This is a genomic window from Mesorhizobium sp. M1295, from assembly GCF_040318135.1.
In the GTDB taxonomy this organism is placed as follows: Bacteria; Pseudomonadota; Alphaproteobacteria; order Rhizobiales; family Rhizobiaceae; genus Mesorhizobium.
The window spans coordinates 171,628-283,610 of the sequence record NZ_JAMYLU010000001.1 but is presented as its reverse complement, the minus strand read 5'-3'; the positions used below and the strand labels follow the sequence as shown (position 1 = coordinate 283,610).

Annotated in this window: 111 protein-coding genes, 1 tRNA gene, 1 other RNA gene, 2 pseudogenes and 1 riboswitch (1 of these 116 running past the window's edge); of the genes and pseudogenes, 41 read left to right on the top strand and 74 right to left on the bottom strand. The window is 63.0% G+C overall.

Features of this window, described 5'->3' with window-relative positions; genetic code table 11:
* Positions 1 to 260 precede the first annotated feature (260 nt).
* From NKH29_RS01335 to NKH29_RS01240, 20 genes are all read right to left on the bottom strand, one after another.
* Positions 261 to 545, bottom strand: coding sequence for a DUF1467 family protein (locus NKH29_RS01335; protein ID WP_352590101.1), 285 nt, complete (start codon positions 543 to 545; stop codon positions 261 to 263).
* Entirely contained in the window at positions 542 to 946 is a 405-nt protein-coding gene (gene mce, locus NKH29_RS01330) for a methylmalonyl-CoA epimerase (protein WP_352483057.1), read from the bottom strand. The genes NKH29_RS01335 and mce overlap by 4 nt, the downstream gene beginning before the upstream one ends.
* Before the next feature lie 97 nt (positions 947 to 1,043).
* Positions 1,044 to 2,714, bottom strand: coding sequence for a ribonuclease J (locus NKH29_RS01325; RefSeq protein WP_023720735.1), 1,671 nt, complete (start codon positions 2,712 to 2,714; stop codon positions 1,044 to 1,046).
* An 84-nt stretch (positions 2,715 to 2,798) separates the two neighbouring features.
* Positions 2,799 to 3,620: a biotin--[acetyl-CoA-carboxylase] ligase gene (locus NKH29_RS01320; RefSeq protein ID WP_352998846.1), complete on the bottom strand. Its 822-nt coding sequence runs from the start codon at positions 3,618 to 3,620 to the stop codon at positions 2,799 to 2,801.
* Positions 3,621 to 3,624: 4 nt separating this feature from the next.
* The gene (nuoN, locus tag NKH29_RS01315; RefSeq protein WP_352998845.1) at positions 3,625 to 5,061 is read right to left on the bottom strand and encodes an NADH-quinone oxidoreductase subunit NuoN; all 1,437 of its coding nucleotides are present in this window, start codon (positions 5,059 to 5,061) and stop codon (positions 3,625 to 3,627) included.
* A 17-nt stretch (positions 5,062 to 5,078) separates the two neighbouring features.
* Entirely contained in the window at positions 5,079 to 6,584 is a 1,506-nt protein-coding gene (locus NKH29_RS01310; protein WP_023720738.1) for an NADH-quinone oxidoreductase subunit M, read from the bottom strand.
* On the bottom strand, positions 6,584 to 8,557 hold the full coding sequence (nuoL, locus tag NKH29_RS01305) for an NADH-quinone oxidoreductase subunit L (RefSeq protein WP_023720739.1): 1,974 nt from the start codon (positions 8,555 to 8,557) through the stop codon (positions 6,584 to 6,586). The genes NKH29_RS01310 and nuoL overlap by 1 nt, the downstream gene beginning before the upstream one ends.
* Positions 8,558 to 8,567: 10 nt before the next feature.
* A complete protein-coding gene (gene nuoK, locus NKH29_RS01300; RefSeq protein ID WP_023676620.1) occupies positions 8,568 to 8,876 on the bottom strand; it encodes an NADH-quinone oxidoreductase subunit NuoK in 309 nt (102 codons plus the stop codon).
* Position 8,877: 1 nt separating this feature from the next.
* Complete coding sequence (locus NKH29_RS01295; protein ID WP_352483053.1) at positions 8,878 to 9,498, bottom strand: NADH-quinone oxidoreductase subunit J; 621 nt, start codon at positions 9,496 to 9,498, stop codon at positions 8,878 to 8,880.
* A gap of 118 nt (positions 9,499 to 9,616) precedes the next feature.
* Positions 9,617 to 10,108, bottom strand: a complete 492-nt coding sequence (gene nuoI, locus NKH29_RS01290) for an NADH-quinone oxidoreductase subunit NuoI (protein ID WP_352998843.1) — start codon at positions 10,106 to 10,108, stop codon at positions 9,617 to 9,619.
* On the bottom strand, positions 10,108 to 11,151 hold the full coding sequence (nuoH, locus tag NKH29_RS01285; RefSeq protein ID WP_352483051.1) for an NADH-quinone oxidoreductase subunit NuoH: 1,044 nt from the start codon (positions 11,149 to 11,151) through the stop codon (positions 10,108 to 10,110). The genes nuoI and nuoH overlap by 1 nt, the downstream gene beginning before the upstream one ends.
* 2 nt (positions 11,152 to 11,153) lie before the next feature.
* On the bottom strand, positions 11,154 to 13,235 hold the full coding sequence (nuoG, locus tag NKH29_RS01280) for an NADH-quinone oxidoreductase subunit NuoG (RefSeq protein WP_352998841.1): 2,082 nt from the start codon (positions 13,233 to 13,235) through the stop codon (positions 11,154 to 11,156).
* 74 nt (positions 13,236 to 13,309) lie between these two features.
* Complete coding sequence (locus NKH29_RS01275) at positions 13,310 to 14,005, bottom strand: helix-hairpin-helix domain-containing protein (RefSeq protein ID WP_352483048.1); 696 nt, start codon at positions 14,003 to 14,005, stop codon at positions 13,310 to 13,312.
* A gap of 78 nt (positions 14,006 to 14,083) precedes the next feature.
* Positions 14,084 to 15,388: an NADH-quinone oxidoreductase subunit NuoF gene (gene nuoF / locus NKH29_RS01270; protein WP_352483047.1), complete on the bottom strand. Its 1,305-nt coding sequence runs from the start codon at positions 15,386 to 15,388 to the stop codon at positions 14,084 to 14,086.
* Between the two features lie 10 nt (positions 15,389 to 15,398).
* On the bottom strand, positions 15,399 to 16,454 hold the full coding sequence (gene nuoE, locus NKH29_RS01265; protein ID WP_352998838.1) for an NADH-quinone oxidoreductase subunit NuoE: 1,056 nt from the start codon (positions 16,452 to 16,454) through the stop codon (positions 15,399 to 15,401).
* A 35-nt stretch (positions 16,455 to 16,489) separates the two neighbouring features.
* Complete coding sequence (locus NKH29_RS01260) at positions 16,490 to 16,897, bottom strand: hypothetical protein (RefSeq protein WP_023720746.1); 408 nt, start codon at positions 16,895 to 16,897, stop codon at positions 16,490 to 16,492.
* Entirely contained in the window at positions 16,894 to 18,084 is a 1,191-nt protein-coding gene (locus tag NKH29_RS01255; protein WP_023720747.1) for an NADH-quinone oxidoreductase subunit D, read from the bottom strand. The genes NKH29_RS01260 and NKH29_RS01255 overlap by 4 nt, the downstream gene beginning before the upstream one ends.
* A complete protein-coding gene (locus tag NKH29_RS01250) occupies positions 18,085 to 18,687 on the bottom strand; it encodes an NADH-quinone oxidoreductase subunit C (protein WP_023720748.1) in 603 nt (200 codons plus the stop codon).
* 5 nt (positions 18,688 to 18,692) lie between these two features.
* Entirely contained in the window at positions 18,693 to 19,274 is a 582-nt protein-coding gene (locus tag NKH29_RS01245) for a NuoB/complex I 20 kDa subunit family protein (protein WP_023720749.1), read from the bottom strand.
* Positions 19,265 to 19,630: an NADH-quinone oxidoreductase subunit A gene (locus NKH29_RS01240; protein WP_023720750.1), complete on the bottom strand. Its 366-nt coding sequence runs from the start codon at positions 19,628 to 19,630 to the stop codon at positions 19,265 to 19,267. Before NKH29_RS01240 ends, NKH29_RS01245 begins: the two co-directional genes overlap by 10 nt.
* 336 nt (positions 19,631 to 19,966) lie before the next feature.
* Between NKH29_RS01240 and NKH29_RS01235 the strand changes: the two genes are divergently transcribed.
* From NKH29_RS01235 to NKH29_RS01200, 8 genes and pseudogenes are all read left to right on the top strand, one after another.
* Positions 19,967 to 21,166, top strand: coding sequence for a winged helix-turn-helix domain-containing protein (locus NKH29_RS01235; protein ID WP_023720751.1), 1,200 nt, complete (start codon positions 19,967 to 19,969; stop codon positions 21,164 to 21,166).
* Positions 21,167 to 21,195: 29 nt separating this feature from the next.
* Positions 21,196 to 21,399, top strand: a riboswitch (cobalamin riboswitch).
* Positions 21,400 to 21,437: 38 nt separating this feature from the next.
* Complete coding sequence (locus tag NKH29_RS01230) at positions 21,438 to 21,872, top strand: DUF1636 family protein (protein WP_352998836.1); 435 nt, start codon at positions 21,438 to 21,440, stop codon at positions 21,870 to 21,872.
* Complete coding sequence (gene cobW / locus NKH29_RS01225; RefSeq protein ID WP_023720753.1) at positions 21,869 to 22,921, top strand: cobalamin biosynthesis protein CobW; 1,053 nt, start codon at positions 21,869 to 21,871, stop codon at positions 22,919 to 22,921. Before NKH29_RS01230 ends, cobW begins: the two co-directional genes overlap by 4 nt.
* An 18-nt stretch (positions 22,922 to 22,939) precedes the next feature.
* Positions 22,940 to 26,674, top strand: a complete 3,735-nt coding sequence (locus tag NKH29_RS01220) for a cobaltochelatase subunit CobN (RefSeq protein ID WP_352998834.1) — start codon at positions 22,940 to 22,942, stop codon at positions 26,672 to 26,674.
* Positions 26,671 to 28,140, top strand: a complete 1,470-nt coding sequence (gene cobG, locus NKH29_RS01215; RefSeq protein WP_023720755.1) for a precorrin-3B synthase — start codon at positions 26,671 to 26,673, stop codon at positions 28,138 to 28,140. The genes NKH29_RS01220 and cobG overlap by 4 nt, the downstream gene beginning before the upstream one ends.
* Positions 28,137 to 28,790, top strand: a complete 654-nt coding sequence (locus tag NKH29_RS01210) for a precorrin-8X methylmutase (protein WP_352998832.1) — start codon at positions 28,137 to 28,139, stop codon at positions 28,788 to 28,790. The genes cobG and NKH29_RS01210 overlap by 4 nt, the downstream gene beginning before the upstream one ends.
* Positions 28,787 to 29,544: pseudogene (locus NKH29_RS01205) on the top strand (precorrin-2 C(20)-methyltransferase). Before NKH29_RS01210 ends, NKH29_RS01205 begins: the two are co-directional and overlap by 4 nt.
* Positions 29,541 to 30,305, top strand: coding sequence for a precorrin-3B C(17)-methyltransferase (locus NKH29_RS01200; RefSeq protein ID WP_023720758.1), 765 nt, complete (start codon positions 29,541 to 29,543; stop codon positions 30,303 to 30,305). The pseudogene NKH29_RS01205 and the gene NKH29_RS01200 overlap by 4 nt, the downstream one beginning before the upstream one ends.
* Here NKH29_RS01200 and NKH29_RS01195 read toward each other — a convergent pair.
* On the bottom strand, positions 30,269 to 31,051 hold the full coding sequence (locus NKH29_RS01195) for a cobalt-precorrin-6A reductase (protein ID WP_023720759.1): 783 nt from the start codon (positions 31,049 to 31,051) through the stop codon (positions 30,269 to 30,271). The genes NKH29_RS01200 and NKH29_RS01195 overlap by 37 nt on opposite strands.
* Before the next feature lies 1 nt (position 31,052).
* Here NKH29_RS01195 and cbiE point away from each other — a divergent pair, with 1 nt between their 5' ends.
* From cbiE to NKH29_RS01155, 8 genes are read left to right on the top strand one after another with little or no spacing between them, the layout of a single operon-like run.
* The gene (cbiE, locus tag NKH29_RS01190; RefSeq protein WP_352483035.1) at positions 31,053 to 32,294 is read left to right on the top strand and encodes a precorrin-6y C5,15-methyltransferase (decarboxylating) subunit CbiE; all 1,242 of its coding nucleotides are present in this window, start codon (positions 31,053 to 31,055) and stop codon (positions 32,292 to 32,294) included.
* On the top strand, positions 32,291 to 32,671 hold the full coding sequence (locus tag NKH29_RS01185; RefSeq protein WP_023720761.1) for a cobalamin biosynthesis protein: 381 nt from the start codon (positions 32,291 to 32,293) through the stop codon (positions 32,669 to 32,671). Before cbiE ends, NKH29_RS01185 begins: the two co-directional genes overlap by 4 nt.
* Positions 32,668 to 33,432, top strand: coding sequence for a precorrin-4 C(11)-methyltransferase (gene cobM / locus NKH29_RS01180; RefSeq protein ID WP_352496381.1), 765 nt, complete (start codon positions 32,668 to 32,670; stop codon positions 33,430 to 33,432). The genes NKH29_RS01185 and cobM overlap by 4 nt, the downstream gene beginning before the upstream one ends.
* Complete coding sequence (gene cobA, locus NKH29_RS01175) at positions 33,429 to 34,235, top strand: uroporphyrinogen-III C-methyltransferase (protein ID WP_023720763.1); 807 nt, start codon at positions 33,429 to 33,431, stop codon at positions 34,233 to 34,235. The genes cobM and cobA overlap by 4 nt, the downstream gene beginning before the upstream one ends.
* On the top strand, positions 34,232 to 35,581 hold the full coding sequence (locus NKH29_RS01170; RefSeq protein WP_352788431.1) for a cobyrinic acid a,c-diamide synthase CobB: 1,350 nt from the start codon (positions 34,232 to 34,234) through the stop codon (positions 35,579 to 35,581). Before cobA ends, NKH29_RS01170 begins: the two co-directional genes overlap by 4 nt.
* A 3-nt stretch (positions 35,582 to 35,584) precedes the next feature.
* Positions 35,585 to 36,358: an adenosylcobinamide-GDP ribazoletransferase gene (cobS, locus tag NKH29_RS01165; RefSeq protein ID WP_352483032.1), complete on the top strand. Its 774-nt coding sequence runs from the start codon at positions 35,585 to 35,587 to the stop codon at positions 36,356 to 36,358.
* A 24-nt stretch (positions 36,359 to 36,382) separates the two neighbouring features.
* Positions 36,383 to 37,393 carry a nicotinate-nucleotide--dimethylbenzimidazole phosphoribosyltransferase gene (cobT, locus tag NKH29_RS01160; RefSeq protein ID WP_352998831.1) on the top strand — a complete coding sequence of 337 codons (1,011 nt, stop codon included), beginning with the start codon at positions 36,383 to 36,385 and terminating at the stop codon, positions 37,391 to 37,393.
* Positions 37,365 to 38,159 (top strand): hypothetical protein, encoded by a 795-nt coding sequence (locus NKH29_RS01155; RefSeq protein WP_352998829.1) that lies wholly within the window; start codon positions 37,365 to 37,367, stop codon positions 38,157 to 38,159. The genes cobT and NKH29_RS01155 overlap by 29 nt, the downstream gene beginning before the upstream one ends.
* A 78-nt stretch (positions 38,160 to 38,237) precedes the next feature.
* On the opposite strand, the gene NKH29_RS01150 is transcribed toward NKH29_RS01155, so the two are convergent.
* Together NKH29_RS01150 and NKH29_RS01145 are read right to left on the bottom strand one after the other, a co-directional pair.
* Positions 38,238 to 38,313 (bottom strand) — tRNA-Lys (locus NKH29_RS01150).
* A gap of 344 nt (positions 38,314 to 38,657) precedes the next feature.
* Positions 38,658 to 39,578 (bottom strand): PhzF family phenazine biosynthesis protein, encoded by a 921-nt coding sequence (locus tag NKH29_RS01145; protein ID WP_352483029.1) that lies wholly within the window; start codon positions 39,576 to 39,578, stop codon positions 38,658 to 38,660.
* 111 nt (positions 39,579 to 39,689) lie between these two features.
* Between NKH29_RS01145 and NKH29_RS01140 the strand changes: the two genes are divergently transcribed.
* From NKH29_RS01140 to NKH29_RS01125, 4 genes are all read left to right on the top strand, one after another.
* Positions 39,690 to 40,982, top strand: a complete 1,293-nt coding sequence (locus NKH29_RS01140; protein ID WP_352483027.1) for an efflux RND transporter periplasmic adaptor subunit — start codon at positions 39,690 to 39,692, stop codon at positions 40,980 to 40,982.
* Positions 40,983 to 40,984: 2 nt separating this feature from the next.
* Positions 40,985 to 41,692 carry an ABC transporter ATP-binding protein gene (locus tag NKH29_RS01135; protein ID WP_352495192.1) on the top strand — a complete coding sequence of 236 codons (708 nt, stop codon included), beginning with the start codon at positions 40,985 to 40,987 and terminating at the stop codon, positions 41,690 to 41,692.
* Between the two features lie 2 nt (positions 41,693 to 41,694).
* The gene (locus NKH29_RS01130) at positions 41,695 to 42,912 is read left to right on the top strand and encodes an ABC transporter permease (RefSeq protein WP_352998827.1); all 1,218 of its coding nucleotides are present in this window, start codon (positions 41,695 to 41,697) and stop codon (positions 42,910 to 42,912) included.
* A gap of 113 nt (positions 42,913 to 43,025) precedes the next feature.
* The gene (locus NKH29_RS01125) at positions 43,026 to 43,268 is read left to right on the top strand and encodes a hypothetical protein (protein ID WP_023720771.1); all 243 of its coding nucleotides are present in this window, start codon (positions 43,026 to 43,028) and stop codon (positions 43,266 to 43,268) included.
* On the opposite strand, the gene NKH29_RS01120 is transcribed toward NKH29_RS01125, so the two are convergent.
* Positions 43,265 to 43,993, bottom strand: coding sequence for a hypothetical protein (locus tag NKH29_RS01120; protein WP_023720772.1), 729 nt, complete (start codon positions 43,991 to 43,993; stop codon positions 43,265 to 43,267). The two genes, NKH29_RS01125 and NKH29_RS01120, sit on opposite strands and share 4 nt — an antisense overlap.
* 7 nt (positions 43,994 to 44,000) lie before the next feature.
* Positions 44,001 to 45,113: an endonuclease/exonuclease/phosphatase family protein gene (locus tag NKH29_RS01115; RefSeq protein ID WP_023720773.1), complete on the bottom strand. Its 1,113-nt coding sequence runs from the start codon at positions 45,111 to 45,113 to the stop codon at positions 44,001 to 44,003.
* Between the two features lie 187 nt (positions 45,114 to 45,300).
* Between NKH29_RS01115 and NKH29_RS01110 the strand changes: the two genes are divergently transcribed.
* Both NKH29_RS01110 and NKH29_RS01105 read left to right on the top strand, forming a co-directional pair.
* The gene (locus NKH29_RS01110; RefSeq protein ID WP_352483023.1) at positions 45,301 to 45,888 is read left to right on the top strand and encodes a BA14K family protein; all 588 of its coding nucleotides are present in this window, start codon (positions 45,301 to 45,303) and stop codon (positions 45,886 to 45,888) included.
* Between the two features lie 175 nt (positions 45,889 to 46,063).
* Positions 46,064 to 46,348 (top strand): PilZ domain-containing protein, encoded by a 285-nt coding sequence (locus tag NKH29_RS01105; protein ID WP_352483022.1) that lies wholly within the window; start codon positions 46,064 to 46,066, stop codon positions 46,346 to 46,348.
* A gap of 11 nt (positions 46,349 to 46,359) precedes the next feature.
* Here the strand turns inward: NKH29_RS01105 and NKH29_RS01100 are convergent, their stop codons facing one another.
* The 5 genes from NKH29_RS01100 to NKH29_RS01080 all read right to left on the bottom strand — a co-directional run bounded on the left by NKH29_RS01100 (position 46,360) and on the right by NKH29_RS01080 (position 50,905).
* On the bottom strand, positions 46,360 to 46,983 hold the full coding sequence (locus NKH29_RS01100; protein ID WP_352788440.1) for a hypothetical protein: 624 nt from the start codon (positions 46,981 to 46,983) through the stop codon (positions 46,360 to 46,362).
* Entirely contained in the window at positions 46,976 to 47,497 is a 522-nt protein-coding gene (locus NKH29_RS01095) for a hypothetical protein (RefSeq protein ID WP_352844452.1), read from the bottom strand. Before NKH29_RS01095 ends, NKH29_RS01100 begins: the two co-directional genes overlap by 8 nt.
* Before the next feature lie 495 nt (positions 47,498 to 47,992).
* Positions 47,993 to 48,970 carry a DUF3592 domain-containing protein gene (locus NKH29_RS01090; protein WP_352639674.1) on the bottom strand — a complete coding sequence of 326 codons (978 nt, stop codon included), beginning with the start codon at positions 48,968 to 48,970 and terminating at the stop codon, positions 47,993 to 47,995.
* Between the two features lie 238 nt (positions 48,971 to 49,208).
* Entirely contained in the window at positions 49,209 to 50,228 is a 1,020-nt protein-coding gene (gene ilvC, locus NKH29_RS01085) for a ketol-acid reductoisomerase (RefSeq protein ID WP_352639676.1), read from the bottom strand.
* 23 nt (positions 50,229 to 50,251) lie between these two features.
* The gene (locus tag NKH29_RS01080; protein WP_023720781.1) at positions 50,252 to 50,905 is read right to left on the bottom strand and encodes a TetR/AcrR family transcriptional regulator; all 654 of its coding nucleotides are present in this window, start codon (positions 50,903 to 50,905) and stop codon (positions 50,252 to 50,254) included.
* Positions 50,906 to 51,061: 156 nt separating this feature from the next.
* Between NKH29_RS01080 and NKH29_RS01075 the strand changes: the two genes are divergently transcribed.
* A complete protein-coding gene (locus tag NKH29_RS01075) occupies positions 51,062 to 51,490 on the top strand; it encodes an anthrone oxygenase family protein (protein ID WP_023720782.1) in 429 nt (142 codons plus the stop codon).
* A 37-nt stretch (positions 51,491 to 51,527) separates the two neighbouring features.
* On the opposite strand, the gene NKH29_RS01070 is transcribed toward NKH29_RS01075, so the two are convergent.
* Positions 51,528 to 51,980, bottom strand: coding sequence for a MarR family winged helix-turn-helix transcriptional regulator (locus NKH29_RS01070; protein ID WP_352998826.1), 453 nt, complete (start codon positions 51,978 to 51,980; stop codon positions 51,528 to 51,530).
* A gap of 100 nt (positions 51,981 to 52,080) precedes the next feature.
* Here NKH29_RS01070 and NKH29_RS01065 point away from each other — a divergent pair, with 100 nt between their 5' ends.
* Together NKH29_RS01065 and NKH29_RS01060 are read left to right on the top strand one after the other, a co-directional pair.
* Positions 52,081 to 52,386, top strand: coding sequence for a Rieske (2Fe-2S) protein (locus NKH29_RS01065; RefSeq protein ID WP_352998824.1), 306 nt, complete (start codon positions 52,081 to 52,083; stop codon positions 52,384 to 52,386).
* A 1-nt stretch (position 52,387) separates the two neighbouring features.
* The gene (locus NKH29_RS01060) at positions 52,388 to 53,113 is read left to right on the top strand and encodes a glutathione S-transferase family protein (RefSeq protein ID WP_352998822.1); all 726 of its coding nucleotides are present in this window, start codon (positions 52,388 to 52,390) and stop codon (positions 53,111 to 53,113) included.
* 255 nt (positions 53,114 to 53,368) lie between these two features.
* Here the strand turns inward: NKH29_RS01060 and NKH29_RS01055 are convergent, their stop codons facing one another.
* On the bottom strand, positions 53,369 to 53,779 hold the full coding sequence (locus NKH29_RS01055; RefSeq protein WP_023720786.1) for a winged helix-turn-helix transcriptional regulator: 411 nt from the start codon (positions 53,777 to 53,779) through the stop codon (positions 53,369 to 53,371).
* 136 nt (positions 53,780 to 53,915) lie between these two features.
* Here NKH29_RS01055 and NKH29_RS01050 point away from each other — a divergent pair, with 136 nt between their 5' ends.
* Positions 53,916 to 54,806, top strand: a complete 891-nt coding sequence (locus NKH29_RS01050; protein WP_352590029.1) for an SDR family oxidoreductase — start codon at positions 53,916 to 53,918, stop codon at positions 54,804 to 54,806.
* A gap of 41 nt (positions 54,807 to 54,847) precedes the next feature.
* Here NKH29_RS01050 and NKH29_RS01045 read toward each other — a convergent pair whose 3' ends face one another.
* The 3 genes from NKH29_RS01045 to NKH29_RS01035 all read right to left on the bottom strand — a co-directional run bounded on the left by NKH29_RS01045 (position 54,848) and on the right by NKH29_RS01035 (position 59,676).
* Positions 54,848 to 56,767, bottom strand: a complete 1,920-nt coding sequence (locus NKH29_RS01045) for a potassium transporter Kup (protein WP_352483013.1) — start codon at positions 56,765 to 56,767, stop codon at positions 54,848 to 54,850.
* Between the two features lie 158 nt (positions 56,768 to 56,925).
* Positions 56,926 to 58,839, bottom strand: a complete 1,914-nt coding sequence (locus NKH29_RS01040) for a potassium transporter Kup (protein WP_352483011.1) — start codon at positions 58,837 to 58,839, stop codon at positions 56,926 to 56,928.
* 96 nt (positions 58,840 to 58,935) lie between these two features.
* On the bottom strand, positions 58,936 to 59,676 hold the full coding sequence (locus tag NKH29_RS01035; RefSeq protein WP_023720789.1) for a pyridoxine 5'-phosphate synthase: 741 nt from the start codon (positions 59,674 to 59,676) through the stop codon (positions 58,936 to 58,938).
* Between the two features lie 114 nt (positions 59,677 to 59,790).
* Between NKH29_RS01035 and NKH29_RS01030 the strand changes: the two genes are divergently transcribed.
* On the top strand, positions 59,791 to 60,195 hold the full coding sequence (locus NKH29_RS01030) for a SpoIIAA family protein (protein WP_023720790.1): 405 nt from the start codon (positions 59,791 to 59,793) through the stop codon (positions 60,193 to 60,195).
* A 10-nt stretch (positions 60,196 to 60,205) separates the two neighbouring features.
* On the opposite strand, the gene NKH29_RS01025 is transcribed toward NKH29_RS01030, so the two are convergent.
* The 12 genes from NKH29_RS01025 to NKH29_RS00970 all read right to left on the bottom strand — a co-directional run bounded on the left by NKH29_RS01025 (position 60,206) and on the right by NKH29_RS00970 (position 72,518).
* Positions 60,206 to 61,333 carry an ATP-dependent DNA helicase gene (locus NKH29_RS01025; protein WP_023720791.1) on the bottom strand — a complete coding sequence of 376 codons (1,128 nt, stop codon included), beginning with the start codon at positions 61,331 to 61,333 and terminating at the stop codon, positions 60,206 to 60,208.
* A gap of 146 nt (positions 61,334 to 61,479) precedes the next feature.
* Positions 61,480 to 61,845, bottom strand: coding sequence for a nitrile hydratase accessory protein (locus NKH29_RS01020; RefSeq protein WP_352998820.1), 366 nt, complete (start codon positions 61,843 to 61,845; stop codon positions 61,480 to 61,482).
* Positions 61,832 to 62,491: a nitrile hydratase subunit beta gene (gene nthB / locus NKH29_RS01015; RefSeq protein ID WP_352483009.1), complete on the bottom strand. Its 660-nt coding sequence runs from the start codon at positions 62,489 to 62,491 to the stop codon at positions 61,832 to 61,834. The genes NKH29_RS01020 and nthB overlap by 14 nt, the downstream gene beginning before the upstream one ends.
* On the bottom strand, positions 62,488 to 63,093 hold the full coding sequence (gene nthA / locus NKH29_RS01010; protein ID WP_023720794.1) for a nitrile hydratase subunit alpha: 606 nt from the start codon (positions 63,091 to 63,093) through the stop codon (positions 62,488 to 62,490). Before nthA ends, nthB begins: the two co-directional genes overlap by 4 nt.
* 56 nt (positions 63,094 to 63,149) lie before the next feature.
* Positions 63,150 to 66,308, bottom strand: a complete 3,159-nt coding sequence (locus tag NKH29_RS01005; RefSeq protein WP_352483007.1) for an efflux RND transporter permease subunit — start codon at positions 66,306 to 66,308, stop codon at positions 63,150 to 63,152.
* Positions 66,305 to 67,558: an efflux RND transporter periplasmic adaptor subunit gene (locus NKH29_RS01000; RefSeq protein ID WP_352483005.1), complete on the bottom strand. Its 1,254-nt coding sequence runs from the start codon at positions 67,556 to 67,558 to the stop codon at positions 66,305 to 66,307. Before NKH29_RS01000 ends, NKH29_RS01005 begins: the two co-directional genes overlap by 4 nt.
* Before the next feature lie 168 nt (positions 67,559 to 67,726).
* The gene (locus tag NKH29_RS00995) at positions 67,727 to 68,323 is read right to left on the bottom strand and encodes a LysE family translocator (RefSeq protein ID WP_352788444.1); all 597 of its coding nucleotides are present in this window, start codon (positions 68,321 to 68,323) and stop codon (positions 67,727 to 67,729) included.
* Between the two features lie 60 nt (positions 68,324 to 68,383).
* Positions 68,384 to 68,956 carry an acetolactate synthase small subunit gene (gene ilvN / locus NKH29_RS00990; protein WP_023676680.1) on the bottom strand — a complete coding sequence of 191 codons (573 nt, stop codon included), beginning with the start codon at positions 68,954 to 68,956 and terminating at the stop codon, positions 68,384 to 68,386.
* Between the two features lie 66 nt (positions 68,957 to 69,022).
* Positions 69,023 to 70,819 (bottom strand): acetolactate synthase 3 large subunit, encoded by a 1,797-nt coding sequence (locus tag NKH29_RS00985; protein WP_352788446.1) that lies wholly within the window; start codon positions 70,817 to 70,819, stop codon positions 69,023 to 69,025.
* Between the two features lie 233 nt (positions 70,820 to 71,052).
* The gene (locus NKH29_RS00980; RefSeq protein ID WP_352788447.1) at positions 71,053 to 71,577 is read right to left on the bottom strand and encodes a GNAT family N-acetyltransferase; all 525 of its coding nucleotides are present in this window, start codon (positions 71,575 to 71,577) and stop codon (positions 71,053 to 71,055) included.
* A gap of 61 nt (positions 71,578 to 71,638) precedes the next feature.
* Positions 71,639 to 71,947 (bottom strand): hypothetical protein, encoded by a 309-nt coding sequence (locus tag NKH29_RS00975; protein WP_352998819.1) that lies wholly within the window; start codon positions 71,945 to 71,947, stop codon positions 71,639 to 71,641.
* Positions 71,948 to 71,951: 4 nt separating this feature from the next.
* Positions 71,952 to 72,518 carry a helix-turn-helix domain-containing protein gene (locus NKH29_RS00970; RefSeq protein WP_352788450.1) on the bottom strand — a complete coding sequence of 189 codons (567 nt, stop codon included), beginning with the start codon at positions 72,516 to 72,518 and terminating at the stop codon, positions 71,952 to 71,954.
* A 151-nt stretch (positions 72,519 to 72,669) separates the two neighbouring features.
* Between NKH29_RS00970 and NKH29_RS00965 the strand changes: the two genes are divergently transcribed.
* On the top strand, positions 72,670 to 74,499 hold the full coding sequence (locus tag NKH29_RS00965; protein ID WP_352788453.1) for an ATP-binding protein: 1,830 nt from the start codon (positions 72,670 to 72,672) through the stop codon (positions 74,497 to 74,499).
* A 44-nt stretch (positions 74,500 to 74,543) separates the two neighbouring features.
* Here the strand turns inward: NKH29_RS00965 and NKH29_RS00960 are convergent, their stop codons facing one another.
* The 3 genes from NKH29_RS00960 to miaA all read right to left on the bottom strand — a co-directional run bounded on the left by NKH29_RS00960 (position 74,544) and on the right by miaA (position 76,930).
* Positions 74,544 to 74,930, bottom strand: coding sequence for an ester cyclase (locus tag NKH29_RS00960; RefSeq protein WP_023720803.1), 387 nt, complete (start codon positions 74,928 to 74,930; stop codon positions 74,544 to 74,546).
* A 129-nt stretch (positions 74,931 to 75,059) separates the two neighbouring features.
* The gene (locus NKH29_RS00955) at positions 75,060 to 75,854 is read right to left on the bottom strand and encodes a GGDEF domain-containing protein (RefSeq protein WP_352998817.1); all 795 of its coding nucleotides are present in this window, start codon (positions 75,852 to 75,854) and stop codon (positions 75,060 to 75,062) included.
* A gap of 104 nt (positions 75,855 to 75,958) precedes the next feature.
* A complete protein-coding gene (gene miaA, locus NKH29_RS00950; protein WP_352788455.1) occupies positions 75,959 to 76,930 on the bottom strand; it encodes a tRNA (adenosine(37)-N6)-dimethylallyltransferase MiaA in 972 nt (323 codons plus the stop codon).
* Between the two features lie 49 nt (positions 76,931 to 76,979).
* Between miaA and serB the strand changes: the two genes are divergently transcribed.
* The gene (serB, locus tag NKH29_RS00945) at positions 76,980 to 77,801 is read left to right on the top strand and encodes a phosphoserine phosphatase SerB (protein WP_352495198.1); all 822 of its coding nucleotides are present in this window, start codon (positions 76,980 to 76,982) and stop codon (positions 77,799 to 77,801) included.
* Positions 77,798 to 78,370 carry a GNAT family N-acetyltransferase gene (locus NKH29_RS00940; protein ID WP_352639698.1) on the top strand — a complete coding sequence of 191 codons (573 nt, stop codon included), beginning with the start codon at positions 77,798 to 77,800 and terminating at the stop codon, positions 78,368 to 78,370. Before serB ends, NKH29_RS00940 begins: the two co-directional genes overlap by 4 nt.
* 47 nt (positions 78,371 to 78,417) lie before the next feature.
* Here the strand turns inward: NKH29_RS00940 and NKH29_RS00935 are convergent, their stop codons facing one another.
* The 5 genes from NKH29_RS00935 to NKH29_RS00915 all read right to left on the bottom strand — a co-directional run bounded on the left by NKH29_RS00935 (position 78,418) and on the right by NKH29_RS00915 (position 83,824).
* The gene (locus tag NKH29_RS00935; RefSeq protein WP_023720807.1) at positions 78,418 to 79,935 is read right to left on the bottom strand and encodes a DegQ family serine endoprotease; all 1,518 of its coding nucleotides are present in this window, start codon (positions 79,933 to 79,935) and stop codon (positions 78,418 to 78,420) included.
* Positions 79,936 to 80,078: 143 nt separating this feature from the next.
* Positions 80,079 to 81,041, bottom strand: a complete 963-nt coding sequence (hflC, locus tag NKH29_RS00930) for a protease modulator HflC (RefSeq protein WP_023720808.1) — start codon at positions 81,039 to 81,041, stop codon at positions 80,079 to 80,081.
* The gene (hflK, locus tag NKH29_RS00925) at positions 81,041 to 82,135 is read right to left on the bottom strand and encodes an FtsH protease activity modulator HflK (protein WP_023720809.1); all 1,095 of its coding nucleotides are present in this window, start codon (positions 82,133 to 82,135) and stop codon (positions 81,041 to 81,043) included. Before hflK ends, hflC begins: the two co-directional genes overlap by 1 nt.
* 160 nt (positions 82,136 to 82,295) lie before the next feature.
* Positions 82,296 to 82,814: a dihydrofolate reductase gene (locus tag NKH29_RS00920; protein WP_292664361.1), complete on the bottom strand. Its 519-nt coding sequence runs from the start codon at positions 82,812 to 82,814 to the stop codon at positions 82,296 to 82,298.
* Entirely contained in the window at positions 82,814 to 83,824 is a 1,011-nt protein-coding gene (locus NKH29_RS00915; RefSeq protein WP_352788458.1) for a DUF4424 domain-containing protein, read from the bottom strand. The genes NKH29_RS00920 and NKH29_RS00915 overlap by 1 nt, the downstream gene beginning before the upstream one ends.
* A 141-nt stretch (positions 83,825 to 83,965) precedes the next feature.
* Here NKH29_RS00915 and cobF point away from each other — a divergent pair, with 141 nt between their 5' ends.
* Entirely contained in the window at positions 83,966 to 84,739 is a 774-nt protein-coding gene (gene cobF / locus NKH29_RS00910; protein ID WP_023720812.1) for a precorrin-6A synthase (deacetylating), read from the top strand.
* Between the two features lie 33 nt (positions 84,740 to 84,772).
* Here the strand turns inward: cobF and NKH29_RS00905 are convergent, their stop codons facing one another.
* From NKH29_RS00905 to NKH29_RS00880, 6 genes are all read right to left on the bottom strand, one after another.
* Complete coding sequence (locus tag NKH29_RS00905) at positions 84,773 to 85,114, bottom strand: winged helix-turn-helix domain-containing protein (protein WP_352998816.1); 342 nt, start codon at positions 85,112 to 85,114, stop codon at positions 84,773 to 84,775.
* An 81-nt stretch (positions 85,115 to 85,195) separates the two neighbouring features.
* Positions 85,196 to 86,308 (bottom strand): molybdenum ABC transporter ATP-binding protein, encoded by a 1,113-nt coding sequence (gene modC, locus NKH29_RS00900; RefSeq protein ID WP_352998814.1) that lies wholly within the window; start codon positions 86,306 to 86,308, stop codon positions 85,196 to 85,198.
* Positions 86,305 to 87,009: a molybdate ABC transporter permease subunit gene (gene modB, locus NKH29_RS00895; protein WP_352495174.1), complete on the bottom strand. Its 705-nt coding sequence runs from the start codon at positions 87,007 to 87,009 to the stop codon at positions 86,305 to 86,307. Before modB ends, modC begins: the two co-directional genes overlap by 4 nt.
* A 15-nt stretch (positions 87,010 to 87,024) precedes the next feature.
* Positions 87,025 to 87,816 carry a molybdate ABC transporter substrate-binding protein gene (modA, locus tag NKH29_RS00890; protein ID WP_031194508.1) on the bottom strand — a complete coding sequence of 264 codons (792 nt, stop codon included), beginning with the start codon at positions 87,814 to 87,816 and terminating at the stop codon, positions 87,025 to 87,027.
* 274 nt (positions 87,817 to 88,090) lie between these two features.
* Positions 88,091 to 88,885: a thymidylate synthase gene (locus NKH29_RS00885; protein WP_352482986.1), complete on the bottom strand. Its 795-nt coding sequence runs from the start codon at positions 88,883 to 88,885 to the stop codon at positions 88,091 to 88,093.
* Positions 88,886 to 88,998: 113 nt separating this feature from the next.
* On the bottom strand, positions 88,999 to 89,310 hold the full coding sequence (locus NKH29_RS00880; protein WP_023676702.1) for a DUF2853 family protein: 312 nt from the start codon (positions 89,308 to 89,310) through the stop codon (positions 88,999 to 89,001).
* A 162-nt stretch (positions 89,311 to 89,472) separates the two neighbouring features.
* On the opposite strand from NKH29_RS00880, the gene ssrA reads away from it, so the two are divergent.
* Positions 89,473 to 89,828: a transfer-messenger RNA gene (gene ssrA, locus NKH29_RS00875) on the top strand.
* Between the two features lie 82 nt (positions 89,829 to 89,910).
* Here the strand turns inward: ssrA and NKH29_RS00870 are convergent.
* A complete protein-coding gene (locus NKH29_RS00870) occupies positions 89,911 to 91,707 on the bottom strand; it encodes an acetolactate synthase 3 large subunit (RefSeq protein ID WP_352998812.1) in 1,797 nt (598 codons plus the stop codon).
* Between the two features lie 405 nt (positions 91,708 to 92,112).
* Between NKH29_RS00870 and NKH29_RS00865 the strand changes: the two genes are divergently transcribed.
* Positions 92,113 to 92,853, top strand: a complete 741-nt coding sequence (locus NKH29_RS00865; RefSeq protein WP_352482982.1) for an SDR family oxidoreductase — start codon at positions 92,113 to 92,115, stop codon at positions 92,851 to 92,853.
* Positions 92,854 to 92,919: 66 nt separating this feature from the next.
* On the opposite strand, the pseudogene NKH29_RS00860 reads toward NKH29_RS00865, so the two are convergent.
* A pseudogene (locus tag NKH29_RS00860) lies at positions 92,920 to 93,741 on the bottom strand (LysR family transcriptional regulator); the annotation flags it as partial.
* A gap of 101 nt (positions 93,742 to 93,842) precedes the next feature.
* The gene (locus NKH29_RS00855) at positions 93,843 to 95,048 is read right to left on the bottom strand and encodes a multidrug effflux MFS transporter (protein ID WP_023676705.1); all 1,206 of its coding nucleotides are present in this window, start codon (positions 95,046 to 95,048) and stop codon (positions 93,843 to 93,845) included.
* A gap of 167 nt (positions 95,049 to 95,215) precedes the next feature.
* On the opposite strand from NKH29_RS00855, the gene NKH29_RS00850 reads away from it, so the two are divergent.
* The 4 genes from NKH29_RS00850 (at position 95,216) to NKH29_RS00835 (ending at position 97,031) form a co-directional block, all read left to right on the top strand.
* Positions 95,216 to 95,899, top strand: coding sequence for a TetR/AcrR family transcriptional regulator (locus tag NKH29_RS00850; protein WP_352495172.1), 684 nt, complete (start codon positions 95,216 to 95,218; stop codon positions 95,897 to 95,899).
* Between the two features lie 134 nt (positions 95,900 to 96,033).
* A complete protein-coding gene (locus NKH29_RS00845; RefSeq protein WP_023676707.1) occupies positions 96,034 to 96,570 on the top strand; it encodes an SspB family protein in 537 nt (178 codons plus the stop codon).
* 18 nt (positions 96,571 to 96,588) lie between these two features.
* The gene (locus NKH29_RS00840) at positions 96,589 to 96,792 is read left to right on the top strand and encodes a DUF4169 family protein (protein ID WP_023720822.1); all 204 of its coding nucleotides are present in this window, start codon (positions 96,589 to 96,591) and stop codon (positions 96,790 to 96,792) included.
* A gap of 17 nt (positions 96,793 to 96,809) precedes the next feature.
* Positions 96,810 to 97,031 carry a ribbon-helix-helix domain-containing protein gene (locus NKH29_RS00835; protein WP_352844475.1) on the top strand — a complete coding sequence of 74 codons (222 nt, stop codon included), beginning with the start codon at positions 96,810 to 96,812 and terminating at the stop codon, positions 97,029 to 97,031.
* A gap of 3 nt (positions 97,032 to 97,034) precedes the next feature.
* Here NKH29_RS00835 and NKH29_RS00830 read toward each other — a convergent pair whose 3' ends face one another.
* Positions 97,035 to 97,307, bottom strand: coding sequence for a CBS domain-containing protein (locus tag NKH29_RS00830; protein ID WP_245278655.1), 273 nt, complete (start codon positions 97,305 to 97,307; stop codon positions 97,035 to 97,037).
* On the opposite strand from NKH29_RS00830, the gene NKH29_RS00825 reads away from it, so the two are divergent.
* Positions 97,191 to 97,436 carry a winged helix DNA-binding protein gene (locus tag NKH29_RS00825; protein ID WP_352844476.1) on the top strand — a complete coding sequence of 82 codons (246 nt, stop codon included), beginning with the start codon at positions 97,191 to 97,193 and terminating at the stop codon, positions 97,434 to 97,436. The two genes, NKH29_RS00830 and NKH29_RS00825, sit on opposite strands and share 117 nt — an antisense overlap.
* Before the next feature lie 11 nt (positions 97,437 to 97,447).
* Here NKH29_RS00825 and NKH29_RS00820 read toward each other — a convergent pair whose 3' ends face one another.
* From NKH29_RS00820 to NKH29_RS00810, 3 genes are all read right to left on the bottom strand, one after another.
* Positions 97,448 to 101,602, bottom strand: a complete 4,155-nt coding sequence (locus tag NKH29_RS00820) for an AsmA family protein (protein WP_352998810.1) — start codon at positions 101,600 to 101,602, stop codon at positions 97,448 to 97,450.
* A 128-nt stretch (positions 101,603 to 101,730) separates the two neighbouring features.
* Complete coding sequence (locus tag NKH29_RS00815; RefSeq protein WP_352482975.1) at positions 101,731 to 102,252, bottom strand: hypothetical protein; 522 nt, start codon at positions 102,250 to 102,252, stop codon at positions 101,731 to 101,733.
* A gap of 104 nt (positions 102,253 to 102,356) precedes the next feature.
* Positions 102,357 to 103,769, bottom strand: coding sequence for an FAD-binding oxidoreductase (locus tag NKH29_RS00810; protein WP_023720827.1), 1,413 nt, complete (start codon positions 103,767 to 103,769; stop codon positions 102,357 to 102,359).
* A gap of 119 nt (positions 103,770 to 103,888) precedes the next feature.
* Here NKH29_RS00810 and NKH29_RS00805 point away from each other — a divergent pair, with 119 nt between their 5' ends.
* A complete protein-coding gene (locus NKH29_RS00805) occupies positions 103,889 to 104,374 on the top strand; it encodes a thioesterase family protein (protein ID WP_352495168.1) in 486 nt (161 codons plus the stop codon).
* Between the two features lie 147 nt (positions 104,375 to 104,521).
* Positions 104,522 to 104,719: a hypothetical protein gene (locus NKH29_RS00800; protein WP_352998808.1), complete on the top strand. Its 198-nt coding sequence runs from the start codon at positions 104,522 to 104,524 to the stop codon at positions 104,717 to 104,719.
* A gap of 226 nt (positions 104,720 to 104,945) precedes the next feature.
* Here NKH29_RS00800 and NKH29_RS00795 read toward each other — a convergent pair whose 3' ends face one another.
* From NKH29_RS00795 to ettA, 5 genes are all read right to left on the bottom strand, one after another.
* Positions 104,946 to 105,563 (bottom strand): MOSC domain-containing protein, encoded by a 618-nt coding sequence (locus tag NKH29_RS00795; RefSeq protein WP_352495167.1) that lies wholly within the window; start codon positions 105,561 to 105,563, stop codon positions 104,946 to 104,948.
* A 141-nt stretch (positions 105,564 to 105,704) separates the two neighbouring features.
* A complete protein-coding gene (locus NKH29_RS00790) occupies positions 105,705 to 106,826 on the bottom strand; it encodes a beta-ketoacyl-ACP synthase III (RefSeq protein ID WP_352684681.1) in 1,122 nt (373 codons plus the stop codon).
* 114 nt (positions 106,827 to 106,940) lie between these two features.
* Positions 106,941 to 107,276, bottom strand: a complete 336-nt coding sequence (locus NKH29_RS00785; RefSeq protein WP_352788474.1) for a hypothetical protein — start codon at positions 107,274 to 107,276, stop codon at positions 106,941 to 106,943.
* 108 nt (positions 107,277 to 107,384) lie between these two features.
* The gene (tam, locus tag NKH29_RS00780) at positions 107,385 to 108,155 is read right to left on the bottom strand and encodes a trans-aconitate 2-methyltransferase (protein ID WP_352788476.1); all 771 of its coding nucleotides are present in this window, start codon (positions 108,153 to 108,155) and stop codon (positions 107,385 to 107,387) included.
* A 45-nt stretch (positions 108,156 to 108,200) separates the two neighbouring features.
* Complete coding sequence (gene ettA, locus NKH29_RS00775; RefSeq protein ID WP_292659428.1) at positions 108,201 to 109,850, bottom strand: energy-dependent translational throttle protein EttA; 1,650 nt, start codon at positions 109,848 to 109,850, stop codon at positions 108,201 to 108,203.
* A 241-nt stretch (positions 109,851 to 110,091) separates the two neighbouring features.
* On the opposite strand from ettA, the gene NKH29_RS00770 reads away from it, so the two are divergent.
* On the top strand, positions 110,092 to 111,387 hold the full coding sequence (locus NKH29_RS00770; protein ID WP_352998806.1) for a GGDEF domain-containing protein: 1,296 nt from the start codon (positions 110,092 to 110,094) through the stop codon (positions 111,385 to 111,387).
* A gap of 27 nt (positions 111,388 to 111,414) precedes the next feature.
* On the opposite strand, the gene NKH29_RS00765 is transcribed toward NKH29_RS00770, so the two are convergent.
* On the bottom strand, positions 111,415 to 111,983 hold the 3' portion of the coding sequence (locus NKH29_RS00765) for a hypothetical protein (RefSeq protein WP_352998804.1). 46 nt of this gene lie beyond the right edge of the window; 569 of the gene's 615 nt are visible here — the last part of the coding sequence; its start codon lies off the right edge, out of view; its stop codon occupies positions 111,415 to 111,417.

The following is a 111,983-nucleotide window of genomic DNA, read 5'->3' as shown; positions in this document are numbered from 1 at the left end:
GTCTTGGGAGGATGCGATCTAGGCGCGGTAACTCGCTGCCGCCGGACACCGGAAACAGATCGGACGCGTTTAAATTGCAAGGCCTCGCGCCTTGCATTTTTTTTGTGCAATCATTTGGTTAGCAAGACAGATTGCCAAACTACATGACGTTGCGTCAGCCCAAATCCGGCCCACGGCCTTTACTTGGGTTGACCTTGCTGGCTGAGCTTGATTTCAGGGCGTCGGCATAGGTCTTGGATAGCCGGACGTTGGGTAGCCGGCTAATGCGCTGGGCTCTGGTTGAAATCCGGCACGATGTGCGGGATGTCGTCGATGCCGAGACCAAGCCCTCTCGTGATGCCGTAGAAGATGCCCATCAGGACCAGTGTGGCGATCGTCGTGCGCAGTGCGGCGCGCAGCATATGCGGTCCGCGCGGCGCGCTCGGAACCGTACCCAGCGTCACATCCTGGTCCTCGTCCTGCGTCCGCATGCTGAACGGCAAGACGGCGAACAACACCACCCACCATGTGGCGAAGAACAGGGCGATGAAAGAGACCCAGCTCATGCTTGCTCCAGTTCGACCAGCGTGCCGAAAAAGTCCTTGGGGTGCAGAAACAATACCGGTTTGCCATGCGCGCCGGTCTTCGGATTGCCATCGCCCAGCACGCGCGCGCCGCTGGCCTTGAGACGGTCGCGCGCCGCAACAATGTCGTCAACCTCGTAGCAGACATGGTGCATTCCGCCGGACGGATTCTTCTCGAGGAATGCCGCGATCGGCGAGCCTTCGCCGAGCGGCTCCAGCAACTCGATCCTGGTATTGCCGACGTCGACGAACACCACCGTCACGCCATGCTCCGGCAGCGCCTGCGGCGCGGTCACGCGGGCGCCAAGCGTATCCCGATAGGCCGCCGCCGCCGCAGCCAGATCCGGCACGGCAAGCGCGACATGGTTGAGGCGTCCGAGCATTGACTGCGTCCTTAGGGCAGTAAGGCAATAGGGCAGTATGGGAGTAGGGAAAACTACTTTCTCCCCTACTGCCGTACTGCCCTACTCCCCTATTCCCTTACCGCGTGACGAACACCGTCACCAGCGGCTTCTTGCCCCAGGCTTCGTTGGCCGCGCCGCGCACCGCGCGCCGCACCGCCTCCTGGACCAGGTCGAGGTCTTTTCGGCGCTGGCGGGGGATGGAGTCCACGGCGCCGATTGCCGCATCGATCATCAGGTCTTCCAGGCTCTCGCCGCTGCCATCGGCCTCGGCGACGCCGATGGCGACGAGATCGGGATCGCCGGCGAGTTCGTATTTGTCGTCGAGCACGACATTGACGGCGACGTGGCCGGCGAAGGACAGCTTGCGCCGGTCGCGAATGCCCATCGCCTGGTCGGTGCCGACCAGCCTTCCGTCCTTGTAGATGCGGCCGAACGGCACCTGGTCGATGATCGCAGCCGCACCCGGATAGAGCCTGAGCATGTCGCCGTCGCGCACCTGCGCCACCTGGCCGATGCCGGACGTCGACATCAGCGAGCCCTGCGCCACCAGATGCGCCGCCTCGCCATGCACGGGAACGCCGATCTGCGGCCGCACCCATTCATACATCTTGCGCAATTCGCTGCGGCGCGGATGACCGGAGACATGCACCAGCGCATCGCCGTCCTCAATGATCTTGATGCCGAGATCGATCAGGCGGTTCTTGATCTCGAGGATCGCCTTCTCATTGCCGGGAATGGTGCGCGAGGAAAACACCACCGTGTCGCCGGCAGTCAGCGCCACCGACTTCATCTCGTCGCGCGACAGCTTGGCGAGTGCGGCAAGCGGCTCGCCCTGGCTGCCGGTACAGATGATGACGAGGTTTTCGCGCGGGATGAAGCCGTAATCTTCCTCGGCGATGAATTCCGGCAAGCCGTCCATATAGCCGAGTTCATCAGCCACATCGATGACGCGCTTCATCGAGCGGCCAAGCACCAGGCACTGGCGGCCGGCATCCCGCGCTGCCTTTGCGATGGAGACGATGCGCCCGACATTGGAGGAGAAGCTGGTGACGGCTACACGGCCCTTGGCGTTCTGGATGACGCTCTTGATGCCCTCGCCCACCGCCACTTCGGACGGCGATTCCCCTTCCCGCAACGCATTGGTGGAATCGCAGATCAGCGCCAGCACGCCCTTGTCGCCATAGGCGCGGAAGCGTGACTCGTCGGTCATCGGCCCCACCGTCGGCGCCGGATCGATCTTCCAGTCGCCGGTATGGATGACGACGCCGGCCGGAGTGGTGATCGCCAGCGACATCGGCTCGGGAATGGAGTGCGCGACGGGGATGGCCTCGATCTCGAACGGACCGACGGTGAATTTCTCGCCGGCCCGGTAGATCGTCACCGGAATTTTCGGCGCCCCTTGCTCGCCCTGCCGCTTGGCTTCCAGCAGGCCGGCGCTGAACGGCGTCATCCACACCGGCGCCTTGAGCTTCGGCCAGATGTCGTGCAGCGCACCGTAGTGGTCCTCATGCGCATGGGTGATGACGATCCCGCGCAGATTGGCGACATTCTCCTCGATGAAGCGCGTGTCGGGCAGCACCAGGTCGACGCCGGGCAGGGTTGCATCGGGAAAGGTGACGCCGACATCGACGACGATCCATTCGCGCGCATTGGCCGGGCCATAGCCGTAGAGGGCGAAGTTCATGCCGATCTCACCGACACCGCCGAGCGGCACGAAGACAAGTTCGGCGTTTTCCGCTTTCGCCATGATCTTTCCTTCCTTGCCCGTCAAACTCTTGGGCCGGTCAAATTCAAGCTGGTCAAATACAGGCCAGTCAAACGTATTGGCCAGTCAACCGCCGGCCGAGGCAACCGCGCCGAAATGCACGTCGCCGGCGGCGATCGTCAGAACCGAACCTTCATCGTCGCGGATCACGAAACGGCAGTCCTCGTCAATGGTCTCGAAGGTGCCGCGCACCACATTACCGTCAATTCTGACAGCAACCTGCCCGCCAAGCCCCGCCGCACGCGCCAGCCACCGCTGCCTGACGGCGGCAAGCCCACGCCCTTCGTTCCACAGCCGGGCATTCTCGCTCCATGCATCCGACAGCGCCAGAAACAGCGTCTCGGCATCGCAAGCAGACCCCAGCGCGTTGAGCGACGTCGCTGGATAGGGCAAATCCCTGGGATAAGCCACCACATTGACGCCGATGCCGACAGCCACTGCGGAACGGCCCCCCTCCAGCATCGCCGATTCCAGTAGGATGCCGGCGAGCTTGGCGCCCGAGGCAAGCACATCGTTCGGCCATTTCAGCTCGAAACGGTTCTTGCCTTGGCTCGCACCATCGAGGCCGATCGCGATCCTGCCCTTCGGCACGGCAGCGTCGAGCGCGTCGGCCAGCGCCAGTCCGGCAACGAAGCCGAGCGTCGCGGCAAGCCGAAGCTCGGTGTTGGTGATCACCAGCAGCGTCGCTGCCAGATTGCCTTCGGGCGTCGCCCAGGCGCGGCCACGGCGGCCACGCCCGGCTTCCTGCTTTTTTGAGACGACCCAGAGCTTGCCCGGATCGCCGGCCCGCGCGTGCTCCAGCGCCAGCGCATTGGTGGAGCCGACCGTGTCGTGCGCCTCGAGCCGGAACCCTTCCGAAGCCGCGGTTGGAGCCAGCCTGAATGTCATTCCGTCAGAAGAAGGTCTTGGCTGCGGCAGCGGCGTAGGTTCCGATCGGGCCGCCGATCAGCACGTAAAACAGCACGAAGGCGCCGCAGACGCCGAGCACGACGCGCAGTTCGGTCGCCATCGGAACGAAGCCGCCGACCGGTTCGTCGAACCACATGATCTTGATGATGCGCAGATAATAATAGGCGCCCACCACCGAGGCCAGCACGCCGATGATCGCCAGCGCGTAGAGATTGGCGTTGATGGCGGCGAGGAACACGTACCATTTCCCCCAGAAGCCGGCGAGCGGCGGGATACCGGCCAGCGAGAACATCAGGATGGTGAGGATCGTCGCCATGATCGGATTGGTCGCCGACAGGCCGGCGAGATCGCTGATCTGCTCGACATTGCCCTCCTTGCGCCGCATGGCGAGGATGAAGGCGAAGGTGCCGAGCGTCATCACCAGGTAGATCAGCATGTAGATGGCGACGCCGCGCACGCCATCCTGGCTGTTGGCGGCAAGGCCGACCAGCGCATAACCCATATGCCCGATGGAGGAATAGGCCATCAGCCGCTTGATGTTGGTCTGGCCGATCGCCGCAAAGGCGCCGAGCGCCATCGAGGCGATTGAGATGAAGACGATGATCTGCTGCCAGTCGGCGGCGATCGGCTTGAAGGCGCCCATGGTGACGCGCACCATCAGCGCCATCGCCGCCATTTTGGGTGCCGCCGCCAGAAAAGCCGTCACCGGCGTCGGCGCACCTTCATAGACGTCGGGCGTCCACATATGGAACGGCACCGCCGAGATCTTGAAGGCAAGGCCGGCCAGCACGAAAACCAGGCCGAAGACGAGGCCGAGCTGGCGCTCGCCGCCGCTCAGCGCCGCGGCGATCTCCTGGAAGCCGGTGTTGCCGGTGTAGCCGTAGACCAGCGAGATGCCGTAAAGCAGCATGCCCGACGACAGCGCGCCGAGGACGAAGTACTTCAGCCCGGCCTCGGTCGAGCGCAGATTGTCGCGGTTGATCGCCGCCAGCACGTAGATCGCCAGCGACTGCAGCTCGAGGCCGAGATAGAGCCCGATCATGCCGTTGGCCGAGATCATCAGCATCATGCCGAGCGTGCAGAGCAGGATCAGCACCGGATATTCGAACTTGTCGAAATGCTCCGCCTGGGCAAAGCGGACCGACATGACCAGCGTCACCGCCGAGCCGATTAGCGCCAACACCTTCATGAAGCGGGCGAACGGATCCTGGATGAAGGCTTCGCCATAGGCGTTGCCCTGCCCCGGGGAAAAGATCAGCCAGGCGCCAGCGATCACCAGCACGGCGACGGCAAGGCCGCTCACTGTGACGGTGGTGTTGGCGCGCGAATAGGCGCCGAGCATCAACAGCGCCAAGGCGCCGATGGCGAGGATCAGCTCTGGCGTCGAGAGCGACAGGCTGGAGAGAAGGTCCGGCGTCATGGTTCGCAAAACCCCAGTCAGTTCGCCGCCGCGGTCTGCGCGGCGCCGATGGATGCAGTGACATTGGTGACGAGCGCCTTGACCGATTCGGCCGTCGCGTCGAAGATCGGCGCCGGATAGACGCCGAAGAAGATGACCAGCGCGACCAGCGGATAGATGATCACCTTCTCGCGTGTCGACAGGTCCAGCAGGCCTTTCAGGCTTTCCTTGGTCAATGCGCCGAAGATCACCTTGCGGTAGAGCCAGAGCGCATAGGCCGCCGACAGGATGACGCCGGTGGCGGCGAAGAACGCCACCCAGGTGTTGACCCGGAACACGCCGAGCATGGTCAGGAACTCGCCGACGAAGCCGCTGGTGCCGGGCAGGCCGACATTGGCCATGGTGAAGATCATGAACACGGTTGCATATTTCGGCATGTTGTTGACCAACCCGCCATAGGCGTCGATGTCACGCGTGTGCATGCGGTCGTAGACGACGCCGACGCAGAGGAACAGCGCGCCTGAGACCAGGCCGTGCGAAAGCATCTGGAAGATCGAACCCTGGACGCCTTCCTGGTTCATCGCGAAGATGCCCATGGTAACGAAGCCCATGTGGGCGACCGACGAATAGGCGATCAGCTTCTTCATGTCCTCCTGCATCAGCGCCACCAGCGAGGTGTAGATGATGGCGACGACGGAGAGCGTGAAGATCAGCGGCGCGAACATTTCGGATGCGATTGGAAACATCGGCAGCGAAAAACGCAGGAAGCCATATCCGCCCATCTTGAGCAGGATGGCGGCCAGGATCACCGAGCCGGCCGTCGGCGCTTCGACATGGGCGTCCGGCAGCCAGGTATGCACCGGCCACATCGGCATCTTCACCGCAAAGGAAGCGAAGAAGGCAAGCCATAGCCAGGTCTGCATATTGGCCGGGAAGTTGTGGGTCAGAAGCGTCGGGATGTCGGTGGTGCCGGACTGGAAGAACATCGCCATGATAGCGAGCAGCATCAGCACCGAGCCGGCCAGCGTATAGAGGAAGAACTTGAACGAGGCATAGACGCGCCGTTTGCCGCCCCACACGCCGATGATAATGAACATCGGGATCAGGCCGGCTTCGAAGAAGACATAGAACAGGACGATGTCGAGCGCGCAGAACACGCCGATCATCAGCGTCTCGAGCAGCAGGAAGGCGATCATATAGGCCTTGACGCGCTTCTCGATCGATTCCCACGAGGCGAGGATGCAGAGCGGCATCAGGAAGGTGGTCAGGATGACGAACAGCATGGAGATGCCGTCTACGCCCATATGGTAGGAGATGCCGGAATCCAGCCAGGCAAACTTCTCGACGAACTGGAAGCCGGGCTGCGAATTGTCGAAGCCGGTCCAGATGAACAGCGAAACCACGAATGTGAAGGCGGTCGTGAACAGCGCAATGGCGCGGATGTTGCGGCGCGCATTGTCGCTGTCGTCGCGCACGAAAAGGATGAGCAGCACACCAACCAGCGGCAGGAAGGTGACCAGCGATAGGATCGGCCAGGCGGTCATCAGAGCATCATCCAGGTGACGAGTGCGGCAACGCCGATCAGCATGGCGAAGGCATAGTGGTAGAGATAGCCGGTCTGCAGCTTGACGACGCGGTTGGTGACGTCGACGACGCGCGCCGAGATGCCGTCCGGCCCGAGCCCGTCGATGATAGTGCCGTCGCCGGTCTTCCACAGGAAGCTGCCGAGGCGCTTTGCCGGCCGCACGAACAGGAAGTCGTAGAGCTCGTCGAAATACCATTTGTTGAGCAGGAAGGCGTAGAGCAGGCGATGGTTGGCGGCGACGCTCCGAGGCATTTCCGGCGCGCGAATGTAGAATTGCCAGGCTATCGCAAAGCCGATCAGCATGGCGATGAACGGCGCGAGCTCGACCCAAAGCGGCAGTTCGTGGATCTCGTGCAGGATGTGGTTGTCAGGCAGCGTGAACAGCGACACCTTCCAGAATTCGGCATAGCCCTCGCCGATGAAGGCGCCGTGGAAGATCACGCCGGCGAACAGGGCGCCTGCCGCCAGGATGAACAGCGGCACCAGCATGACCGGCGGCGATTCATGGACATGGTGCATCACCTCATGGCTGGCCCGCGGCTCGCCATGGAAGGTCATGAAGATCAGCCGCCAGGAATAGAAGGAGGTGAAGCAGGCGGCAACGACCAGCAATATGAAGGCAAACCCGGCGACCGCATTGTGGCTGGCAAAAGCGGCTTCGATGATGGCGTCCTTGGAGAAGAAACCGGCCGTGCCGATGATCGTCACCGGGATGCCGACGCCGGTCAGCGCCAACGTGCCGATCACCATCATCCAGTAGGTCGTCGGGATGAGCGTCCTCAGGCCGCCCATCTTGCGCATGTCCTGCTCGTCGGAGACGGCGTGGATGACCGAACCCGAGCCGAGGAACAGTAGCGCCTTGAAGAAGGCGTGCGTGAACAGATGGAAGATCGCCGCGCCATAGGCGCCGACGCCGAGCGCCACGAACATGTAGCCGAGCTGCGAACAGGTCGAATAGGCGATGACACGCTTGATGTCGTTCTGGACGAGGCCAACTGTCGCCGCGAAGAAGGCGGTGAAGGCGCCGATGAAGGTGACCACGGTCAGCGCCGAATGCGACAGCTCGAACAGCGGCGACAGCCGCGCCAGCATGAACACGCCTGCCGTCACCATGGTAGCGGCATGGATCAGCGCCGAGACCGGCGTCGGGCCTTCCATGGCATCCGGCAGCCAGGTGTGCAGCGGCACCTGCGCCGACTTGCCCATGGCGCCCATGAACAGGAGCAGGCAGACGACTGTCATCGCGGCTTGCTTATCAAGCGCATAGCCGAGGAAGGTCAGTACGGCCGGACCCTGCTGCGCGCCTTCGGCCGGAATGAACGTCGCCGCATTGGCGAAGATGGTGCCGAGATTGACCGAGCCGAAAAGCACGAACACGCCGAATATGCCAAGCGCGAAGCCGAAATCGCCGACGCGGTTGACGACGAAGGCCTTGATCGCAGCCGCATTGGCCGACGGCTTCTTGTACCAGAAGCCGATCAGCAGATAGGAGGCCAGACCGACACCTTCCCAGCCGAAGAACATCTGCACGAGGTTGTCGGCCGTCACCAGCATCAGCATGGCGAAGGTGAACAGCGACAGATAAGCGAAGAAGCGGGGCCGGTCCGGGTCGTGATGCATGTAGCCGATCGAGTAGATATGGACCAGCGCCGACACCGTATTGACGACGACCAGCATCACTACGGTCAGCGTGTCGATCCGCAGCGCCCACGACGCTTCGAGGCCTCCCGACTGGATCCATCGCATCACCGGCACGGTGAACACCTCGCCGCCGCCGAAGCCGACCGAGAAGAAGGCGACCCACGACAGCACAGCCGCGATCACCAGGAAGCCGGAGGTGATGTATTCGGAAGCCTTGGCGCCGAGCGAGGTGCCGAACAGGCCGACGATCAGGAAGCCGAGCAGCGGAAGGAAGACGATGGCCTGATACATGGTGGTTCCGTCAACCCTTCATCATGTTCACGTCTTCAACCGCGATCGAGCCGCGGTTGCGGAAGAAGACGACGAGAATGGCAAGGCCGATCGCCGCCTCGGCCGCCGCGACGGTCAGCACGAACAGTGCGAACACCTGGCCGACCAGATCGCCGAGCGCCGCCGAAAAGGCGACGAAATTGATGTTGACCGCAAGCAGGATCAGCTCGATCGACATCAGGATGACGATGACGTTCCTACGGTTCAGGAAGATGCCGAACACGCCGAGCGTGAACAGGATCGCCGATACGGTCAGGTAGTGCGCGATGCCGACGACCATGTCAGACTCCTTCGCCCGTCTTGACCTTGCGGATTTCCACTCCGGTTACCGGCGTGCGGCCGACCTGGGCGGCGATCGACTGCCGCTTGACGCCCGGCTTGTGGCGCAGCGTCAGCACGATGGCGCCGATCATGGCGACCAGCAGCACCAGCCCCGCCACCTGGAAGTAATAGAGGTAATCCGTATAGAGGATGTCGCCGAGCGCCGCCGTGTTGGAGCGCGCGGCCAGGTCCGGGATGGGCTTCGAAACCGTCGCCGCCAGTTTCGGCGCAAATGTGTAGCCGCCGAGCACGATGATCAGCTCCGCTGCCAGGATCAGGCCGACCAGCGCGCCGATCGGCGCGTATTGCAGGGCGCCTTCCTTCATCTCGGCGAAATCGACGTCGAGCATCATCACGACGAACAGGAACAGCACCATAACCGCGCCGACATAGACGACGAGCAGGATCATCGCCAGGAACTCGGCGCCGGTCAGCATGAACAGGCCGGCGGCGTTGAAGAAGGTCAGGATCAGGAACAGCACCGAATGCACGGGATTGCGCGCCGAAATGACCATGAACGCCGATGCCACCGCGACAAAGGCGAAGAGGTAGAAAAAGGCCGCCTCTAGTCCACTCAGCATGGGTTCCCCCGGGTTTCCTGTCCGAACAGGACGTTCGTCCTGTTTTTTGCCACCGCCTCCGGTCGGCAAGTTGCGTGTTCCTTAAACGAGGCCCCTCGCCCCGTCCATGCGTCAAATATCAGCGGTAAGGCGCATCCAGCGAGATGTTGCGCGCCAGCTCACGCTCCCAGCGGTCGCCATTGGCCAGAAGCCTGTTCTTGTCGTAATAAAGCTCCTCGCGCGTCTCCGTCGCGAATTCGAAATTCGGCCCCTCGACGATAGCGTCGACCGGGCAGGCTTCCTGGCAGAAGCCGCAATAAATGCATTTCACCATGTCGATGTCGTAGCGCACGGTGCGCCGCGTGCCGTCATTGCGGCGCGGGCCGGCTTCGATGGTAATGGCCTGCGCCGGGCAGATCGCCTCGCACAATTTGCAGGCGATGCAACGTTCCTCGCCGTTCGGATAGCGGCGCAGCGCATGTTCGCCACGGAAGCGCGGGCTGACCGGCCCCTTCTCATGCGGATAATTGATCGTCTCCTTCGGCGCGAAGAACTGGCGCATCGACAGGAAGAAAGCACTGACGAAATCCTGCAATAGCAGTGACTTGGCGGCCTGGGACAATGCTGACATCAGGCAAACCCCGTGATCTTGAGGAAGGCGGCGGTGGCGACCACCATGAACAGCGAGATCGGCAGGAAGACCTTCCAGCCGAGCCGCATCAGCTGGTCGTAGCGATAGCGCGGCACGAACGCCTTCACCATCGAGAACATGAAGAACACCAGGCAGACCTTGAGCACGAACCAGATCAGCCCCGGCACCCAGGTGAACGGCGCGAAATTGAAGGGCGGCAGCCAGCCGCCAAGGAACAGGATGGTGGCCAGTGCGCACATCAGGACGACGGCGACATATTCGCCCAGGAAGAACAGCAGGAACGGCGTCGAGGAATATTCGACCATATGGCCGGCGACGAGTTCCGATTCGGCTTCCACGAGGTCGAAGGGCGGACGGTTGGTTTCCGCCAGCGCCGAGATGAAGAAGACGATGAACATCGGAAACAGGGACAGCCAATGCCAGTCGAGGAAGGTATTGGGCAGGCCGATCCTCGTGCCCAGCCCATCCTGCTGCGACAAAACGATATCGGTCAGGTTGAGCGAGCCGACGCAAAGCAGCACGGTGACGATGACGAAACCGATGGAGACTTCGTAGGACACCATCTGCGCCGCCGAGCGCAGCGCACCGAGGAACGGGTATTTCGAATTGGACGCCCAGCCGCCCATGATCACGCCATAGACCTCGAGCGAGGAGATCGCGAAGACATAGAGGATGCCGACATTGACGTTGGCGATCGCCCAGCCCTCATTGACCGGGATGACCGCCCAGGCTGAGATCGCAAGCACCGCCGACACCAGCGGCGCCAGCAGGAAGACGCCCTTGTTGGCGCCGGACGGAATCACCGGCTCCTTGAAGACGAATTTCAAAAGGTCAGCGAAGGCCTGCAGCGTGCCCCATGGGCCGACGACGTTCGGGCCGCGACGCAGCTGCACCGCCGCCCAGATCTTGCGGTCGGCGTAAAGCACATAGGCGACGAAGATCAACAGAACGACGATCAGCACGACCGACTTCAAAAGGATCAGCAGCGCCGGCAGCACGTAGAAGGAGAAGAAGGTGTCCATGTCTACTCCGCCGCCTGCCTGAAGCCGTTCTTCGCCAAAGCCGAGCACTCGGCCATCACCGCGGAAGCCCGCGCGATCGGGTTGGTCAGGTAGAAATCCTTGACCGGCGAGGTGAAGGTGCCCTTGTTCAGCCGCCCGCCGAGCTTGGCCACCCTGGCGATGTCGGCCGGGTCGCCGGCCGCGACATGGTCGATGCGGGCAAGATGCGGGTATTCCGCATAGAGCCTAGCGCGCAATTGCGGCAGCGAATCGAACGGCAGCTTCTTGCCGAGCACATCCGACAGTGCCCGAAGGATCGCCCAGTCCTCGCGCGCCTCGCCGGGCGCGAAGCCGGCCCGGTTGGTCTGCTGCACGCGGCCTTCGGTGTTGACGAAGGTGCCCGACTTCTCGGTATAGGCGGCACCCGGCAGGATGACGTTGGCGCGATGCGCGCCCTTGTCGCCATGCGTGCCGATATAGACGACGAAAGCGCCGCCGGTCTTGGCCATGTCGATTTCGTCGGCGCCGAGCAGGAACAGCACATCGGTCTCGCCCAGCATGCCGGCGACGTTCCTGCCGCCCTCGCCCGGCACAAAGCCGACATCGAGGCCGCCGACCCGCGCCGCCGCGGTGTGCAGTACGGCAAAGCCGTTCCAGTCGGCCCTTGCGGCGTTGACGGCGACGGCGAGCTTCGCCGCCTGGCCGAGCACGGCCGCGCCGTCCGGACGCGCCAGCGCACCCTGGCCGACGATGATCAGCGGATGCGTCGCCTTCTTCAGCAGTTGAAAGAATTTGCCGTTGCCATCGGCAAGATCCTTCAGCGATTCCGGCCCGGCGCCGAGTTGCTCGTAATCATAGCGCGTATCGCCGACATCGCCGATGACGCCGACCGGCAGATTGCCGGCCCGCCAGCGCTTGCGGATGCGGGCGTTGAGCAAGGACGCCTCGAAGCGCGGATTGGCGCCGATGATCAGCACCGCATCGGCCTGTTCGATGCCTTCGATGGTCGGGTTGAAGACATAGCTCGCCCGGCCGAGCGACGGATCGAGTGCGGCACCGTCCTGGCGGCAGTCGGTGTTCTTCGAGCCAAGCGAAGCCATCAGAAGCTTCAGCGCGTAGATCTCCTCGACGGCGGCAAGATCGCCGACAATGGCACCGATCTTTTCGGGTGCGGCATTCGACACCGCTTCCTTGATCGCGGCAAAAGCCTCGGCCCAGCTTGCGGGGGCCAGTCTGCCGTCCTTGCGCACATAGGGCCGGTCGAGGCGCTGCGTGCGCAAGCCGTCCCAAATGAAGCGGGTCTTGTCGGAAATCCATTCCTCGTTCACCGCCTCGTTGGTACGCGGCAGGATGCGCATCACTTCGCGGCCTCGGCTATCGACGCGGATCGCCGAGCCGACGGCGTCCATGACGTCGATGGATTCGGTCTTGGTCAGTTCCCACGGCCGTGCCTGGAAGGCGTAGGGTTTGGAAGTCAGCGCACCGACCGGGCAAAGGTCGATGACATTGCCCTGCAGTTCCGAAGTCATCGCGCTTTCGAGATAGGTGGTGATCTCGGCATCCTCGCCGCGGCCGATCAGACCGAGTTCCGATATGCCGGCAATCTCGGTGGTGAAGCGGACGCAGCGCGTGCAATGGATGCAGCGGTTCATGATCGTCTTGACCAGCGGCCCGATATACTTGTCTTCGACCGCCCGCTTGTTCTCGTGGTAGCGCGAGGAATCGACGCCGAACGCCATCGCCTGGTCCTGCAGGTCGCACTCGCCGCCCTGATCGCAGATCGGGCAATCCAGCGGATGGTTGATCAGCAGGAATTCCATCACGCCTTCGCGCGCCTTCTTGACCATCGGCGTGTTGGTGAAGATTTCCGGCGGCTCGCCGTTCGGGCCGGGGCGCAGGTCGCGCACGCCCATGGCGCAAGACGCCTGCGGCTTGGGCGGCCCGCCCTTGACCTCGATCAGGCACATGCGGCAATTGCCGGCGATCGACAGCCGCTCGTGGAAGCAAAAGCGCGGAACTTCCGCGCCGGCGTCCTCGGCCGCCTGCAGCAGCGTGTAATGGTCGGGTACAGTGATCTCTTTCCCGTCGACCTTGAGCTTTGCCATTTCGCCTCAAACCCCTGCGGACGTTCCGCAATCTTTCCTTCCGGACGCAGCCGAGACCGCGCACGATATTGAATTCACTTTTTGACCCCGGCCAACGCGGCCGCCTGACCGATCCAGCCGTCACGGCCGATGCGGCCCTTCAACGACAGGTAATCTTCGACCCAGGCGATCTCTTGCGGCGTCCACGCGGCGATCTGGGCGTATGTCCAGATGCCAAGGCCGTTCAGCACCTTTTCCAGTTTCGGCCCGATGCCCGATATCGCCTTGAGGTCGGCCGGCTCAGCTGGCCGGTCCATCGCTTTGGGCTGCTTGAAATCTTCCGGCATCAGCCCGGCCGAGGCATCCGCTGCAACGGTGCTCGCATTCGCCAAGCTCCGCGCCGCGGTGCTCGTCGCAATGTCGGTCACGTCATTGGCGAAGGACTGCGCCTCGGCAATCAGGGTTTTGGTCGCTGCGCGCGCCTTTGTCGAGGAGCTTTTGCCGGTCGCGGAAAAGCGTTCCGTCCTGGCTTCGAAATCCTCGGCGACCGGCTGCCAAAGCCGCTGCGAAGTTTCGGCCGCGCCCGAAAGCACGCCCATCCAGATGCCAAAGGCGTGGTTGGCAAGACCGATGCCGAGTGCCGCCATCGCCGCCGCACTCGCGACAGGATGCGCCAGGAGATTGACGGCATTGGCCATCTCCTTCGGCATCATCCTGGTCAGATCCTGGTTCATCTTCAATAACGGGTCCATATCGGGCGTAAAATCGTCGGGTGTCGAAAACAGCGACATAGGTGGTCTCCTGGTCGTTTCCGTCTGCCCCGCGCTCGTTTCCTCGTCTCGGACATTCGCCCGCATTTTTGAATTCTTCTATTCTGCCGCCGCCAGCACCGGTTCGGCGCGGTGTGCGTTGCGCGAAAACTCGTCGATGCGCCGCTCCACCTCGCCGCGGAAATGTCGCATCAGGCCCTGGATCGGCCATGCCGCCGCGTCGCCAAGCGCACAGATCGTGTGGCCCTCGACCTGCTTGGTCACATCGAGCAGCATGTCGATCTCGCGCTTCTGCGCCTCGCCGCGCACCAGCCGTTCCATCACCCGCCACATCCAGCCGGTGCCCTCACGGCAGGGCGTGCACTGGCCGCAGCTTTCGTGCTTGTAGAAATAGGAAAGCCGCGCGATCGCTTTCACGATATCGGTCGATTTGTCCATGACGATGACAGCTGCCGTGCCGAGGCCCGATTTCAGGTCGCGCAGCGCGTCGAAATCCATCGGCGCGTCGATGATCTGCTCGGCCGGCACCAGCGGCACCGACGCTCCGCCCGGAATGACCGCCAGCAGATTATCCCAGCCGCCACGAATGCCGCCGCAATGCGTCTCGATCAGCTCGCGGAACGGGATCGACATCGCCTCTTCGACGGTGCACGGATTGTTGACGTGGCCGGAGATGCAGAACAGCTTGGTGCCGACATTGTTGGGCCGGCCGAAGGACGAGAACCAGGCGGCACCGCGGCGCAGGATGGTCGGCGCGACAGCGATGGACTCGACATTGTTGACCGTCGTCGGGCAGCCATAGAGGCCGACATTGGCCGGAAATGGCGGCTTAAGCCGTGGCTGGCCCTTCTTGCCCTCGAGGCTTTCGAGCAGCGCCGTTTCCTCGCCGCAGATATAGGCGCCGGCGCCATGATGCATGTAGATGTCGAAATCATAGCCGGAGGTGTTGTTCTTGCCGATCAGCTTGGCCGCATAGGCCTCGTCGATGGCGCGTTGCAGCGCCTCGCGCTCGCGGATGAACTCGCCGCGCACATAGATGTAGGCGGCGACCGCGCCCATGGCGAAGCCCGCAAGCAGGCAGCCTTCGACCAGCGTGTGCGGGTCGTGGCGCAGTATGTCGCGGTCCTTGCAGGTGCCGGGCTCGGACTCGTCGGCATTGACGACGAGATAGCTCGGCCGGCCGTCGCTTTGCTTGGGCATGAACGACCATTTCAGCCCGGTCGGGAAGCCCGCGCCGCCACGTCCGCGCAGGCCGCTGGCCTTCATCTCGTTGACGATCCACTCGCGCCCCTTGGCGATGATGCCGGGCGTGTTGTCCCAGGCACCGCGCGCCATGGCGCCGGCCAGCGACTTGTCGAAGCGGCCGTAGATATTGTTGAAGATGCGGTCTCTGTCCTGAAGCATTGCTCGTTCCTCAGACCGGCTTCTTGCCGGTCGGCCGGCTTTTGTTTCCGGGCGACGGCGTGGCCGCCTTGGCGGCAGTCTTCGCCGGTTTAACCTTGGCCTCCGGCGCTTTGAAAGCAGACGCCGGCTCGGCCTTGTTCTTGGGGCCTTTGCGCTGTTTCGAGACGTCCTCGACCTGCGGCTCGGCCTTGTTGGCATTGGCGGCCGAATGCAGCGGCGCTGCAACGCTCGCCGCCTTTTCCGCCGCGGGCGCGACTTTTGTCACCGACGGCGATTTCAGCGCCGGGCTGGTCTCGACCGCGTCGGTCTTCGGCTTGCTGGCATTCGAGGGCGCAACCGGCGCCGGTGCAGGCGCGGTCGAAGCCGCAGACGGAACTGGTGCTGCGGCGGCAGCCGCCGGCCCCGCCTTGGTCGCCGCCTTGGTTTCCCGGTCGCGGGTTACCTTGAGGATCGCCTTTTCACTCTTGAGGGTCGTCAGGCCACTGGCCGGCTCTGAGGTGACGCGGCCATTTTGCGGTCCTGGCGTCACCGAAGCACCCTTGCCGGCGTCATAGAGGTCGATGATCTCGGCAAGCCGCTCCGGCGTCAAATCCTCGTATGTGTCCTTGAAGACCATAACCATCGGTGCGTTGACGCAGGCGCCGAGGCATTCGACCTCCTCCCACGACAGCGTGCCCTTGTCGTTGGTGTGGAACTGGTCGTGATGGATCTTCGAGCGGCACACATCCATCAGCGATTCCGAGCCGCGCAGCATGCAGGGCGTGGTGCCGCAGACCTGGACATGCGCGCGGGTGCCGACCGGATTGAGCTGGTATTGCGTATAGAAGGTGGCGACTTCTAGCCCGCGAATATAGGGCATGCCGAGCATGTCGGAGATCGTCTCGATCGCCGCCTTGGTCACCCAGCCTTCCTGCTCCTGCGCCAGCATCAGCAAGGGGATGATCGCGGATTGCTCGCGCCCCTTCGGATATTTCTTGATCCACTGCTTCGCCGCTGCCGCATTCGCCCGGTTGAAGGCGAAGGAGGCTGGCTGGAGGCTGGCTTCTGCGAGACGGCGGACTGACATTTAGCGATCGACCTCACCAAAGACGTATAGGTTCGTCATCTTGCTGCGGCCTCCTTACAAAGTTTCGCCGTACCGTCGAAACATTGGAAAGTCGGCGAATTTGTCATGACAGGCGGGCAAACGCCGGATTTACCAGCCAAGCGAGCAACAAGCCGCGCGAACCCTGTTTTGCCGGAAGCGGCTGCCGATACCTCCGCCTTAGAGAAACTCGCGCCATCCGGCGCTGCGACGCTACACTCGCATGTATCTCTCTTGAAATAGAAAGCATCGACATCGGCGGATTCTGCTGTCGCACTTTCTTGCATGCCAAGCGTGACGTAGCTCAGCTTGAAGTGCTGCTTCACAAGATCGGAAGCATCGATAGACGCTCCGCACTCGATTGCATATGCAGGGTGCATTGCGACAGCAATGACGATTAACGTGAGGCTCAGAATGCGATTCACCGATCGACCTCACCAAACACGATGTCGAGGGAGCCGAGAACGGCGGTGACGTCGGCCAACATGTGGCCGCGGCACAAAAAGTCCATCGCTTGCAGATGCGCAAAGCCGGGGGCGCGCAGCTTGCAGCGGTAGGGCTTGTTGGTGCCGTCGGAGACGAGATAGACACCGAACTCGCCCTTCGGCGCCTCGACCGCGGCATAGACCTCGCCGGCCGGTACGCGGTAGCCTTCGGTGTAGAGCTTGAAGTGATGGATCAGCGCTTCCATCGAGCGCTTCATCGCCGCGCGCTTCGGCGGCACCACCTTGCCGTCGAGGTTAGACACCGGCCCGCTGCCCTCCTTACCGAGCAACAGGTCGACGCACTGGCGCATGATTTTCGCCGACTGCCGCATCTCTTCCATACGCACCAGATAACGGTCGAAGCAGTCGCCGTTCTTGCCGATCGGAATGTCGAAGTCCAGCTCGGCATAGCATTCGTAGGGCTGCGATTTGCGCAGATCCCACGGCGCACCCGAGCCGCGCACCATGACGCCGGAAAAGCCCCAGGCCCAAGCGTCGGCCAGGGAGACGGTAGCGATGTCGACATTGCGCTGCTTGAAGATGCGGTTGCCGGTCAAAAGCGCGTCGAGGTCGTCGACCGACTTCAGGAACGGGTCGATCCACTTGCCGATGTCCTCGATCAGCTTCTGCGGCAGGTCCTGGTGGACGCCGCCCGGCCGGAAATAGGCCGCGTGCATGCGCGAGCCCGAGGCGCGCTCATAGAACACCATCAGCTTTTCGCGCTCGACAAAACCCCAGAGCGGCGGCGTCAGCGCGCCGACATCCATCGCCTGCGTCGTCACATTGAGGATGTGCGACATAATGCGGCCGATCTCGGAGTAGAGAACTCGAATAAGCTGCCCGCGCTTCGGCACCTCGATACCGAGCAGCCGCTCGGCGGCGAGCGCAAAGGCATGCTCCTGGTTCATCGGCGCGCAATAGTCGAGCCGGTCGAGATAGGGCACGGCCTGCAGATAAGTCTTGTGCTCGATCAGCTTTTCCGTGCCGCGATGCAAAAGCCCGATATGCGGATCGACGCGATCGACGACTTCTCCGTCAAGCTCCAGCACAAGGCGCAAAACGCCATGCGCAGCAGGGTGTTGCGGGCCGAAATTGATATTGAAGTTGCGAACGGAGGTTTCAGCCATTTACTGCTTTGCCTTCTCATCTCCCGGAAGCACGTAATCCGTACCTTCCCACGGAGACAGAAAATCGAAATTGCGGAATTCCTGCTTGAGCTCGACCGGCTCGTAGATGACGCGCTTGGCTTCGTCGTCGTAGCGCACCTCGACGAAGCCGGTCAGCGGAAAGTCCTTGCGCAGCGGATGGCCCTCGAAGCCGTAGTCGGTCAGGATCCGGCGCAGATCGGGATGGCCCGAAAACAGCACGCCATAGAGGTCGTAGGTCTCGCGCTCGAACCAGTCCGCGCCGGGATATATGCCGGTGATCGACGGCACCAGCGTCTCTTCGTCGGCCTGGACCTTGATGCGGATGCGGATATTCTGCCTCGGCGACAGCAGGTGATAGACCACGTCGAAGCGCTTTGCCCGCGACGGATAATCTGCGCCGCAAACGTCGATGATCGAAATGAACTGGCATTTCGGGTCGTCGCGCAGGAAGGTCACCACCTCGATCAGGTCGCGCGGCTCGACCGAGATAGTGAGTTCGCCATAGGCGAGCACCGCTTCGCCGATCCGGCCGGTCAGCTTCTCGCCAAGATAGGTCGAGAGGTCATTCAACGCCTGGGTCATGCCGCTCACCGTTCGATCGTGCCGGTGCGGCGGATCTTCTTCTGCAGCAGAAGGATGCCGTAGAGCAGCGCTTCAGCGCTCGGTGGGCAGCCGGGCACGTAGATGTCGACCGGCACGATGCGGTCGCAGCCGCGCACCACCGAATAGGAATAATGATAATAGCCGCCGCCATTGGCACAGGAGCCCATCGAGATGACGTAGCGCGGCTCCGGCATCTGGTCGTAGACCTTGCGCAGCGCCGGCGCCATCTTGTTGGTCAGCGTGCCGGCGACGATCATGATGTCGGACTGGCGCGGAGACGCGCGCGGCGCGACACCGAAACGCTCGCTGTCGTAGCGTGGCATCGAGGTGTGGATCATCTCGACGGCGCAGCAGGCGAGGCCAAAGGTCATGAACATCAACGAGCCGCTGCGCGCCCAGGTGATCAGCGCCTCGGTCGAAGTGACGAGAAAACCCTTGTCGGCGAGTTCGTTGTTGATCTCCAGGAAGAACGGATCATCCTCCCCCACCGGTCTGCCGGTGTTGGGGTCGATGAGGCCCTTGGGCTTCGGCGCGACGAGCGTGCCGGAACTGTCGTTCAATCCCATTCCAGCGCTCCTTTTTTCCATTCATAGGCAAAGCCGATGGTCAGCACCGCCAAAAACACCATCATCGACCAGAAACCGAGCATGCCGATCTGACTGAACGACACTGCCCAAGGAAACAGGAAGGCCACCTCCAGATCGAAGATGATGAACAGGATCGACACCAGGTAGAAGCGGATGTCGAACTTCATGCGGGCGTCGTCGAACGAGTTGAAGCCGCACTCATAGGCGGAAAGCTTTTCCGGATCGGGGTTGCGGTAAGCCACCAGGAACGGTGCGGCGAGCAGCGCCAGGCCGACGACCAGCGCCACGCCGATGAACAGGACGATGGGCAGGTACGAACCTAAAAGTGCGTTCATGCTGCAGTTTTCCGTTGGCGGCCAATCCACTCTGATTACAGCACCGGACCCACTTGCGGAAGCGTGACAGATTAACCACTGAACCGTTTTAAGGGGGCTCTATGCTGCAACGCGGCGAGGGTTAGCGCAGCGCTTTCGGCGAAGCAAGTCAAACCTTGTTCAAATCGCGGTGCTGGACGGCATATCCGGGAAAACTGGTCCGATCCGCTCCTGTTTGATTTCCTTCACTTTTCGCTCCACTTTTCTCTCCTGACATAGATGCCGCCAAAACCTTGCTAGCATGGGGCGGAATCGCAGGTCATTTTCTCTGTCTAACATCGTCCGGATACCGCCTTCATGAAGGAAAAAATCTCGCTTGCCCTGGCCCGTCGCATTGCGCTTGCGGCACAGGGATTCAATGACCCGCGCCCCAGCGGCACGCCTGACCGCCGGCATCTGGCCCGGGTGCTTGCACGTACCGGCCTGCTGCAGATCGATTCCGTCAGCGCCGTGGTTCGCGCCCATTATATGCCGCTCTATTCGCGGCTTGGCCCCTACAAGCTGGCGCTGCTCGACGACGCCGCGGTGACACGCAAGCGCATGGTCTTCGAATATTGGGCGCATGAAGCCTCGTTCCTGCCCGTCGAGACCTATCCGCTGATGCGCTGGCGCATGCGGCGGGCCGAGCGCGGCGAGGAAATGTACAGCGGACTGGCAAAATGGGGCCGCGAGCACGCCGCCTACATTGAGGACATCTATCGCGAGGTCGCTGAACGAGGCCCGATCGCGGCGTCGGCTTTCGAAGGCCAGAAGGGCTCGGGCGGCTGGTGGGGCTGGAGCCATGCCAAGCATGCCTTCGAATGGCTGTTCTGGGCGGGCCGCATCACCACGGCGCACCGGCGTGGTTTCGAGCGGTTCTACGATCTGCCGGAGCGCGTGCTGCCGCCAACGGTACTCGCTTTGCCAGTTCCGTCCCCCGCGGACGCCCACCGCGAACTGCTGCGCATCTCCGCCCGCGCCCATGGCGTCGCCACGGCGGGCGATCTGCGCGACTATTTCCGCCTCTCGCCCGCCGACATCAAGGGCCGCATCGAGGAACTGGTCGAGGCTGGCGACCTGTTGCCGGTGAGCGTCGAAGGCTGGAGCAAAACAGCCTATCTCCACAAGGACGCCCGTTTGCCGCGCAGGATCGAGGCGCGCGCCTTGCTTGCGCCGTTCGATCCCGTCGTCTTCGAGCGGTCGCGCACCGAGCGGTTGTTCGACTTCCACTACCGCATCGAGATCTACACGCCGGCCGAAAAGCGCCAGTATGGCTATTATGTGCTGCCGTTCCTGCTCGGCGACAGCATCGTCGGGCGCGTCGACCTCAGGGCCGACCGCCCGGCCGGCGTATTGCGCGTCCATGCCGCCTATTCGGAGCCCGGCGCCCCGCCGCAAACTGCCGCCGCCCTTTTCGAGGAATTGAAGCAGATGCAGGGTTGGCTCGGGCTCGAGCGCATCGAGGTGACGGCTGCCGGCGACCTCGGCCAGCCGCTCGCAGATATCGCCGCGTCATAGACGTGCGTTGACACGACTGCCTTCACAAGCCTAAATCCGTTCCAGACGGTCCCCTGCCCGCAACGGCAAGGGCCAAGAGGGAATGCGGTGCGAAATCTCGATTTCAAATCCGCGGCTGTCCCCGCAACTGTAAGCGACGAGCCAAGGCCGAAAACCACTGGGATATTCCCGGGAAGGCGGCACCCAGGCGATGACCCGCGAGCCAGGAGACCTGCCGTCTAGGACATAAGAATCCGATCGCCTGGCGGGTTTTCCGGGCAAGGAGCCTGATTTGGAACGCGACAGCAGTTTTCCGGCTGAGACAGCGGATTTATTGTCCGGCTATGGTGATTCCCCGGCCGGCGTTACCGTCATCGTCTGCTCGTCCTGCCGTGACGAGACCGGTTCGGACGCTTATCCCCGCGCCGGCGAACTGCTCGCCGAGCACACGCGCCGCGCCGCTTCCAGCGAAAACATTAAAATCCGCACCGTCGAATGCCTCGGCAATTGCAAGCGCCGGCTCAGCGCCGCGATGCTGCGCGACGGCTGCTGGAGCTATGTCTTCGGCGACCTGACCACGACCAGCGGCACCGATCTGGTGACGGGGGCAAAGCTGTTCGCTACTTCGACGGACGGCCTCATTCCGTGGCGCGGCCGTCCCGATTGCCTGAAGCGCGGCTTGGTTGCCCGCATCCCTCCCCTCGACCTTTTGAAGGACTTGATATGACTTCCCCAGATTCGGCCGCCAACGTTTCGCGCGTCCCCTGCACCGTCGTCACCGGCTTTCTCGGCGCCGGCAAGACGACGCTGATCCGCCATTTGCTCGAAAACGCCAAAGGCAAGCGCCTGGCCATCATCGTCAACGAGTTCGGCGATATCGGCATCGACGGCGAGATCCTGAAGGGCTGCGGCATCGACACTTGCCCCGAGGAAAACATCGTCGAGCTGGCCAATGGCTGCATCTGCTGCACTGTCGCCGACGACTTTGTCCCCGCGCTCGACCAGATCCTGTCGCTGACGCCGAAGGTCGACCACATCCTGATCGAGACGTCCGGGCTGGCCCTGCCCAAGCCGCTGGTCCAGGCCTTCCAGTGGCCGTCGGTGAAAAGCCGCGTCACGGTCGATGGCGTCATCGCCGTCGTCGACGGGCCGGCGCTGGCTGATGGCCGCGTTGCCAACGACATGGACGCCCTGCAGGCGCAGCGCGCGCAGGACGAGACGCTCGACCATGACGATCCTGTCGAGGAGGTGTTCGAAGACCAGCTCGCTTGTGCCGACCTGATCATCCTGTCGAAGAGCGACCTGCTGGACGCAGCCGGCGCGGCGCGCGCCAATGCCGTCATCGGCAAGCATGTTGCGCGGGCGGTGAAGATCGTGCCGACCTCGCAAGGCAAGGTCGATCCGTCGGTGCTGCTCGGCCTTGGTCTCGCCGTCGAGGACGACATCGAGAACCGCAAGACCCATCACGACGACGAGCTCGACCACGAACATGACGACTTTGACTCGTTCGTCATCGACATTGCGTCGGTGTCCGACCCGGACGAGCTGGCACAACGCGTCGCCACGGCGGCGGAGGAAGAAAACGTATTGCGCGTCAAGGGTTTCGTCGACGTCGGCGGCAAGCCGATGCGGCTCTTGCTGCAGGCCGTCGGTCCGCGCGTCAACCACTATTACGACCGCGCCTGGACCGCTGAAGACGATCGCCGCTCGCGCCTCGTCGTCATCGGCCTGAAAGGGCTGAACCGCCCGGCGATCGAGCGTATCCTCGCCGGCTGATCCCAGGTACGAGCCGCGATGCACATCCTCACCACCACATCCGCCTCGCTCGACGATCTCGCCGAGCCTGTCGATCTCAGGCAAACGCCTGCGGATGTCGTGGCGCTGTCCTTCACCGACAGCGACCTCGCCGGGCTGGCGGCGGCGTGGAAGGCAGATGCGGACCGCCTGCCGTCAATGCGGCTCGCCGCCTTGCGCGACCTGCGCCACCCGATGTCCGTCGACCTCTGGATCGACAGCGTCGCCCGCCACGCCAAGGTCGTCCTGGTCCGCATCCTCGGCGGTTACGACTGGTGGCGCTACGGCTGCGACCAGCTTGCCGTTGTCGCGCGAAATCGCGGTATTAAGCTGGCGCTCCTACCGGGCGAGAGCCACGACGAGGATTTGCGGCTGATCGAAGGCTCGACGCTGCCGCGCCAGGAACTTGATGGTCTGCTCGACTATTTCCGCGAAGGTGGCCCGGCGAATATGACGGCGCTGGTGCAGAGGTTGGCAAGTCTCGCCGGATCGGGTGCGGCGGTCGCTGAACCTGTCAGCGTGCCAAAGGCGGGATTTTACGAGCCGGGACGCGGCGTTATAGAAAGAATGGACTTATCAAGCGTCGGCATTCCTTCGCGCCCCCCTCTGTCCTGCCGGACATCTCCCCCACAAGGGGGGAGATCGGCTGTCACTGACCGTCTCGCGACTTCTGCAACATCGAACATTGACGAAGGCGACGATGACCAGGCGATCTCCCCCCTTGTGGGGGAGATGTCCGGCAGGACAGAGGGGGGCGCGACGGAACGCAGCCTAAACCTACCGTCCGCCGAACCCGCCCCCATCATCCCCATCCTGTTCTACCGCTCGATGCTGCTCGCCGCCGATGTCGCGCCCATCGATGCGCTTGTCGAGGCGCTCGGGCAGCGTGGCATAGCGCCGGTCCCCATCTTCGTCTCCAGCCTCAAGGACGCGGCATCGCTCGCCTTTGTCGAAACCGCGTTTGCCGCGCTGAACCCTGCCGCCATCATCACCGCCACAGCTTTCGCCTCGGGCGCCGAACCCGGCGTCGAGACGCTGTTCGACCGCGCCGGAGTGCCGGTGTTCCAGGTCGTCGTCGCGACCACCCGCCGCGACATCTGGCAGAACAACCAGCGCGGCCTGGCGCCCGCCGACCTTGCCATGCATGTCGTCCTGCCCGAGCTCGACGGCCGCATCCTGGCCGGCGCCATTTCCTTCAAGAGCGAAAGCGAGATCGATCCGGCATTGGCCTTCCGCGCCTTCGCCAACCGGCCAGAGCCTGACCGCGTGGCGCAGGTCGCGAACCGTATCGAGGCCTTCGTGCGTCTGCAGCGGACGCCGCGTGCGGAGCGCAAGCTCGCCATCCTGATCCCCGACTATCCGAGCGCGCCCGGCCGCACCGGCTATGCCGTCGGTCTCGACGTGCCGTCCAGCGTGCTGGCGATGCTGCACGACCTGAGCGAACAGGGCTACGCCGTTGAAGGGATTCCGCAAACGCCGCGTCAGTTGCTGGAGGTGCTGGAGCCAGCCGACCAGGGACTGGCTTTGCAGGATTATCTGACCTTCTCGAAGGAATTGCCGCCGGCGGCCATCGCTGCGGTGGAGGCCGCATGGGGGAATACGGATGATGAGACAGGTTCGCGCGAGGCACCCCCCTGTGTGCTGCCGGACATCTCCCCTTCGAGGGGGGAGATTGCGCTGTTGTCTCTGCTTTCGCCAACTACCAAGGGCGTTAAGGGAGAGCCGGCAGCCGAACTGCCAATCTCCCCCCTTGAAGGGGAGATGTCGGGCAGGGCAGAGGGGGGTGTCCAAGCGCCCACCACCGCAAAATTCCCCTTCCGCGCCGCCACCTTCGGCAATATCACCGTAGCCCTCGCCCCTGATCGCGGGCGCTCAGCCGACCGCCGCGCCGACTATCACGACCCGACACTGCCGCCGCGCCATGCACTGATCGCCTTTGGCTTGTGGCTGCGTAAGTCGCTCGGCATCCATGCAATTATCCATGTCGGCGCCCACGGCACGCTGGAGTGGCTGCCCGGCAAGACCGTGGCGCTCAGCGAAAACTGCTTTCCCGAAATCGTCACCGGCCCCCTGCCCGTCATTTATCCTTTCATCGTCTCCAACCCCGGCGAGGCAGCACAAGCCAAGCGACGCATTGCCGCCGTCACGCTTGGCCATCTGCCGCCGCCGCTGACCGGCGCCGGGCTGGACGAAGAGCAGCATAAACTCGAGCGACTGGTTGACGAATATGCCCAGGCCGACGGGCTCGACCGCCGCCGCCGCGACCGCCTGGCGAAGCTGATCGTCGAGACTGCGGAAAAGACCGGCCTCGCCTCAGAGGCCGGCGTCGCCAGGACCGACGCAGCCGACGAAGCCTTGCGCCGCATCGACGCCTGGCTCTGCGATCTCAAGGATTTCGCCATCAAGGACGGCCTGCATATCTACGGTCGCTCGCCTGAGGGCGAAACCGATCCTTTGCGCGAGCAGAGTGCGGCAGCCGAGAAAGTAGCACTCATCGCGGCCCTCGACGGCCGCCATGTCGCCGCCGGTCCGGCCGGTGCACCGGCGCGTGGCCGGCGCGATGTGCTGCCCACCGGCCGCAATTTGTTTACCGCCGACCCACGCACCATGCCGACGCCGACCGCCTATGATCTGGGCAAGGTGGCAGCGGAAGAAGTCGTCCGCAGCTACATGCAATCGCATGGCGACTGGCCGCGCTCGCTGGTCATCGACCTCTGGGGCTCGGCCTCGCTGCGCACCGGCGGTGAGGAGATCGCGCAAGGCCTGGCGCTGATGGGCTGCCGGCCGCAATGGGATTCCGCCACCGGCCGCATCACCGGCATCGAGGTGCTGCCGCCGGCAACGCTCGGCCGCCCGCGCGTCGACGTCACCTGGCGCATATCCGGCCTGTTCCGCGACATGTTCCCAACCCAGATCGCGCTGATCGATGCCGCCGCCAACGCCGTCGCGACCCGCGACGAGGACGATTCGGAAAACCCGCTGGCGGCGAGAACCCGTGCAGACGGCAAGATCAGCCCGCGCATATTCGGCACCTCGCCCGGCACTTACGGCGCCGGCATCGAGGACTTGCTATCAAGCGGCGACTGGGCCGCGCGCGAAGAGATCGGCCGCGCCTATCTCGCCGCCACCTCGCATGCCTATGGCGGCGCCGAGGGCGAAGGCATTTCGGCGCCCGGCGCTTTTGAGGGCCGCATCGCTGAGGCCGACCTTCTGGTTCATACCGGCGACGATCCCGGCCGCGACATCCTCGAAGGCTCGGCCGACGTCGCCTTTATCGGCGGCTTTTCGGCAGCGCTTGCCGCGCTCGGCAAAAACGCTGACGTGATCGTGCTCGACACCACGGATCCGCAAAAGCCCAAGCCACGCTCGGTTGGGGACGCCGTATCCCGCGTCGTACGGGCACGCGCCGTCAATCCGCGCTTCATTGCCGGCCAGATGCGCCACGGGCCGCGCGGCGCCTCGGAATTCGCCGAGACGGTCGACCGGCTTGTCGGCTTTGCCGAGACCACTCATGCCATATCTGGCGCGCTGATCGAGGCCGTGCACGACGCCTATCTCGGCGACCCCGTTGTCCGCGCCTTCATCCTGCGCGAGAACCCGTCGGCGGCGAAGGTCATGGCCGAACGTTTCATGTCGGCACGACGGCGCGGTCTGTGGCATCCGCTGCGCAATTCGATCGATGACGATCTCGCCGCACTGATTGCCGAAGCCCAGGCGCTTGGGGTGGCGGCATGAACGCTTTCTCCCGACGCAGCGCCTGCCCTGCTTTGTCGGCACCGATGCAAACCGGCGACGGGCTGCTGGTGCGGCTCAATCCGGTCGCTGGAGGACTGTTGCCGAAGTCGTTGATCGGACTCTGCGAATCCGCCCTGCGCCACGGCAACGGCATTATGGAAGTGACCGCCCGCGGCAGCTTGCAGATACGCGGCCTGACGCCCGAAAGCGCCCGGCTGCTGGCGATGGAGGTCGATGCGCTGGGTGTTGCCGTTCGCACCGGCGTGCCGGTCGAGACTGGTCCGCTGGCCGGGCTCGACCCGCAGGAAATCGCCGATCCGCGCCCGCTAGCGGAGCGGATTCGGGCGGCAATCGAGGACGCCGGCGTCACGCAGCGTCTTGGCCCGAAGGTCTCGGTGATTGTCGACGGTGGCGGACAGCTGACCTTGGATGCAGTGACGGCCGATGCCAGGCTGGCTGCGGTGCGGACCGATGCGGGGACGCAATGGCAGGTGGCTATCGCCGGCGGCGGTCAGACTGCGACGCTACTCGTCATGGCCGAGGAAGATGCGGCCTGCGACATCGCCGTTGCGATCCTAAGGATGGTTGCCGAAAAGGGGCGCGATGCCCATGCGCGGGATTTGACAGAAAGACAGCTGAGATCTCTGGCAAATTGGCGATCCTTCGCGCCCCCCTCTGTCCTGCCGGACATCTCCCCCACTTGGGGGGAGATTGCGCCCTCATCTCAGCTTTCGCCAATCGATAAGCATGCTAAGAGTGAGCCACCGGCGAAGCTGCCGATCTCCCCCCAAGTGGGGGAGATGTCCGGCAGGACAGAGGGGGGCGCGAAGGATCGCCGGCCCATCGGAGTTTTCGACTTGGCTGCAGCCGGAACCGCCCTCGGCATCGGCCTACCCTTCGGCAGCATGCCGGCGAACCAGATCATCGCTCTCGCGCAGAGCGCGCTGGCCCTTGGCGCCACCGAAATCCGCCTGGCGCCGGGCCGCGCGCTGGTTTTCCTCGGCCTCGCGCCAGCGGCCTGCCCGCCGCTCCACCAAGCCGCCGCAACCCTCGGCTTCGTCACCGACGCCGCCGACCCGCGCACCAGGATCGCCGCTTGCCCGGGTGCTCCCGCCTGTGCCTCCGGCCGCATCGCGACGCGCGAAATCGCCGAGACCATCGCCGTGGAAAACCGCGACATCTTCGATTCTTCCTTGACGCTGCACATCTCCGGCTGCGCCAAGGGCTGCGCCCATCCCGGTCCGGCGGCGCTGACATTGGTCGGTAGCGAAAACGGAGCCGGACTTGTCGTGGACGGGACGGCTAAGATGTTTCCTGCCGGATACAGGCCGGGCGATGACGCCTCGCGCGGCATCGGCGGCATTGCAGCGGCAATCCGCAGAAAACGACTTCGAGGCCAGACTGCCGCCGCCTGCCTTGCAAGGCTTGGCACGGCCGGCGTCGTCAAAGCTTACCGACAGGAATGAGCATGCCCGCCCAGAACCCCATCACCTACGACTATATTCATGATGGCACAGCGATCTATGAGCGCTCCTTCGCCATCATCCGCGCCGAGGCCGACCTGTCGCGCTTTTCCGAAGCCGAGGCCGACGTCGCTATCCGCATGATCCATGCATGCGGCCAGGTCGAGGCTGCGCGGCATTTCGTTTTCTCACGCGATTTCGTCGCCGCTGCGCGCACAGCGTTGAGCGCCGGCGCGCCGATCTTCTGCGACGCACAGATGGTCTCGGATGGCGTCACGCGCGCGCGGCTGCCGGCCGGCAACGAAGTGATCTGCACGCTGCGCGATCCGCGGACCGCCGACATCGCGAGAAAAATCGGCAACACCCGCTCGGCCGCGGCGATCGATTTGTGGGGCGAGCGCATGGCCGGTTCGGTCGTCGCCATCGGCAATGCGCCGACCGCCCTGTTTTATCTGCTGGAAAAGCTGCGCGATGGTGCGCCGAAGCCGGCGGCGATCATCGGTATGCCGGTCGGGTTTGTCGGTGCCGCCGAATCGAAGGATGCGCTGGCCGAAAATTCCTATGGCGTGCCTTACGCCATCGTGCGCGGCCGGCTGGGCGGCAGCGCCATGACCGCCGCCGCACTCAACGCACTGGCGAGGCCGGGCCTATGAATGCGATCGCAAGAGGTCGGCTGGTCGGCGTTGGCACCGGTCCTGGCGACCCAGAACTCTTGACGCTGAAGGCAGTGCGCGCGCTGGCGGAGGCCGATGTCGTTGCGCATTTCGCCAAGCGCGGCAACAACAGCAACGCGCGTGCCATCGTCGGAACCCATTTTCGCCCTGATTTGATAGAGTTGCCGCTGCTCTATCCGGTGACCACCGGATCGACAAGGATCATGGCGACTACCGCTCGCAGATCACGGATTTCTACGAGCAGTCGGCCGAAAAGGTTGCCGAGCATCTCAGCGCCGGCAGGATGGTTGTGGTGCTCTCGGAAGGCGACCCGCTTTTCTACGGCTCCTACATGCATCTGCATGTCAGGCTGGCGCATCGCTTTCCGACCGAAGTCATTCCCGGCGTCACCGCCATGTCCGGCTGCTGGTCGGCGACCGGCCTACCGATCGTCCAGGGCGACGACGTGCTGACGGTGCTGCCGGGCACCATGAGCGAATTCGAGCTGACGCGCCGCCTCGCCGACACCGATGCCGCCGTAATCATGAAGGTCGGCCGCAACTTGCCCAAGATCAGGCGTGCGCTGGAGGCGACCGACAAGCTGCCGCGGGCCATCTATGTCGAGCGCGGCACCATGCCGGGCGGCGTCTCGATGCGGCTTGCCGACAAAAAGGACGACCAGGCGCCTTATTTCGCCATCGTGCTGGTCGCCGGCTGGTCGGGGCGGCCAAGCGCATTGGGAGCCGAAGCATGAGCGGCCGCCTGACCGTCATCGGCCTGGGGCCTGGCAACGCCGACCAGGTGACGCCGGAAGCGAACCGGGCCGTCGCCGAGGCGAAATTCTTCTACGGCTACAAGCCTTATCTTGACCGGCTTGATCTGCGTCCCGACCAGATTCGCGTCGCTTCCGACAATCGCGAGGAGCTAGCGCGCTCCAGGGACGCGCTGCTGAAGGCTGCGGAAGGCCACAATGTCGCGGTCGTATCGGGCGGCGATCCCGGCGTCTTCGCCATGGCGGCGGCCGTCTGCGAGGCGATCGAGGCGGGGCCGGTCGAGTGGCGCGCGGTCGACATCGCCATCGTGCCTGGCATCACCGCCATGCTCGCCGTCGCCGCCCGCATCGGCGCGCCGCTCGGCCATGATTTCTGCGCCATCTCGCTGTCAGACAATCTGAAGCCGTGGGATTTGATCGAGCTGCGCCTGCTGGCCGCGGCCGGCGCCGGCTTCGTCATCGCGCTCTACAATCCGATCAGCAAGGCGCGCCCCTGGCAACTCGGCCGCGCCTTCGAATGCCTTGCCGCGATCCTGCCGGGCACCACGCCGGTGATCTTCGGTCGCGCCGCCGGCCGTCCCGACGAGCGCATCGAAGTTTTCTTGCTGGCGGAAGCCGATGCGCAAAATGCCGACATGGCCACCTGCATCATCATCGGTTCACCGGAAACCCGGATCATCAAGCGCGGTGAAAAGCCAGCGCTGGTCTATACGCCACGGTCGGCAGCGGGCCCAAGAACATGACCGACCAGAAAATGATCGACCATCGCGGCAAGAGATTCGACCGTCTCAGCCGACGTGACGTCCGGCAACGCCGGCCTGCGGATCATGACCACCTCGATGCCGAGCGCCCGCGCTGCGGCGATCTTGCCGTAGGTCGCTTCGCCGCCGCTGTTTTTGGAAACGACGACATCGATGCGGTGCTCTTGAAGCAGCGAGTGTTCGTCCGGCTCCTGGAACGGCCCGCGCGCCAAGAGATAGGTCGCGTCGGGCACAGTAAGTCTTGGTTCGACCGGATCGACGCTACGGATGAGATAGTGGTGCTGGGGTGCAGCCTCGAAGGCAGTGATCTCCTGCCGTCCGAGCGCCAGGAACACGCGGCGCTGCGCCGATCCCAGCGCCGTCACCGAGCTGGTAACACCGTCGACCAGCGTCCACTGGTCACCTTCGGCAGGCTCCCAGCCTGGGCGCTTGAGCGCAACGATCGGCACGCCGGATCGGCGCGCTGCTTCCGCCGCATTGGCGGAGATCTGCGCCGCATAGGGATGCGTGGCGTCGATCAGCAGGTCGACGTCCGTCTCGTGGAGATACAACGCCAGCCCGTCGACGCCACCAAAGCCGCCAACCCGCACCGGCACGCCTTGCGCGGCCGGGTTTTCAGTGCGGCCGGCCAGCGACAGCGTAATCGCGAGATCGGAGCGCACCGAGAGTATTCCGGCCACCTGCCGGGCTTCGGTGGTTCCGCCGAGGATCAGAATGCGGTGGGTCATCATGCCTGCTGAAGGTCCGCGCGCCGCCGTGCTCACTCCAAAATGGCTCACGATCATCGGCATCGGCGAGGACGGTGTAGCGGGTCTCGGCGACGAGGCCAAGCAGTTGATCGCGGGTGCCGAATTCGTTTTCGGCGGCAAGCGCCACCTGGCCCTCGTCGCATCGCTCGCCAAAGGTGAAGCGCGCGCCTGGCCGACGCCTTTCGATGCCGAAATGCGCGACGTGCTGGCGCTCTCCGGCAGACGCGTCTGCGTGCTGGCCTCCGGCGATCCCTTCTACCACGGTGTCGGCGTCACCCTCGCCCGCAAGGTCGCGGCGGAGGATATGCGGGTGATCCCCGCGCCCTCGGCCTTCTCGCTGGCCGCCTCACGCTTGGGCTGGGCGCTACAGGACGTCGAGACCATTTCGCTGCATGGCCGCCCGCTCGACCTGATCCGGCCGTTGCTGCATCCTTGCACCCGCATTCTGGCGCTGACCTCCGATAGCGATGCACCGGAAGCGATTGCCCGTCTCATGACCGAACTCGGCTTCGGCGCCTCGCGGTTGACGGTTCTGGAGGCGCTGGGTGGGCAGAACGAAAGGCTGCGCTCGGCGAACGCCGGCGCTTTCGACCTCGAAAAGATCAACCCACTCAACGTGCTCGCAATCGAAGTTGATTCGACCCCGCAAGCACGCGTCCTGCCGCTGACATCGGGCCTTGCCGATCATTTGTTCGAGCACGACGGCCAGATCACCAAGCGCGAAGTGCGCGCCGTCACCCTGTCCGCTCTCGCGCCAAGGCGCGGCGAACTGCTGTGGGACATTGGCGCCGGCTCCGGCTCCATCGGCGTCGAATGGATGCTCGCGCATCCCTCCATGCGCGCCATCGCCGTCGAAGCCGATCCGGCCCGCGCCGCGCGCATCCGACACAACGCCGCGGCCTGCGGCGTTCCCGGTCTCGCCGTCGTTGAAGGTTCGGCACCGCAAGCTCTTGCCGGACTGGAAACGCCGGCGGCGATCTTCATCGGCGGCGGCGGCAGCGATGCCGGCGTGCTGGAAAGAGCCATCGATGCCTTACCCGCCGGCGGCCGCCTCGTCGCCAACGCGGTGACGCTGGAGATGGAGGCACTGCTGCTTTCCCGTCACGCTGCGCTCGGCGGCGAGCTCACCCGCATCGCCATATCCCGTGCTTCGCCGGTCGGTTCGATGCAGGCTTGGCGGCCGGCTATGCCGGTCACCCAATGGAGCTGGGTGAAGCCATGATGGTCGCGGGCATCGGCAGCCGCAAAGGCGTCAGCGCACGCGACGTGCTTGCTGCGGTAGAAACCGCGCTGGAGGCGCACGGGCTTGCCCTGCCCGCGCTTTCGGCGCTCGCGACCGCGTCTCTCAAGCAGGATGAAGCGGCAATCTTCGCCGCCGGACGCGAACTCCGCCTTCCGGTGATCGTTGTCGAGCAGGACGAACTCAAAGCTGCATCTACAACCAGCCACTCCAACCTATCACAGGAGCACGCCGGCACGCCCTCGGTTTCCGAAGCCTCCGCGCTTGCCGCCGCCGGCAAAGGCGCAAAACTGCTCGGACCACGCACCGTGCTCGGTGCTGTCACCTGCGCCATCGCCATCAGCGGAGATGCGGTATGACCGTCCATTTCATCGGCGCCGGCCCGGGTGCCGCCGATCTGATCACCTTGCGCGGGAGCCGTCTGCTCGGCAGTTGTCCCGTCTGCCTCTATGCCGGATCGATCGTCGCGCCGGAGCTGTTGCAGCACTGCGCGCCCGGAACGATGTTGATCGACACCGCGCCGATGTCACTCGACGAGATCGAGGCCGAATATCTGGCAGCCCACGCGGCCGGCCATGATGTCACCCGCCTCCATTCAGGCGACCTTTCCGTGTGGAGCGCCGTTGCCGAGCAGATCCGCCGGCTGGAAAAGCACGGCATCCCTTACACGCTGACGCCGGGCGTGCCGTCTTTTGCCGCCGCGGCCGCCGCGCTGCGCCGCGAGCTGACCATTCCGGAAGTCGCGCAAAGCCTGGTGCTGACCCGCATCTCCGGCCGCGCCTCGAAAATGCCGCCCGGAGAAACACTGGCCGGCTTCGGCCGCACCGGCGCCACGCTCGCCATCCACCTCGCCATCCACGCTGTCGACCGCGTCGTCGCCGAGCTGACGCCCTACTACGGCGCCGACTGCCCAGTCGCGGTCGTCTTCCGCGCCTCCTGGCCGGACGAGCGGGTGTTGACCGGCACGCTGGCGACCATTGAGGCGCAGCTAGGCGCGGATCCTATGGAACGCACGGCGATCATCTTCGTCGGCCGCTCGCTGGCGGCGGAAGATTTTAGTGAAAGTTCACTTTACGACGCCCACTACCAGCGGCGTTTTCGCGGACGAGACGGATCGTGAGCGGCAGCAATAGAAACACTACTGTCGAGCAGGCGCTCACCCGGCTGAACTTCAAGCCGCGCCAGCTGGAGCCCGGACATGTCTGGCTGGCCGGCGCCGGCCCTGGCGATCCCGGCTGCCTGACGCTGGAAGTGCTGGCCGCCCTCGGACAGTGCGACGCGCTGGTTTATGACGCGCTGGTCTCGCCCGAAGTCGTCGCCGTCGCCGAGGGCGCGGAACTGTTCTATGCCGGCAAGCGCGGTGGCAAACCATCGATGAAGCAGGACGACATCACCGCTCTGCTGGTCCGGCTGGCGCGCGAGGGCCGGCGCGTCGTCAGGCTGAAGGGCGGCGACCCCTATATTTTCGGGCGTGGCGGCGAAGAGGCGCTGGCGCTGGCCGGGGAAACCATCCCGTTCCACATCCTGCCTGGCCTGACGTCCGGCCTCAGCGCGCTGGCCGCCACCGGCATTCCCGGCACCATGCGCGGCATCAACAAGGCGCTGATCCTGGCGACCGGTCACGCCGCCGGCACCGATGACGATCTCGACTGGGCGGCCATCGCCCGTACCGGCCAGCCGGTGGTCATCTATATGGGCATGGCCAATCTGCCGCTGATCGCCGCCTCGCTGCTTGAGGGCGCGCTGGCGCCTTCGACGCCCGCCGCGGTAATTGTCGCTGCGACGACACCGCAGGAACGGATCGTCGTCGCCACGCTCGCCACCATTGCGGAAGAGGCAGCGGCCGCCGGTCTGACCTCGCCGGCGCTGATCGTCGTTGGCGGCATCGTCGCGATGCGCGCGGCATTGGCGGGTGAGTCATGACCCGCGCCATCATCATCGGCGCGCCGCGCTCGGGCTCGGGCAAAACCAGCGTCACCATCGGCATTCTGCGCGCGCTCGCCCGGCGCGGCCTGAAGGTGCGCGGCGCCAAATCCGGCCCGGACTATATCGATCCCGGCTTCCACGCCGCAGCCACCGGCCTGTCCGGCGTCAATCTCGACAGTTGGGCAATGCCGCCTGCCCTGCTCAACGCGCTGGCTGGTGAAGCGAACGAGGATGCCGAATTTATCTTTCTCGAAAGCGCCATGGGCCTGTTCGACGGGATTCCGGCTGCTCCAGGACGGTCCGGCTCGGCTGCCGACCTTGCCCGGCTCTACGGCCTGCCGGTGCTGCTGGTGCTCGACGTTTCCGGCCAGTCGACCACGGCAGCGGCCGTCGCCAAGGGTTTTGCCACCTACGATCCGGATGTGCGCATGGCGGGGGTCGTGCTCAACCGGCTCGGCAGCGAGCGCCACCGCCGGCTATGCGGCGATGCCATCGAGGCACTCGGGCTGCCTGTCGTCGGCGCTATCTTGCGCGATCCCTCGCTCAACCTGCCCGAGCGCCATCTCGGCCTCGTCCAGGCCGGCGAATATGAGAATCTGATGGCGCACCTCGACCGGCTGGCCGACATGGTCGAGCGCTCGCTCGACCTCGACGCCATCATGGCGCTGGCGGCGCCATTCACGCCCGCGCCGGGCAATTTCGGCGACGCGCTGCCGCCCCCCGGCCAGCGCATTGCACTTGCCGAGGACGCCGCCTTCAGCTTCCTCTATCCGCATGTCGCCATGCATTGGCGCAAGGCCGGCGCCGAGATTATTCCCTTCTCGCCACTCGCCGACGAAGCACCAGGCGACAATTGCGATGTCTGTTGGCTGCCCGGCGGCTATCCCGAGCTTCACGCCGGTCGCCTCGCCGCCGCGGCGAATTTCAGAGCCGGCATGGCGCGGTTCGCCGCTACGCGGCCGGTGCATGGTGAGTGCGGCGGCTTCATGGTGCTCGGCGAGGCGCTCGAGGACGCGTCGGGCGAGACGCATCGAATGCTTGGCCTGCTCGGTCATTCGACCAGCTTCGCCAAGCGCAAGATGAATCTCGGCTACCGCGAGGCGCGGCTGCGTTCCGGGTGCCCGCTCGGCAGCCACGGCACGCTGATCCGCGGCCATGAATTCCACTACGCGCAGATGGTTGCGACCGGCAATGACGAACCGTTGGCCGACCTTGCCGACGGACAAGGCAATCCGCTTGGTGCGTCGGGCTACCAGCGCGGCAATGTCAGCGGCACCTTCTTCCACGCCATTGCGAGGGGCGAGAGCATGATCCCGAAAAGTGGTAGCCGGTTTTCGGAATAGATCATGCTCAAACTCCAGATCCCCTCGCAACGGCAGCTGCTCGACGACATCGCGCTTTGCCTCGTCTTCTTTACCCGGCTGCCGCTGCCGAGAGCCGACTTCCGTGGCCGCAGCCTTGCCGCTGCGATCTGGGCTGCACCCGTTGCCGGTCTCGCCGTCGCTCTGGCCGGTGCCCTGGTCTACGCCGTCGGCACGAGGCTAGGCCTAGCCGAGAGCCCTGCTGCAGCGTTGACCCTTGCCGCGATCCTGCTCGCCACCGGCTGCCTGCATGAAGACGGGCTTTCGGATGTCGCCGACGGCTTTGGCGGCGGCAAGACGCGCGACAGGAAACTGGAGATCATGCGCGACAGCCGCATCGGTGCCTACGGCGCCTGCGCACTCAGCATCTCGCTGCTGATCCGCTGGAGCGTGCTCTCTGGATTCGCCGGCCCGGCCCCTGTCTTCTGGGCTCTCATTGCCGCGCATGCCGCCTCGCGCGGCCTGCTCGGCGCCTTCATGCACCTTTTGCCGCCGGCTCGCAGCGACGGCCTCTCGGCCGAAGCAGGCTTGGTTACGACTGAGACCGCTGGCATCGGTGCCGTACTCGGTGCGGTCGCGCTGCTGGCGCTTGGGTTCGGCGCTGCTATCTTCGCGCTCATCCTGCTTGCGCTTTTGTTTGCCGCCTTCCGCGCGCTGTGCATCAGCCAGATCGGCGGCCAGACCGGCGACACTGTCGGTGCCCTCCAGCAGCTCGGCGAGATCGCAATCCTGATCGTCGCTTCCGTTTCCCTTTCCTGACTCTGTTTCGGAGATTTTGTCCCCATGCCTTTCAAATCGCTCGATGAACTGCGCGCCGCCTGCCTTGACCTGCCCAACGGCAGCGACACCGCGGCCAATGCCGTCGCCCGCCGTCAGGACACGCTGACCAAGCCGCAAGGCAGCCTCGGCCGACTGGAGACGATAGCCGCCTGGCTGGCGCGCTGGCAGGGCCGCGACATGCCAAAGCTCGACCGCGTCAAGGTCTTCGTCTTCGCCGGCAACCACGGCGTCACCACGCAAGGCGTGTCGGCCTTCCCGTCGGAAGTCACCGTGCAGATGGTGGCGAATTTCGCCGGCGGCGGCGCCGCCATCAACCAGCTTGCCCGCATCGCCGGCGCCGATCTCGATGTTATCCCGCTCGACCTCGACCGTCCGACCGGCGATTTCACCCAAGGACCCGCAATGAATGACGAGGCCTTCCTCGCCGCTGTCTCCGCGGGCTACGACGCGGTCAGCAAGGATCTCGACCTCGTCTGCTTCGGTGAAATGGGCATCGGCAACACCACCCCGGCGGCGGCCATCTCAACCGCGCTGTTCGGCGGCGGCGCGGAAAGATGGACCGGGCGCGGCACCGGCGTCGATGATGCCGGCCTTGTGCGCAAGATCGTCGCCATCGAGGCCGGCCTCAAGCGCCACGCCGAGGCTCTCACTGATCCCCTGCAGATCGCAGCCACGCTTGGCGGGCGCGAACTCGCCGCCATCTTCGGCGCAACGCTCGCCGCTCGCCGTCTTGGTGTGCCGGTGCTGCTCGACGGCTTCGTCTGCACCGCCGCCGCCGCACCCCTGGCGAAACTGCACCCGGCAGGCCTCGCCCACACACTCGCTGCCCACGTCTCCGCCGAATCCGGCCATCGCCGCCTGCTCGAAGCGCTCGGCCTGCCGCCGCTGCTTGATCTCGGCATGCGGCTCGGCGAAGGCTCCGGCGCCTGCCTCGCCGTCAACATTGTTCGTTCAGCGCTCGAATGCCACGCCCGCATGACAAGCTTTGCTGAGGCTGGTGTTTCGGAGACGTAAACGCTCGCAAAGTTTGGGCTGCGTCGATGAACGAACCCTCGCAACATTTCGGAACCCCAAACAGGGGCTTCGCGATATTCTTGCTCGGATTATCGAAGATTTCGACAGCAAGAGCGGAGCTTTTGCTGGGTTGAAATACAATTCGCCGTGGATACTGGCCACGGCGGATTGGGCAGAGCGATCCGGCCATACGGTCGAAGAACTGTGCGAGATGATTTCTCAATGGCGAATTTCAATTTTTTCCGGCGAGCAGACAAATCCGAAAATCGTTCAGATTTTCGAAGATCTTCGCAGCGCTGCGGAGGAGTGGAGAACCGAGACGGACTATGTCGATCCGCCTACTCCCTATAACCCTGAAGAGGCAAAATTCCCTAATCGCAAGGAGCTGAAAGCCCATACCCTTAAGGCTTGGAGTTCTTTGGGGCTATCGAGGCAATGGCATCAATACGATGCCCGAGGCCTTAGTTTTAGCGGAATCTTCGAAGACAAATTTGGTCATGATATTAGATTCTCGATGACTTTCAAGCTAGCATACGGTGGCCCCGTAAGATTGTTCTTCCAATTTCCTTACTATTCGGAAGGCGATCCGAGACATCTAGACCTCTTTATGCTTTCAGGCTGGTTTGTCTGTCAGGACCTCCGTTTGCCCGAAGCACCCGACCTTAAATGGACCGTCGGTAAAAGCAGGACAAACTTCGATGCCGTCGACGGCGTCTTGGCCATAGTGCGGGCGATCCTCAGCTGTCTGCGGCCAACTATCCAATAGCGGTTGCATAAATGCGGCCACCCGACAGCGGCGAAACATCCCGCTTTCTAGGTCTTTCCACCAATTTTCTGAAAAATTTGGTGGGTGCGCACAGGATTGAACTGTGGACCCGCTGATTAAGAGTCAGCTGCTCTACCAACTGAGCTACGCACCCACTCGGCCGGCAAAACCGGCGTTGGCGGGCATATAGCCGCCGACATCCGCCATGTCCAGCCCTGCCGGATTCATTTCCCGACAAATCGCACCGGGGGTCTCGTCATCCCTGGGCGGAGCGAACGCGAAGCGGAGCGCAGACCCTGGGACCCGTGCCGTGACAGTCGTCGAAGAACGCAGCGACGCGGATTAGCATCCGTCCGCAAATGAGCAGAAAGACGGCGGCTAGTTGAAGTCCAGCTTGCACCGTCGGCGCGTTGCCGTCCGGTCACGGCATGGATCCCAGAGTCTTCGCGAGTCGCTTCGCTCCTGCTCCGCCCTAGGATGACGAAGCGTAAGGTAGGATCAGACAAACAGCTTGCCTTCCGCCACCTTGACCGCATGGCCGCCGATGCGGGCGGCTGCCAGTTTGCCGCCTTCGACATTCAGTTCGAGGCGAATGCGCGACGGCCGGCCCATCTCCAGCCCTTGCTCGATCCACAGCTGCGACGCACCATCCGTCGGCCGGTCGAAATGCATGATCGCGCCGGCGAAGGCGGCGGCCGCCGAGCCGGTCGCCGGGTCTTCGTAGGAAGGGTTGCCGGGTACGACCATGCGGACATGGAAGGCGCTGTCGTGGTGCACCGTCTCGCGGCAATACACATAGGGGCTGGCGAAGGCCCATTCGCTCTTGCGCGGCGCCAGTTCCGTCCACGCCTGGTTGTCCAGCCTGATCCGGGCAGCCGCCTCTAGATTGGCGACGGGGATGGTCACGTAAGGCACTCCAGCCGACCAAAATGAAACGCGGTGGTTCTCGAAGCCGATCTCGTGCGGCCCAAGGCCAAGGGCCGCACCGATCGCCTCGGGATCGGCCGACAATTCCAGCTGCGCCGGCAGTTTCGCCAAGTCGAACTCGGCAAAGGTCGAACTATCGTGCTTGCTGACAGCGCAGCGCACCGGGCCGATATTCTCCTCGAGCACAAAGATGCCAGCGCCATTCTCGGCCCTTTCGGCCCCTGCCATTTCGGCGAGCGCTATCGCCGAGCCGACGGTTGGATGGCCGGCAAACGGCATTTCATAGTCGGGCGTGAAGATACGGATACGAGCCCGGTGTTTAGGATTATCAGGCGGCAGCACGAAGACGGTTTCGGACAGGTTGAATTCGCGCGCCATGGCCTGCATCGCCGCAAGGTCCAGCCCGTCACAGTCCAGCACGACGGCCAGCGGATTGCCGGCCAGCCGGGTAGTGGTGAATACGTCGTAAAGCAAGTAATTCCGCGGCTGCATTTCAGTAAGTCCTCTGCCTCATTCCCAACATGAGCGAAATTTAATTTGAATTTTGAACCATAAAGCCTGATTTGTGCACTGATGGGATATCACTGAACATAGGGGTCCGGCGTGGACCAGATTGTCAATCTGCCAAAGACGGAATCCGCTTCCGCCATCGAGACGGCGCTCGGGCTTGACCACCAGGGCCTGAAGACAAAACGCCGTCGCGGTTGGCTTTACGCGCTGCTTGCGCTGCTCGCCGTCGCCGCGGCGGTTGTCGGCTACCAGTGGTATTCAGGCTCGCCCGCCAAGATCGAATATACCACGACACTGGCCGCCATGGCCGATCTCACCGTCGCGGTTTCGGCTACCGGCACGCTGCAGCCCCTCACCCAGGTCGATATTTCCAGCGAACTCTCCGGCGTCGTCCGCTCGGTCTCGGTCAACGAGAACCAGCTGGTGAAGAAAGGCGATGTGCTGGCCGCTCTCGACACTGCCAAGCTGGAGGTACAGATCGAGCGCGCCCAGGCTTCCGCAAAGGCAGCAGCGGCGAGCGTCGAGGACGCCACCGTAACCCTCGCCGAAAACGAAATGGGTCTGGTGCGCGCGGTACAACTGACCAAGCGCGGCATGGCGACGGACCAGTCGCTTGAAGCGGCGACCGCCACGCGCGACCGCTCGAAGGCGGCGCTCGACATCGCCAGAGCCAACCTCGCCATGGCCAATGCCGATCTCAAGGCGCAGCAGACGGATCTTGCCAAGAGCACCATCTACGCTCCGATCGACGGCATCATATTGACGCGCTCGGTCGATCCCGGCCAGACGGTCGCCTCCTCGCTGCAGGCGCCGGTGCTGTTCGTCATCGCCGCGGATTTGAAGAACATGGAGCTGAAAGCCGCAGTCGACGAGGCCGATATCGGCGCCGTCAGGCCCGGCCAGCATGCGCGCTTCACCGTCGATGCCTTCCCTGAACGGCCGTTCGACGCCGAAATCCGCGACATTTCCTATGCTTCGGTCACCACCGACGGGGTCGTCACCTACGATGCAAGGCTGGATGTCGATAACAGCGAGCTTCTGTTGCGGCCCGGCATGACCGCCACCGTCTCGGTCGTCACCAAGCAGGCCAAGAACGTGCTCACCGTGCCGTCCATCGCCTTCCGCTACCGGCCGGCGCAGACGGCGGAGCGCGGCTGGAGCCTCACCGACCTGTTTACCGGCCGCATGGGACGCCCCGGCGGCAACCGCCAGCGCCAGGTGGCGACGAAGCCCACCGACGGCTCGCGCACGCTCTACGTGCTGGAGAACGGCCTGCCGCATCCGGTCAACGTCAGGGTCGGCTCGACCGACGGCGAACTGACCGAGATCGTCTCCGGCCTTGAGGAAGGCGCACAAGTCATTACCGCCTCGCAGCAGAGGAGCTGATCGTGGCATCCGGCGCGACCCTCATCGGCTTCGACAAGGTCTGCAAAAGCTATGGCCAGGGCGAAGCCCGGGTGCATGCGCTGGCCGGCGTCGACCTCGCCATCAGGCGCGGCGAATTCGTCGCCATCATGGGCCCGTCCGGCTCGGGCAAATCGACGGCCATGAACATCATTGGCTGCCTCGACACGCCGACGGCCGGGACCTACAGCTTCGAAGGCATCGACGCCGGCCGTCTCGACCGCAACCGCCGTGCTCAGCTGCGCAATCTTTATGTCGGCTTCGTTTTCCAGGGCTATAATCTGTTGCCGCGCACCACGGCGGCCGAGAATGTCGAACTGCCGCTGATCTATCGCGGCGTCGGTGCCCGCGAGCGCCGCGGCCTGGCCATGCAGGCACTTGCCGAGGTCGGCCTTATCGGCCGCGAGCATCATACGCCGGCCGAGCTGTCCGGCGGCCAGCAGCAGCGCGTGGCGATCGCGCGCGCCATCGTCACCAGGCCGACGCTGCTCGTCGCCGACGAACCGACCGGCAATCTCGACACCGCCCGCACGCACGAGATCATGGAGCTCCTGACGCAGTTGAATACCGAGCTCGGTCTGACCATCGCGATGGTCACGCACGAAGCCGATGTTGCCGGCTGTGCGCAGCGCACGATCCGTTTCCTCGATGGCCATGTCGCCTCGGACACAGCCAATCTCGAGATGGCCTAGCCATGATCTGGGAAACCGTTCGCCTCTCGCTCCGCTCCATCCGCCGCAACGTGCTGCGCTCGTTCCTGACACTGCTCGGCATCGTCATCGGCGTCGCCGCCGTTATCGCCATGCTGACCATCGGCTCGGGCACCACCGAGAAGGTCAAGTCCGACATTTCCAAGCTCGGCAGCAACCTGCTCGTCATTCGTTCCGGCCGGCCGGCCGGACCCGGCGGCCCGGGAGGGCTCGACCAGGTGGTCCGGCCTCTTGCCGACAAGGACTTCGCCGCGCTTGTCGCGCACCTGGACGGCGCGCGCGCCATCTCGCCGGCGTCGCAAAAGCAGGTGCGCGTCATTTTCGGCACCGAAAGCCTGACCTCGGGCGTCACCGGCACCGACAGCGCCTATCTCGATGCCCGCGACTGGAAGCTGGTCTCGGGCCGCCCCTTCAGCGATTCGGAAACCCGCTCCGGCACCGGCGTCTGCCTCGTCGGCGAGACGGTGCGCCAGCAGTTCTTCGGCGCCGGCGATCCCGAAGGCGAGATCATCCGCGTCAACCGCACCTCCTGCAAGATCATCGGCCTGCTCGAACCGAAGGGCTATACCGGCTTCGGCCAGGACCAGGACGATGTCGTGCTGATGCCGCTTGCCGCCTATCAGCGTCGCATTGCCGGTAATCGCGACATCGACTCGATCTATGTCGCCGCCGACGACCGTACGCTGACCACGGTGCTGCAGCAGCGCGTCGAGGACATCTTGCGCGACACACGCCGCATCACGCCCGACCGTGACGATGATTTCTCGATCCGCGACATGACCCAGATCGCCGATGCCATGGCCAGCGCGACCACCACCATGACTGGCATGCTCGGCGCCGTCGCCGGCGTCAGCCTGCTCGTCGGCGGCATCGGCATCATGAACATCATGCTGGTGTCGGTAACCGAGCGCACGCGCGAGATCGGCATCAGGCTCGCCATCGGCGCCCACGAAAAGCATATCCTCATCCAGTTCCTGGTCGAGGCAACCGTGCTGTCGCTGCTTGGCGGCATCATCGGCATCCTGATCGGCCTGGCGCTTGCCGGCCTTGCCTCGCTGACGCTGACGATCCCGTTTGCGCCAAGCCCGGCGGTCATCCTGCTTGCGGTCGGCTTCTCCGCGCTGATCGGAATGGTGTTCGGCTTCTTCCCGGCGCTGCGCGGCGCGCGGCTTAACCCGATCGACGCGCTGAGACATGAGTAGGCGTTGCAGCAAGTGTCGCCTCCAGACGCTGCCGATTTTTTATGCAACCTGCCCTTGTCGCAGCACATTCTGCAATGATAACAATGCTGTTGGGGACTAAGGGGGAACAATGGATGAGCAAGAAAGCGCGACTGGCTCTGGCGATTGTGATCGTCGAAGCCGCCTTGGCAGGGCTTTGGTGGAATTTGATCCTTTATGGGATGGAGAATCCCGATCGCGTCACCGCTGACTTCCAGCAGGTAATTGGGCAGACGATGGGAACGGCGATGGGGGCGCTCCTGGGTCTCGGCGTGCTGTTGTATTTTGTCGCCGCCCGCAACGACCGCAAGGCTATTGAAGGCAGGCTACGACGTTAGAGTCGGAAGCCTTGCTCGCTCGCAAAGTGCCATTCGATCAGCGGTCTCATATGCGGCATCAGCCCGTCCGGCAGATCGGCGGCATTGCGGATGATGACGGGGCCTTCGATTTCAGGCTCTGACTCGGCGGCGACGAAAGCGCTGATCCGCTGTGCCAGGTCGTCGGCGGAGGCCGTCTCGCGGTAGCGGCGAAAGATCACCGTGCCGCTTGCCGTCGACAGGGCGTAATGGTGCCTGCCGCGTGCCGCGCCTGATAGGTCGAGGCCGGTCTCTTCCCGCACCTCGCGGATCATGTTGAAGTCGACGTCGACAAGGCCGTCGTGGAAATCGGTTGGCTCGAACGAACCGGCGGCGAAGTAGACGCGCCCGGCATTGACCGTATGCGGCGCCATGCGGATCGCCACCAACGCGTTGTCGCCGGCGACCAGCATGGCGTGCGCGTAGGCATGTTCGGCGCCAGGCACCTGCCTATTGCTGCGCCAAAGCATGAAGGTCGAATAACGCACCGCATGGCAGCGGCCGACGAGGCGATTGTCGCGATAGCTGAGAGCGGAAAGCAGCACCACGGTGCCGTCAAAAAGCGCCGGCTTGGCTGCGGTCTCACGCCGCCAGTTTGCGGCGATCGCCTCGGCATTATCGCGCTCGAACGGATGTGGGCCGGGATCGAGCCTGACGTCGATGGCATCGACCGGCAGGATGACGTTGCGCGGCAGGTCGAAACTCACGCGTGTCTCACGCCATGTCGAGGGCAATTGCTACCGGGCAATGGTCGGATGCCTTAGGCCGGTCCCACCCGGCGCGTGGAAAGCGCTCGACCTCCTGGCCCGCCGGAAATATGGTCCGCCAGGGCTGGCCGTTGCGGATGATATCGGGAACGGCGGTGGCGTTCTGCCTGGCTAGCGCCCTCGACAAAAGGATGTAGTCGAGCTGGCAGAGATGCCGCTCTTCCGGTCCGCGCGTGTGATAGAAAGTCCAGCGATCCATTTCCGGCCGCCGCTCGACCGCGTTTTCGCAAAAACCGCCGGCAGTGAGCACGTCGATGCAGGACCGGGTCTCGTCGATGACCTCGAAGCGATAGCCGTCGACGGCATCGCCGGTAATCTTCACGCGCTGCCGGTAGTCGTTCATGTCGCCGCAGATTGCCCAGCGTTTGTCGGCGGCATGGTCCTTGCCGAAGCGCTCCTCAATGATCCGCCGCACCGCTTGCGCCTCGGCGATGCGCAGCGGCATTGTTGCTTCACGGCCGTCGAGGCCGTTGCGGGGAGAGCCCATCGACTTGAAATGCACGAGATAGAGTGTCAACGGCGCGCCAGCCACCGTCAGATCGATTTCCAGGCAGTCGCGCCGGAAGATGCGTTCATTGGCCTGATGTCCAAGCGCTGCCAATTCCGCCGTGTGCAGCCCGAATTGCTCGAACGTGACATAGGCGTAGCTGGTCATACGCACGAATTCGATCGGCTGGCCCTGCGCGGTCTCGTTGCGCATCATCACGGCGACGTCAATGCCGCGCGAATCATTGCCGGCGGTGGTGTATTTCTGCCGGTAGCCTTGCCCCACCATCTTGAACAAATAGCCATATTCGAAGGCCCTCAGCGCCTCGATATTGTCGACCTCCTGCATGCAGATGATGTCGGCGCGGGTGGCCGCGATCGCCAGTGCCGTCAACTGCCGCGTGTCGTCAGACTGCGCGATCGCCCGCGCCTGCTCGAGCATCTTGTATTCGGCCTCGCTCTGGATGTCGAAAAGCGCCAGCGTGCGATCTTCGTTGAGCTGATTGCGGTATCCGGAATAATCAAACCTGTTCATCAGGTTTTCGACGTTGAATGTGGCGAGGCGCAGCGACATGGCTTTGACCTTTGCCCGCAAGCGCGCTCGAAAACAAGGGCGTAGAACCCAGGCGGCCCCGATTGACCGCGCGCTCGTCATGGTTGATGGAACCTTTTTTGTTCATCCTCCGTTCAGATGGAAAGTTCCATGAATGGGCTCTTCCCTGGGTATTCTGGGCGTGGGGCCTGAATCTTAGGAGAGTGCGATGAAACCGCTCTTTTTATCTTCCGTCAGATCCGGGCTGATGGCCCTCGGTCTGATAGCCGGCCTCTCGGCCCCCTCGCTTGCCGGGCCGATGCCCAAACCCCTGCTGCCGGTGGCGGGCAATGCCGCCGACATCGTGCAAATTCGTGAAGATTGGGCAGGCGGCAACGACAGGCAGATCTGGCGTTGGCGCCATCGCGGCTTTCGGCAATGGCACGGCGACAATGATTGGAGATGGCGGTCCAACAATTTCCGCGGCCGTCATTTTTCGAGACACTGGGACAATGGCGGCTGGGACGACAGCTGGCGTAGGCGCCATCATCGCCGCCATTACCGTGGCGGCTACTATGATGATGGTGGTGCGGGCGCCGCGATTCTTGGCTTGGGCCTGGGGCTCGGCCTTGGCAGCCTGTACAACAACTACAACTACTACGACGCGCCGCCACCGCGGCGCTATTACCGGACACAGCGGCTGTCCAGCGCGCATGTCCAATGGTGTTACAATCGCTACCGGTCGTACCGCGCCTGGGACAACACGTTCCAGCCCTACAACGGCCCGCGCCAGCAATGCTATTCGCCCTATAGCTGAGCAGGCCGACAACAAGCATCATTCGGCGCCGTGCTTCGCGGCGCCTTTTTCTTTCAGCCAGGAATCGCGAAAATCGTCCAGCCTCCACCAGCGATAACGCTATTTTTATCAGCCAGGTCTAATAATCCTCCCGATCAGAACGCCCGAGACGCGAAAGATCGCTGGATTGCGTACGATGGCCGAGGACGAACAGAGGGACAAACGCCGGCAGCGCGTCTTGAAGGGCGCGGCGATCCTGACCGGCATGACCAACTCCGAGGTCACATGCACGCTGCGCAACATGCATGCCGGCGGTGCCGAATTGAAGGTCTCGATCGACGCGCGCGTGCCCGATGAGTTCCTGCTCTACGTTCCAACCGACGGCATTGCCTACAAGGCGGAGGTCCGCTGGCGCCGCGAGGACCGAATTGGGGTGATGTTCACCGGCACCGAACCAAAGCCCAGCTGGCACTACGGTTGAGGTTCCCGGCCCTATCCGGGTGGCAGGACTTGCAGTGTCTGCTCGTCAAACAGCGGCTCCTCCTGGCCAACGCGAATGAACAGAAGCTTTCGCAGCTCGGGTGATTGTACCTCGAAATACTGAATGCCGTCCGGGGCTTCGCCCCATTCGCCGCATGGCGGTTCGCCGACCTCGTCAGGGTCTGCAACGGCTTTCAATTCACTGAGATAAACGGCATCGGGACTGAAGACATACCGCAGGGTGCCCGTGGGCGTGACCCCTTCGGTGTAAGGCATGAGCACGCAACGTGTGCTGACAGCCTTCTCGGTCTTCTGCGAGTATATTCGCTGCAACGCGGCGCCAGCGGCCTCGCCCGGCAGCATATCGAAGACTTCGACGACGGGATCGGCCGGCCCGCCATCGCTGTATTTGATGGCAAGAGCATTGCCGCCAAGCTCGAAATGGATCTGGCGGAATCCGAAATCGCAGCGCTGTACCCAGGCAGCCAGCCCGACATCTCTGTCCGCCAGCCGTTCCCAGGTGCATTTGTCGACAGGCGGACGCGACGGCTTGCTTTGGTCGGCACGCGCCCCGATGGCCATGGCCAGAAGGACCGGCAGGGCGCAGATGCAGGCCGGCAGTCTCTTGCTATTCATCGCTGCAACCCGTCAAGGTAAAGGCATCCCAGGCCGAGCCATCGGGATTGGCTTTGGCGAAATCGGGCCATTCGGTCAACATCGCGCCGAAGTCAGGCAACAGCAACCCTGTCGGTGCCGGCGAGGCTTCGCGAGAGCTCAACTGCTCGGCACCGCCTGCGTTGAACGCATAGACCTGCCCATCCCACACTCTGCACAGCCCGGTGCCGTCCTCGAGACCCGCCTCACGATCGTCGTCGTTGCAGGTGTGCCGAATCGTCCCCACAGGAAACGAGTACTTGCCATTGGTCCAGGTGATGTCCGATGGCAGACGAATGGGGGTATTGGGCACGATCAGCGAAAAGACCTCTGTCGTCAGCGCGGCCGGTTCGCGGTCGATGGGCCGGAACTGTATCGTCGCTCCCGAACGCGGCTCGCGATAGGTCGCGTGGCTGAGCGAACATTCTGTCGCGTTCGCTGCTTGCAACAGGCTCAGCATGCTCAGAAAAATAGCTGCTGCTTTGCGGATGATCATTTGAGTCCCTGGAGCAGCAGCATTGTGAAGTTTAAGCATCGATGCTTTAGCATGACCCGAGGCCCGGTCGAAAGAAAGAAATCGATGATGCGAAATCTCTTGATGCTCATTTCGATCTTAACATTTTCGTGCGGCAGCGCCTTTGCCACGGAACCCTATGTGGGCACATGGTCCGGGGACAGATCGAACTGTACCGCCGTCGCGGATGTTCAACGCCAGACTGTTTACACATTGTACCCTGAGGCACTGTCGGTTCCTGCTTTCGGCTGCGAACACGCAACGTTTCGCAAGATATCCACGGGCTGGGTGGCGCGGGCCAGCCAATGCTACGGTTCTGATCCCACGATCGAAGAGCCGTTCTCGCGTCTCGTCCATATCGTTGGCAATGGCACGACGGTGAGATTGACCTGGCCTGGCTTCGACAGCGGAGTTCTTGTCAGATGCTGACGACAGGTGCCTTCTTCCGCTGGATATGCAGCATCTAGAACAGCAGCTTCAGATTACGCCTACCAGAAGCGCGGCTCCACCAAGGAAGCCAGCGGCGCAGATCCACAGTAGCCAAAGCCCACGCACCCTGCATTCGAGAACGGCTGCAGCCGGATTGGCGGGATCGTAGTAGACCTCGACCTTGTCGCCCTCGAGGTAGCGCTGTGATTGACCGCTGACGAGGCTCGGCAGCGACGCCGTCACGTTTGCGCCGAAAGCGATGCGATCGGCGGCGTAGCGCTGGCCGGCAACGCTATAGCTGTAGACGATGCGGGATTTGAAAACTGTGTGCCAAGGCCGATAGCCGCCTCCGGACCTGTCGCGGGTCTCGAATTTCTGCAGGCCCGAGGCGTCGATGCGTCCTGCCGTGATGGGCCATTTGGCCGCCTGTTCCGCAAGTGACTTCTGGGCAAAGCCCATGCGCAGGACAAACAATCCCATGAAAAGCAGCAGGGCCGCGGCGCCGAGGTTCTGCGGCTTGGGCAAAAACGGCCGGATCGCTTCCAGGACGCCGCCAACGGAGAAGACCAATACCAGCGCGCCGACCACCAACCCGGCCGAAAGCTGGACCATGAATTTGAAGGAACCGTCGGGCATGGTGCGTTCGATCACGGCCTTGGCTGGATCGGCCGGATTGTAGAAGACGGTTACGCCGGCCCCGTTTGGAAATTTCGCAAGGGTTTCCGCCACCGCAAAGTTTCCAAGGTTCTCCTGCACGCTGTAGTGCGAACTGCGAAACTTCTTGCCGTTCACCTTGTATTCGAAGGTGATCGCCGGGAAGTTGCGCATCTCGGTCGACCCTCTGCTGTCCGAACCGGATCCCGAACTGGTCACCTCGCGAGCCTCGACCCGCGACGAGATGATCTTTCCCTGCGTCGGAGACCAGCGGCTGACCGCCCTCACCTCCCACCACTTCAGCAAGGTGACGAGGGACAGCATGCCGGCAACCGCGCAGGCAAACCCGACCAACAGAAATTTGAGTTCCAACGCTCACCCCCTTGGCCATTTTGTGCCATGCCCTGCACACGCATACCACGACAGCGGGAATAGCGCGCCTGCTGAGAAATCAACGCAAAAAGGCCGGCGGATCGCTCCGCCGGCTTTCTTGATCGACAATGAAATTGCGATCAGTTCTTGGCCTTGTCGACCAGCTTGTTCTTGGAAATTCCCACGCGCCCGCAGGGCGAAGCCCGAGGACGCGTAACGAAACGAACGTGGATTTCCTTCAGTTCTTGGCCTTGTCGACCAGCTTGTTCTTGGAAATCCACGGCATCATCGCGCGCAGCTTGGCGCCGACTTCCTCGATCTGGTGGCTGTCGTTGTTGCGGCGGATGCCCTTGAAGCGCGACATGCCGGCGCGGTATTCCTGCATCCATTCCGAGGTGAACTTGCCAGTCTGGATGTCCTTGAGCACGCGCTTCATCTCGGCCTTGGTCTCGGCGGTGATGATGCGCGGACCCGAGACGTATTCGCCCCATTCGGCGGTGTTCGAGATCGAATAGTTCATGTTGGCGATGCCGCCTTCATAGATCAGGTCGACGATTAGCTTGACCTCGTGCAGGCACTCGAAATAGGCCATTTCCGGCGCATAGCCCGCTTCCACCAGTGTCTCGAAACCGGCGCGGATCAACTCGACCAGACCGCCGCACAACACCACCTGCTCGCCGAACAGGTCGGTCTCGCACTCCTCGCGGAAATTGGTCTCGATGATGCCCGAACGGCCACCGCCGACGCCGCAGGCGTAGGAGAGCGCCAAATCGAGCGCATTGCCCGAAGCGTCCTGGTTGACCGCGACCAGGCACGGCACGCCGCCGCCCTTCTGGTATTCGCCGCGCACCGTGTGGCCCGGGCCCTTTGGCGCGATCATGACGACGTCGACCGAGGCTTTTGGCTCGATCAGGCCAAAATGCACGTTGAGGCCGTGGGCGAAGGCGATCGCCGCGCCGTCGCGGATGTTCGGCGCGACCTCTGATCTGTAGATGTCGGCCTGCAGCTCGTCGGGCGTCGCCATCATCATCAGGTCGGCCCATTTGGCGGCATCGGCCACACTCATCACCTTGAGCCCGTCGGCCTCGACCTTCTTCGCGGTCGCCGAGCCGGCCTTGAGGCCAATGGCGATATCCTTGACGCCGGAATCCTTGAGGTTGAGCGCATGCGCCCTGCCCTGGCTGCCATAGCCGATGATGGCAACCTTCTTGCCTTTGATCAGGTTGAGATCGGCGTCGCGATCGTAATAGACACGCATTTTTCTTCCTTCCCGTTTTGAATTCAGAGGCCCTGCGGCCCGGTTTTTGCCCCGTAAAGAGCGAGAAACTGCTGCGTCGCCCGGACGGCATCGCCGCCGATCGCCGCATCAGTCAATTCCAGCCGGTCGCCGAGCAGCAGGCGGATCTGCACGTCGCGGGCGACCAGCCCGAAAAAGGTGCGGAAAGCCATCTCAGCGTCGGAAAACTCGAGGAAACCAGCTTCCTTGCCTGCCTCCAGCACCGGCTTCAGCCGCCTGGCCAGCGCGAAGCGGCCGTTCTCCAGCACGATGGCGCCGAGATCGTCCTTCCCCGAACTAGCATGGCCGACCGCCACCCGGTTCAGCGCGATCGAGGTGTCGCTCGAAATTACCCTGAGCCAGTCCGAAGCGAAGCGTTCGAGGCTCGCCGTCAGCGAGGCAAGATCGAGTCCCTTGCGGTCGACCGGCACTACCCGCACCTTGGACGCCTGCCATTGCACCGTTGCCGTCAACAGCCCGTCGCGATCGCCGAACCATTTGTAGAGCGTCTCCTTCGAGCAGCTCGCCCGCCGCGCCACGGCGGTCATGGTCAACTGATCGCCCTCTTCGACCAGCAGGCGAAGGGCGGCGTCGAGCACGGCCTTCTGCCGCTCCGTCAGCGTCTCGCTGGTGTCGATGTCGGTCACAGCGTGCAACACAGTCTTTCCTCAGGAGGCGAACTCACCCGCAGTTCAGATACGGACTCGACAGCGTACCGTACGTTACGGTTCGGCTTTATGGCGTATTGCCCGACCCGGCGCAAGCCTTTATTTCTGTAGCTTGCTCCATGCGGGGCATTACGGGAGACACGGATCATGCTCGCCGGATTGCTTGCCTTGACCGTTGCCGCTGTGTTTGCAGGCGCGGCTATCTACGTCAGCGTCGCCGAACAGCCGGCGCGGCTTCGCCTCGATGACAAAGCATTGCTGCAGGAATGGCAGCCTTCCTACAAGCGCGGCGCCGCCATGCAGGCCTCGATCGCCGTCATCGCCTGTATTCTGGGCCTCGTCGCGTGGTGGCAGACCGGCAATCTCGCTTATCTGGCCGGCGCCGTGCTGATCATCCTGCCTTGGCCATGGACGCTGCTGGTGATGATGCCGGCAAATCGGCTGCTGGAGGTGATGGACGCTAACACCGTCAATCCTGAGGCTCGGACAATGATCGTCAAATGGGGCAATCTGCATCTGGTCCGCGTCGGGCTTGGGGTTCTGGCGACATTGGCATTCCTTTGGGGCAGTGCCTGACCTCGCAGATCCGCGCCATCTTCGGCACGAAGGCGTGTCACGCCAGGGCGGGCGGATCTCGCAGGCGCCCAAGCAGAGCCGACAGCGTGTCCAGATCATCGTTGGAAAGCTGGGAGCCGACCAACTCCGATATCGAGCGGCCGTAGACGACCCACATGCGGCGGCGCGTCTCGCGCCCCTTGCCGGTGATGCGGATGGTTTGCCCGCGGCCGTCATCGGCAACTGGAAGCTTCTCGACCTGCCCGTCGGCTTCGAGCCGCGCCAGCAGCCGCGAGATGTTGTATTGCGCAAACAGGGTGCGCTCGGTGAGTTGGAACGGCCGCAATCCGCCCTCGCCCGCCTCGGCAAGCTCATGCAGCACGTCGTACCAGGCAAGCGACGGCAGGCCACTGTCCTTCAGCGCGTCCTCGGCACTTTCCAACAACTGGCGCGAAACCCGCATCAGGCGGGCCCAGGCTTTGATTGCTGGAGGTGAAGGAATCCCGGTCATGATTACATCGTAGGCGATAGATGCAACTGCATCAAGCTTGACGATCGATGCAAATGCATCTATATAGATGCAATCGCATCAATCATGAAAGGCAATTCCGATGAAGCATGAAATCTGCAGGATCGCCGACATTCCGGAAACAGGCAGCCTGATCGCTCCGTTTTTCGGCCGCGAGGTCCATGTCTACCGCAGCGCCGAGCGTATCCGCGCCGCCGCCAACGTCTGCCTGCACTTCGGTGGCCCGCTCGACTGCAAGGACGGCAAGCTCGTCTGCCAATGGCACGGCGCCTCGTTCGACATGGCGAACGGTGATCGCCTCGAAGGCCCAGCGCCGAAGGGCTCCCGCCTGATGTTCCTCTCCACCCGCGTCGAGAACGGCGCCTTGAACTATGTCTGGGGAGAGTGAGATGACCGACAAGCTCATCCTCGTCAGCCACCATCTTTGTCCCTACGTGCAGCGCGCGGCGATTTCGCTTCGCGAAAAGGGCGTGCCGTTCGAGCGCATCGCCGTCGATCTCGCCAACAAGCCTGCCTGGTTCAAGGCGATATCGCCGCTCGGCAAGGTGCCGCTGCTTCGCGTTGAGCATGACGGCCAGGAAACGGTGATCTTCGAATCGCTCGTCATCCTCGAATTCCTCGAGGAAACCCAGCCCAATCCGCTGCATCCCACCGATCCCTATGCCCGTGCCCGACATCGCGCCTGGATCGAGTTTGGCTCGGCAATCCTCCATGCCATCGGCCGCTTCTATTCAGCGCCTACGGAAGCCGCGTTGCTCGCCGAAAGCGAGGCGCTATCGGCGATGTTCGATCGCCTGGAAGTGGAACTGGCGAATGGCGCGGTTGGGCCGTGGTTCGCCGGTGAGCGCTTTTCACTGGTCGACGCGGTCTACGGGCCGATTTTCCGCTATTTCGACGTCTTCGACCGGATCGGCGATTTCGGCATCCTGGACGGAAAGCCGCATGTCCAGGTGTGGCGCGAGGCGTTGCGCAAACGCCCATCCGTGAAGGACGCGGTCGCTCCCGATTATCCGCAACGCCTCCATACATTCCTACAGGCGAAGGGCTCGCATCTTTCGGAAATCATCCGCCGAAACGATCCGGCCACCGGGCTTCCGCAAGCCCGATCGGCTTGAATGGATTGATCACAGTGCCGGTAATCATCGAGGCAAGGATATTCGTTTCCGGCGGAATGCTTGCCACTGGCCACCAGCCTGTCGCGGACGCAAGCCTCCAGCGCAGTATCGATACGTCCGTTCCGATGAGCGCGTAACTGATCGCCGCGCCGGCAATCGCGATGTCCAGAGAATTGCCCATTTGCCCGACCCGACCCAGGCCGGACAATCCTTCAGCGTTGTCGCTAAATCAAGCCGCTGTCTCGGCCTTGAGACTCAGCCTTCGGCAGCATCGAAAACCTTCCGCGCCTCGCGTACAGCGCCGTGATTGAGCTCGGCCCATTGGATCAGCTGGTGCAAGGGTCCAAACATCGAGCGCCCGAGATCGGTGAGGCTGTATTCAACGCTCGGCGGTTTGGTCGGAAAAACCTCGCGATGCACATAGCCGTCGCGCTGCAGATCGTGCAGCGTCTGGGTGAGCATGCGCTGTGAAATATCGGGCACGAGGCGCCGCAACTCGCCAAAGCGGTACGGCTTCTCGGCCAAGGCCTCCATCAGCAGCGAACTCCATTTGTTGCTTATGCCCTGGATCACGTCGCGAACCGGGCAATCCGCAAGGTTTCCGCCACCGCTGCCTGCTTTGTAGATCTCGAGCTTCGATCTCAGATTGACGATCTTGCCGTCCATGGCTGGTTCCCTGGCTGTGCCTACCTCCCGCAAAACTGCCTTCTTTACGAGGATGGGTCAATTCCTATTTTAGTGCTGGTCTCTTTTTGAGACTAACATATGCACCCGCCGCTCCGGCGCAACGTCAGGACCTTTCATGACCGACACCCTTCTCGTCACCGGCGCCTCCGGCCAGCTTGGCCGCGGCGTCATCAATCATCTGCTTGACACGCTCAAGGTCTCCCCTCAGCGCATCATCGCCGCTACCCGCAATCCGGAAAATCTGGCCGATCTGGCAGCCCGAGGCGTCACCATCAGGACGGTCGACTTCGACGACACCGCATCGTTGGCCAGTGCATTTACCGGCGCCGACAGGGTTCTGATCATTTCGACAAACGAGCTCGCCATTCCGGGCAAGCGCCTGAAGCAACATGAGACCGCGGTCGCCGCCGCAAAAAGCGCGGGTGTTTCGCATCTGCTCTACACATCGATGCCCAATCCGGAGCCAGGATCGCCGGTGCTGTTTGCGCCCGATCACCACGGCACCGAGCAGGCGATCAAGGCGAGCGGTATCCCCTCCACCATCTTCCGCAACGGCTGGTATCAGGAGAACCTGTTCCTGGCGCTGCCGCACGCCATCGCCTCTGGGCAGTGGTACACGTCCGCTGGAGACGGCCGCATTGCCCACGGCGCGCGCGACGATATGGCTGCCGCGATTGCCGCCGGCCTCGCTTCGAGCGCAACCGAAAGCACGACATACACGCTGACCGGCCCCAAGGCCCACACGATGGCCGAAATTGCAGCCCTCGTCACCGAGATCACCGGCAAGCCGATCGACGTTGTCCAGCTTTCGGATGAAGCGCTGACCGAGGGATTGAAGGCAGCCGGCGTTCCCGAGGCTTTCGCCCCCGTTATCGTTTCCTTCGATACCAACACCCGCTCCGGTCGCATCAGCATGGTGACCGACGCGGTCGAGACGCTGTCCGGCAGGAAGCCGCAGCCGCTGAAGCAATTTCTTGAAGCAAACAAGGCGGCTCTGGTGAGCTGAGCCTCACAATGGCCGTGCCCTCAAGGGGCACGGCCGTTTGTTTAGATAGCCACCTGCGTCCCGATCTCGACGACGCGTCCGGTCGGGATCTGGAAATATTCCGTCGCATCGGCCGCCGAGCGCGCCAGCCCGATGAACAGCTTGTCCTGCCAGACCGGCATGCCGGAATTGGGCGATGCCTTGAGCGAGCGCCGCGACAGGAAGAAGGATGTCGTCATGATGTCGAACTTCCAGCCCTGCTTGCGGCAGATCGCCAGCGCGCGCGGGATATTGGGCTGCTCCATGTAGCCGAAGGTCAGCGTCACCCGCATGAACAGCTCGTTGACCGTCTCCATCTTGACGCGCTCGCTGTCGGGCACGACAGGCTGCGGCGCCGTCACCACCGAAAGGATGACGTTCTGTTCGTGCAGCACCTTGTAGTGCTTGAGGCTGTGCATCAGCGCGGTCGGCGCGCTCAGCGGATCGCTGGTCAGGAACACTGCGGTGCCCGACACCAGATGCGGCTTCTTCTTCAGCAGATTGCCGGCGAGGAAATCCAGCGGGATCTCGTTCCGGCGGGTCTTTTCGAACAAATAGCGGGTGCCGCGGATCCAGGTCCACATGGTCAGCACAATAACTGCGGCAATGGCAAGCGAGGACCAGCCCCCTTCAAACACCTTGACTATGTTGGCTGCAAAGAAGCCGGTATCGACGAAGGCGAACACCGCCATCAAGGCGACCGCGACGCCGAGCGGCCATTTCCAGATGCGCGTCATTACAACAAAAAGCAGTATGTTCGTCACCAGCATGTTGCCGGTCACCGAAATACCGTAGGCCGAGGCCAGGCGGCTGGATTCGCCGAAGCCGACCACCAGCAACATCACCACCAGCGCCAGCATCAGGTTGATGCGCGGCAGATAGATCTGGCCCGACTGTTTTTCCGACGTGTGCTGGATGACGAAACGCGGCAGCATGTTGAGCTGCACCGCCTGCCTGGTCAGCGAGAAAGCGCCGGAGATCACCGCCTGGCTGGCGATGACGGTCGCCGCCGTCGCCAGCACGACCATCGGAATAAGCGTCCAGCCCTGGTTCATCTCAAAGAAGGGATGGCCGACAACACCGCCATTTGCGAGCACGAAGGCACCTTGCCCGACATAGTTGAGCAACAGACAAGGGAACACAATTGCCAGCCAGGCGAGCACGATCGGCTTGCGGCCGAAATGGCCGAGATCGGCATAGAGCGCCTCAGCGCCGGTGACGGCGAGGAAGACCGCACCAACAGTGACGAAGGCGACGTCGGGCGAGTTGACCAGGAACGACACGATGTAATGCGGGCTGATCGCCAGCAGGATTTCCGGATCGGCGATGATGTGGTTAATGCCGGAAAGGCCGATGGCCAGGAACCACAGCGCCGTGACTGGCCCGAACACCAATCCTACGCCGCCGGTGCCGAACCGCTGTACCGCAAACACGATCGCCAGGATGGCCAGCGTCAGCGGCACCACATAGGGCTGGAATGTCGGCGTGACGACATTCATGCCTTCGACCGCCGATAGTACCGAGATCGCCGGCGTAATGACTGCGTCGCCGAAAAAAAGCGCCGCGCCGACAATGCCGATGCCGAGGATCACCGCCGAGCGCGTCGGGAAACTGTTGCGCGCCAGCGCCATCAGCGACAGCACCCCGCCCTCGCCGCGATTGTCGGCACGAAGCACGAACATGATGTATTTGATGGTGACGGTGATCGTCAGCGACCAGATGATCAGCGAGAGTACGCCCAGGATGTCGCCACGGTTGGCGACGTTGCCGCCGGCTGATGCATGCAACGCCTCTCGGAATGCATAGATCGGGCTGGTGCCTATATCGCCGTAAACCACACCGAGTGCGCCCAGCATCAGCACCTTGGTGCTGTGCTGCTCGACCTCAGAATGGCTCGATTGTTCGACAGGTTCTGCCTCATTACCAGCATTGGCAAGGGCCATGGACGACACTCCGATAAGCGGGCGGTGCTCTACGCTTGCTGCGCTGCAATATCAAGTGCCGTCACGTAATGGCTCCGTCCCGATATTGCGAGTCGTCCACGACTTGGCAGACTCAGTCCCATCGGCAGACTACCTGGAATGTCGCAACGGACACGTTTTTAAATAGCCACCTGCGTCCCGATCTCGACCACGCGTCCGGTCGGGATCTGGAAATATTCCGTCGCATCGGCCGCCGTGCGCGCCAGCCCGATGAACAGCTTGTCCTGCCAGACCGGCATGCCGGAATTGGGCGAGGCCTTGAGCGAGCGCCGCGACAGGAAGAAGGATGTCGTCATGATGTCGAACTTCCAGCCCTGCTTGCGGCAGATCGCCAGCGCGCGCGGGATGTTGGGCTGCTCCATATAGCCGAAGGTCAGCGTCACCCGCATGAACAGTTCGTTGACCGTCTCCATCTTGACGCGCTCGCTGTCGGGCACAACCGGCTGCGGTGCCGTCACCACCGAAAGGATGACATTCTGCTCGTGCAGCACCTTGTAGTGCTTGAGGCTGTGCATCAGCGCGGTCGGCGCGCTCAGCGGATCGCTGGTCAGGAACACTGCGGTGCCCGACACCAGATGCGGCTTCTTCTTCAGCAGATTGCCGGCAAGGAAATCGAGCGGAATCTCGTTCCGGCGGGTCTTTTCGAACAAATAGCGGGTGCCGCGGATCCAGGTGGACATGATCAGCCCCATGGCGCAAGCGACTGTTATCGAGACCCACCCGCCTTCGAGGATCTTGACGATGTTTGCGAGGAAAAATCCGGTATCGATCGTGCCAAACAGCAGTGTGAGCGCCGCCGCCAGTGCAAGCTGCCATTTCCACCGGAACCGCATCACGACAAACAGCAGGATGGTTGTCATCAGCATTTCGCCAGTCACCGAAATGCCATAGGCGGAAGCCAGCGAACTCGAACCGCCAAAGCCGACCACCAGCAACATCACGCCCAGCGCAACCACCAGATTGACGCGCGGCATGTAGATCTGGCCGGATTGCATTTCGGACGTATGCTGCACCTCGATGCGCGGAAGCAGATTGAGCTGCACCGCCTGGCGGGTCAGCGAGAAAGCGCCGGAGATCACCGCCTGACTGGCGATCACGGTCGCTGCCGTGGCCAGCCCAACCATGGGCATCAGCGCCCAATCAGGCAGCATCTGGAAGAATGGATTGGTGGGTTTGCCGCCGTTGGCCAGAACGAACGCGCCTTGTCCGAAATAGTTGAGGAGCAGACAAGGGAACACCACGGAAAACCATGCCAGCACGATCGGCCTGCGCCCGAAATGACCGAGGTCGACATAGAGGGCTTCGGCCCCGGTGACCGCCAGGAACACCGCCCCGACCGTGACGAAGGCACCGGTGGGCGTATTGGCCAGATAAGCGACCGCGTAATAGGGATTGATCGCCAGCAGGACCGACGGGTCGTCCAGCAGATGGTACACCCCGGCGGCGCCGATCGCCAGGAACCACACTGCCGTCACCGGTCCGAACACGGCCGCCACCCTGCCGGTGCCAAAGCGTTGCACGGCAAAAAGCATTGCCAGGATGACCAGCGTGATCGGAACCACATAGGTTTCCAGCGTCGGGGTCACCACTTCCAGGCCTTCGACCGCCGAAAGCACGGAGATGGCCGGCGTTATAATGGCGTCGCCGAAAAACAGCGCCGCGCCGCACAGCCCGATCCCCAGGATGAGCTTGGCTCCATTGGGATAAGCGCTGCGCGCAAGCGACATCAGCGACAGCGTGCCGCCCTCGCCCTTGTTGTCGGCTCTGAGAACGAAAGCGACGTACTTTATCGTGACGATGATCGTCAGCGCCCAGACGATAAGCGACAGCACGCCAAGGACGTCGTTGCGCGCTACCGGTCCCGACGATGCGTGCAGCGCTTCCCGAAATGCATAGATTGGGCTGGTGCCGATATCGCCGTAAACCACGCCCAGCGCGCCCAGCATCAGCACCTTGGTGCTGTGCTGCTCGACGGTGGAGTGGCTGGATTGCTCGATGGGTTCTGCCTCGCTACCGGCGTGAGCAAGGGCCATGGACGACACTCCCATAGACGTGCGGTGCTCTATGCTGCGGGGTGGAAAGGACGCGCTGCCATGCCGGGAACGCACGGCCTATCGGCTCGCCTCTCTCTACCAGCCACAAGCCTTCAGAAACCGCCTGACCGTTGCGGCCATGCCATACTCCAACGCATCGGCTGTCAACCCATGTCCGATCGACACTTCGGCCAATGCCGGGATGCGCCTGGCCAGTGCCGGCAAATTGCTCACCACAAGGTCGTGCCCGGCATTGACCTGGAGCCCTGCAGCAAGTGCGGCATCCGCCGTCTTTCCCAATTTCTCCAATTCCTTCGCCGCTTTTGCCGAATCGGAATGATAGCTGCCATATGGACCCGTGTAGAGTTCGATCCGGTCGGCGCCGGTGTCGCGAGCGGCTTTCACGCCATCGGGATCCGGATCGGAAAAGAGCGATACGCGAAAGCCTCCCTTCTTCAGGCGCTTGACGACCGGTGTCAGGAACGCAGCCCCGGCGGCGAAGTTCCAGCCATGGTCGGAAGTCGCCTGCACCGGGTCGTCGGGCACCAGCGTCACCTGTTCCGGCTGATGCTTTTCCACAAGCGCCAGGAACTCCTCGGTCGGATAGCCCTCGATGTTGAATTCCGCACTCGGGAACTCGTCGTCGATCAGCGCCCTGATCTCAGGCAGATCGGAATGCCTGGTGTGCCGCTCGTCGGGTCGCGGGTGCACCGTCAGCCCATGCGCACCGGCGGCAAGGGCGATGCGTCCGAGCCCCGTCACGCTTGGCCACGGCAGGTCGCGCCGGTTGCGCAGCATGGCGATGGCATTGAGGTTGACGGAAAGCTTTGCAGGCATTTGCACGGTTCCAGGCTGATCTCGGCGCGCATCTATAGCGCCTTTAAGGGGAACAGACAGAGGGTTTCAGGTGTTCCAGGGGAACGAAGAAAATCGAGCGCAAGGAGTTTCCTGTTGAATTTTCTCGATGCCGTGCCGGCGATCCGCCGCATCGATACCGATCGCGAAGACCTCTTCGCCATCGATGTCGTCGGCCATGTCGCAGCGGCTGATGCCGAAAACCTGTTCGGATTGCTGGAGGCAGCCTACGCGCTGCACACGAAAATCGACGTGCTGGTGCGCCTGATCGATCATGAGGGTGTCGACTGGACCGACGTATCGGACGAGACGATCGAACAGGGCATAGCTCACGCGGTGGAGCATATCGGCCGCTGCGCGGCGGTCGGTGAGCCGAACTGGATAGCGGAGGCAAGAGCCTTCTTGCCAGCCTCTTTGCCTATCGAACTCCGGCATTTCGAGGCTAAGGACGAAACCGCCGCCTGGGAATGGCTTGGCGCCAGACCGATCGCCCAGCGCTGATACGGCCGCCCTATCGGACGATCGTCAGCCGTTCGGCCGCGCGCGTGATGGCGGTGTAGAGCCAACGCTGCCGGGTTTCCTTGAATGCCCAGCTTTCGTCGAAAAGCACGATCTCGTTCCACTGCGACCCCTGCGCCTTGTGCACGGTCAGCGCGTAGCCATAATCGAAATCGTCGAAGCGCTTCTTCTGCTGCCAGGGAATGTCGGCGTCCGGATCTTCGAACGCCGCCTTGAGCAGTTTGATCTTGGCGACGCCGCGATCCGGATCGTCTTCCTCCGGCGAGACCAGCAGATTGATGCCGGGCTTGACCGTCTCGCGCGACGAGGTCATCACCTTCCACAGCGAGCCGTTGAGCAACCCCTTGGCTGGATCGTTGCGCAGGCAGACCAGCTTGTCGCCGGCTTGCGGATAATCGGCGTTGAACCCCTTCAACTCGCGCAGCCGCTGATTATAGCGACGGCGCGTGCGGTTGGTGCCGACCAGCACCTGGTCCGCCTTCAGCACCAATTCCTGGGTGACGTCTTCCTTGCCGATCACTTGCGCCGCGCCATAGTCGCCGCGCATGAACTCGCGGCCCTCGCGCACATCGAGCGCAAGCCGGATGATCGGGTTGTCGCGCGCCTGGCGATGGATTTCGGTGAGCAGAATGTCCGGCTCATGGTCGGTGAAGAAGCCGCCGCCGGAGATCGGCGGCAACTGGCCGGGATCGCCAAGCACCAGGATCGGCGTGCCGAAGCTCATCAGGTCACGGCCAAGCTGCTCGTCGACCATCGAGCATTCGTCGATGACGACGAGCTTGGCCCGCGAGATCGGGCTCTGCCGGTTGAGCGAAAAGGTCGGCGACATCGAGGTTTTGCCGGTCACCTCGTCCGCTACCGATTCCTCGCCTTTCGGCCGGTAGATCAGCGAATGGATTGTGCGGGCATTGACCGCGCCCTTGGAACGCAGCACCTGCGCCGCCTTGCCGGTAAAGGCGGCGAACTGCACCTGGCCGTCGACATGCTCGGCGAAATAGCGCGCCAGCGTCGTCTTGCCGGTGCCGGCATAGCCGAACAGCCGGAACAGCTGCGGCTTGCCGGCTTTCAACCAGCCGGCCACCGCCTTCAGCGCCTCGTCTTGTTGAGGGGAGAATTCCATCAGCGCGACAGACCGGATTCGCGAGGGAAAGACAAGGTGACTGCCGTCACCATCAACTTCATCGCCTGCAATTACGCTGCTGCGACAGGGCCAGGCTATCAGGGACGAAGAGGAACGTAAAGAGAACAACGCCGGGCGACGACAGCTTACCCAGCCCGCTGTGGATCGTTCTCCAGCAGGATCGGCTTGCCATGCGGCGTAGCATGCGCGGCCCGTTCCCAGGCAGCAGCAAGGCTGTCGACGTCGCTCCTACCGGCAACGCCTTTGGCCGAAAGCAGCTTTTCTAGCGCGGCCAGCCAGTGCTCGTAATAGTCATGACCGTCGCGCGCGGCGCCCGGCCGCTTCACCTCGGCCGACAAGGCGTCCGCCCATTCGCTCCACGAAAACAGCCCGTTGTCGTGTAGCGCCACCGTCATGGCGAAGGCCTCTGCTTGCCACGGCTGGGCGAAGACTGGCGCCTCGACACCGGCGGGCAGCGCGATGGCGACTGAGCCCGTCTCACGCCGCTTCAAGATAGCTCTCCCAGGCATCGATCGACACGACAAGTGTCGGGTCGGCGCCCTCGCCCCAGATTTCGCTGCCGGTGAAGGCCACCGTATAGACCCATTGCGGGTTTTCGCCCTGGCCGTGCGCATTGGTGTCGGGAAAAACGAAGCCGTCACGCATGGCCTCGATGACGCCTCGCTTGCCACGCGCGTAACGCGGCAGCCTGGTGTGGCCGGTCGGATGAAAGTTCTTGGTTCGCACGAGGTCGCCTGCCTTGAATCGCGGCGGGACGGCGACCGGCCGGTCGCAAGGCCCGCCCTTGGCCAGCACCGCCGAAACGTCTTGCGCCTTCAGGACCCGCTTGGGTGTCGCTACCGGGTCGACCGCATCGCCCCTGGCCAGATCGCGGTCGCTGACGAAACCATGGCGTTTGAGTAACACCTCCAGCGCCTTGATCCAGATTTCGTAATAACTCGACGCATAGTAGTCGGCCGGGTGCAGCGATTCCCGCGCGTGCCGGCTCTCGTCGATGTTCCAGGCGCCCATGGCGCCGGCGCACAACGTCACGCCCAGCGCCCGCCTTTCCCAATCGGCATGGAAATAGGGTTCGTCCTGTTCAGGCGCGACCGGCCCGAAACCCATCTGGCCGCCGAGATCCTGCGGCCCGTTCATGCCGGTTCCCGCGCCAGCGCCGTGCCGATCATGGCATCGCGCGTCACCAGATCGGCGAGCCGTGCCTCATCCCAGCCCTCTGTGTCCCTGGGCCGCATCGGCACCACCAGATAGCGCAGCTCGGCGGTCGAATCCCACACCCGGATTGCCGTCGTCGCCGGCAAGGTCAGCCCGAATTCGTCGAGCACGCCGCGCGGATCGATCACCGCGCGCGAACGGTAGGGCGGCGCCTTGTACCAGACCGGCGGCAGGCCGAGCACCGACCATGGATAGCAGGAGCATAGCGTGCAGACGACGAGGTTGTGCGTGTCGGCCGTGTTGAACACCGCCTGCATGTGTTCGCCTTGCCGGCCGGTGTGGCCGAGCGATTCGATGGCCGCCGTCGCATCACGCTTCAGCCATGCGGCAAACCCGGGATCAACCCAGGCCTTCGCCACCACCTTTGCGCCGTTGCGCGGCCCGACCTTGGTTTCGTAGGTATCGACGATGACGTCGATCGCCGCTGGATCGATCAGCCCCTTGCGGGTGAGAATCGTCTCCAGTGCGCGCACACGCGCCGCAAAAGCATCAAGCTCGTTGTCGTGGTCGTGATTGTGCAGCATGGCATCAAATTACGATCGCGGACCTCCGGCCGCAAGCACCACGGCTTGGGCCAGTGCTATTCGGCTGCCGCCTTCTGCGGCACCGGTTCTTCCTCGTCGTCGAACAGTGACGGCTGGTCGACCGCCTCGACCGGGCTCGGCTCGCCCCGGTGCCCCGCCCATACGCTGACGAGCCAGCCGGAAAAATGCTCCATGTAGACGTAGATGACGGGCGTGACGAACAGCGTCAGTGCCTGCGAGGCGACAAGGCCGCCGACCACCGCCACGCCGAGAGGCTGGCGCAATTCCGCGCTGGCGCCGGTGCCGAGCGCGATCGGGATGGTACCCATCAGCGCGGCAAGCGTAGTCATCATGATCGGCCGGAAGCGCATCAGGCAGGCCTTGTGGATGGATTCGACAGGCGACATCCCCTCGCGCCTGAGTTCCAGCGCCACGTCGATCATCATGATGCCGTTCTTCTTGACGATGCCGATCAGCATCAGGATGCCGATCACCGCGATCACCGACAGATCCATCCCCGCCAGCCGCAACGCCACCAGCGCGCCGAGCACCGCCGATGGAAGCCCGGTCAGGATGGTGAGCGGATGGATGAAGCTCTCATAGAGCATGCCGAGCACGATATAGATGGTCAGGATCGCGCCGCCGATCAGCAGCCCCTGGTTGGAAAGCGAATCCTGGAACGTCTTCGCCGTGCCCGAGAAGGCGGTCGAGATCGTCGGCGGCATGCCGATCTTGTCCTTCAGCGCGTTGATGTGGCTCACGCTGTCGCCGAGGGCCACGCCCTGCGGCAGATTGTAGGAGATGGTCACAGCCGGAAGCTGGCCGAGCTGGTTGACGGTCAAAGCACCGGCGGTCCGATCGACGCGAGCGAACGCACCGAGCGGCACCAGGCTGCCGCTCGCCGTTCTCACCTTGATGGCCAGCATCCGCTCGGGCGACCACTCGATCTTCGGGTCGAGCTCCATGATCACGTCGTAGCTGTCGGCCGAGCCGAAGATGGTCGACACCTGCTGGGTGCCGAAACCGCCATAGAGACTGGAGCGCAGCGTGTCGGTATCGACGCCGAGGTTCGCCGCCTTGTCGCGGTCGATCACCAGCGTCGCCTGTAGCGCGTTGTTCTGCAGGTCATTGGTCACGTCGGTGAAGGCGGCATGATCGGCGGCCATTGCGTCCGTCAGCCTTTGCGCCCAGACGTTCGTCAGGCCGGTATCGAGGCCCTGCACGGCAAGCTGGTAGGCACTCGCCGAAGAACGCGCGCCGAGCCGCAGGTTCTGCACCGGCTGCATGTAGGTTTCGATGCCGGGCACATTGGCAAGCTGGCGCCGCAGATCCGAAAGCACCTTGTCGATGTTGGGGCGCTGGTCCTTGTCCTTCAGCTGCACAAAGAGCTGGCCCTGGTTGAGCGCATTGTTTCCGCTGCCCGCCGACCAGCCGACATGCGCGACATAGGGCGAATGGGTGAAGACATCAGCCACTTGCCCCTGCAGCTTCACCATGGCGTCGAACGAAATGTCCTGGCGCGCGATGGTCGTCACCGAGACCTGGCCGATATCCTCCTGCGGGAAGAAGCCCTTCGGCGATATCTGGATCAGCCACACCGACAGCCCGGCGGTTACCAGGAAGACAAGGAAAACCAGGAAATTGTGGCGCAGGCAGAATGTCAGCAGCCGGTCATAGCCCCGCATGAAGACGTTTTGTCTATGGCCTTCACCGTGCGCTGCTTTCTGCTCGGCTTTCGATAACGACAATAGCCGCGAGCACAGCATCGGCGTCAGCGTCAGCGAGACGAACATCGATGCCAGGATGGCGACCGTCACCACCACCGCGAACTCGTTGAAGATGCGCCCGATCACGCCGCCCATCAAAAGCACGGGAATGAACACGGCGACCAGCGAGATCGAGATCGAGATGATGGTGAAGCCGATTTCGCGGGCGCCCTTGAGCGACGCCTCCATTGCCGAGAGCCCATCCTCCTCCATATGCCGGAAGATATTTTCCAGCATGACAATGGCGTCGTCGACGACAAGGCCGACCGCCAGCGTCAGTCCCATCAGCGAGATGTTGTCGATGGAAAAGCCGAACAGGTACATCACGCCCAGAGTGGCGATGAGCGAAATCGGCACCGCCACGGCCGGGATCACCGTCGCCGTCACCCGGCGCAGGAACAGGAAGATCACCATCACCACCAGCGCGATAGTGAGCAGGAGCGTGAACTGCACGTCGTCGACCGCCTCGCGGATCGATGTCGAGCGATCGTTGAGCAACTGGATGCTCGCAGCTGCCGGCATCTGACCCTCGAAGGAAGGCAGCATCGCCTTGACGCGGTCGACGACATCGACGGTATTGGCATCCGGCTGACGCTGCACCGCCATGATGATGGCGCGGGTGCCGTCATACCAGCTTGCCGTCGTCGTGGTCTCGACCGAATCGATGACGCGGGTCACCTCGCCGAGCCGCACCGGATGGCCGTTCTTGGTGGCGATGATGATGTTGGAGAATCCCGCCGCGTTGGTCAGCTGCGTGTTCGCCGTGATGGTCAGCTGCTGTTTGTTGTTCTTGAGCACACCGAGCGGCGTGTTGCTGTTGGCCGAGGCAATGGCCGTCTGCAGCTGGTCGATCGAGATGCCGCGTGCGGCGAGCGCCGTCGGATCGATCTGGACGCGGACGGCATATTTCTGTTGGCCGTAGATCGAAACCTGCGCAACGCCGTCGATCGTCGACAGCGACGGCGAAATCACATTCTCGGCAAAGGCATCGAGATCGGTCAGCGGAATGGTGTCGCTGACCAGCGACATCAGCAGGATCGGCGCGTCGGCTGGATTGACCTTGCGATAGCTCGGCGGGCTGGTCATCTCCGGCGGCAATTGTCGTTGCGTGCGTGCGATCGCCGCCTGCACATCGGCGGCGGCTGCATCGATGTCGCGGTTGAGCACGAACTGAATGGCGATCGAGGTCGTGCCGAGCGAATTGGTCGTCGAGATCGAATCGATGCCGGCGATAGTGGCAAACTGCTTGATCAGCGGCGTTGCCACCGAGGTCGCCATGGTTTCCGGCGAGGCCCCAGGCAGCGAGGCCGAGACGTTGACAACCGGAAATTCCGCGCTTGGCAGCGCCGCGACCGGCAGGAATTTGTAAGCAAATAGCCCGCCCAGAACCAAGGCGAACGACATGAGCAGCGTGGCGACGGGCCTGCGGATGCAGAATTCGGAAATCATGGCTGTGTTCCGCCCGTCCTGTCGGCCTCCGCGACCTTCGGAGTCGCCTGGTCGTCGGTACCGGTCGAGGCCTTGCCTTCGCGGACCGCCGCGCCGTTTTTCAGCTTGGTCTGGCCTTCGACGACGACACGCTCGCCGCTTTCCAATCCTTGGCTGATCGCGGTGTTGGCGCCTTCTGTCAGCGCGACCTGCACGGGCCGCATTTCAACGGTGTTGTCCGGCTTGATCACATAGACGAACGGCCCCTTCTGGCTGGGCTGGACGGCGACCGTCGGAACGGACGTCATTTGCGGCATGATGCCGGCATCGAGCACAACATTTACATATTGGCCCGGCCACAGCGAAAGATCGGCGTTGGGCACGCTGGCCCGCGTTGCGATGGTGCCGGATGCCGTGTCCACGCTGGAATCGACGAAATCCAGCGTTCCCTTGCCGATCGGCTTCGGGTCGCCGTCCTTGGTCAGCGTCACCGCGCCTTGCTGCGGCGCCGCCAGCGCCTTGTGCAGTAAGGCAAGATCGCTTTCCGGAAGATTGAAGTTCACCTGCAGCGGGTCGACCTGCGTGATCGTCACCAGCGGCGTCGACGTGCTGCTGCCGTTGCTGGTGGTGACGAGGTCGCCGACCGCGACGCTGACCGCGCCAAGCCTGCCGGAAATCGGCGCTTTGATCGTGGCAAAGCCAAGCTGGACCTCGTCCGCATCGATCGTCGCCTTATCGGCGTCGACAGTGGCCGCGGCGGATTTCTGCGCCGCGACGGCCTGATCATAGGTCTGCTGTGTTCCGGCCTGCCTGGCGACGAGATTTTTGGCGCGCTGAAGATCGGCCGTGGCGCTGGCAAGCAGCGCCTGGTCTTTTGCGAGCGTCGCCTGATCGCGTGCCAATTGGGCCTTCAATGAGCGATCGTCCAGCGAGAACAGAAGGTCGCCGGCCTTCACCATCTGTCCGTCCTTGACCGCGATTGCGACGATCTGGCTTGAGACCCGTGCGTTGATGCTGACCACGGCGGGAGAGGACACAAAGCCGATGGCATAGCGCCGGACCGGGAAATCGGCCGTCGAGGCGGTGGCGGCAACCACCGAAGTCGAACGCGCGGCATTTGCCGCTGCAGCGGGCTTGTCCGCCGCCGCCGTCGTCTGCTTCGCCGACAGCATCTGCTGAAGACCGCTCATTGCGGTGGGCGAATGATAAAGCCACGCCGCCGCGGCAACGCAGGCTGCAGCAATCACCGCAAATACGATCTTTCCGCGCATCGACAAAAGGCCTCTCGATCCGACACGCCGCTATCCGGTGGCCGCAGTCTAGCTCAACTCGCAGCCTCTTGCCGCGCTTTTGCCAGATAATAGAGAATGCCGAAGGCGAAAAAGGGCCAAAACCCGTCATTACGAAGATTTAATGTGCAGTGCACAATAAAACGGCAGCTAACGCAGCATCGGCCACAGCGTCGCCGCAAGCATCACGCCCATGGCGATGTTGAACCATTTGAGCCGCACCGCATCAGCCAGAAAACCGCGCAGCGCCATGCCGAAACCGGCCCAAGTCGAAATGCTCGGCAGCATGACGACGGCGAAAGCGGCCGCGATCAGCACCACAGACACAAACGGGCGTTCCGGATTGGTATAGACGGCCATGGCCGTGATCGCCATCACCCAGGCCTTAGGATTGACCCACTGGAAAGCCGCAGCCTCGATGAAGCGCATCGGCTGGCTCTTCGCCTCGCCTTCGCCGCCGAGCGAGCGCGACATGGCGATCTTCCAGGCGAGATAAAGCAGGTAGAGGCCGCCGGCGATCTTCAACCCGGTATGCAGCACCGGAAAGGCCGTCAACACGGCGCCAAGCCCGAAGCCTACGGCAAGCAACAGCACGAGGAAGCCGAAGCCGATGCCGAGCATGTGTGGCACGGTCTTGACCAAGCCGAAGTTCACACCCGAGGCCAAAAGCATGAAATTGTTCGGACCCGGCGTGATCGAGGTCACGAAGGCATAGACCAGCAAGGCGAAGAATGCGTCGAATGTCATGCCGTTCCCCTATTCAATGCGATCGGTGGCAAAGCGACGAGATAGAGCCAAGCTGGATGACTACATCCCTTGCGGGCCGCGGTTCATCGCCGCCACTCCGGTACGGCAGATTTCGACCAGGCCGAGCGGCTTCATGATGGCGATGAACTGATCAAGCTTGGAGCCCTTGCCGGTAATCTCGAAGATGAAATGCTCGGTGTTGGCATCGATGACGCTGGCGCGGAACGCATCGGCGAGCCTGAGCGCCTCGACGCGGGCTTCGCCGGTGCCGGCGACCTTGACGAGCGCGAGTTCCCGCTCCAATGGCCGCTCCTGTCCGAATTCCTGCGACCGCACGGTGAGATCGACGACGCGGTGCACCGGTACGATGCGCTCAAGCTGGTGCTTGATCTGCTCCAGCACGTGCGGCGTGCCGCGCGTCACGATGGTGATGCGCGACAGGTGCTTTTCGTGCTCGGTTTCCGAGACCGTCAGGCTCTCGATGTTGTAGCCACGTCCGGAGAACAGGCCGATGACCCGGGCAAGCACGCCCGGCTCGTTGTCGACCAGGACCGAAAGCGTGTGGTTCTCTGGTTTTTCCGTCTCCTTGGCGATGAAATAGGCGGAGCCGGTCGGTTGCAACTGTGCGTTCATGACATGAATCTCGATTTCAAACTTTTACGCTAATCTGCTGTTTTCGCACAGCTTTCTCGAACCAGGCTACACCAGTTCCCTGCCCTTGGCGTCGATCGCGTTGGCGACAGCTTCGTCGGTCGCCTCGTCAGGCAACAGCATCTCGTTATGCGCCTTGCCGGACGGGATCATCGGGAAGCAGTTGGCGAGCGTCGCCACGCGGCAATCGAACAGGACGGGCTTCTTGACCGCGATCATCTCCTTGATGGCGTCATCGAGCTCGTCCGGCTTGTCGCAGCGAATACCGTGGCCGCCATAGGCTTCGGCGAGCTTGACGAAATCCGGCATCGCCTCGGTATAGGAATGCGACAGCCGGTTGCCGTGCAGCAGCTGCTGCCATTGCCGCACCATGCCCATATACTGGTTGTTGAGGATGAAGATCTTGATCGGCGCCTCGTGCTGCACCGCCGCGCTCATCTCCTGCATCGTCATCTGCACCGAGGCGTCGCCGGCGATATCGATGACCAGCGCATCCGGGTGCGCGATCTGCACGCCGAGCGCGGCCGGCAGGCCGTAGCCCATCGTGCCCAGCCCGCCGGAGGTCATCCAGCGGTTCGGCTTCTCGAAATGATAGTGCTGCGCCGCCCACATCTGGTGCTGGCCGACCTCGGTGGTGATGTAGGTGTCGAGGTCTTTGGTCAGCGCATAAAGCCGCTGGACGGCATATTGCGGCATGATCACCTCATGGTTCATCTTGTAGGCGAGTGAATCGCGCGCGCGCCATTTGGCGATCTGCTCCCACCACGGGTGAAGCGCCTTCTTGTCGGCCTTGGCGGTTGCCCGCCACAGTCGCACAAGATCCTCCAGCACACGGCCGACATCGCCGATGATCGGCACGTCGGTATGGACGTTCTTGTTGATCGAAGACGGGTCGATGTCGATGTGGATCTTCTTCGAATTCGGCGAAAACGCTGTCAGCCGCCCGGTGATGCGGTCGTCGAAGCGCGCGCCGATGCAGAGCATGACGTCGCAATCGTGCATCGCCATGTTCGCTTCGTAGGTGCCGTGCATGCCGAGCATGCCCATCCAGTTCTTGCCCGACGCCGGATAGGCGCCAAGGCCCATCAGCGTCGAGGTGATCGGGAAGCCGGTCAGGTCGACCAGCTCGCGCAGCAGATGGCTCGCCTCCGGGCCGGAATTGATGACGCCGCCGCCCGAATAGATGATCGGCTTCCTGGCGCCGGCCATCAGCTCGACCGCCGCCTTGATCTTCTCCAGGTCGCCCTGGACCTTCGGCTGGTAGCTGGTGCGCGGCGCCGTCTGCGGCGGAATATAGATGCCCTTGGCGAACTGAACGTCCTTCGGGATGTCGACGACGACCGGGCCGGGGCGCCCTGTCGTTGCCACATGGAAGGCCTCGTGGATAGTTGCCGCGAGCTGGTTGACGTCCTTCACCAGCCAGTTGTGCTTGGTGCAGGGCCGCGTGATGCCGACCGTGTCGCACTCCTGGAACGCATCCGAGCCGATCAGCGACGTCGGTACCTGGCCCGTCAGGCAGACCAGCGGGATCGAATCCATCAGCGCGTCCTGCAATGGCGTCACCGCATTGGTGGCGCCCGGCCCGGAGGTCACCAGCATGACGCCGGCCTTGCCGGTCGAGCGCGCATAGCCTTCCGCCGCGTGGCCAGCGCCCTGTTCGTGGCGAACGAGGATGTGCTCGACCTCGTCCTGCTGGAAGATTTCATCGTAGATTGGCAGAACCGCGCCTCCCGGATAGCCGAAAACATGCTTGACGCCATTGTCCTTCAGCGCCTGCACCACCATTTCGGCGCCAGTCATCTCGGTTCTTGGCGTTTCGCGCCGCTCATTCTGTCCACTGCTCATCGGTCTGGTCCCGTACTGTTCGCCATCGGGCGATTGCTGGTCGTTTAGTCGTGTTTCGGGCAATAAAAAAGGCCCCCGAGGGAGCCTGTGTCTTGCGCATGGGAGGTCACCGCCTGGCGGTTACACCGCCTTGCCCACGCGCTTTCCTACGAGAATGAGTGCCGTTTTCATGGTCGCGGACAATAGAATTGGTTTGATGGTGCTGTCAACGGCGAATGTGCGCGGGCCAGATATCAGACTGTACCAATGCGCTTCCAGTAGATGAGGGTGCCCGTCAGCCCGCCATGCGGCTTCAGCGCATAATCTGGTATTTCGCCGCCCAGCGTGAAGCCGAGCTTTTCATAGAGGCCGGAAGCCCCCTCCTCTTTTGCCGTGTCCAGCACCAACAGCGTGCGGCCTTTCTCCATGGCAACGGCTTCCGCCGCCTCCATCAGGCGGGTTGCGACGCCCTTGCCGCGATAATTGAGGCGGGTCATCAGCTTGGCGATCTCGGCCCGGTGCGGCTGGTTGGGAGGGCAGTCGAGCAGCACGGTGACGGTGCCGATCAGAGCCTCGCCGTTCCAGGCCCCGAGCACCGCCCTTTCGCCTCTGGCGACCGCCTGAAGCGACTTGTTCCAGAAGGCTGCAGCCATCTCCGGCGCCAAGGGACGCATGAAGCTGACCGAGCCGCCGGCGGCAACCGTGCCGATCAGCAAATCGACCAGCATTTTTTTCGTTCCGGCAGTATTGCTGAGCAGGTTGATTTCTATTGAATCCATGTGGTCTCCTCTGTGTGCAACGGGAACGGCAGTGCATCGAGCGGCAGCATGGCCTGCACCGTCAGCCGAAATGACTGGTCCGCTTCCGCTTCCTGGCTCGGCGGATTTCTCCGATGCGCTCGGCGTCTTCCTCTTGCAGATGTCGCCCGCGTTCCAGCAGTTCGAGCGTGTATTCCTCATAGGTCAGGCCTAGCCGCTCGGCCTTGTCCAGCCGCATCAGCATGATCTCGCGGCTCGGCACTTTCCATGCCTGGGCATGGGCGGTCCGCCAGGCAAGAAAGATATAGGGGTCTCTCTTGCCCCAAGGCGGACCGTCGTAGTCGTCGAGCGGCGGACCGCCATTGTCGGAACGTTTCGGACGGCGCGCCATCGTCTCAGCTCCTGGCCAACGCAACCAGATAGTCGGCGGCGTCCGGCCCCGGAGCGTGGAAGACGCAATCGGATGGCGCGCCGAGCGCCAGGCAGTCGCCGGGCTCGAGCCTGTGAACGATGTCGCCCTCGACGAATTCCAGCTGCCCGGAGATCAGCCAGATCTGTTGTCTGATGAAGGCATAGGAGGCCGCCGGGAAGCTCACCTTGGCGCCCGCCGGCAGTTTGACCCGGATCAGTTCGAGCGGCATGTCCGAAACCGGCGAAAGGTGCCGCCGCACATAACCCGTAGCCGGATCGCGCCAGACCGGCTGGTCACGTTCGCGAAGCAGGCCACCGCCTTGCAACTCCGCCCTTGCGATCAAAGTGGAAAGCGTCATGCCGAACGCGGCCGCAATGCGCACGAGGAGTGCCGCCGTCGGGCTCGTCATGCCGCGCTCGATCGTGCTCAGCATGGCTTTCGAGACATCGGACTGCTCCGCCAAATCCGCCAGGGACCAGCTGCGAGCCACCCTTTCGGCGTGTATCCTTCTGCCGATAGTCGATGAGATATCGTTCGCTATATTATCCATTCATCCACTATAGCGAAATCCCGCGCTCGGGCAACGGCCGTTTCGTCCAGTTTTCGCAAACCCCTTAACGTCCGCTAAACCATCCGGCCTCACCCCACCTTAACCCCATCCGCCTAGGCTCATTGTTTGGGAAAAGGGGATCGGCCTGTCCATGCTCGTCGAACGCGAAACCTCCATTGGAGAACCGACTTTGCTGGAGCGCCGCAGGGCGGAGCAGAACGACAAGCGGATTCTGGGCAATGTCGTGCAATGCGATGGCGCGCGCGCCACCATCAGCGCCTATGCCGACGATATCGAAGGCACGGTCACCGGCCTATGGAGCGTCGGCAAGATGATCTCGATCAATCTCGGTACATCACGAACCGTCGGACTGGTCTACGAAATCGGCAAGTCGGATCGTGCCTGGAGCAGCGAGGGCCAGAATCCGATCGAGGTCAGCATCGAATTGATTGGCGAGGTGCGCGACGGCGCCGAACCCGGCGCCAAGCCGGTGTTCGACCGCGGCATCACGACCTATCCGCATATCGGCGCCATTGCCCATCGTATCCGCAGCCGCGACCTGCAGGCCGTCTACGATCTCGCCGGGCGTCACTCGATCACCATCGGTACGCTGTCGCAGGACGAGGCTATCGACGCCAATATTGCCATCGACGATACGCTGGCGCGCCATTTCGCCATTGTCGGCACCACCGGGGTCGGCAAATCGACCGCCGTCTCGCTGCTCTTGCGCAAGTCGATTGCCGCCCGGCCCGACCTGCGCGTGCTGATCCTCGATCCACACAACGAGTTCGCCGCGTCCTTGCCCGAATATTGCTTCAGGGTCGATTCGACGACGCTCGACCTGCCCTTCTGGATGTTCAAACTCGAGGAATTCGCCGAGGTGCTGTTTCGCGGCCGCGAGACGGTGCCGGAAGAGGTCGACGCCTTGCGCGATCTCATTCCCGCGGCCAAGAACCTCTATCGCAATCCGAACACCGGCAACTACCTGCGGCGCAGCACCGACGCGCTGACCGCCGACGCGCCGGTACCCTATCGCATTGCCGACCTCATCAAGCTGGTCGACGAACGCATGGGATTGCTGGAAAGCAAGAACGATCGTCCAACCCTCAGGTCACTGAAGACACGTATCGAATCGGCGGCATCCGATCCGCGCTACCGTTTCATGTTCAACTCGCGCCTGATCGAGGACACCATTCACGAGACGATCGGCAACATTTTCCGCGTGCCGCATCACGGCCGCCCGGTGACCTGCTTCGAAATGGCCGGTATGCCGTCCGAGGTGGTCAATTCCGTATGCTCGGTGCTGGCGAGGCTGGCGTTCGACCTGGCGTTGTGGAGCGAAGGCCGCTTGCGGCTGCTCTTCCTGTGCGAGGAAGCGCATCGCTATATGCCGGCCGATCCCCGCCTCGGTTTCGCGCCGACCCGGCACGCGCTGTCGCGCATCGCCAAGGAAGGCCGCAAATATGGCTGTTATCTCGGTGTCGTCACCCAGCGCCCGGGCGAGCTTGATCCGACCATCCTGTCGCAGTGCTCGACGTTCTTCGCCATGCGGCTCGCCAATGAGCAGGACCAGGCGATCATCCGCTCGGCGATCGCCGATTCCTCGGCTTCGACGCTGGCGTTCCTCTCCTCCATGGGCCAGCGCGAGGCCATCGCCTTCGGAGAAGGCGTGGCGACGACGATGCGGATGAAGTTCGAAAAACTCTCCGAGGATTTGATCCCCGGCACGGCCAAGCGCGAGGACGCCTTGCCCTCCGAAACCGGCAACGATGTCGACCTCGTTGCGATCGTCGAACGGCTGCGCAACGTGCCTAGACCACAACAGGCAATGCCGTTCGCGGAAGTCATTGATCCGGGCCGGCAGGCCGGCGATTCCGACTATCGCAAACCGCCGGCCGTACGTACCCAGCGGGACGAGGATTTCGACTTGCGCTACGGCCTCAAGCCGGCGACCTTCGGCCTGCGTCCCCAGAACGATTGAGCCGAGCGACGTTTAGGCAGACCTCATCGGTGCGTCGGCAACCATCAAAGCTGAACTTCGATGGCTGCCTTGTCTATAACGGACCATACCTGGCGAATTTTCCCTCTCTGAAACTCATAGAATACGTTCTCGGTAAACCAAATTCTCTTCCCGCTTACATCGAGCCCAAGGAACGTTCCCCTTGGGGTGCAGTTGAAGCTTAGCCGGCTCGCTATATAAGGCGGATCGGCAACCAATAGCCGAATGTCGAAGTAAAGGTCCGGAATTTCATCGAAGTCTCTCTCCAACATTTCGAGGTACCCGGATAATCCGAGCGGCCGACCGTTGTGGATCGCTTCATCATGAACAAACTGCCCCAGATTTGGCCAATCCTGCTTGTTCAGACATGCAATATAGCCTCGGTAAAGATCGGAGAGGTCGGATTTGATCACGGCAACACCTCTATCTCCCACAAGCCTTGCAAGGCGCCGTCTCAGCTTATTTGGCGACGTCGGTCTGCGAGCACCGGAAGCACGGAAAACGGCACTAGACGGCCAGCATCACGAATTTAATGACGGGATTCAGGCGCAGACGCGGTTGCGGCCTTGCCTCTTTGCCTCATAGAGCTGGCGGTCGGCGCGGCGATAGAACTCCTCGGCGGTTTCCTTGCGGTCCCAGACGGCAAGCCCGACGCTGGTGGTGATTTTCAGTCGGACATTGCCTGTCAGCACCGACATGCTGGCGATCGCCTTGCGGATGCGCTCGGCGAATTTGGATAGCAGCTCGGCGTCCATATTGGGCGTGACCACCGCGAACTCCTCGCCGCCCAGGCGCGCCACCACGTCGTGATAGCGTGTCATGTCCTTGAGACAGTTGGCGACGGCCCGCAACACCTCGTCGCCGACATCGTGGCCGTGGCTGTCGTTGACCTGCTTGAAGTGGTCGAGATCGAGGATCATCAGCCCGACTGGTTTTTCGATGCGGCGAAACTCCTCGAGATATTCTTTCAGCGCATCGTCGAAATAGCGCCGATTCTGCATGCCGGTGAGGCTGTCGGTCAGCGCCGCATGCTCCAGCGTCTCCGAGCGCGCACTGAGTGAAACTGTCATCGCGCGCAGCTTGCCTTCTTCCGTCGCCTGCTTTCGGATCAGCGGATAGATGAAGAAAATGCCGAAGAACAGCGCAGTCGCCAGCAGCACGCCGATCGCAAACAGCAGCTTGTTGAGATAGACGATTTCATCGAGGTCCGAAGGCGTATTGCTAATGTCGGCCGCCAGGGTTTGCAGGAGTCCATAGGCGTAAAGCGTCACCAGGCCGGCGGCCAGGATCACAAAAATAAAGACGAAAAACGCTGATTCCGCCTTGTGGAAATGCATCTGCTCCCCGTTGAAAAGTTCCTATCGATCTTATGGCATGCGGGAGCTTACGGACAGTTAACCTGGACAACTTCAACGCGAAATGTCCCTTCGATGTCGACTTTTCAGGTTGCGCTCGAAGGAGGGGGTGAGATCACCCAGTTGATCCCCTCACCGGGACGCAACCTGTGCCATTCCGGACCCAATTGGTGCCTGAACCAGGTCGCCTGCCGCTTTGCATATTGCCGCGTCGCGATCTTCGCACGCTCGATAGCCTCGGGAAAACTGATGGCGCCGGCCAGCGCGGCCTGAAGCTCGCGAACACCGATCGCCTTCATCGCCGGCAGGTCGGGATCGAGGCCGAGCGCCGAAAGCTGCTTCACCTCGTCCAATGCCCCTTTGTCCAGCATGCGGTCGAAGCGGGCATCGATCCGCTCCACCAGCGCCGCCCGCTCCGGCTCGATGACGAAAAAGCGCGCGCTGCTCCTGTCGATCAACGGCTGGCCACGCGCGGCCTGCCAGTCCAGGATGGAGCGGCCCGACGCGTCGAGCACCTCCAGCGCCCGCACGATGCGCTGGCCATCCGTCGGCCTCAGCATCATGCCGGCCGCAGAATCCTCGCGCAACAGGATGCGGTGCAATCTCACAGCGCCCTGTTCTTGCAGCTCGTAGCGCCAGCGCTCGCGGATCGACTGCGGAATGTCGGGCATCTCCGAAATACCTTCCGTGAGCGCCCGGAAATAAAGCCCGGTACCGCCGACGAAAATCACTTGCCGCGCCGAAAGCGTGCCGTCGTCGATCAGCTTCATGACATCACGCAGCCAGGCGCCGGTGGAATAGGCGGTGGACGGATCGACGTGTCCATAAAGAAAGTGAGGGACGCGGGCGAGTTCGGCAGCACCCGGCCGCGCCGTCAGCACGTCGAGCACCGAATAGCCTTGCATGGAATCGGTGCTGACGATGACACCGCCATTGCGCTCGGCGAGGTCGAGTGCGAGCGCCGACTTGCCGCTGGCGGTCGGCCCGGCTATCAGGATCGCGTTCTTCACGCGGCCTTCGCCCGCCTGTCCGCTGGAATTTTCGATGCTGATCGCCACGCTTCTATCCCATCCCGCCGGCCGCGCATTGACGCCGACGCTAGCGAATATGGCGTCTGGGTCTGTCGGCGCAAGCGCTGTTCGATGGCTGGCCGAAGGCATCGCCTGCGAGCTCGATTTGCCGGAGACCGCCGAAGCTTCCGAAATAACGGCCCGCCTGCATGCCGCGCTTGCTTCCGAACCCATCGACGTGGCCGTCCAACCGGCTGAGAACAGGCGCAAGAAGGTCCTGATCGCCGACATGGATTCGACGATGATCGAGCAGGAATGCATCGACGAGCTTGCCGACGAGATCGGCGTCAAGGATCGCGTCGCCGCCATCACGGCGCGATCGATGAACGGTGAGATCGCATTCGAGCCGGCCTTGCGCGAGCGCGTGGCGCTGCTTAAGGGTCTCGATGCCGCAATCATCGACCGCATCATCGACAATCGCCTGACGCTTGCCTCCGGCGGTCGCACGCTCGTCCAGACAATGGCGGCCAACGGCGCGTGGACGGCGCTGATTTCCGGTGGTTTCGACATCTTCACCACCCGCATCGCAGCATTGCTCGGTTTTCACGAAAATCGCGCCAATCGGCTGATCGAGCAGGATCGCCGCTTCACCGGCTTGGTCGCCGAGCCGATCCTCGGCCGCGCCGCCAAGGCCGAAGCCCTTATCGAGATTTCCGCCCGCCTCGGCCTGACGCCTGCCGATGCCATTGCCGTGGGTGACGGCGCCAACGATCTCGACATGATCCGTCTTGCCGGCATCGGCGTCGCCTTGCACGCCAAGCCGGCCGTGGCAGCCGAGGCAAAGATCCGCATCGACCACGGCGACCTCACCGCCTTGCTTTATCTGCAGGGTTATCGCCGGGAGGAATTTGTCGAGTGACGCCGATCCGCACCGAACGCCTGATCCTGCGCAACTGGGAAGATCGTGACCGCGAGCTCTTCCATCGCATCAATTCCGACGAGCGCGTCATGGAATTCTTTCCGTTTCGGCGCGACCGTGCCCAGTCGGATGCCAAGATGGAGGAGTTGCGCGCCGCTATCGATCGCAACGGCTTCGGCTTCGCGGCCGCTGAGATCACAGCCACAGGTGAATGCATCGGCTTCGTCGGCATAACCCGAACCGATCATTTGCCATTCTTGCCGCCCGGCACGATCGAGATCGGCTGGCGGCTGGCACCCGAATTCTGGGGCCGCGGCTATGTCACCGAAGCAGCCGATGCCTGGCTCACCTATGGCTTTGAAAGACTTGGCCTCGACGAAATCGTGTCCTTCGCAGTCAAGGATAACAGCCGGTCCACTGCCGTCATGGAGCGCCTGAACATGATCGCCGACCCGGCCTCCGATTTCGACCATCCCGGCGTTCCGGACAGCCACACCGCACTCAGGCGACATGTCTTCTACAGGCTGTCACGCACAGACTGGCAAGCAAGAAAAAGGGCGGCCCGCTAGCCGCCCCTTTTCTTTTCAAGATCAGAGTGTTACAGGCTCTTCCGGACTCAATCCATCCGGATTGTCACAAACCTCAGCTCGCCGGTCTTCGACGCCAGCATCAAAAGCGCGTTCTTGCGCCCTTGCTCCTTCAGCGCGCCGATCCGGTCCATGACGTCCTTGGGCGTGGCGACCGATTCCTGCGCGATCTCGGTGATCACCTCGCCCGGCTGGATGCCGCGTTCGGCAGCGGCTGAATCCTTGGTGACGTCGGTCACGACGACGCCGGAGACGTCGGCGGCGATGCCGAATTTCGTGCGCGTCTCGTCGTTGAGCTCGCCGATCGTCATGCCAAGCACGGCAGCCGTCGAAACGGCAGGCGCCTTGTCGGCATCGTCCTGGTCGGTGTTGCCGTTTTCACCGCCGCTGGCAAGCTTTTCGCCGTCCTCGAGTCGGCCGAGCGTCACCTTCACGGTCTGCTCGACCCCCTTGCGCACGATGATCACGTCGACCGCCTTGCCGACCGGGCTTTCCGCCACGACGCGCGGCAGGTCGCGCATTTCATGGATGTCCTTGCCGTCGAACTTGATGATGACGTCGCCGGCCTGGATGGTGCCGTTGTCGACCGGTCCGCCCTTGATGACGCCGGCGACCAGCGCGCCCTTGGCGGTCGCCATGCCCAGGCTTTCGGCAATGTCGTCGGTCACCGGCTGGATGCGCACACCGAGCCAGCCGCGCCGCGTCTCGCCGAACTGGCGAAGCTGGTCGACGACGCCCGAGGCGAGCTGCGACGGAATGGAGAAGCCGATGCCGATCGAGCCTCCCGACGGCGAGATGATTGCCGTGTTGATGCCGATGACCTCGCCGCTGCTGTTGAACAGCGGTCCGCCGGAATTGCCGCGGTTGATCGCGGCATCGGTCTGGATGAAGTCGTCATACGGGCCGGAATTGATGTCGCGATTGCGCGCCGAGACGATGCCGACCGTCACCGTGCCGCCGAGACCGAACGGATTGCCGATCGCCATCACCCAGTCGCCGACACGCATCGTATTGGAATCGCCGAACTTCACCGCTGTCAGCTTGTGCCCTTTCGGATCGACCTTCAGCACCGCGACGTCGGTCTTGGTGTCGGTGCCGACCAGCGTCGCCTTGAGCGTCACCCCGTCGGAGAAATTCACCTCGATGTCGTCGGCATCGGCAATGACGTGGTTGTTGGTCACCACGATGCCCTGCTCGGCGTCGACCACGAAGCCGGAGCCCAGCGACTGCACCTTTTGCCCGCCGCCGCCCTTGTCGCCGCCGCGGTTCTTGAAGAAATCGTCGAAGAAGTCCTGGAAGGGTGAGCCTTCTGGAAGCTGCGGCATCGGCACGGCGCCCGGACCCTCCGTGCCCTTCACCGTCTGCGAAGTCGAGATGTTGACCACCGCGCCGAGCAGGCCGGCGGCGAGATCGGCAACCGAGGGTGGCCCGTCGGCTGCCACTGTCGGCGTCACGAACGACGGAACGGCAACGGCGCCGACCAGAAGCGCAGCGGCCCCGGCGATGAACGTCCGCCTCGCTGCACGCAGAAGGGTGGTGGATGTCATCGAAAGGCCTCCGGGTGTTCTAAAAAAGCGCTTCGGCAAAAACGCCGCGTCGCGTCATGTTGGCAAGAAATAAGGCACGTTTGCGGCTACGGCTACCGCCAGAGGATAAATCCTCCATTACGCCGGCTTCCCCTGCACCGGCCCTACTGGCCGGTGCCTGGCTGTGCCGCTGGCGCGGCGGGAGCGGGCGGCGCTGGCGGTGGTGCCGCCGGTGCCGCGAGCGTTTCCTTGCTGTTCGGGTCGCGGAAAAAGCGGAAGAACTCGGAATTCGGCGACAGCACCATCGTCGTTCCGGTGCTGTTCAGCGCCGTGCCATAGGCATTCATCGATCGATAGAAATCGAAGAAGGCCGGATCGCGCTGATAGGCCCCGGCAAACGTCGCGCTGCGCTGGGCTTCACCTTCACCACGCAGGATTTCAGACTCTTTTTGCGCTTCGGCGACGATTTCCACCACTTCACGGTCGGCGCGGGCCCTGATCCGCTGCGCTGCCTCATTGCCTCGCGCCCTCAGCCGCTCGGCTTCGGCGAGACGTTCGGCCTTCATGCGGTCGAAGGTCTGCTGCGAGACCTCAGCCGTGAGATCGGTGCGGCGGATGCGGACATCCTCGATCTGCAGGCCAAGCGAGGTGGCGTCGGGCCTCAGTTGATCGCGTACCTCGCGCATCATCACGGCGCGCTCTTCCGAGAGTGCCGCCTCGAAGTCGCGCAGGCCGTAGACGCGGCGCAAGGCGGCGTCGAGACGCGTCCTCAGCCGGGCCTCGGCCAGTTCGATCTGGCCGGAGACCGCGGCGCGAAACACGCGCGGATCCGAGATACGATAGGCGATAAAGGCATCGACCTCATAGAACTTGCCGCCCGAAACCTGGACGCGGATGTTATCGAGGTCGAAGCGCAGGACCCTGTTTTCGATCAGCTGCACGGTGTCGGCATCGAAGAAGGAGAACGGCGCCTTGAAATAGATGCCTGGCTGGTTCTTGACGTCGACGATTTCGCCGAACCTGAGCACCAGCGCCTGCTGGCGCGCATTGACGACGAAGACAGACGAATAGAGCAGGAACAGGATGACCGCGGCGATGACCGCAATGACGGGAAGACGGTTGGCCATCACTGGTTTCCTCCGGCGGCCGGTGCCGGCGCCTTCTGCTGCAATGCGGGCAGCGGCAGGTAGGGAACGACCCCTTGCCCATTGCCTTGCTCGACGATGACCTTGCTCGAATCCTTCAGCACCCTCTCCATTGTTTCCAGGTAAAGCCGCTTGCGCGTCACCTCCGGCGCCTTTGCATATTCGTCATAGACCGAGATGAAGCGCTGCGCCTCGCCTTCGGCCTCCTGCACGACCCGGTTCTTGTAGGCGGCCGCGTCTTCGCGGATCTGCGCGGCAGCGCCGCGCGCCTGGCCGAGCTTCTGGTTGGAATACTGATTGGCCTGCTCGACGAACTTGTCCTCGTCCTGTTCGGCCCGCTGCACCTCGTCGAACGCGTCCGCCACCTCGCGCGGCGGCGCGGCATCCTCGATCGAAATGGCGTTGACGTTGAGGCCGGCCTTGTAGCCGTCCAGCGTCGTCTGGATGATCTCACGCACCGACGCCGCAATTCCTTGCCGGTCGTCGCGGAAAATGTCCTGCGCCGGGCGCCGGCCGACCGCTTCACGCATCGCGCTTTCGGCGACCTGCTGCAGCATGCCGCCGGGGTCGGACACGTCGAACAGATAGGCCTTCGGGTCGGAAACCTGATAGGCCACAGAGAATTGCACGTTGACGATGTTCTGATCGCCGGAAAGCATCAGACCATTGCCGCTGGTGCTGCCGCCACCGATGCTGACAAGCTGCTCGGCGATGTTGGCGGTCTCGACCGTTTCAATGGGCCACCAATGGAAATGCAGGCCAGGCTGCGAGAGTTCCGCCTTCGGCTTGCCGAACCTGAGCTCCACCGCAACTTCGTCGGGCTGCACGGTGTAGACCGCCTTGAACGCCCACAGCACCACCAGCGCCGCAGCAATCAGCCCGAACACCGCCGGGCTCGCGCCACCGCCGCCCGGCAGTGCGCGCCGCAACCTGTCCTGCCCACGCCGGATGATATCCTCGAGATCAGGAGGCGAGCCCTGCGGGCCGCTGGGTCCCTTGGGTCCCTGTCCCCAAGGTCCCTGATTGTTGCCGCCGCCCCACGGGCCGCCGCCGCCGCTCTTGTCGTTCCAGGGCATGAATGTCCTTTCGCTTGGAATTCCCTCAAGCGCCGGCTCACCGGCGCAAAATCCAATATTATTCTTCTATAGGGATGCAACGGCACGCTTTCAACGCGATCGGCTGCCGTCACAGTCCGCCTTTGGGTCCATTTAGACCTGTCGCGACGCTTTGTCGTCTTCAATTCACATCGCGGCGCCGCTCGTAAACCGAATAGCGTGTCGCATGGCTGTCCTTCTCACCGGCCTCAACCTCCTGTGAGTGGACTATCCGCCATAGTGCCGGGTCGATCGGCGGGAAATGGGCGTCGCCGTCGACCGCGGCCAGCACATGGGTGACGTGCAGCCGATCGGCCAGCGGCAGCGCCTGAGCATAGATCTCGCCGCCGCCGATGACGCAGATCTCGTCGGCGCCTGCCATGCAGCGCCCGCGCACCGTCGCCAGCGCGATTGCGTCCTCGATCGAGTGCGCGACTTCTACGCCCTCGGCGCGCCATGCCCTGTCCCGCGTCACCACGATGTTGAGCCTGCCCGGCAACGGCCGGCCGATGCCTTCATAGGTCTTGCGGCCCATGATGATAGGCTTGCCCATCGTATCGGCCTTGAACCGCTTGAGATCGGTGGAAAGCCGCCACGGCAACCCACCCTCGCGCCCGATCACGCCGTTCTCGGCGATGGCGACGTAGATCGCGAGGTCCATCAGCCGCCGTTCCCGCCATCGGATGGCTCCAGCAGCAATATGTCAATGTCGTGCTCGGGGTAGAAGTTCTGCGCCTTCATCTCGAACGTCGTCGGTCCGATCTTCCTGACGTTTTCGCCGCAAAACGAGACCAGGTTCTTCGGATCGCCCTTGTCGACGGTCAGCTTGAACGTGCCGATGTTTCCCGACGCCCAGTTGCCGCCCGTGGTCAGGATATAGGCGATGCGGTTCTCGAAATATTTGGGGTAGCCGTCGGGATCGTCCTTGGCTGCCTTGCGCACGGCATTCTCGAACGTGCCATCCATGCAGTAGCGGGTCTTGTAGGCGGCATACTGACCCTGGAATTGGCCGTCATAGAAGAAGCTGACCGAGGAGGTGCCGCCGACGCTCGGCTTGTAGCGATGCGAGACATGCACCGCCTTGTTGGCCGGAAAGGTCGAGCGCCACCAATAGGTCGAGCGCAATTGCCAGAACGGCGTATAGACGGTCTTCATGCCCGAACCGTCATCGGCAGTGTCTTCGATGATGATGCCGCGGTTGACCCAGTCGTCGGTGACCGCTTGCGGCAGCTTTGCCAGCGCTGCCTTGGCCGCATCGCCGAATGGATAGAAAGGCACGCCCTGCGCCTCCAGGTCGGCGCCAATGTCGATGGCGAGCGCGAACACCTTCTGCTCGAGCTGCGGCTTTGCCGGCACCCCGTCGATCGTCACTTCGAAGCCGAGGAAATTGTCGCTCTGCGCCTCGGGAATCGCCGGTATTTCTTCGGGGTCGCCTTCGATGTCGGGCATCGGAAAGGCGACGATCGCATCGACATCCTTGTCGGTGTTGTTGCGGAAGACGTAATCGACCGTCACCTTTTCCGGCGAGATGTAGAGATCCTCGCTTTCCATCGCCACCGCATCGCTGCGCGACAGGATCAGCCCACCGGTGCCGAGTTCGGCGACCGAATCATTGGCGAGTGCGGGCGTAGCCGAGAGCGCCAAGGCTGCGGTCAGGACGTAACGGAACATGGAAACTCCCCCGGCGAAAATGCCAACATGACTCTAGCCGTTCAATGTGGCGTTTCAAAGCCTTTCGGCAAACGCGCCGGCGCGTGCCGGCTTGTCGTGTCGGTCTAGACACGCCGGTCTCGATCGGGCAGGAGTTCGCTCATGCGCAAGCTTCTTGTCATCGGCATCGGCGCCGGCAATCCGGAGCACATGACGGTCCAGGCCATCAACGGCCTCAATCGGGCCGACGTGCTGTTCATCCCCGACAAGGGCGCGAAGAAGAACGATCTCGCCGAATTGCGCCGCCAGATCTGCGACCGCTTCGTCATCAATCCGAACTCGCGCCGCGTTGAATTCGATGTGCCGGTGCGCGCCGAGCCGGCGCCTTCCTACCGCTCGACCGTCGACGACTGGCACGAGGCGATCGCCGCGATCTATGAAGGCCTGATTCGCGGCGAACTCCCCGAAGATGGCTGCGGCGCCTTCCTGATCTGGGGCGATCCTTCGCTCTATGACAGCGCGCTGCGTATCCTGGAGCGCGTGCGCCTCAGAGGCAATGTCGCGTTCGAACTGGAGGTCATCCCTGGCATCACCGCCATCCAGGCACTCGCAGCCAGTCACAAAATGGCATTGAACCGCATCGGCGACGCCATTTTGATCACCACCGGCCGCCGGCTCGCCGAGGAAGGTCTGCCCGAAAACGCCGGCAGCACCATCGTCATGCTGGACGGCAAATGCGCCTTCAACACGCTGGCCGACAAGGACGTTAGCGTCCACTGGGGCGCCTATCTCGGCACACCCGACGAGATCATCATCTCGGGCCGGATTGGCGACGTCAGCGACGAGATCGTCAGCACTCGTGAGGAGGCCCGCCGGAAAAAGGGCTGGATCATGGACACCTATCTGCTGCGCAAGCCGGGCGAGCCTGAGGAGTGACAGGGATTGAGCGCGGCATGAATTCCGCCGAGTTCACGCAGCATCGATCTCGGCCTGCAGCGCCTCCATATGCGCCGCCGCTGCTGAAGACGCAGCCCGCTCGATGGCGCGGAAGCGGCTGACCACCGCAAGCCCGACCGACGTCAATTGGGCGCCACCGCCTTTCTTGCCGCCCGTCTGTGCCGCAACCAGCGGCTTGCCGAACACGCGGTTCATGTCCTCGACCAGATCCCAAGGGTGCTTGTAGGACATCTCCATGCCGCGCGCCGCGGCCGAAATCGAGCCGAAGGCAGCGATCTGTTCCAGAAGCTCGATCTTGCCCGGCCCGATGCGGCCATCTGGATCGAGATTTATCCGCAAGCTCAGCGACGGCATTTGCTCCTCCGCGGTCGCGCCATTCTACAAGTTCTCCAGCGATACCGCTATTCCAACACGATATAGCGAATCATCGGCCGTTCACCCATCCGCCTCGGCGGGGAGGCCGGCGCCGGTATTTGCCCGGTCGAAGCTCACCGTCTTGACCACCGCGAAGACCTTTCGACCAAGCTGGAGCCCTAGCGTCTGCCGCGACTGTTCAGTGATGCGGGCAAGCACGGTTGCGCCATTGCAGTCGATGCCGATCTCGACCGTAGGCCCTTCGCCCGGCTTTATCGCCATGATCGCGCCCGGGAATATGTTGAGCGCGCTGAGGCCAACCGGCTGCTCGGTGGCGATCATCACGTCGCGGGCGCGGATGCGGACGCGCACCGGCGCACCGACCGGCGTTGCCAGAAGCGGCACACGGATCTCGCCCGCCGCCGAGCCAAGCACGGTCATGCCAAACGCCTCGTCGTGGCGCAGAACCGCGGTATCCAGCACGGCACCGCCCTCGCCGCGCTCGTCGGCCGGCAATAGATCCAGACGCTGCATGATCACTCCGGTTGGACCGGAAGCAGCGACCTTGCCCTGCATCAGTACCACGACGTCGCTCGCCAACCGCGCCACTTCGGCGATCGAGTGGCTGACATAGACGATGGGGATTTTCGTCTCGTCGCGCAGCCGCTCGATATAAGGCAAGATCTCGGCCTTGCGCGCCTCGTCGAGCGACGCCAGCGGCTCGTCCATCAGCAGCAATTTCGGACTGGCAAGCAGCGCCCTGCCGATTGCCACGCGCTGCTTCTCGCCACCGGAGAGTTTTGCCGGCCGCCGGTCGAGCAAATGGCCGATCCCGAGCAGTTCGACCACGCCATTGATATCCGCGTAGCGCTCAGCAGCCGGCGTGAACCAGCGGCCATAGCGCAGATTGCTCGCCACGCTCATATGCGGAAACAGCCGCGCGTCCTGGAACACCATGCCGATCCGCCGCTTGTGCTTCGGCATGAACAAGCCGGCATCGCTATCGACCAGCACACGGCCGTCGGCCGCGATACGGCCTTTGTCGGGGCGGATCAGCCCGGCAATCAGGTTGATCAGCGTCGTCTTTCCGGAGCCGGAAGGCCCGAACAGCGCAGTCAGCCGCCCGGCGCTTTCGAAGCGGGCATTGACGGCGAAATCGCCAAGCCGGTGGCTGATGTCGACCTGAACCGTCATTCGATGTCCATCCGCCGGCCGACGCGTCGCGCCAGCACTTCCGAGGCGACCAGTGCCGCCATCGAGATGACGATCGAGATCAGCGTCAGCCTGAGCGCGCCGGCGTCGCCGCCGGGAACCTGCGTGAAAGTGTAGATCGCCGACGGCAGCGTCTGCGTCTCGTTCGGAATGTTGGAGACGAAGGTGATCGTCGCGCCGAATTCGCCCATCGCCTTGGCGAAGGAGAGGATCGCACCGGCGATCAGGCCGGGCAGGATCAGCGGCAGCGTGATCGTGCCGAACACCCATAATGGATTGGCGCCGAGCGTGCCGGCGGCCGCCTCGATTTTGCGGTCGACCGCTTCGATCGACAGCCGGATCGCCCGCACCATCAGCGGAAAACCCATCACGCCGCAGGCGAGCGCGGCGCCGGTCCAGCGAAAGGAAAAAACGATGCCGAAATGTTCGGCCAGGAAAGCTCCGGCCGGACCGCGCTTGCCGAAAGTCAAAAGCAGCAAATAGCCGGTCACCACCGGCGGGAGGATCAGCGGCAGATGCACCAGCCCGTTGAGCAGCGTCTTGCCCCAGAACTGGCCGCGGGCGAGCACAAGAGCGATCGCTACGCCCGGCGGCAGGCTGGCAATCATCGCCACGGTCGCCACCTTGATGGACAGTCGGACCGCATTCCATTCGTCGGGAGCGAGATCCAGCAGCCAGCTCATGCTCAGGGCCGTTCGTCAGTTGCTCGGCGCAAGCACGGTAAAACCTTGCGCCTTGAAGAGTTCGCCAGCCTTGGCGGATTGCAGGCATTTCAGGAATGCCGGGGTATCCTTGCCCTTCGAATCCGCAAGCTGGGCAACCGGATAGATGATCGGCGGATGTGTATTGTCGGGGAAAGTGCCGACCACCTTCACGCCAGGCTCGGCATGCGCGTCGGTGGCATAGACGATGCCGAGTGCTGCCTCGCCGGTCGACACCAGCTTTAGGGCGGCGCGCACATTCTCGGCCTGCGCCACGTTGCCTTCGACGGAAGACCAGACACCGAGCGATTCGAGCGCCGCCTTGCCGTATTTGCCTGCCGGCACCGCCTTGAAATCGCCCATGGCAAGTTTGCCGTCACCCACGAGCCCGGCAAGATCGAAACCCTTTTCAATCCTGGTTTCAACCTTGGAATCCTGCGGCGCGATCAGCACGATCTGGTTGCCGAGCAATTTCACTTCGGTGTCGGGCTTGGTCAGCTCCTTGTCGGAAAGATATTTCATCCAGTCGAGATCGGCCGAGATGAACACGTCCGCCGGCGCGCCGCTTTCAATCTGCTTGGCCAGCGCCGAGCTCGCCGCGTAGGAAATGGTTGCCGCCTCGCCGACACTGGCCTCGCAGGCCTTGTTGACGGCATCGAGCCCGTCCTTCAGGCTCGCCGCGGCAAACACGACCACCTTGTCATCGGCATGGGCCGCCGGCACCGCGGCCATCAGCATGGCAGCGAGACCCGCGATGGCAATCGTCGTCGAACCTTTGCGCGCCAGCATGAACTCTCCTCGTCTCGGATCGCCCGAAGCCGTCCATCGATATATCCATGTGAACATAACAAGGAAAGGCTCTTTACCAGGCGACGGCATTCTGAGCTGCGGTTTTCTCCGCCTGCGATAACCTCCTTTAGATACAGCGGTATCGAGGTCGAAGAAAATATCGCATGGAATCTGTTGCGCGCACCACAGACGTCGGTCGATCAAGATGGATGCTGACAACGTCCGAGGGCGTAGCCGCAGTAGGCAATTTCGATATGCACAGTCAGGTAGGGTGCTAAACCGCGATCGGCGCCTTGATCGTCGCGTCGGCGAAATAGTTGTCGAGCCGGAAATCCTCGAAGCCGAAGGCAAAGAGATCCTTCACCTCGGGATTGATCCATAGCGTCGGCAACGCCTTGGGCGTACGCCGCAATTGTTCGCGCGCCTGCTCGAAATGGTTCGAGTAAAGATGCGCGTCGCCGAGCGTGTGGATGAAATCGCCGGGTTTCAATCCGGTCACCTGCGCCACCATCAGCGTCAGCAACGCATAGGAAGCGATGTTGAAGGGCACACCGAGAAAGATGTCGGCGGAGCGCTGATAGAGCTGGCAGGAAAGCTTGCCTTCCGAAACATAGAACTGGAATAGGCAGTGGCAGGGCGGCAACGCCATGGCCTCTACCTCGGCAGGGTTCCACGCCGAAACGATCAGCCGCCGCGAGTTAGGATTTTTGCGTATCTCCTTCAGAAGATTCGCAATCTGGTCGATGGCGCCGCCATGGCCGTCCGGCCACGAACGCCATTGCTTGCCATAGACCGGGCCGAGATCGCCATTCTCGTCGGCCCACTCATCCCAGATCGAGACGCCGTGATCGTTGAGATATTTGATGTTGGTGTCGCCGGCCAGGAACCACAAAAGCTCATGGATGATCGACTTGAGGTGCAGCTTCTTGGTGGTGGTGACCGGAAAGCCGCGGGCCAGGTCGAAGCGCATCTGGTAGCCGAATATCGAGCGTGTTCCGGTGCCGGTACGGTCGCCGCGATCTGCGCCGTTTTCCAGCACATGCTTCAGAAGGTCGAGATACTGGCGCATCGGCTCCGGTCCGATTCGGGTTGTCAGCCATCATAGCCGAATGACCGTCGGCCGAACACAGCAAAGCGAGACAATTCCAGCAGAAGCCTCGCCAGCATCAGCGGCGAGTTTGTTCAGAGCGAGCCGAGCATGCCCAGATCCTTGGCGACAAGATAATAGAACGTCACCCGGCTCTTGCTGTTGTCGGCCGCCATCGCCTTGCAGGTCTTTTCGATAGCCGCATCCGCCTTGGCGCCGTCGGTGACACCGAGCTTGCCAGCGACCCAGCTGTTCCTGACGCGCTTCAGTTCCTCCGGGTCGGTGCAGGACACCAGCGAGGAATCGCGGTTCCTGAGCGCGATGCCCAGATGCTTGACGATCTTGGCGACCGCGTCGGCATCCGCCGCCGCATCATATTTTTTTACGTCTGCGAGATAATCGGCCATCGAATTTCCCCTCGTCGGCGCCACGGGATCCGGTCGATGAGGATTGTGGCGCGCTGCCGCAACTGTGCGCTGGGTCTCCTCACCGCCACAAAGCTTCGGTTGAGACCGGCTGCAAGTCAACCCCTTGATGATCCACTTTGACACGGACGAAAGTGGCATTCCGGCCTTTCATTTTCCACCGCCAGTCCCTATATTCGCCTCGTCGGCTCGACCGACTATGGTGATAAACAGGCGATGAAATAAGCCGTTCGGACCCGGGGGCGGTACCCGGCGCCTCCACCAAAAACCGCTGCTCAAGAGCGGCTTTTGCTGGGGGCGAAATAGGATCGACGAAGGTGTAAAGATCGTACTTTTGCCCGGCATTGTACCACCGTTATCGGGCTAAACTTATAGTTGCCAACGACAACTATGCGGAAGCACGTCTCGCCGCGTAAGCGGTGCGATAGCTTCAATTCAAGCCCTAGTGGTTCGCACTTCTAGGCGGGGTTCGGAGGTACCTGGCAACAGAAACCTCCATTTCTTCTTTTTTGATATGTGCAGCTGCAGGCCTCGCCGGCTGGGCTTTTTATGCGCCCTGATACGCTCAAGACGCCGCGGCGTTTATACCAGCCCCTGGCTGACCGCGTCGATCGCACCGGCGAATGTTTCACCAGTAGCCTCATCGGGCAACAGCATCTCATTGTGCCCTCTGCCCGTCCGGATCATCGGAAAACAATTGGCGAGCTTGGCAACACGACAGTCGAGGAGCACCGGCCGGTCCACGTCGATCATTTCCTGTATCGCATCGTCAAGGTCGGCTGGTTTGTCACAGCGCAGGCCGACCGCTCCGAACGCCTCGGCCAATTTGACAAAATCGGGCAAGGCCTCGGAATAGGAATGCGCGAGGCGGTTGCCATGAAGGATTTGCTGCCACTGGCGAACCATGCCCATATATCCGTTGTTCAGGATGAATATCTTGATCGGCGCGTCGTACTGGACTGCCGTCGACAGCTCTTTCATGGTCATCTGAACCGACGCGTCGCCGGCGATATCGATGACGAGGCTGTCCGGATGAGCGATCTGCACGCCGAGCGCCGCCGGCAGGCCGTAACCCATCGTCCCCAGGCCGCCCGAACTCATCCAGCGGTTCGGCTTTTCGAAGCCGTAGAATTGGGCCGCCCACATCTGATGCTGGCCGACTTCAGTGGTGATGTATGTGTCGCGATCCTTCGTCAGCTCGTAAAGGCGCTGCACCGCATATTGCGGCATGATCACGTCGTTGTTCATCTCATAGGAGAACGAATTGCATGCGCGCCAGGCGGCGATCTTTCTCCACCAGTCCTGAAGGCGGCTTCCATCCGGTTTCTGAGATAATGCGCGCCATAGACGAACCATGTCACCCAGAACATTGCCGACATCGCCTTGTATGCCGATATCGGCGTGGACGTTCTTGTTGATCGAGGACGGATCTATATCGATATGTATCTTCCTGGAGTTGGGCGAAAAAGCATCCACACGCGAGGTCACGCGGTCATCGAAGCGCGCGCCGATACAGATCATGACGTCGCAATCGTGCATCGCCATGTTCGCCTCATAGGAACCATGCAGACCGACCATCTTGAGCCAGTTCTTGCCGGAGGCGGGGTAAGCTCCAAGGCCCATAAGCGTCGAGGTGACCGGAAAGTCGCTCAGTTGAACCAGCTCCCGGAGCAATGTCGATGCTTTCGGGCCGGAATTGACGATGCCGCCGCCGGCATAAATAACGGGACGGCTGGCATTGGCCATCAGCGCTATCGCCTGGCCGATCTTGTTGATGTCGCCCTGCAGCTTCGGTTGATAATTTTTCAGCGCAGCAACGTCCGAACGCGGCGTGTACATGCCGGACGCAAACAGAACGTCCTTTGGCATGTCGACGAGAACAGGCCCCGGTCGCCCCGACTGGGCGATGTGGAACGCCCTATGGATCGCTGACGCTAAGTCATCGACGTCTTTGACCAAAGAGTTGTGCTTGGTGCAGGATCGCGTGATGCCGATCGTGTCACATTCCTGAAAGGCATCGGAGCCGATCAATGTTGTCGGCACTTGTCCGGACAGACAGACGATCGGCACTGAATCCATCAGTGCGTCCTGCAGGGGCGTCACGGCATTCGTCGTGCCTGGGCCTGACGTGACCAGCATCACGCCGATCTTGCCCGTGGACCGGGCATAACCCTCGGCGGCATGGCCGGCGCCCTGTTCGTGGCGCACAAGGATATGCTTGAGATCGTCCTGCTGGAATATCTCGTCATAGATCGGCAAAATAGCCGCGCCGGGATAGCCGAAAATATGCTCCACACCATTGTCTTTGAGTGCGCGGAGAACGATCTCCGCTCCTGTCATGCGGTTGCTCGTATCCTGAATGGAATTATCGCTTGTCATGGTTCTGTCCCGTAGCGTGATGAGGATGGGTTGACGGGGCATCGCCGAAATCGGGCGTAAGAAGAATTTCGGGCATAAAAAAAGGCCCCGTCAGGAGCCTGTTTGTCGCGCACGGGTGGCTGTCGCCGGATGGTTACACCATCCTGCCCATGCGCTTTCCTACCACTGCAAGAACCATAGCGATCTTCATGATCATCGCTGCTAACACAGAAAATCGCGCATCGTCAACGTCTCAGGCTAAGGCGTCTCAGGCCAAGGCGAAAACCCAAGGGCTTCCCTTCATCGGAATTTCCGATGGCAGCATTCGTATCTTCCCGTTTCCCTTCTCCCCTGCCTTTGTCGAACAAGGCTTCAGTTTCTCGCCGCGTGTCGGTCACGCCCCGCGAGCTACCTGATGGAGAAAAGATGAACCAGGAAACCACACCAACACCCGAACGCATCCTGATCGTTGGCGGCAGTTCCGGCATGGGACTGTCGCTTGCCGAACAGCAGCTTGCTGCCGGCGCCGAGGTTACGATCGTCGGCCGCTCCGAGGACCGGTTGTCGGCCGCACGGCAGCACTTGCCTCACCCGGAAAGGCTGAGGACGATCGCAGCCGACGTCACAAGCGAGGACGAGGTCCAGCGCCTGTTCGAGGACGTCGGTACGCTCGACCACATCGTCTCGACCGCCGCAGACATCATCGGCGTCTATGTGTTGCTTCCCGAGATGGACGTCTCGATAGCGCGGAAAGTGATGGATTCCAAAGTCGTCGCGCCGCTTCTTCTCGCCAAACACGGCGCGCCTCATCTGACGCCCAGGGGGTCGATCACGCTGACCTCGGGCATCGCCGCCTATCGTCCGGCGGCGAAAGGCTCGGTGGTGGCAGCCGTTAATGGGGCCCTTGGCTCACTCGCCTACGCGCTTGCCGTCGAACTGGCGCCGATCCGCGTCAATGTCGTCTCGCCGGGCTGGGTCGACACGCCGATTTGGGATGCCGTCGTCGGCAGCGGAAAGACGGCTGCGCTGGACGCCATGGCAAAGCGTCTGCTCGTCGGCCGGATCGGCCGGGCAGCCGACGTTGCCCAAGCTATCACGTCCCTGATGCATAACGGCTTCATCACCGGAACCGTGCTTCATGTCGATGGTGGCCAGCGATTGGTCTAGTGATGGCCAGACCTCGCGAACCATTGCGAGGAACAGTTGCAAGACCGGCGCTTGAATGCGCCGGTGGCGCCATACCATGGTGACCGGCGTCACCGGGCTGCTTCCGACCCAAGGCAGCACGACGATATTGGCGTCAGCCGCAGAACCCACGAGACGCGGGACCAGCGCGCATCCAAGACCGGCTGCAACAAGGCCCCGTATCGCGCCCATGCTGGCGAACTCGCCGACCAGTTTTGGACGGTCAGGCAACGTTGCGGCAAACGTTTCGTCGAACATCCGCCTGTAGACGCAACCGGGCTGGGTGACGAGGAAGGCCTCGTCAGCCAGATCGTCGGGCGTTATGGCAGAATATCCGGCCAACCGGTGATTTGCCGGCATTATGATGACGAGCTCTTCTTCTGCCACCTGCTCGCTTCGCAGCTCCGGCGCCGCCGCCGGGGCGGCCCCGAAATGCAAAGACACGTCCAGCGCCCCGCTGGCCACGCCGGCACGCAACCGGCTGCTATCGCCCGCCTGGAGGTTCAGTTCCACGTCTGGATAGCGCCGGTGGAATTCGCTCAGCAAGGCTGGCAAGCGCGTAACGCAAAGCGTCTCCAGGCCGCCGACCGTCAGGCGACCGGCAACCGTACCGCTCGCGTCGGCGACAGCGGAACGGGCTTCGTCCGCAAGGTCGAGGAGATCGTTTGCGTAGTCCAGCAGGCGCTGTCCTGCCGCCGTCAGCTTCAAGCCACGCCGTGACCTGTCGAACAGCGACGTGCCCAGATCGGCTTCCAGCGCCTGGATCTGTTCGGTCACGCTCGATTGGGCAAGATGAACCCGCTCGGAGGCGCGCGTGATGTTCAAGGTGGTGGCGACCGCCACGAAGGTCTTGAGATGTCTAAGCTGCATGTCTTGAACCCGTCATATAGGCAAAGGCTGCTTTGAACCGGGACCGCAAACGTGAAAAGGCCGGGAACATCGCCCGGCCTTTTTGTCTCGATAGGTGAAGCTTACTCCGCCGGCGCTTCCGCAACGTCCCGGCTGCGGCCGAGCGTTATCTTGGCCAGTGTGAAGGAGATCGCCGCGCACAGCGTGATGCCCGCCACCATTGGCAGCGGCGTGCCGTCAAAGAACACGCCGGCGACACCCATGGCGACCGCGCCGATGGCGAAGTGCAGCGTGCCCATCAGCGCCGACGCCGTGCCGGCGATCTCACCATGCTCTTCCATGGCCAGCACCGACGTCGTCGGGATAACCAGGCCGAGGAAACCGTAGCCGATGAACAGCAGCGCCGCCATTACGTCGAGCCGGTCGACACCCGATGCCATCACCGCAAACAGCACCACCATCGTCGTCGCATAGCCGGTCACGGCGACGCGCACCACGCGCTGCAGCCCGAACCGCTCCGATAGCAACCCGGTCAGCTGCGACATGCCGATGAAGGCAACCGCATTGATCGAGAAGAACACGCTGTAAACCGAAGGGGACAGGCCATAATGGTCGATCAGGATGAAGGACGAGCTCGACAGATAGACAAAGAAGCTCGCAATGCCGAAGCCGGCGATGGCCGTCAGGCCAAGGAAGTTGCGGTCGCCCATCAGGAAGCGGTAGCCGGAAAGTGCCGTCCCGAAGGACGAACCGGCGCGCTCTTCGACCGGCCGCGTCTCCTTGAGAGAGGTCGCCAGCAGGATGGTGGCGAGCACGGCCGCGCCCGTCACCGTCCAGAACACGGCGCGCCAGCCGAAGTTCTCGATGATCTGGCTACCGGTCAGCGGCGCCAGGATCGGCGACACCGAAAACACCAGCATCAGCAGCGACATCAACTTGGCGGCCTCGGTGCCGGTATGCAGGTCGCGAACGATCGCGCGCGGCACGGCCATGCCGGCGCTGGCGCCGAGCCCTTGCAGGAAACGGAAGGCGATCAGCCATTCGATCGAGGGAGCCAGCGCCGAGCCGACGCCGCCGACCATGAACAGCGCCAGGCCGCCGTAGAGCGGCAGCTTGCGGCCGACCATGTCGGAGATCGGTCCGACGACGATCTGGCCGAAGCCCATGGAAAGAAAGAAGATCAGCAGGCTCATCTGCACCGCGGCAGTGCCGGCATGCAGATCCTCGCCTATTGACGGCAGGGCCGGAAGATACATGTCGATGGCAAACGGGCCGATCGCGGACAATAGGCCGAGCACGACCGCAATGCGGAGGAATTTGGCGTTCATGATAGCAGGCTCTTTCGAATTCTGGTTGCCGCCGAGGACCGGCGCGTAACCCTAGGACGTTCCATCCCATGGAGTTCCGACTCTTCTGCGGAACGAAACTCCCTTCGTGCAGTCCACAAATTTAGACAGGCTTGTCTAATTCGTCAACCACCTCTATATAGTTTTGCATGAAGGCCAACGTTTCTCCTGACATTTTCCCGCCACGGGGCCATGAGGCCAAGCGGATGTCGATTGTCGATGCCGCCACCTCGGTCTTCTGCCGCGAAAGCTTCGCCGGTGCCAATATCGACATGATTGCCGCCGAGGCCGGCGTCTCCCGCCAGACCATCTACAATCATCACGGCGACAAGGAAAAACTCTTCGTTGCCATCGTCCGCGACCTCACCGAACGTTGCAACGCCGGCATCTTTGCCACGATTTCCACTTTTCCCGATCAGCCGAAGGATCTCGAAGCCGACCTCATCGCCTTTGCTGTGCGGATGAATCACAACTGCATCTGCAACCGCGACGGCAAATTCCTGCGCAAGCTGATCCAGACCGAGGGCGGGCGCTATCCCGAGTTGTTCGCCGAATGGCGCGAAGAAGGACCGGGCAGGACATGGCCGGCGATCGCCGCCCGTTTCGCCCGCCTCGCTCATGCCGGCTTCCTTGATATCGACGATCCCGATGTCGCAGCGCGCCAGTTCATGGCGCTTGCCAATGCCGAGTTGCAGACGACGTTCATGCTCGGCGGCGCACCAACCGAGGACGAGGTGGTGCAGTCAGCGACAAATGGCGTGCGCACCTTCCTGCGCGCCTTCGGCAAGCGGCAGCCTGTGGCTCGTAAGCAGGGCGCGCTCGCCAGCGCTTGACGGTCAAAGCCGTTTGACGATCAAATCGTCGCCAATGGGCTTCGCTTCCGCACCCCGGCGATCTATATCCGGTTTACGCCGCGCTCAAGCTTGATTACAGCTATCAGGACGATTCAACGGAAGCCGACAGCCACATGGCCGACGACCACATCCGCTACGACATTCTGGCCCAGGAGGCGTTGCGCGGCGTCATGCGCAAGGTCCTGGCCGAGGTCGCGCGCACCGGTCTCCCAGGCAACCATCACTTCTTCATCACATTTCTCACCGGCGCGCCGGGCGTGCGCGTATCTTCGCGGCTGCGCGAACGCTATCCCGAACAGATGACCATCGTTATTCAGTTCCAATATTGGGACCTGAAGGTGAGCGACACCGGCTTCGAGGTCGGGCTGTCGTTTTCCGACGTGCCGGAGAAACTGGAAATCCCGTTCTCGGCCGTACGCGGCTTTTACGATCCGTCCGTCAACTTCGAGCTCGAATTCGACGTCAAGACGGATACCCCGGCTGAACAGGAGACAAAGGCCAAGCCTGCTCCCGAGCCGCTGGCCATCGTCGCCGAGAAAAAGCCTGAGACGAAGAAGAAAACCGCTGAGGCGGAAAAGAAGCCTGCCGCGGCCGACGCCGGCGCCAAGGGGGCCGACGTGGTGTCGCTCGACGCCTTCCGCAAGAAGTGACCCGACGGGCGGCGTGACATGGCCGAGATCGTCAATCTCCGTCAGGCACGCAAGCAGAAGGCGCGAGCCGAGAAGGAGCGCCTGGCCGAACAGAACCGGGCGCTGCATGGCCGTTCCAAAACCAGCCGGGATCGCGACCGCCTGATCGCCGACAAGGCCGACAAATTCGTCGCCAGTCATCGCCGGGAAAAATCGGGCGATTCGGACAAATCCGATGCTTGAAGTGTGAGGGCGGTCGCGTGAGCCCGGTCGAAAAGCGCTCGGTCACCATTCGCGGCCACCGCACCAGCTATTCGCTCGAAAAGCCTTTTTACGACGACCTGATCGCCATCGCAGCCGCGCGAAAATTGACGCTCGCCGCGCTTGTCGCCGAAATCGACGAGAGCCGCCCGCGCGATGCGAACCTCTCCTCGGCGCTCAGGCTCTATGTGCTGGACTGGGCCAAGCGCCGCAAGTTGTAGCCTTCAGGCAACGCTATTTTGTTTCCTGCGCCGGATACGGAAGCCCAGCAAAGCCGAGCGGTCGCGTTCTTCGGCCTGCTTCTTCGATCTGACACGCATCAGGTCCTTCCAGCCGACATAGCCCACCAGCCGCGCATTTTCTCGCGTGACGACGGGCAAATGGGACACGTTCGCCATCAGCAGCTTGTCGGAGGGGCCCTCGAGATACTCATCCGGATAGGCAACCGTCTTTGCGAAGCCGGGCTCGTCGCGAGGGACCACGACGAGGAGGACCACCGCCGCGTGCTGCTGCGGCTGACCGACCGCGCCGACGACAGTCTCGCCGATCTGTCAGCCGCTCATCTCGACGAACTCGGGCGGATCGAGCCGATGCTGAAGCGCTTGCTTGCTGGACGCGGCGCATAAGGGATGCGCCGTCACCCGCCATTCAGCGATTTTAGCAGATCGTCGATCGACGAGGGATCGAACTTGAGCTTTGGCGGGGGCGGCACTGAGGGTGGCACGTTATTTGCGGCCGGTGGCGCACGTTCTGCTTTCTGCGCTTGCTCCGCCGCGGCCTTGCGTTCGGCGTCGAGCTTTGCCTTCTCTTCCGAGGCGATCCGCAACGCCTCTTCCGCCCTCTGGCGTTGCTGTTCTTCGGCCTGCGCTGCTTCCTCGGCAGCCTGTTGCGCCGCCTCGGCTTTGGCTTCGGCATCCGCTTTGGCCTTTGCAGCCGCCTCGGCTTTCGCCCTGGCCTCGGCTTCGGCCTTCGCCGCTGCATCCGCTTTCGCCTTGGCTACAGCCTGCGCCCTGGCCTCCGCTTCGGCTTGGGCCTGCGCCTCAGCTTCGGCCTTTGCCTTGGCGTCCGCTTCAGCCTTCGCCTTGGCTTCAGCCTGCGCCCTCGCCTCCGCTTCGGCTTGGGCCTGAGCCTCGGCTTCGGCCTGTGCCTTAGCGTCCGCTTCAGCCTTCGCCTTGGCTTCAGCCTGCGCCCTCGCCTCCGCTTCGGCTTGGGCCTGCGCCTCAGCTTCGGCCTTTGCCTTGGCGTCGGCCTCGGCCTTCAGCCGCGCTGCTTCCTGTTGCCTGCGCAGTTCCTCCGCCGCTCTTTCACGCTCGGTTTGCAGGGCAGCGTAGTAGCGCACCTCACGCCGCAGCCTTTGTTTCTCGAGCAGCGCGGCTTGCATGGCTTCGACCCGCTGCTGCTCCTTTTCCAGCGCACGCTGGGTCAGGAACTGTGCCAGTGGCTCGCTGTCGAACTGCCGTTTGATGGCGCCGAACGGACCGTCGACGCTGAAATTCAAAATTGGTTCGGAGCCGACCAACGCCTCGTCGCCGGGTCGGTAGGCGATCTCGCCCTTGGCATCGACGGTGCTGGTATTCAGATCGGCGGTGATGTCGGCGGACAGCGTCGCGCCCGGGCTTTCGAATTTGACCGGTGGCGCCCTCAGCGTGCCGCCGGCGATGGTGAAGGCAATATCGGTGTCCTGCGCCGGAAAACTTCCCGCCGCGGCGATCTGCGGCACGAAGCCGGCAGTCTTCGACGCGTCGATATCGCGCCCTATCGCGTCGGCCTTGGCGATGAATGCGCCAAAGGCATCGGGATTGAAGCCGGCAATAGTCATGCCCTTCAGCGTCGCCGTGCCGGAACCGGACAGCGCCGCGACCATCGCGTCGACCGATTTGCCGCTGGTCGAAAGCGCCGTCGAGAAATCGCCGCTTCCGCTGAAACCGGCCTCCGGCAGCACGGCTGCCAGATCGGAGCCGGCGAGTTTCATCTGACCGGAGAAAAGCCCGGTGCCGTCATTGTTCTTGAGCTCGAACAGGCCACTCAACTCGCCGCCGAGGAATTTTGCCTTGAGGTCGGAAACACGGATGCCCTCCTGGTCGAGCTGCAGCGAAAGCGCAGCGTCATAGGCGGTGGCAAGCGGGCCGGCGGCAAGCGACGCCGCCGTCAGATCGAGATCGGCGGTAAATGGCAAACTGGATTTCTGGCTGAACGGTGCCGTCGGCCAGGCCCCGTCATTGACGAGGAAGGCCTGGTCGCCGAACAGCATCACCGCCATCGGATCGAGGTCCAGCTCGTCCAGCGACAGCGCGCCGGCAAGATGCGGCAGCCCCTCCTTGACGTCGATATTTACGTCACCGGAAACCGCCGCTTCGTTGACGGCGCCGTTGAGGCCGCTCAGCACCAAAAGACCATTGCCGTAGTCGGCATCGGCAGCAAGCGACGTCGACATGCCGGTCCCCATGCCAGGCAGGCCGACGCCGGTCGTCATCAGCCATGGCTCGATGTCGGCCGTTTCCAGGCTGACCTTGCCCTTGGCGGCCGCGCCCTGAGGCGTGTCGGCAACTGTCCCGTCGAAACCAGCTTTGAAGTCGTTGCCGGCCAGGCTGAAGCGTGTCGCCAGGCCGCCGCCAAGTGTGCCTTTGGCCGAGACGTCGGTGGTCGCCTCGCCGAGCATGCCGAGTGGCAGCGCCGGCAACCCGTAAAGCGCCAGAAGTGCGGTGGCGTCGGCGTTCCGGGCATTGAAGGTCAACGTCACCGGCGCTTCGAGGGGCCGGTCGAGCGCCCCTTTGCCGGACAGCGACGCCGAAAAGGCCGAACCACCGGCCCTGCCCTGTGCGCTCATTGCCAGTCCCGTCGTACCGTCGCCATTGTCTGCGGCACTCGTGACGGCGTCGATACGCGCATCCTGGAACAGCTCCGGATAGGCAGCGGCCCGCGCCGCCAACCCGTTCAGCACCGCATTGTCCGGATAATGCCGGACGGCGACGTCGATCAGCGGCTTGAGGTCGACGGCGACCACCGAGGCGTCGAGCTTCCCGGTCGGGCTCGCCGGGAAGTCCTTGATCCGGCCGGTGGCGCTGATAGAGGCGCCGGCAAGTCCGCCGACCGACAGGCGGTCGATCTCAAGCAGCCCGTCGCGCAATCTAAGCGCGGTGTCGACGCTATCGGCGGTCAACCCACCTGCGCTGACCGGCCCGGCCTTGATCTGGAAATCGAGGTCGCGGTCGGAAAAGCGGTTGGCTCCCTTGTCGCTGACGAAGATCGAGGCGAAGGCGGCGAGTCCATCGACGTCGAGTTCGCCACCTTCCAGTTGCATCAGCACCGATGGCCTTGTGTCTTCGGGCTGGGTGGAATCGATGCGGCCGGAGAACTTCGCCTTGCCGAGGATGAGTTCGAGATCGCTGAAGGCCTGGTGCTTTTCATTCAAATCTACTTTTGCCTTGAAGCCGGCGGCCGGCAAGCGGCGGATCGCCTCGTCGACGTCCTTCGACAGCCAGGCGGCAAAGCCGGAGGGCTGCGCCACAGCCAGAAGCAGCGATCCGGTGAATCCAAAATGATCCTCGACGCTGACCATGCCATTGGCTTCCAGCTTGGCGCGGCCGGGCAGCGTGGCGGCCAGCGATTTTACCGCCCAGCCGCCCTCGGCCGGTTCGGCGGACAGATGCACGTCGCGAATCGTCGTGTCGCCTGCCACCACCGCCGGCAGTTTCACCTCGACCGTGCCCGGTATGGTCGGCTTCGGCAGATCGAGCAGCGCCTGCTCCAGCGCCGCCACCCGCTCGGACAGCGTCAATCCGGCACTGGCCGCCGCCCCCACTGCCTCGTCGAACTGCACCTGCGCGCCATTGGCCTCGATCGAGAAATGCGGCTTCAGCCCAAGGTCGACCGCAGCCTTGCCATCGGCGGTGTAGGGATTGTCGAGCGGTCCGGTCTCGAAGCGGAATTCGTCGACGCCGAGCTCCTGGTGGTCGAGCGAAAACTTGCCGTTCAGCCTGAACCCCGGATCCGGCTTGCCGGCGCTGACTTTCACTGCCTCGCCGTCGGTGCCGCGCAACTGCGCTACAGTCTGGTCTGCGCCCGATATCTTGAACTGGCCCGAATAGACCGCGGCGCCCTCGACGAGGCCCACATTGCCGTCGGTCTCGATGACCAGCGGATAGTCATCCGGACCGGCTTTGAGCCTGAGCCGCATTTGCCCGTCCGGTTCAGCCTTGCCGGTGGAAGCGGCGATCGTGGTCCGCAACCCGTCCAGCAACAGGGAGCCGTCCATCCGCCAGGGGCCGCCCAGCGACTTGGCCGAGATCGTCGAGTTGATCTCGGAAATAAGATGGCTACGGCCGCCGGCGGCGTGGCTGAGCGCGATCTGTCCTTCCGTCACCGTCAGCTTCTCGATGGAGATCTGGCCGGGATCGAACGGCGAGGACGGCCGTATCGTCCAGTCGACCGTGCCGTTGGCGGCGATGTCGATCGTCGCCTTCGGCCGCACCAGGCGCATGTCGAAGATCAGCACCTCGCCGCGCAGGAATGGCGCGAGTTCTGCATCCATCGAAAAGGTTTCGACGGTCATCGCCGGCTGGCCGTTGGGGCCACCGGCGACGGCGACGTTGGAAAAGGTCACCGAGGGAAACGGCAGCAGCCTTGCCGTTGCATCGCCTCGCACGGTCACCTTGCGGCCAAGAACGGCGCTCGCCTCGCGTTCGAAATCGGCGCGATAACCCGTCCAGTCGACAAAGTACGGCACCACCAGCGCCGCACACAGCACCAGCACGAGAAGCCCACCGAAGATCACGAACAGGCGTGCGAGCATGAACTCCGAAGCGGTTGATTGAAAATCAGCCGCACTCTACCCGCATCAGCGTGTCGATAAAGAGGCAATTCCCGCCAGACAGGCGTCCAGGGCAAAAGTCCAGGGCAAAAGAAGGCGGCCAAGAAAACTCAGCGCGCGTCGCGCTTTGCCTGCGCCACCTTTGCCGCCTGCCGCTGCCGGCCGAGTTCCATCGGCCGGATCAGATTCTCGGGCCGCCGGCTCACGATCGCGCGCATGCCTTTGTGCGCGGTGCGCGTGTTGAACTCGGGACCGTCTGCCGCAGCGCCCTGCTTCATGGACAGCGCCTTGCGTGCATTCTCGACCAGCGAAACACGCGCTGCCAACTGGCGGCGGCGTTCGGCCTCGCCATTGAGCCGCCGCATGGTCATCGCCAGAACCGCCAGCTTCAACTGCGAACCTTCATCGGCCTTCGAGGCGCCGGCGCCCTTTGGCGCACCCTTGCCGCGCATTTCGCGGCGGCGGCGATGCGCCTCGGTCTGGGCCTTGTCGCGCCGCTCCCTTAGGAGCTTGACCAGGCTGGCGAGTTCGGCGTCGGCAAGATGCTGCACTGCTGGATGGTGCGACTTCTCGACGAGAGCATGTTCGTCGGCGCTCAGCGCCCGAGCCTCTTCCTTGCGTGAAATCGCCATGACACCATTCCTCCGTCTGTGACGCCTGCCTGCCTCTCAGGTCCTTGGAGTCTCGATCCAAATGGTGGTGCGGTCAAGCCAGGGACCATCTGGATCTTCTTCCACTATTCGGCCGGCAATATCTTGCCCGGGTTCATGATATTCAGCGGGTCGAGCGCCTGCTTGATCGTGCGCATGATGTCGACGCCATGACCGAGCTCATGCCGCAGGAAGCCGATCTTGCCCTGCCCTATGCCATGCTCACCAGTGCAGGTGCCGTCCATGGCGATGGCGCGCATATTGAGCCGCGCCACGAATTTTTCCGCCAATGCGATCTCCTTCGGGTCGTCCACGTCCATCAGCACCAATACATGGAAATTGCCGTCGCCGGCATGGCCGACGATCGGTGCGATCAGGCCCATCTCGGCGATATCCGCCTCGGTCTCGGTGACACATTCGGCAAAGCGCGAGATCGGCACGCAGACATCGGTCGACAGGCCCTTGGCGCCCGGCCGCAGCGTCAGCGATGACCAGTAGGCATCGTGCCTGGCTTTCCACAATTTTGTCCGCTCTTCGGCGATGCTGGTCCACAGGAACGGGCCGCCGCCATTTTCCTCGGCGATCATGCCGAAAGTCTCGGCCTGTTCGGCGACGCTGGCATCGCTGCCGTGGAACTCGACGAACAGGCAGGGGCTCTCCGGATAGTCGAGCTTCGAATAGGTCTTCATCGCTCGCATCTGCAGCGCATTGACCAATTCGATGCGCGCCACCGGAATGCCCATCTGGATGGTCGCGATCACCGCGTTGCAGGCCGCCTCGACGCTGGGAAACGGGCAGACGCCGCCCGAAATCGCCTGCGGAATGCCCTGCAGCTTCAAGGTCAGCTGGGTGATGATGCCAAGCGTACCTTCCGAGCCGATCAGCAGCCGCGTCAGATCATAGCCGGCCGAGCTTTTCTTGGCGCGCTTTCCGGTCGTAACCGCTTCGCCGTCGGCCATCACCGCCGTCAGTGACAGGACGTTGTCGCGCATCGTGCCGTAGCGCACGGCGTTGGTGCCCGACGCCCGTGTCGCCGCCATGCCGCCGAGCGAAGCGTTGGCGCCCGGGTCGATCGGAAAGAACAGGCCGGTGTCGCGCAGATGCCGGTTGAGGTCCTCGCGCGTCACGCCGGGCTCGACGGTGCAATCGAGGTCCTGCGGATTAACTGCAACGATACGGTTCATGCGTGACGTATCGAGCGAGATGCCGCCGCCCGGCGCATTGGTATGGCCTTCCAGCGAAGAGCCGACGCCAAAGGCGATCACCGGCACGCGATGTGCAGCGCACGCACGCACGATCTCCTGCACCTCCTCCGTCGTCTCGGCAAAGGCGACACCGTCCGGCGCCTGCGTCGGGATATAGGTCGTGGTGTGCGCGTGCTGGGCGCGGATCGCCTGGCCGGTCTGGAAGCGCTCGCCGAGCCGCTGCTTGAGGATGCCGAGCACGGCGGCAATGCCTTCCTCGTTGCGTTCGACCGGGTTGAGGTCGCTTAGAGCCATCGATTCCTCCGCGAATGGACCAGCGTCCACCCTTGTTCTGCATCTAGGGATGCGTAGTCTCACCGACCACGCTCTGTCCAGTCCACGCTCATCCCGGCATGACGAGAAGGAAGTTTCCGATGCCCATCCCCGCCCCTTTCGTCTCTCGCGCCATGGACATCGAGAAGGCCTGGATCGACTACAACGGCCATCTGAACATGGCCTATTACAACGTGCTGTTCGACCGTTGCTCCGACGAAGCCTTCGAGATGATGGGAATGGGGATGGACTATGTGAGGGAACGGCGGCTGACCATCTACACCGCGGAAGTCCATGTCTGCTACGTCCAGGAGCTGCATCTCGACCACAAGGTCACGGTCTCGTTCCAGCTCCTCGACCATGACGACAAGCGGCTGAGGGCCTATCAGGAAATCCGCCATGTCGACGGCTGGCTTGCCGCCACGTCCGAAACGCTGTCGCTGCATGTCGACATGGCTGGCCCGAAGGTGGCGCCCTTCCCCGCCGACGTCCTTGCCAGGGTGGAAGCGATGCGCGCCGCCCATGCCGCCCTGCCGATGCCGGAGCGCGCCGGCCGCTCGATCGGTATTCGTCGTAAGCCGGCTTGAACCGCAACCCAACCGCCGTTAACCTTACCGAGGTTTTAACGTGAACAAGCCGAATTGAGACGTTGAACGACTCAGCGCGGCGTTGGAAAACCATCCGCATCGAGTTGCGATACGGGCGGCGGAGCAGCAGCGGTTCGGGGAACGTGCATGAAAACCGACATCAAGGTCGAGGCGGACAGGCTGGCGGCTGACCCACGCATCACCGACTATGATTTCTGGCGCTGGCTGAAGAACCTCAACAACGAGATCTCCCACATCGCCAACAACAACGAGCCGATCCCCTTCGCCATGATCCGCTGGCGCGCCATCCTTAAGCAGGCGCGGATGAAACGCGGCCACGCCTGAAACTGTTATGATAACACCGAGCTTGCGGCACAAGAATACAGCGTTGCTTACGACAACGAATGGTCGCCAGGCAGCAAGCCACCGAATTCCGGCATCTATCGTTGCAAGAATTGCGGTGAAGAAATTGCGGCGAACAAAGAAAACGGCCAAACAAGGCGATGGATTGGAAGCTGTTTCAGCAGCCAACTACAAACAGACAATCCCTGATCCTCTAAGATTTTAGTCTTCAGGCCCGGTAAATCCACTGTTCTGGCACGCGCACCGAAATCTCCTCGCCGGCCGTGATCGTGCCGGGCTTCTCGACCCAGGCGACGAGGCCGCGCAAACGCTTCGCCGCTTTCGCGAACAGCAGCGCGCCGGCCTCGTGATCGGCCATCCCGGCATTTTCGGCGACCGATCGCCCGGCGATGCGGCAAGGCCCGTTCTGCGCGTCGATCTTGACAGTCGCGCCGCCTTTGAAGAACAGCAGCGCGCCGGACGGCAGCATCGAGAGGTGCGGCAGGCCTTCGATCAGGAGATTGGCGCCGATCCATTCCGGCTTGATCTCGGCGATGCCCATCCGTTCGGCAACGATTGCCAGTTCGTCCGCCGCGACGATCGACAATTGCCGTTCGTTGCGCATTTCGGTGCCGCGCGGATACCAGGGTTCCCGTCCGCCGGAGCGCCGCGTCGTGCCGGCGTGGAAATCGCCTTCAATGCCGTCGAAGCCAAGCTGCAACTTATCCACCGCCCGTGTCTCGAAATGATCGAATGGTGCGAGATAGAGCGAGGCCACCCTGGCGGTGAGCTTTCGCGCCGGGACGATCTCGACCGGAGTTTCGGCTTCGGGAAAAAGATCCAGCATGGGTTCGTTCCTCGCGTGATACGCGCAATTAGCCGCGGTCAGCTCATCGGGTCCAGTCGAAAGCGCTGATGCTCCGATCAAGCGGACTGATGCGACTCTGCTCGGCGCGTTCCGATGCTGGTTCCGTTCGCGCCGAAATGGTCAAAGCATGCGCAATAGCGCGCCGCCGATCGAGTAGCCGGCGCCGAAGGCGCAGAGCAGGCCGTAGTCGCCGGCCTTCATGTCGGCATGGTTCTCCGACAGGGCGATGATGGCACCGGCGGCGGCGGTGTTGCCGAGGCGCTCCAGCACCATCGGCGCGCGGTCATGGTCGACGTCATGGCCGAACGACAGTTTCAGGATCATGGCGTTCATCCGTGCATTGGCCTGATGCAGCCAGAAGCGCCGGATCGCTTGCGGCGTCAGCCCGTGTTCGGCCAGGAATTCGACGATGAACTTGTGGCCGGCGACGGTGACTTCCTTGAACACCTTGTTGCCGATCTGCTTGATCAGATTGCCTTCCAGATCGATCATGTACGGATCGTCCTGGGCAGCGCGGGTATAATAACCGAGATTGGTGCGGATGCTGTTCGACATCTGCGTCCAGGCGCGCGTGTCGAGCACCTCGAAGCGCCCCGGCCGCTTCTCGCCTTGGGCAAGCCCTTCGACGATCATCGACACGGAAGCGTCGCCGAAGATGAAATGCGTCTGCCGGTCGCGAAAATTGAGATGCCCGGTGATGATCTCCGGCGTCGTCACCAACACGCGTTTGTGCGCCCCCGCCCGCACCAGATTGACGGCGATGTGCAATGCGGCCGCCGCCGACGAGCAGCCGAGCCCCATGTCGAAGCCGGCGCCTTTCGTGCCCAGCGCCTGCTGCATTTCGATGGCGATCGCCGGATAGGGCCGCTGATGGTGCGAGGCCGAGCAGATCACCAGGTCGATGTCGCCAGGCTTCAGCCCGGCATGATCGAGCGCCTTGCTGGCCGAAGCGATGCCGAACTCGGCCTCCAGCGACAGCGCATCGTCGGGCCGCGCCGGGAAGCGCGGCGCCATGCGGGTCGGGTCGAGGATGCCTTCCCGTTCGATGACATGGCGGGTCTGGACGCCCGAGGCATGAACGATGAAGGCACTGTCCGATTTCTGTAGCAGCGGCTCGCCCGAGACCTCGCGGCGGATGTTCTCCATGTCCACCCAGGCGTTGAAGGTGGCGACGAGCTCCTCATTGGTGATCGAAGCTTCGGGGATTTCAACGCCGATGCCGCTGATGATGACGCGATGCATTTCCAGTTCGTCCCGTGCGCAGGCGTTGCGGCTTCGCCGCAAAAAGCTCGGCGCAACCTCTTTTTGCACCTAGCCAGTTTATGCCGGCTTAAATCAAGTCCCTGGGACGGGTCTTTACCAGGCGCAGAGCTTGGTATTGGTCTGCGGGTTGTTCCAGCAGGCACCGTCATCGCGGCTGCGCACGAATTGCCCGGGCAGCGGCACGTTGCGGCGGCCGAGATTGACATAGCCATAGGCAAAACCCGGTCCGTCGATTTCCAGGACGTAGGTCGGATAACCCGGCGCCGAGATGCGAAAGCTGCCGGCATCGTCCAGCGCCCGATAGCTGCACGAGAAATAGCCGTCGTCGCTGGTGAAGCAGCGCGCTCGCTTGGCCTCCGCCGATAGAGACAAGGCAAGCACAGCGGCCGCGCAAACGCTGCCGCCGAAAACGAGCTTTTTCAGTGTCATCATCCACCCCCATGGCCCATGAAGGGCCGTGCCCCAGCGAGATGCGCATGACGGCGAAAGCCGGTCAAGCATCCGCCATGCACTGTTTTTGGGTGTAGCTAAGAGTTTCTAAGCGGAACGCCGCGCCACGATGAAGAGACGGGGAAAGCGCAGCAATACCTTGCCGCTTGCCGTTTTCGGATAGGCTTCGCTGATCCTGGCCGTATAGCGCTTCAGGAAAAGCTGCCGCTCGTTCTCGTCGAGCGGATCGAGGAACGGCTTCAGCCCCGTCGACTTCACCCATTCGACGATCGCCTCGGCATCGGCCAGCGGATGGTTGTAGATCGTGTGCCAGATATCGAGCCGATCCGAGAATGGCGACAAAAGGTCGTAATAGAACGCGACCGGCGGCAGCGGCGCGCGGGCCGCGCGCTCGAGCTTTTCGGCAAACGGCATCTCGGCCGCGGTCTCCCGCATCAGCCGGTGCGAAGGCTCGGCCATATTGTCCGGCATCTGCACGGCAAGCGCGCCGCCGGGCGCCAAAAATCCTATCAGCCGCTGGAAGACCGCCGGATGCTCCGGCAGCCATTGAAACACCGCATTGGCAAAGATCACGTCGACCGGTTCGTTCGGCTGCCACGCCGCCGCATCCGCCAAGGCAAAGGTGACGCCGGGCAGGCGCGCCTTCGCCTTCTCGATCATGTCGAGGGAGGTATCGAAGCCGCTGATCTGCGCCTGCGGCCAGCGCTCGACCAGCAATTCGGTCGAATTGCCCGGCCCGCAGCCAATGTCGACCACCCGGCGTGGTTCCGGCACCGGCACCTGCGCAACGAGATCGCGCGCGGGGCGGGTGCGCTCGTCCTCGAATTTCAGGTAGAGGGCGGCGGACCAGTCGGCCATCTTGGTTCCTCAGATCATTTGAGAATTCGCCGCCCTGTAAATGTCTTACCGCGTCAGCCGCTTATACGTCATGCGGTGCGGATTGACCGCGTCCGGGCCGAGGCGGCGGATCTTGTCCTGCTCGTAATCCTCGAAATTGCCTTCGAACCATTCGACGTGGCTGTCGCCCTCGAAGGCGAGGATGTGCGTCGCCAGGCGATCGAGGAACATGCGATCGTGCGAGATGATGACGGCGCAGCCGGCGAAGCTCTCGAGCGCGTCTTCAAGTGCAGCCAGCGTTTCGGTATCGAGATCGTTGGTCGGTTCGTCGAGCAGCAGCACATTGCCGCCGGTCTTCAGCATCTTGGCCAGATGCACGCGGTTGCGCTGGCCGCCGGACAGGTTGCCGACCTTCTGCTGCTGGTCGCCGCCGCGGAAATTGAACGACGCGCAATAGGCGCGGGTGTTGGCTTCGAACTTGCCGAGCTTGACCACTTCGGCGCCGCCCGAGATCTCTTCCCAGACCGTCTTGGTCGGGTCGAGCGCGTCGCGGCTCTGGTCGACATAACCGAGCTTGACCGTCTCGCCGACGCGGATGGTGCCGGCATCGGGCTTTTCCTGGCCGGTGATCATGCGGAACAGCGTCGTCTTGCCGGCGCCGTTCGGGCCGATGACGCCGACGATGCCGCCGGGCGGCAGCTTGAATTCGAGATCGTCGATCAAAAGCGTGTCGCCAAAGCCCTTCGACAAGCCCTCGACCTCGATCACCACATTGCCGAGCCGCTCGCCATGCGGAATGACGATCTGGGTGTCGCTCGGACGCCGCTTGTCGGCTGCATCCAGCAGATCCTGGAACGCCTGGATACGGGCCTTCGACTTGGTCTGCCGGGCTTTCGGGCTGGACTGGATCCACTCGCGCTCGCGGCCGATCGCCCGCTGGCGCGCATCGTCCTCGCGGCCTTCCTGCTTGAGCCGCTTGGCCTTGGCTTCGAGATATTTGGTGTAGTTGCCTTCGTACGGGATACCGCGGCCGCGATCGAGCTCGAGGATCCAGCCGGTGACATTGTCGAGGAAGTAGCGATCGTGGGTGATGATCATCACCGCGCCCGGATAGGCCCGCAGATGCTTTTCCAGCCACGCCGTCGTCTCGGCGTCGAGATGGTTGGTCGGCTCGTCGAGCAGCAGAAGGTCGGGCTGGCGCAGCAAAAGCTGGCAAAGCGCGACGCGACGGCGTTCGCCGCCCGACAGCTTGGTGACATCGGCCTCCTTGGGCGGGCAGCCGAGTGCCTCCATCGCCATCTCGACCTGCTGTTCGAGATCCCAGAGGTTGAGCCGGTCCATCTCGTCCTGCAGCTTGGCCGACTCGTCCGCCGTCTCGTCGGAATAGTTCATCATCAATTCGTTGTAGCGCTCGATGATGGCGGTCTTGGCGGCGACGCCTTCCATGACGTTTTCGAACACGTTCTTGTTCGGATCGAGCGCCGGCTCCTGCGCCAGGTAACCGACGGTAGCACCCTCGGCCAGCCAGGCCTCGCCGCTCCACTCCTTGTCGATGCCGGCCATGATCTTGAGGATCGTCGACTTGCCGGCGCCGTTGGGACCGAGGATGCCGATCTTGGCGTCCGGGTAGAAGGACAGATGAATGTTCTCGAGCACCTTCTTGGTGCCGTAGGCCTTGTTGAGGCCGGCCATGTGATAGATGAACTGGCGTGCCACGCGCGCTTTCCCTGAAAAGTCGACTGATGTCGGATTGAATGGAAGTTGGGGGCTATGTAAGCGATGCGGCCGCGAACGGCAAACAGTTTTGGCCCCAAGCGGATTTGGTCGCACCCACAAACGCTTAGCCGCTTCATTTCGTGCCGGCGCCCAGGCGAAAGCTCCGGTTAACCATTCCGCGTCAAACAATGTTGGATGGGAAATCGCTAGCAGCCGCGATTTCGGGGAGAGAGATCGGGCCGTGTTGAACAGTTTCCTGCTTTTTGCCGAAGCGGTTCTCTATTTCGGCATCATGGTCACGCTTTTCCGGTTCAGGGGCCGCATCGGCCTCGGCGTCTTTGTTTGCGCCCTTGGCGTCATGCATTTCCTGGAAACCTATCTCGCCAGCGTCTTCTACGTCGCGCTGCCGTTCGGCATGGTATCGCCGGGTTCGGCCGTGCTGTTTTCCGGCAAGCTGGTCATGCTGCTCCTGCTCTACATCAAGGAGGACGCGGCAACTGTCCGGCAGCCGATTTATGGCCTGCTGCTCGGCAATGCCCTGATGATCGGGCTCGTGCTGATCCTGCGCCTGCACGACATCGCACCGCTGCCCGACGGCAAGCTTCCCGACATCGGCTTCATCGACGAGATGGGCTGGCTGATGGTGTGGGGCACGACGCTGCTGTTCGTCGACGCCATCCTGATCATCCTGCTCTATGAAAAGCTCGGCAAATATCTGCGCAAGGCGCTTTTCACCCGCATCCTGGTCTCCGTCGCCTGCGTGCTCACCTTCGACCAGGCAGGCTTTTTCACGGCGCTGCATTTCGTCACCGGCGCGCCGGTCGCGGTGTTCTTCGGCGGCTGGTTCGCCAAGATGGCAGCGGCCCTGGTCTACAGCACCATGCTGGTCGGCTATATCAGGTGGTTCGAGGCGCGGCAGGTGCCGGCGGCGCGCGGGCTTTCCGACATTTTCGACACGCTGACCTATCGCGAGCGCTATGAGGCGCTGGTCGAGCATGTCGGTCGCGACGGCCTCACCGGCCTCCTGCACAGGGGGCGCTTCGACAGCGATGGCGAGGCCGCCGTCGCCGCCAGCCTGCGGACCGCCAGGCCGCTCAGCCTGCTGATCATCGATGTCGACCACTTCAAATCGATCAACGACCGCTTCGGCCACGCCGAGGGAGACAAGGTGCTGAAAGCCCTGGCAATTTTGCTTGGCGAACTTGTCGGGACCGAAGATCAATTGTTCAGGATCGGCGGTGAGGAATTCGCCATCCTCGGCTGGCGTCCGCAGCCGCTCGCCAGGCTGCTGGGCGAAACCGTCAGGCAAGCGGTCAAGACGTCCGCGAGCACCAGCCGGTTCGACATTACCGTCAGCGCCGGCATCTCGACGGTCAGTGAGACGACCCGTTGCCTTGCCGATCTCTTTGCGCTGGCCGACCAGCGTCTCTACAAGGCCAAATCGACCGGACGCGATCGCGTTGTCGGCGAACCGGGCGGCAACGAAGCAGACGCCCGCAACACATGGACGAGGCCGGAGCGCAGCGCCGGCGCGTAACGCTGCCCAGGCCTGCGATTGGCTCAATCAGGATTGTTTGCGCCGCTGCCATCCGCCGATCGCAACCGAACCCGCCATCAGCGCGATCGCCAGCCATTTCAACGCGGTAATAATCGGGCCGGCTTCGATGTCGTAGGCAATGAACAGAAGAATGCCCGGTACCAGCAGGCCGCAGAGCACGAGCGTGATCCGGTTGATCTGCCATGACACTTTTGCCGCAAGCGCCTGGTCGCCGGGCACGGCGACAAGCGCGGCCCGCATTGCCTTCGGCGCCACCAGCGTGGTCGAAAGACGCAGCGAAATCGGCAGGCCGATGCCGATGATCAGGAAGGCGCATGCCGCCAGGAGCAGCGAAAACTTGAGCGCACTGGTTTCGGCCGGTACCGGGAACAGCAGCGCCGCCAGCGGCAGGAAGACACAGAAGATCCCGAGCGCGGCGATGGCGATGAAGATCGCCGCGTTGACCAGCGTGAACAATTGGTAGGTGCTGCCGCCGATGGGTTTGGCGAGCGTGGTCATGCGCACCCACTCCACTTCGGTGTAGGAAAAGCCCGGCCACTCCATATGGCCGTCGCGGATCGCCGTCATGCCCTTGG

Bases quoted from the DNA above. Each gene is read 5' to 3' on its own strand.
- ilvC (WP_352639676.1), bottom strand. From the start codon at position 50,228: ATGCGTGTCTATTACGATCGCGACGCCGATCTCAACCTGATCAAAGGC.
- cobM (WP_352496381.1), top strand. From the start codon at position 32,668: ATGACCGTCCATTTCATCGGCGCCGGCCCGGGTGCCGCCGATCTGATC.
- NKH29_RS00810 (WP_023720827.1), bottom strand. From the start codon at position 103,769: ATGGCTCTAAGCGACCTCAACCCGGTCGAACGCAACGAGGAAGGCATT.
- NKH29_RS00865 (WP_352482982.1), top strand. From the start codon at position 92,113: ATGAACCAGGAAACCACACCAACACCCGAACGCATCCTGATCGTTGGC.
- NKH29_RS01295 (WP_352483053.1), bottom strand. From the start codon at position 9,498: ATGCTGAGTGGACTAGAGGCGGCCTTTTTCTACCTCTTCGCCTTTGTC.
- NKH29_RS00915 (WP_352788458.1), bottom strand. From the start codon at position 83,824: ATGTTCCGTTACGTCCTGACCGCAGCCTTGGCGCTCTCGGCTACGCCC.
- NKH29_RS00905 (WP_352998816.1), bottom strand. From the start codon at position 85,114: ATGCCGTCGCTGAGCTTGCGGATAAATCTCGATCCAGATGGCCGCATC.
- NKH29_RS00975 (WP_352998819.1), bottom strand. From the start codon at position 71,947: ATGGCGCGCCGTCCGAAACGTTCCGACAATGGCGGTCCGCCGCTCGAC.
- NKH29_RS00790 (WP_352684681.1), bottom strand. From the start codon at position 106,826: ATGCATCGCGTCATCATCAGCGGCATCGGCGTTGAAATCCCCGAAGCT.
- NKH29_RS01075 (WP_023720782.1), top strand. From the start codon at position 51,062: ATGCTCGCCGGATTGCTTGCCTTGACCGTTGCCGCTGTGTTTGCAGGC.
- NKH29_RS00855 (WP_023676705.1), bottom strand. From the start codon at position 95,048: ATGAACGCCAAATTCCTCCGCATTGCGGTCGTGCTCGGCCTATTGTCC.
- NKH29_RS01335 (WP_352590101.1), bottom strand. From the start codon at position 545: ATGAGCTGGGTCTCTTTCATCGCCCTGTTCTTCGCCACATGGTGGGTG.
- NKH29_RS00845 (WP_023676707.1), top strand. From the start codon at position 96,034: ATGGCCGACGACCACATCCGCTACGACATTCTGGCCCAGGAGGCGTTG.
- NKH29_RS01240 (WP_023720750.1), bottom strand. From the start codon at position 19,630: ATGAACGCACTTTTAGGTTCGTACCTGCCCATCGTCCTGTTCATCGGC.
- nuoG (WP_352998841.1), bottom strand. From the start codon at position 13,235: ATGGCAAAGCTCAAGGTCGACGGGAAAGAGATCACTGTACCCGACCAT.
- nuoL (WP_023720739.1), bottom strand. From the start codon at position 8,557: ATGTATCAGGCCATCGTCTTCCTTCCGCTGCTCGGCTTCCTGATCGTC.
- NKH29_RS01130 (WP_352998827.1), top strand. From the start codon at position 41,695: ATGATCTGGGAAACCGTTCGCCTCTCGCTCCGCTCCATCCGCCGCAAC.
- NKH29_RS01250 (WP_023720748.1), bottom strand. From the start codon at position 18,687: ATGACCCAGGCGTTGAATGACCTCTCGACCTATCTTGGCGAGAAGCTG.
- NKH29_RS01000 (WP_352483005.1), bottom strand. From the start codon at position 67,558: ATGCGCGGAAAGATCGTATTTGCGGTGATTGCTGCAGCCTGCGTTGCC.
- serB (WP_352495198.1), top strand. From the start codon at position 76,980: ATGGCGTCTGGGTCTGTCGGCGCAAGCGCTGTTCGATGGCTGGCCGAA.
- cobF (WP_023720812.1), top strand. From the start codon at position 83,966: ATGCGCAAGCTTCTTGTCATCGGCATCGGCGCCGGCAATCCGGAGCAC.
- nuoK (WP_023676620.1), bottom strand. From the start codon at position 8,876: ATGGTCGTCGGCATCGCGCACTACCTGACCGTATCGGCGATCCTGTTC.
- nuoH (WP_352483051.1), bottom strand. From the start codon at position 11,151: ATGGACACCTTCTTCTCCTTCTACGTGCTGCCGGCGCTGCTGATCCTT.
- NKH29_RS00995 (WP_352788444.1), bottom strand. From the start codon at position 68,323: ATGACATTCGACGCATTCTTCGCCTTGCTGGTCTATGCCTTCGTGACC.
- NKH29_RS01065 (WP_352998824.1), top strand. From the start codon at position 52,081: ATGAAGCATGAAATCTGCAGGATCGCCGACATTCCGGAAACAGGCAGC.
- NKH29_RS01115 (WP_023720773.1), bottom strand. From the start codon at position 45,113: ATGTCGCTGCGCCTCGCCACATTCAACGTCGAAAACCTGATGAACAGG.
- NKH29_RS00840 (WP_023720822.1), top strand. From the start codon at position 96,589: ATGGCCGAGATCGTCAATCTCCGTCAGGCACGCAAGCAGAAGGCGCGA.
- NKH29_RS01125 (WP_023720771.1), top strand. From the start codon at position 43,026: ATGAGCAAGAAAGCGCGACTGGCTCTGGCGATTGTGATCGTCGAAGCC.
- tam (WP_352788476.1), bottom strand. From the start codon at position 108,155: ATGGCCGACTGGTCCGCCGCCCTCTACCTGAAATTCGAGGACGAGCGC.
- NKH29_RS01005 (WP_352483007.1), bottom strand. From the start codon at position 66,308: ATGATTTCCGAATTCTGCATCCGCAGGCCCGTCGCCACGCTGCTCATG.
- modC (WP_352998814.1), bottom strand. From the start codon at position 86,308: ATGACGGTTCAGGTCGACATCAGCCACCGGCTTGGCGATTTCGCCGTC.
- NKH29_RS00785 (WP_352788474.1), bottom strand. From the start codon at position 107,276: ATGACACTGAAAAAGCTCGTTTTCGGCGGCAGCGTTTGCGCGGCCGCT.
- nthA (WP_023720794.1), bottom strand. From the start codon at position 63,093: ATGCTGCACAATCACGACCACGACAACGAGCTTGATGCTTTTGCGGCG.
- NKH29_RS01105 (WP_352483022.1), top strand. From the start codon at position 46,064: ATGGCCGAGGACGAACAGAGGGACAAACGCCGGCAGCGCGTCTTGAAG.
- NKH29_RS00850 (WP_352495172.1), top strand. From the start codon at position 95,216: ATGAAGGCCAACGTTTCTCCTGACATTTTCCCGCCACGGGGCCATGAG.
- NKH29_RS00885 (WP_352482986.1), bottom strand. From the start codon at position 88,885: ATGCGCCAGTATCTCGACCTTCTGAAGCATGTGCTGGAAAACGGCGCA.
- mce (WP_352483057.1), bottom strand. From the start codon at position 946: ATGCTCGGACGCCTCAACCATGTCGCGCTTGCCGTGCCGGATCTGGCT.
- nuoI (WP_352998843.1), bottom strand. From the start codon at position 10,108: ATGTCAGCATTGTCCCAGGCCGCCAAGTCACTGCTATTGCAGGATTTC.
- NKH29_RS00815 (WP_352482975.1), bottom strand. From the start codon at position 102,252: ATGGCGATTTCACGCAAGGAAGAGGCTCGGGCGCTGAGCGCCGACGAA.
- NKH29_RS01045 (WP_352483013.1), bottom strand. From the start codon at position 56,767: ATGGCCCTTGCCAATGCTGGTAATGAGGCAGAACCTGTCGAACAATCG.
- NKH29_RS00825 (WP_352844476.1), top strand. From the start codon at position 97,191: ATGGGACACGTTCGCCATCAGCAGCTTGTCGGAGGGGCCCTCGAGATA.
- hflK (WP_023720809.1), bottom strand. From the start codon at position 82,135: ATGCCCTGGAACGACAAGAGCGGCGGCGGCGGCCCGTGGGGCGGCGGC.
- NKH29_RS01040 (WP_352483011.1), bottom strand. From the start codon at position 58,839: ATGGCCCTTGCTCACGCCGGTAGCGAGGCAGAACCCATCGAGCAATCC.
- NKH29_RS01110 (WP_352483023.1), top strand. From the start codon at position 45,301: ATGAAACCGCTCTTTTTATCTTCCGTCAGATCCGGGCTGATGGCCCTC.
- cobG (WP_023720755.1), top strand. From the start codon at position 26,671: ATGAACGCTTTCTCCCGACGCAGCGCCTGCCCTGCTTTGTCGGCACCG.
- NKH29_RS01050 (WP_352590029.1), top strand. From the start codon at position 53,916: ATGACCGACACCCTTCTCGTCACCGGCGCCTCCGGCCAGCTTGGCCGC.
- NKH29_RS01170 (WP_352788431.1), top strand. From the start codon at position 34,232: ATGACCCGCGCCATCATCATCGGCGCGCCGCGCTCGGGCTCGGGCAAA.
- NKH29_RS01255 (WP_023720747.1), bottom strand. From the start codon at position 18,084: ATGGCTGAAACCTCCGTTCGCAACTTCAATATCAATTTCGGCCCGCAA.
- NKH29_RS00970 (WP_352788450.1), bottom strand. From the start codon at position 72,518: ATGGATAATATAGCGAACGATATCTCATCGACTATCGGCAGAAGGATA.
- NKH29_RS01220 (WP_352998834.1), top strand. From the start codon at position 22,940: ATGCACATCCTCACCACCACATCCGCCTCGCTCGACGATCTCGCCGAG.
- cobW (WP_023720753.1), top strand. From the start codon at position 21,869: ATGACTTCCCCAGATTCGGCCGCCAACGTTTCGCGCGTCCCCTGCACC.
- NKH29_RS00920 (WP_292664361.1), bottom strand. From the start codon at position 82,814: ATGGACCTCGCGATCTACGTCGCCATCGCCGAGAACGGCGTGATCGGG.
- NKH29_RS01055 (WP_023720786.1), bottom strand. From the start codon at position 53,779: ATGGACGGCAAGATCGTCAATCTGAGATCGAAGCTCGAGATCTACAAA.
- NKH29_RS01095 (WP_352844452.1), bottom strand. From the start codon at position 47,497: ATGATCATCCGCAAAGCAGCAGCTATTTTTCTGAGCATGCTGAGCCTG.
- modB (WP_352495174.1), bottom strand. From the start codon at position 87,009: ATGAGCTGGCTGCTGGATCTCGCTCCCGACGAATGGAATGCGGTCCGA.
- NKH29_RS00955 (WP_352998817.1), bottom strand. From the start codon at position 75,854: ATGCATTTCCACAAGGCGGAATCAGCGTTTTTCGTCTTTATTTTTGTG.
- NKH29_RS01185 (WP_023720761.1), top strand. From the start codon at position 32,291: ATGATGGTCGCGGGCATCGGCAGCCGCAAAGGCGTCAGCGCACGCGAC.
- nuoN (WP_352998845.1), bottom strand. From the start codon at position 5,061: ATGACGCCGGACCTTCTCTCCAGCCTGTCGCTCTCGACGCCAGAGCTG.
- hflC (WP_023720808.1), bottom strand. From the start codon at position 81,041: ATGGCCAACCGTCTTCCCGTCATTGCGGTCATCGCCGCGGTCATCCTG.
- NKH29_RS00985 (WP_352788446.1), bottom strand. From the start codon at position 70,819: ATGAGCAGTGGACAGAATGAGCGGCGCGAAACGCCAAGAACCGAGATG.
- NKH29_RS01245 (WP_023720749.1), bottom strand. From the start codon at position 19,274: ATGGGATTGAACGACAGTTCCGGCACGCTCGTCGCGCCGAAGCCCAAG.
- NKH29_RS00965 (WP_352788453.1), top strand. From the start codon at position 72,670: ATGCTCGTCGAACGCGAAACCTCCATTGGAGAACCGACTTTGCTGGAG.
- NKH29_RS01320 (WP_352998846.1), bottom strand. From the start codon at position 3,620: ATGACATTCAGGCTGGCTCCAACCGCGGCTTCGGAAGGGTTCCGGCTC.
- NKH29_RS01275 (WP_352483048.1), bottom strand. From the start codon at position 14,005: ATGTCGCTGTTTTCGACACCCGACGATTTTACGCCCGATATGGACCCG.
- NKH29_RS00935 (WP_023720807.1), bottom strand. From the start codon at position 79,935: ATGACATCCACCACCCTTCTGCGTGCAGCGAGGCGGACGTTCATCGCC.
- NKH29_RS00880 (WP_023676702.1), bottom strand. From the start codon at position 89,310: ATGGCCGATTATCTCGCAGACGTAAAAAAATATGATGCGGCGGCGGAT.
- NKH29_RS00795 (WP_352495167.1), bottom strand. From the start codon at position 105,563: ATGCTGGATCTTTTTCCCGAAGCCGAAACTCCGGTCGAGATCGTCCCG.
- NKH29_RS01210 (WP_352998832.1), top strand. From the start codon at position 28,137: ATGAGCATGCCCGCCCAGAACCCCATCACCTACGACTATATTCATGAT.
- NKH29_RS01195 (WP_023720759.1), bottom strand. From the start codon at position 31,051: ATGACCCACCGCATTCTGATCCTCGGCGGAACCACCGAAGCCCGGCAG.
- NKH29_RS01060 (WP_352998822.1), top strand. From the start codon at position 52,388: ATGACCGACAAGCTCATCCTCGTCAGCCACCATCTTTGTCCCTACGTG.
- NKH29_RS01025 (WP_023720791.1), bottom strand. From the start codon at position 61,333: ATGGAATTCTCCCCTCAACAAGACGAGGCGCTGAAGGCGGTGGCCGGC.
- NKH29_RS01100 (WP_352788440.1), bottom strand. From the start codon at position 46,983: ATGAATAGCAAGAGACTGCCGGCCTGCATCTGCGCCCTGCCGGTCCTT.
- cbiE (WP_352483035.1), top strand. From the start codon at position 31,053: ATGCCTGCTGAAGGTCCGCGCGCCGCCGTGCTCACTCCAAAATGGCTC.
- NKH29_RS00800 (WP_352998808.1), top strand. From the start codon at position 104,522: ATGAAAACCGACATCAAGGTCGAGGCGGACAGGCTGGCGGCTGACCCA.
- nthB (WP_352483009.1), bottom strand. From the start codon at position 62,491: ATGAACGGGCCGCAGGATCTCGGCGGCCAGATGGGTTTCGGGCCGGTC.
- cobT (WP_352998831.1), top strand. From the start codon at position 36,383: ATGCCTTTCAAATCGCTCGATGAACTGCGCGCCGCCTGCCTTGACCTG.
- NKH29_RS01235 (WP_023720751.1), top strand. From the start codon at position 19,967: ATGAAGGAAAAAATCTCGCTTGCCCTGGCCCGTCGCATTGCGCTTGCG.
- NKH29_RS00820 (WP_352998810.1), bottom strand. From the start codon at position 101,602: ATGCTCGCACGCCTGTTCGTGATCTTCGGTGGGCTTCTCGTGCTGGTG.
- modA (WP_031194508.1), bottom strand. From the start codon at position 87,816: ATGCTGGCGCGCAAAGGTTCGACGACGATTGCCATCGCGGGTCTCGCT.
- NKH29_RS01070 (WP_352998826.1), bottom strand. From the start codon at position 51,980: ATGACCGGGATTCCTTCACCTCCAGCAATCAAAGCCTGGGCCCGCCTG.
- nuoF (WP_352483047.1), bottom strand. From the start codon at position 15,388: ATGCTTCAGGACAGAGACCGCATCTTCAACAATATCTACGGCCGCTTC.
- NKH29_RS01325 (WP_023720735.1), bottom strand. From the start codon at position 2,714: ATGGCGAAAGCGGAAAACGCCGAACTTGTCTTCGTGCCGCTCGGCGGT.
- cobS (WP_352483032.1), top strand. From the start codon at position 35,585: ATGCTCAAACTCCAGATCCCCTCGCAACGGCAGCTGCTCGACGACATC.
- NKH29_RS01035 (WP_023720789.1), bottom strand. From the start codon at position 59,676: ATGCCTGCAAAGCTTTCCGTCAACCTCAATGCCATCGCCATGCTGCGC.
- NKH29_RS01310 (WP_023720738.1), bottom strand. From the start codon at position 6,584: ATGACCGCCTGGCCGATCCTATCGCTGGTCACCTTCCTGCCGCTGGTT.
- NKH29_RS00805 (WP_352495168.1), top strand. From the start codon at position 103,889: ATGCCCATCCCCGCCCCTTTCGTCTCTCGCGCCATGGACATCGAGAAG.
- NKH29_RS01145 (WP_352483029.1), bottom strand. From the start codon at position 39,578: ATGCAGCCGCGGAATTACTTGCTTTACGACGTATTCACCACTACCCGG.
- ilvN (WP_023676680.1), bottom strand. From the start codon at position 68,956: ATGAACGCACAGTTGCAACCGACCGGCTCCGCCTATTTCATCGCCAAG.
- NKH29_RS00980 (WP_352788447.1), bottom strand. From the start codon at position 71,577: ATGGATTCAATAGAAATCAACCTGCTCAGCAATACTGCCGGAACGAAA.
- NKH29_RS01200 (WP_023720758.1), top strand. From the start codon at position 29,541: ATGAGCGGCCGCCTGACCGTCATCGGCCTGGGGCCTGGCAACGCCGAC.
- NKH29_RS00870 (WP_352998812.1), bottom strand. From the start codon at position 91,707: ATGACAAGCGATAATTCCATTCAGGATACGAGCAACCGCATGACAGGA.
- nuoE (WP_352998838.1), bottom strand. From the start codon at position 16,454: ATGTCAGTCCGCCGTCTCGCAGAAGCCAGCCTCCAGCCAGCCTCCTTC.